Here is a 112933-nt window from a genome sequence, read left to right on the forward strand (position 1 = left end):
CACACCACAGGGGCGGCACGCCACGGCACTTCAACCAATAAATAATTGGTATCAACAAACTTGGCACACTATTGAGTTCTCAAACAACAGGAGCAAACGAATACTTCAGCAAAACAATTTCATTTTGGAATTCGCTTTGTTTTTTCTTCGTTGCGATGTTTCTACTTTATTTCATTCTTTTTCTTTCTGTCAAATCCGCGTTTCCGCTTCATTTACTTCAGAAAAAGCATGGTCCCAGCGAAAAACTGCAGCTGATTTGCCTGCGCACTGGACGCATGACTAACCGCTGCGTTTTATCGAAGGGATTTTGTCGCTGTCCGGTCGGCTGTTTCACAACCCGCGGCGGCGACTCAGAAAACATTACACGGCCCCGGCACCGCCCGCAAATCGTTGAAGCGTGATGCCCGCCACCGATGCGGAAGGGCCCGCCGTCGGCCTCCGAAACGGAGGAAAACAGCGGGCCCTTCGGTCAAGCCGTCGGTTGACGGCCAAGCGGCTTTCTCAGCCAGTCACTTCCACCATGGCAAGGGTGCGCTTGCCGCGGCGCATCAACAGGTACTTGCCGTGCAGCAACTGGTCTGCCCCGACGACGGTGTCCGGGTCGGTGATTTTCTGGTTGTTCACGTAGGCTCCGCCCTCCGCCACCGTCCGCCGTGCCGCCGAATTGCTGGCGGCCAGGCCGGACTGGACCAACAAGTCGATGATCCCGGTGGTCTCCGGTCCGGCAACTGCACTGGGCAGCTCAGCTGTAGCGGCAACCAGGGTGGACTCATCCAACTCGGCCAACTCTCCCTGCCCGAACAACGCCGAGGAAGCAGCGATCACCTTGTCGGTCGCATCGGTTCCGTGCACAATCGACGTCACCTCGTAGGCCAGCGTCCGCTGTGCTTCACGGGTGTGCGGCCGCTCGGCCACCGCTCGTTCGAGCTCTTCGATTTCCTCCCGCGAACGGAAGGTGAAGACCTTGAGCCGCTGCACCACGTCGGCGTCGGCCGTATTGAGCCAGAACTGGTACATGGCATAGGGGCTGCACATGTCCGCATCCAGCCAGATGGCGTTGCCCTCGCTCTTACCGAACTTGGTTCCGTCCGAGTTGGTGATCAAGGGCGTGCCGATCGCGTGGACAGCGCTGCCTTCCACCTTGCGGATGAGTTCGATGCCGCTGGTCAGGTTGCCCCACTGATCCGATCCGCCGGTCTGCAGGATGCAGCCGTACTGCCGGAACAGCTCCAGGTAGTCCATGCCCTGCAAGATCTGGTAGCTAAATTCCGCGTAGCTGATGCCCTCGTCGGAGTTCAGTCTGGAGGCGACGATGTCCTTCTTGACCATGGTGCCGACGCGGTAGTGCTTTCCGATCTCGCGCAGGAAATCGAGCACGCTCATCGGAGCAGTCCAGTCAAGGTTGTTGACCATTCGCGCGGCGTTATCACCGTCGAAGTCAAGGAAGCGCTGGACCTGGCCCTTCAGGCGGTCCACCCACTCGGCAACCGTTTCCTTGGTGTTCATGGTGCGCTCGGCGGTGGGCCTGGGATCGCCGACCAGTCCGGTGGAGCCGCCCACGAGTCCCAGCGGCTTGTGCCCGGCCAGTTGCAGCCGGCGCATGGTGAGCAGCTGGACCAGATTGCCCAGGTGCAGGCTGGGCGCCGTCGGGTCGAAGCCGCAGTAATACGTCACTGGGTCCCCCGCCAGCAGTTTCTCCAGTTCAGCCTCGTCGGTTGAAACGTGGACAAGACCGCGCCACTTCAGCTCCTGCCAGACGTTGGCGAAACCAGGGTCGTTGCTTTGCGAAGCGAGAAACGTATTATTCACGGATTCCAAAATATCAGCCTTCAATTCCCTCTGGGACGTCGCCCTCGGCCAACAGCCGCAGCCGCTGGGTCGGACGGGTCATGGCCACGTAGAGGTCGCCGACGCGGCCGCCGGTGCGGTGCAGTAGTTCACCGGGTTCGAGTACCACCACGGCGTCGAACTCCAGGCCCTTGGCCTCCTGCGGGCCCAGCACACTGATGTCCTGTTCCAGCCCGCCCGCGCCGCCGCCTACGCGGCGGCCGTAGACTGCGGCCAATGCGCTCCGGACCTCCTGCAGCTGACGATCGGCGGCGATGACCGCCAGCAGGCCGCCGTTGGCAGCATCGAGTTCCTCGGGCATGACCTCCAGCAAGTGTTCAACCATGCGGCCGGCCGGCACCCGGTCCACCACCGGCTGCCAGCGCCCGTCGCGCACGGCTTTCGGAGCCGACACCACCTGGCCGGCGGCGTTCGCCATCCGTACCGCCGCCTGGGCAATCTGCGATGGCGTGCGGTAGTTCACGGTCAGTTCTTCAAGCTGCCAGCGGCTGCCCGCAAACGGCTCGAGTGCCTGTTGCCAGGATTCTGCGCCGGCCGCCGAGCTGGTTTGCGCGATATCGCCGACCACGGTAAACGACTTGAGCGGGCAGCGGCGCATCAGCAGGCGCCACTGCATGGCTGACAGCTCCTGCGCCTCGTCGACCACGATGTGTCCGAAGGCCCACGTGCGGTCGCCGGCGGCTCGTTCAGCGGCGGTGAGACGGTTTTGCTGTGCTTGGTTGTACCCCGCCAGGTCCTCCGCGCTGACCAGCCCGTTGATCCCGATGTCACGCAGCGACTGGTCAACGTTGCGCAGCGACTGCTCGGCATTGGCGATGTCGCGGGCACGGTCTGCGTCCTGCTGGGCCTTGTCACGCCCGGACGAGGCATCCATCTCGCCGAGCAGCTCGGCGGCCTCGTCGAGCAGCGGCACATCGGATTCGGTCCACGGCGCATCCGGGGAGCGCAACAGCACGGCGCGTTCGGCATCGGTCAGTTCCGGGGTTGCAGCCTCGAGATGGGCCGGCTTGCTGAGCAATTCCCGGATCAGCTTTTCCGGCGTCAACGGCATCCACGCCAGATTCAGCGCCACCCGGACATCGCGCGACGTCCGGACGTCTTCGGCCAGATAGGCGCGGTCCGCATTGTTGCCCGGTCCCGAGGACTCTTCCAGGGCTTCGCGCAGCTGGTCGGTCAGCTCGCGCAGCAGGATCTTCACGAAGGTCACCCGGGCGGCGTTGTGAGGTTTGCCGGTGGCCCGCGCGCGGTCCCGCGCCCGCGCCACCTGGCGCGGGGTCAGGGTCAAGATGGTGCCCTCGACGTTGAGCTTGCGCGGCTCCGCCGGCAGCCTCTGCCGGTTGGCTACCGCGTTGGCCACGACGTCGGCCATGGACAAACGGCCCTTGATCTCGGCCGCGGCGGGGTCGGTTTCCGGCACGGCGCGGATTCCGGGCATCAGCCCACCGAGTGTTGACATGACTACGCCGGTTTCACCCAGCGAGGGCAGCACACGCTCGATGTACTTCATGAAGGAGTTCGACGGTCCCACTAGCAGCACGCCGGCGGACTTCAGCCGTTCGCGGTGGGAGTACAAAAGGTACGCCGCGCGGTGCAGGGCGACGGCGGTCTTGCCTGTTCCGGGGCCGCCCTGGACCACAAGGATCCCCGGCATCGGTGCCCGGATAATGCGGTCCTGTTCGGCCTGGATGGTTCCGACGATGTCGGACATGGCACCGGTGCGCTTGGAGTTGAGCGCGGCCAGCAAGGCACCTTCGCCCTGCAGCGCCGCACCTTCGGCGAGCATGGTCGAATCGAGCACGTCGTCTTCAATGCCCTTGACCTGGTGCCCTTGCAGGATCAGGTGCCGGCGCCGCCGCACGCCCAGCCGTTCGAAGGCAGTGGCCTGATAAAACGCTCCGGCTTCGGGCGCACGCCAGTCCACCATCAACTGCTGCAGGTCCTTGGTGCTGAGTCCGATACGTCCGATGTAGCGGCGGTCGCCGTCGTCCAGATCGAGGCGGCCGAACACCAAGCGGTCATCAACGGCGTTAAGCTGGGCCAGACGGTCCTCATACATGGTCGCGAACGCGTCGCGTTCGGAAATGTTCTGCATACTGCCCACTGCGCCGCTGCCGCGGACCCGGGCCAACTGCTCCTGTTTTTCGGCGCGCAGTTCTTCCAGCCGGCGGTACAGTCCGGCCACGTAGGTGCGCTCATGTTCAAGCTCGGCGTGGGCCGAAAGCGATTCTGGCATGTGTGTTATCCCTCCCCAAAAGGCAGACCGTCCATTCTACTACCGGGACGGTAGATTTTCCTGCGAGCAGAACGACGGCGGGCGGGCGCGCACCCTGTCCGTTCGCCGCCAGCGGAGTTAGTGGCTACTCGCGGACCAGCGAACGGATGCGGTGTCCCGCCAAGGCGGACCTGCCGCGCAGTGCCGAGAGCTCGAGGACCACGCCAAATCCGGCCACCTGGACTCCGGCCCGTTCAAACAGCCGGCAGGCGGCGCCGAGCGTGCCGCCGGTTGCGAGCACGTCGTCGAGGATCAGCACCCGCGAACCCGGCAACAGATCGTCCGCATGGATTTCCAGCGTGGCGGTGCCGTACTCCAGCGTGTAATCCTCGGAGATGGTTTTTCGGGGCAGTTTGCCCTTCTTCCGCACCGTGACGACGCCGGTGCCGGAGGCATAAGCGGCAGCGGCCGACAGCAGGAAGCCGCGGGCCTCCACACCGGCCACGGCGTCGAACTGGCCCTGGAACGGGTCGATCAAGGCATGCACCACTGCGTGCAGCGCTTCCCCGTCAGCGAATACAGGAGTCAGGTCCCGGAAGACGACGCCGGGCTGCGGATAATCCCGGACGGTCTCCGAAAGACGGTTGACCAAGGTTTCAACTGATTCGCGAGGGCGTTCATTCACCCGTCTACCCTACCCGCTGCCGGCACGGCGCCGCGGTTTCGCGGCCCGATACGGCGAGACGGTTGGGTCACCTTCCAGCCAAAAGCGCCACGGGTAAGCATCGGTGCCGCCCTCACCGCTGACGCCTACCCGCGGCCCGGTCCGCACGTGCTGATGCGATGCTTGGACCGCCGGTCGGGTCAGTGCCAAGCCGCCGGCCGCGACGGCGCGGCCATTGTCCGCCAACTCCAGCCCCAAGGCCACGGCCAGCCGGGCCGGCCCCCGCGCCAACTCGGCATCCCGCTTGGCCGAGGTCCGCCGGCTGCGGGCCAGATCCAGGCCTTCGGTGACTTCTCCGGCGCGGAGCAAGGCGGCGGTGGCCTGGCCTTCGTGGCCGCACACGATGTTCACGCAATGGTGCATCCCGTAGGTGAAGTAGACGTAGATATGCCCCGGCGGGCCGAACATCACCTTGTTCCGGTTGGTCAGGCCTCGGAAGGCATGCGAGCCCGGATCGTGCTCCCCCATGTAGGCCTCCACCTCGGTGAGACGCACCGCAACGGTCCCTTCCGCCGTCGTGTGCGCCAACCGGGCACCGAGCAGCCCCGGAGCCACCTCCACGGCGGGCCGGCCCAGCCAGCGCAGCAGAGCTGCATCCACTAGGCGGGTTGGAAGCGCTGGTAAAAGCGGGCCAAGGCTTCACGCCGGTGCGCCGAGTCATGTACCTGCCCACCGCCGAGCACCGTGGCCAGCGCGTCCAGCCGCATGTGCCAGCTGGCCATCAGGCTCCCCGCCGGGATTTCCCGGCCGAGGTTGTGGACCAAGGTCAGGCGGGTCCTGCCGTCCTCCGGTTCCAGCATCCAGTGCACGGTGCCGGTGCCTTCCGGGGCGGCCCAGGTGTAGTCAAGCCTGCTGCCCGCGAGCACATACTCGACGTCTCCGGTGACGTTCCGTCCCGGCAGATTGAATTCGACCGCGCCGCCGGCCTGCAGCTCCACCCGACCGGGTCCGAGCCACACCTTGAACAGGTCCGGCTCGGTCAAGGCCTCCCAGACCCGGTCCCGGCCGGCGTCGAGCAACCGTTCGAAGCGAAGGCACGTGTGGCCGGAATCGCTCTCCACCGTGCCCATCGAATGCGAGAGCTGGTACAGGCGCGAGTACGCCTCCCGCAGCGGGGTCCAACGGTCAATTTCCGTCTCCGGCCGGCGTCCGGCCGCGACCTCGGCCAGCGCGTCCAGGATGGTCTGCCAGCCGGCGCTGCCTTCGGTCAGGAATTCGGGCCCCTCGGCGCGCGACCGGAACTGCAGCAACGTTCCGCCGTCGCTTTCCAGCACCCGCCATTCAATCACCGACTCCTGGCCGAGCTCGTCCTCCCACGTGATCTGCAGGCTCAGCGGCGGGTTCAGCTGCAGCACCGTGCCGCTGGACATGCCACCGCCCAGAACCAGCTCGTAGGTGCGGCCCAGCTCCCAATCGGCGTCCAGCGTGCCGAGCCACTTGGCGACGTTCTCCTTCTCTGCCAGCAGGCTCCAGATGTAAGTGTGCGGGTAGTCGAGTTGGCGGTCGAAGGCCAAGACGTAATCCCCGTCCACACGCTCGATCCGGCCCTCCGGAACCAGTTTTTCCTCGTCCTGGCTCAGCGTCGACATGCTCGCTCCCTCGGCTCAGTAGCTATGCCCCAACGCTTCACAAACTACCGCAGAGACATTTGCTACCGGTCGGTAACTTATGTCGGCGTCGGTCCGCGAAGGCTAGCCGCGGTTCCCGCCGGCGTAGTCCCGCGCGCTGGCGAGGCCGGCCTGGAGCGCCTCGATCTGGGCTGCCACGGCGCTCGGTGCGGTGCCGCCCTGCGAACTGCGGCTGGCCAGCGAACCTTCCACGGTCAGCACCTCACGCACCCGCGGGCTCAGCTGCGGCGAAATGGCGGCGAACTCCTCGTCCGTCAGGTCCCAGAGTTCGACGCCGCGGCTCTCGGCCTGCTTGACCGCGGCACCGGAGAGCTCGTGGGCTTCGCGGAACGGTACGCCCTGCCGGACCAGCCATTCGGCAATGTCGGTGGCCAGCGCAAATCCCTGCGGGGCCAGCGCTTCCAGCCGCTCAGTGTTGAAGACCAGGGTCTCGATCATGCCGGCGACGGCGGGCAGCAGGAGTTCCAGGGTGTCTGCGGCGTCGAAGACAGGCTCCTTGTCTTCCTGCAGATCGCGATTGTAGGCCAGCGGCAGGCCCTTGAGCGTGGCCAGCAAACCGGTCAGGTCGCCGATCAGCCGGCCAGCTTTGCCGCGGGCCAGCTCCGCAACGTCCGGATTCTTCTTCTGCGGCATGATGGACGAGCCCGTGGAGTAGGCGTCGTCCAGAGTCACAAAGGAGAATTCCTTGGTGGCCCAGAGGATGACTTCCTCGGAGATGCGCGACAGGTCCACGCCGATCATCGCCGAGACCCAGCTGAATTCGGCGAAGACGTCGCGCGAGGCGGTTCCGTCGATCGAGTTCCAGGCGGCGGAGTCGAAGCCGAGGTCGGCGGCGACGGCGTTGGGGTCCAGTCCCAGCGAGGAACCGGCCAGGGCGCCGGAGCCGTACGGCGAGACCGCGGCCCGCTTGTCCCAGTCGGCCAGGCGCTGCACATCGCGCAGCAGCGCCCAGGCATGGGCCAGCAGATGGTGCGACAGCAGCACCGGCTGGGCGTGCTGCAGATGGGTGCGGCCGGGCATCGCAACGTCCGGGTGCCGGCGGGCCTGGGCGAGCAGCGCGTCGATGGTTGCCAGCACTCCGCTGGCAATGATCCGTGCGTGGTCGCGCAGGTACATCCGGCCCAGGGTGGCGATCTGGTCGTTGCGCGAACGCCCGGCGCGGAGCTTGCCGCCCAGCTGCGTACCAGCCCGTTCGATCAGCCCGCGCTCAAGCGAGCCGTGGACGTCTTCGTCCGACTCGGCGGCCGCGTAGGCACCCGCGCGAACATCGTCGTCGAGTTGGCCCAGGGCAGCAAGCATGCCCTCGAGTTCGGCGTCGTCCAGCAGCCCCGCCTTGTGCAGCACCTTGGCGTGCGCGCGCGAACCGGCGATGTCGTAGTGCGCCAGGCGCCAGTCGAAGTGCGTCGACTTGCTCAGCGCCGCCAGCGCGTCGGCCGGCCCGCCGGCGAAACGGCCACCCCAGAGGGCACCTTCGTTGGTGTGCCCGGCTGCGCCGGTGTTCGGATCCTGCGTCACGTTGTCTTCCCTTTCCGCCAGGTCGCCCTGGTGACGGTTCCGCGCGCTGCCGTGCCGGCCGGCGGAGATGGCTTGCCGCCGTGGCGGCGGCCGTTGCTTTGCGTTTAGGTTATTGCGTTCAGGCGTTGCGCGACGAGTCGTCGGCGAACTGCAGGAACCGTGCCGCGAGGGCGGCGCCGCCGGTCGGGTCCCGCGTCACCAGCAGGACCGTGTCGTCTCCCGCGATGGTGCCCAGGACCGACGGCATGACCGAATGGTCGATGGCCAGCGCCAGGAAGTTGGCCGCACCCGGCGGCGTGCGCAGCACCACCAGGTTGGCGGAGGCTTCGGCCGTCACCAGCAAATCCGCGCACAGCCGGGCCAGCCGGGCGTCCAGGATCTCCTGGGTGAGCCCGCTTTGCGGCGCACGTTCGCCGCCCTCGCTGGGCACCGCGTAGATCAGGCCGCCGTCCTGGCCGCGCACCCGCACCGCGCCCAGTTCCACCAAGTCGCGGGAGAGCGTGGCCTGGGTGACCTGCACGCCTTCGTCCGCCAGCCGGGCCGCCAGTTCGGCCTGCGAGCGCACCGATTCGCCGGTCAGGATCGCGGTGATCTTGGCCTGGCGGGCGGTCTTGGTGGCCGGCATCGTATTCATGGCCTGGTCCGCCTTCATACCCTGGCCAACGGTGCCAGCGACGACTTATCCATCAGCCATGCCATCAGCGCCTTCTGTGCGTGCAACCGGTTTTCCGCTTCGTCCCAGACCACCGACTGCGGGCCGTCGATTACTTCGGCAGAAATCTCGTAGCCGCGGTAGGCCGGCAGACAGTGCAGCACGACGGCATCTTCGGCGGCCAGATCCAGCGCGGCTTGATCCACCGCGTAGTCCTTGAACAGCTCCAGCCGCTGCGCCTTTTCGTCTTCCTGTCCCATCGAGACCCAGGTGTCGGTGGCGATCACGTCCGCCCCGGCCAGCGTCTGCGCCGGATCAGTGCTGACCAGGACGGATCCGCCGGTTTCGGCGGCCCTGGCCTCGGCTTCGGCCACCACGGACTCAGCCGGCAGGTAGCCTTCCGGTCCGCCGATCCGCACATGCATGCCGGCGGTGACACCGGCGAGCAGGTACGAGTTGGCCATGTTGTTGGCAGCATCGCCCAGGTAAGCCATGGTGAGCCCGGCCAGCTTGCCCTTGTGTTCTTGGACGGTCAGCAGGTCCGCCAGCAGCTGGCAGGGGTGGTAATCGTCGGACAGCGAGTTGATCACCGGCACCCGGGACAGGGCAGCCATCTCCTCCAGCCCGGAGTGGGCATAGGTCCGCCAGACCACCGTGGAGACCATCCGTTCCATCACCTTGATGGTGTCGGATACGGATTCCTTGTGTCCCAGCTGGGATTCGCCGGGATTGATGATCAGCGGGACACCGCCCAGATCCGAGATCCCGCTGGCGAAGGACACCCGGGTGCGCGTCGAGGTCTTGTCGAAAATCACGGCCACGGTCTTCCGTCCGGCCCCGTCGCCGGCGAACGGCTGATACCGGTACGGGAACTGCTTCATCTCCGCGGCCAACTGCAGTACTTCGGCCTGCTCGGCCGGGGTAAGGTCGGTGTCCTTGAGGAAGTGGCGGGTCATGAGGCGTCCTTGCTGGTGGCGGCGGCGCGGGCGGCCGCGGTGGTCAGGATGTCCGGCAGCGCGGCGGTGAATCGGGCGGCCTGCTGTGCGGTCAGGATCAGCGGCGGGGCCAGCCGCAGGGTGCGCGGAGAAGGGCTGTTGATGATGAAGCCGGCGTCCAGTGCTGCCTCCACCGCGGCGGCGGCAATGTCGGCGTCCAGGTCGAACCCGATCAGCAGGCCCTCGCCGCGGACCTCCACCACGTGGTCGACGCCGGCCAGCTGCTCGCGCATCTTGTCCCCGAGCTCCGAGACGTGGGCCAGCAGCCCGCGCGACTCGATGGCGTGCAGGGTAGCCAGCCCGGCCGCCGTGGCCACCGGGTTGCCGCCGAAGGTGGTGCCGTGCTGGCCAGCGGTCAAGAGGCTTGAAGTCTCCGCACCGAAGGTCAGCAGCGCACCGACCGGGAGTCCGCTGCCCAGGCCCTTGGCCAGTGTGATGGCGTCGGGAACGATCCGTTCGCCGCCGGCCACCTTGCCTTGGAACGCGAACCAGTTGCCGGTCCGGCCGACGCCGGACTGCACCTCGTCCAGAATCAGCAGCGCGCCGGCAGCCGTGGTGGCTTCCCGTGCGGCCTTCAGATAACCCTCCGGCAGCGACCGGACACCCACCTCGCCCTGGATCGGTTCGAGCACGACGGCGGCCACCGTCTCATCGACGGCGGCGCGCAGTGCGTCTTCATCACCGAAGGGTAGGTGGACCACACCGCCCGGCATCGGTTCGAAGGGTTCGCGGTAGGCCTGCTTGGCCGTCAGCGCCAAGGCACCCATGGTGCGGCCGTGGAAGGCACCCTCCAGTGCGATGATCTTGGTCCTCGTCGGGCTGGAGTTGCGCCGGGCCAGCTTGAACGCCGCTTCGTTGGCTTCGGTGCCGGAGTTGGCGAAGAACACCTTGGAGCCGGCCGGAGCGCCGGCCAGCTCCAACAGCCGTTCGGCCAGCGCGATCTGTGCCGGACTGGTGAAAAAGTTTGAGACATGGCCGAGGGTGGACAGCTGGTCGGCGACGATGCCGGTCAGGAATTCGTCGGCGTGGCCGAGCGCATTCACCGCGATGCCGCCGAGCAAGTCCAGGTATTCCTTGCCATCGGCGTCCCAGACGGTGCACCCTTTGCCTCGCACCAGCACGCGCTGCGGGGTCCCGAAGACACCCATCAGCGATTCGCGGTACTTCTCCAGCAACTGTTTGCCGTCCAGTCCGGCCAGGCCGGCCAAGTCGGCCGCCGTGGACACTGCGTGGGCCGTGTTCATGATTCGTCTCCGTCCGGAACAATCTGGGTGCCGATGCCGGCTGCGGTGAATATTTCCAGCAGGATGGAGTGCGGCATCCTGCCATCGACGACGGCGGCACGCTCCACTCCCCCGTCGACCGCCTTCAGGCAGGCCTCCATCTTGGGAATCATGCCGGATTGCAGCCCCGGCAGCAGTCCGCGCAGTTCCCCCGCCGTGAGCGACGATATCAACGAGGACTTGTCCGGCCAGTTCGCATACAGCCCCTCGACGTCGGTGAGGATGACCAGCCGCGAGGCGTGCAGGGCGTCAGCGACCGCAGCGGCCGCGGTATCCGCATTGACGTTGAGCACCTGGTTGGTGCCTTCGCCGTCGCCGCCGATTTCCGGTGCCACGGTGGAGATCACCGGGATCCGGCCGGCGTCGAGCAGATCCAGGATGGCCGACGGATTGACGCCGACCACTTCGCCGACCAGGCCCAGATCGACCTCCTCGCCGTCCACCACCGTGCCGGTGCGCACCGCTTGCAGCAGCCCGCCGTCCTCCCCGGAAAGTCCCACAGCGTACGGTCCGTGCGAATTGATCAGGCCCACCAGTTCCCGGCCCACTTGTCCGGTGAGCACCATCCGGACCACGTCCATGGCTTCGGGAGTGGTGACCCGCAGTCCGCCCTTGAACTCCGATTCGATGCCGAGCCGGGAGAGCATGGCGTTGATCTGCGGTCCGCCGCCGTGGACCACCACAGGCTTGATGCCCGCGTGGTGGAGGAACACGATGTCTTCGGCGAATGCCTGCCGCAGTTCGTCGTTGACCATGGCGTTGCCGCCGTATTTGATCACCATGGTGGTGCCGGCGAACCGTTGGATCCACGGCAGCGCCTCGATCAGCGTGGCGGCCTTGTCCTGGGCCATCAGCATTGTGTTCTTCATCGGTCCTCAGCTGGAGTAGGCGGAATTCTCATGCACGTACTCGTGCGTGAGGTCGTTGGTCCAGATGGTTGCGCTCTCGCCGCCGGCCTGCAGGTCGATCACCACGGTCACGTCGCGGCCGCTCAGGTCCACCAGGTCGCGGGACGCGCCCACACCCCCGTTGCGGCAAACCGGGACGCCGTTCATGCTGACGTTCAGCTGGTCCGGTTCGAAGACGGCGTCGGTGGTGCCCACCGCCGAGAGCACCCGGCCCCAGTTCGGGTCGTTGCCGAAAATGGCCGTCTTGAACAGGTTGGAGCGGGCCACCGCCCGGCTGACCGTTTCCGCGTCCCGCTCGGAGGCGGCGTTGATCGTGGTGACGGCGATGTCGTGGCTGGCGCCCTCGGCATCGGTGATCAACTGCCGGGCCAGGTCTGCACACACTCCGGTCAGGGCAGCGGTGAAGTCCTCGCTCCCGGGAACCACGCCGGAAGCGCCCGAAGACAGCAGCACCACGGTGTCATTCGTGGACATGCAGCCGTCCGAGTCGGTCCGGTCGAAGGTGACCCGGGTTGCCTCGCGCAGGGCCGCCTGCAGCGCCGCCGGTGCGAGCTCGGCGTCAGTGGTGATGACCACCAGCATGGTGGCCAGTCCCGGTGCCAGCATGCCGGCGCCCTTGGCCATGCCGCCGATGCTGTAGCCGTCGCCGGCGAACACCGCCTGCTTCGGCACGGTGTCGGTGGTCATGATCGCCCCGGCCGCGGCGGCTCCGCCGTCGTCGGACAAGGCAGCCGCCGCCGCTTCGACCCCGGGCAGCAGCTTCTCCATTGGCAGCTGCTCGCCGATCAGTCCGGTGGAGCACACCACCACATCGCCTGCGGAGATGCCGAGCAGGGCGGCGGTTTTCTCGGCGGTGGCGTGGGTGTTCTGGAAGCCCTCGGCGCCGGTGCAGGCGTTTGCACCGCCGGAATTGAGCACCACGGCGTCGGCCCGGCCATCGCTGATCGCTTGCCGCGACCAGTGCACCGGGGCGGCAGCCACCCGATTCGAGGTGAAGACGGCAGCCGCCGCCTGCTGCGGTCCGTCATTGACCACCAGGGCGACGTCGGGCTTGCCGGAGGCCTTCAGGCCGGCGGTGGCGGCGGCGGCGCGGAATCCTTTGGGTACGGTAACGCTCACGGTGCAATCCCCTGGAGGGTCAGGCCGGCGGTCTCCTCGAGACCAAGGGCAATGTTCATGGACTGGATGGCGCCGCCGGCTGTTCCCTTGGTGAGGTTGTCGATGGCGCAGGTGGCGACAACGCGGCCGGCGTGTTCGTCGAAGGCCAACTGCAGGACGGCGTGATTGCTGCCCTGCACGGACTTGGTGTGCGGCCACTGGCCCTCGGGCAGCAGGTGCACGAACGGTTCGTCGGCGTAGGCGGACTCCCAGGCGGCGCGCAGTTGTCCGATACCAGTGCCCGGCTTGACCCGTGCGGTGGCCGTAGTCAGGATGCCGCGGCTCATCGGCGCCAGCGTCGGGGTAAAGGAGATCGTGACCGATTCGCCGGCAGCTGCCGAGAGTCCCTGTTCGATTTCCGGGGTGTGCCGGTGGCCTCCGCCGACGCCGTAGGGGCTCATGCCGCCCATGACCTCCGAGCCAATCAGGTTCACCTTGGCGGCTTTGCCCGCACCTGATGTACCGGAGGCGGCAACGATCACCACGTCCTCGGGCTCCAGCAGCCCGGCGGCAAAGCCGGGTGTCAGTGCCAGCAGCGAACTGGTGGGATAGCAGCCAGGCACGGCGATCCGGCGGGCTCCCTGCAGCTTGTCCCGGTGGCCGGGAAGTTCCGGCAGGCCGTACGGCCAGCTGCCTGCATGGGCCGAGCCGTAGAACTTCTCCCAGGCCATCGGATCCACCAGCCGGTGGTCGGCGCCGGCGTCCACCACCAGCGTGTCCGCCGGCAGCGCGGCAGCAATCTCCGCGCTGGCACCGTGCGGGAGGGCCAGGAACACCACGTCGTGCCCGGCCAGGTTCTCCACGGTGGTGTCGACCAAGACCCTGTCCGCCAACGAATGCAGGTGCGGCTGCAGGCCGCCCAGCCGCGAGCCGGCATTGCTGTGCGCTGTGATCGCCCCGATCGAGACGTCGGGATGGCCGGCCAGCAGGCGGAGGACCTCGCCGCCTGCGTAACCGCTGGCACCAGACACTGCAACCTTAATAGTCATGACGACCAGCATACAGCAAAAGTATTCACAAGACAGGATAATTATGCATTGAAGGTCCAGGCAGCCGCCCACCGTCGCAGCTGGCGGAGGGTCGCGGGCAAGCGCCTACGATGTAATCAGAGCCGGCCGGTACGCGACCAGTCTAGCCGCCGGCAACGACTCCCCCCGAGTGTTAAGGAGACCCGAGATGGCCAAGGCAATCGTGGCTGCCGCTCCCGGCGGCCCGGAAGTACTGCAACTGCAGGACGTCGAGGTCCCGCAACCGGGCCCGGGCGAGCTGCTGGTGAAGGTGGCCGCAGCCGGCGTGAACTTCATTGACACCTACGAACGCAGCGGTGTCTACAACGTCGGCTTCCCCTACACTCCCGGCGCCGAGGCCGCGGGCACGGTGGAAGCCGTCGGCGATGGCGTCGAGGAGTTCGCGGCGGGAGACCGCGTGGCCTTCGCCGAGGGCTCGCGTACCTATGCCGAATACACCGTGGTGTCCGCCGAGGCCGCCCTTCCGGTGCCCGAGGGAGTGGACAACGACGTGGCTGCTGCGATCCCGCTCCAGGGCATGACCGCGCACTACCTCATAAACTCCAGCTTCAAGGTCCAGCCGGGCCAGACGGTACTCACCCACGCCGGCGCCGGCGGCGTGGGCCTGATCCTGACGCAGTTGCTCAAGGCCAGGGGTGCCCGGGTGATCACCACCGTATCCACCGACGAAAAGGAGGGGCTGGCCCGCAGCGCGGGCGCGGACGAAGTTCTGCGCTACGACGGATTCGAGCGCCAGGTGCGCGACCTGACCGGCGGCACCGGCGTGGACGTGGTCTATGACGGCGTCGGCAAGACCACCTTCGACGGCTCGCTGGCCAGCCTCCGCACCCGCGGCATGCTGGTGCTCTTCGGCGGCGCGTCCGGCCAGGTGCCGCCGTTCGATCTGCAGCGGCTCAACCAAGGCGGGTCGCTCTTCGTCACCCGCCCCAAACTGAAGGACCATCTGCTCTCCCCGCAGGAACGGCGCTGGCGCTCCAGCGAATTGTTCGACGCCGTAGTGTCCGGCCAGCTTAACCCCCGGGTGGGTCGGAAATACCCCTTGGCCGAGGCCGCGCAGGCGCACGAGGACTTGCAGGCCCGCCGCACCACCGGCAAGCTGCTGCTGGTGCCTTAAGGACGCGCGGTCCACCGCCGGCCCGCGTGCACCACGGGCGCGACGGGAGGCGGGCCGACGGTCCGCGATCTTGCCTTCGCCTGGCGATGGGCGACGAAACGTTCTTCGGGCTGCTGCGCCGCTGGTGCACCGCGAATGCGCACGGATCCGTGGACGCCACGGCGTTTCTCGCACTCGCCGATGCGGAATGGGGCACCGGCGGGCGGCCGGCTGAGCACTTGCTGGCGCCCTGGCTTTTCAGCCTTGGACTACCGCGATTTCCCGGTAGGTGATCTTCGGGTCGGCCGACCCGCCGACCGCCAGCGCTGCGGCGAGGCCAGGCGGCACGGCCGCGCCGGCCTCCGTCAAGGCCAGGTCCAGCAGTTGCAGGCCCGGACGGTCCCCTGCTTCGCCGGGCCAGCTGGACAGCCGAGGTTCACCGTCGGCGCCGGCGACGCCGATCGTGTCCGGCGACAGTCGCAGCCCGTGGCCGGTGGACTTCAGCACCGCCTCTTTCCTGGTCCAGAGCTGAGCCCTCAGCCGGCGCGGATCGACCGCCTGGTCCACCAGCGGCCGCTCGGAGGGGGTGAGCATGACGGCGTCAATATTGTCCTCCGGCCGGAAAGCGTCATCACCTGCGTCCTCGATGTCGACCCCGAGCAGCACGGGACGGAAAGACAGCGCGGCCAGCAGCCACCGCCCGGACCGTGCGTAGCTCAGGCGGGCGGCCGCCGGAGCACCGTCCAGCAGCAGCTGCGGCTGGCCATGCCGGCCATCATTGCCGCGCTGGCAGTTGCGGCAGTCAAACGAGAGCCGCATCCGGTCGGCGTCCACGTTCAGTTCCTGCGCCGCCAGCAGACGGACGGCTTCACGTGTGCGTGTGCGGATGCTGGGTCGCCGGTCCGGCTCGCTGTCAGCCGCGAACCCGTCCTGCAGCTGCACCAACTGCAGTATCACCTGGGCCTTCATGCGTTACTTTTCCCTTTCCCCCACGACGGCGGGGCCCACCTGGGTCGGTGGGCCCCGCCGTCGTTATTCACTTCAGTAGCCGGTTAGCGCTGGACGGCGCCGCAGCGGGCCGCGGCCAGCTCCACGGCTTGTGCCCGTGCCGCTGATGCCTCGTCGGCGGTCAGCGTGCGGTCGTCCGCGCGGAACCGCAGCCCGAAGGCCAGCGATTTCTTGCCGGGTTCGATTCCGGTGCCGGAATACACGTCGAACAGGGCGATGTCCTCCAGCAGTTCACCGGCGCCTTCACGCAGCGCCTCGCGGACCGCTTCGGCCGGAACTGAAGAGTCCACCACCAGGGCCACGTCCTGGGTGGAGAGCGGGAAGGTGGACAGCGGCTTGGCCACGATCACATCCGCGGCGGCCTCGAAGAGAGCCTCGCCGTTCAGTTCCATGGCGGCGGTACGTGCCGGCAGGTCCAGGTCCGCCAGCAGCTTCGGATGCAGCTCGCCGGCGTAGCCCACCACCTCGCCGGTGCGCAAGGTGAGCTGTGCGGTGCGGCCGGGGTGGAAGGCCTGGTGCCCGCCCTGGGCGACCACGAGGTCGACGCCGAGGATGTCGCCGACGGTCAGCGCGGCATCCACCGCGTCGGACCATTCCCAGGCACGCGGGGTGAACCCGGCGCCGGGGGCGGCCTCGTGTCCGGTCAAGACGGCGCCCACGTGCCACGGCTGCTCCGGGATGCCGGCCAACAGCTCCTCCAGCACCTCCTCGGACGGCTTGACGCCCAGCGGCGGCAGCACGGGTGACCCAACCTTCTCGCCGGGCAGGAACACCAGGCCGCCTTCGAACAGCGCCAGATCGCGGAAGCCACGGGAGTGGTTGCGGCGGGCAGTCTCCAGCAGGCCGGGAAGCAGGCTGGTGCGCAGATAGCCGAATTCGGCCGAGATCGGGTTCGCCAGCTTCACCGCGGCCACCTCGGAGCCGGTCCGGGGTGCGCCGAAGGTTGTGTTCTGCTCCGTGGAGACGAACGGGTAGTTGAGCACCTCGGTCAGGCCCGCGTCGGCCAGCGACTGCAGCACGCGGCGGCGCTGCTGCTGGCCCCGGGTGAGGCCGCGGCCCGGCGGTGCCACCGGAAGGGTGGCCGGAATCCGGTCGTAGCCCACCAGCCGGGCGATCTCCTCGACCAGGTCTTCCTTGATCGCCAGGTCTGGACGCCAGCTCGGCGCGGTGACGCGCAGTCCGCCGTCGTACTGTTCGATCGAGGCACCGATCCCGGTCAGGGCCGTTTCGATCTGCTCGGCGCTGTAGTCGAAGCCGATCAGGCGGGAGGCGAATCCGTCCGGCAGCTCGATCACCATCGGTGCGGGGCGCGTTCCGGCGTCCGTTGCCGTGGTGTCGGCGGTGCCGCCGGCGAGTTCCACCAGCAGGTCCACGGCACGCTGCGCCGCCTCATCCGCCACTTCCCAGTCCACGCCGCGCTCGTTGCGCTTGGAGGCCTCCGACGGCAGCTTGTGCCGGCGCCGGGTGCGGCCCATGGAGACGTCGTCGAAGTGGGCGGACTCGATGAGCACGTTGGTGGTGCCGTCCCCGACTTCGGTTTCCGCGCCGCCCATCACGCCGGCCAGCCCGATGGCGCCGCGGTCGTCGGTGATCAGCAGGTCCTCGGTGGAGAGCTTGCGCTCCTTGCCGTCCAGCGTCACCAGGGTCTCCGCCGGGTTGGCCCGGCGGACCACGATGGGACCCTGCAGCTTGTCCACGTCGTAGAAGTGCAGCGGCTGTCCCAGTTCCAGCATGACGTAGTTGGAGATGTCCACCACCAGCGAGATGGAGCGCATGCCCGCCAGGCGAAGCCGCGAGGCCATCCACTGCGGGGTGGGGCGCGAGGCGTCGACGCCGCGGACTGCGCGGGCCACGAACCGGTCGCAGCCGGGCTTGCCGTACACCGGGGCCTGGTCTTCGAGCCGGACGGGGTAGCCCTCGCCGCTCGCTTCGGCAACCTCGACCTGCGCGGCCGGATCGGTGAAGGAGGTTCCGGTGGCGAGCGCGTATTCGCGGGCCACGCCCCGGATGGAGAAGCAATATCCGCGGTCAGGCGTCACGTTGATCTCGGCAGCCTCGTCGGTCAGGCCGAGCAGTTCCATCGCGTCGGTGCCAATTTCCGGGTCGAGGCCCAGCCGGGAGAGCACAATGATGCCGTCGTGGTCGTCGCCGATGCCGAGTTCGCGGGCGGAGGCGATCATGCCGGCGGAGGTGTGGCCGTAGGTCTTGCGCGGGGTGATCCGGAAGTCTCCGGGCAGGACGGCGCCGGGCAGCGTCACCACTACCTTGTCACCGGCCTCGAAGTTGTGGGCACCGCAGACAATGCCCTGCACGCCGGACGGGTCGATCCCGTCGCCGGTGAGCTGCTGCTCGGCGCCCTCCGGCACCACGCGGACGTGGCACCAGTTGATGGTCTTGCCGTTGGTCTGCGGTTCCTTAACCGCATCCAGGACCTGTCCCACCACGATCGGCCCGGAGACCGAGTCGGACGGACGGTGGACATCTTCTTCTTCGAGGCCAACCGTAACGAGGTCGGCCATGACGTCCTCGGCGGTTGCGTCAACGGGAACCTGCGCGTACTCGCGCAGCCAGGAAAGGGGAATACGCATTCTTCTAGATCTCCATCCCGAAGTGCTGGCTGAAGCGGACGTCGCCTTCGATCATGTCGTGCATGTCCGGGACGTCGTTGCGGAACATGAGGGTGCGTTCAATGCCCATGCCGAAGGCGAAGCCGGAGTAGACCTCCGGATCGATGCCGGCCGCGCGCAGCACGTTCGGGTTGACCATGCCGCAGCCGCCCCACTCGATCCAACGCGGGCCGCCCTTGGCACCCGGGTGCCAGATGTCCATCTCGGCGGAGGGCTCGGTGAACGGGAAGTACGCCGGACGCAGCCGGATTTTCGCCTCGGCACCGAACATCTGCCGGGAGAAGTGCTCCAGAGTGCCGCGCAGGTCGGCCATGGTCAGGCCCTTGTCCACGGCCAAGCCCTCGAACTGGTGGAACACCGGTGTGTGGGTGGCGTCCAGCTCGTCGGTGCGGAAGGTCCGGCCAGGGCAGAGCACGTACACGGGCAGGTCCCGTTCCAGCATGGAACGGACCTGCACCGGAGAAGTGTGGGTGCGCAGCACCAGGTGTGCTTCCGGCGGCTCCACAAAGAACGTGTCCTGCATCTCGCGCGCCGGGTGGTCCGGCTTGAAGTTCAGGGCGTCGAAGTTGAACCACTCGGATTCAACTTCCGGGCCTTCGGCGATCTCCCAGCCCATGCCCACAAAGATGTCGCTGACCCGCTCCTGCAGCGTGGAGAGCGGATGCCGGGCACCGGCACGACGGCGGCGCGGAGCCGCAGTGACATCCACGGCTTCCTCGACCAGGATCTGCGCTTCGCGCTCGGCTTCCAGCTCTGCGGTGCGGGCAGCCAGCGCCTGGTTGATGCGTCCGCGGGCCGGGCCAATGATCTTGCCGGCGGCCGCTTTGTCTTCTTTGGCCAGCTTGCCGATTTCTCGGTTGGCAAGGCTCAGCGGAGACTTCTCGCCGACGTGGGCGAGACGGGCCGTCTTGAGTTCGTCCAGGTCTGAGGCGGCCTTAAAAGCCATCATCGCCTGCTCGACGGCGGCGGCGACTGCCGCTTCATCGAGCGGGCTCGGCACGAGCTGCTCCTGGGCTGGGGGTGTCACGTCAGACATGTGCTGTTGGGACCTCGGAATAGGTTAAAGGGTTTCCGCCCGCGCACGGGCAACCACACCAGTCTAGTTCACCGGCGGGCACCGGCCCGAAACGCCTACGATGGGTGCATGACGCCGTTGGAGAAGCTGCGTGCCGGCTGGAACCTGCTCAACGGGTCCACGCTGGCCGGACTGGGCCTGGCCGCGGCGGCGCGCTGCAGCCTGGCCCGCGGCCCGAAGGGCCTGATCCTGGCCCACGGTTACCGGCCCCGGCTGCCCAAGGCCTCCGCTTTCACGGTGGGCAATGTGGTGCTCCTCCGCCGGGCTGCCGCAGGCTTGGCCGACAGCCCGCTGCTCTTGGCCCATGAGTCACGCCACAGCACGCAATACGCGCTCTGCCTCGGCCTGCCGTTCCTGCCGCTCTACGCCTGTGCCGCACTGTGGTCTTTGTGGCGGACCGGCGATCCGGCGTCGCGGAACTTGTTCGAACGGCACGCGGGCCTGCGCGCCGGCGGCTACACCGAACGGACGGTCCGGCGGGGGCCGGGCCGACGCCGCGATCCGGCCGCTCCGGTGGTGTGACCCCCGGCCCACGCGGTCCCCGGGTCCTCCGGCCGACTAGTCCCCCGATGCACCATGTACCGGCGCACCATGTACCGGCCCGCGGCGCGACGCCATCACCAACCGCCGCGCGTCGGGGTATGTCCCTGACGGGCGCCGTCGGGCATTGCCATTTCGGCCCGCAGTCCGAGGAGCCGGATCGGGCGGCCCGTTTCGATAGCACCTGCCAGCTCCAAGACCCGCGTGAGGATGTCGTCCCGGTCGAAAGTCTCGGGAACCTTCTTCGCGTGGGTCTTGGTGATGAACGGCGCATACCGAACCTTGAGGGTCAGCCCAACCACGGGCCGCCCTTCGGCCACAACATCTTCAAGCACTCGCGCCGTCAGCTCCCTCACTGCGTCGTCCACCTCGGCAGGCTCGGTCAGGTCGCGCTGGAAGGTGGTCTCCCGGCTATGCCCGCGGGCAATCCACGGGGTGTCATCCACAATGCTGGCGCCGTCTCCCCGCCCGAGCTCCGCATACCAGGGACCCATCCTCGGGCCGAACTCCGGAACCAGGTCTTGTGGGTCGCTCGCGGCGAGGTCGGCGACGGTATTGATGCCGAGCTTGGCCAGCCGTCCGGACACTTTGGTGCCGACGCCCCAGAGGTCCTTGGTTGGCCGGCTGCCCATGACGTCGAGCCAGTTCCCGGCGGTGAGACGGAAGACTCCGGCGGGCTTTCCGAAACCGGTAGCGACCTTGGCCCGAACCAAGGTGTCGCCGATGCCGACGCTGCAATGCAGCCGGGTTCGTTCCAAAACAGCGGCCTGCACCTGCCGGGCGTACGCTTCCGGATTGTCCGTCTCGGTGCCCATAAAGGCTTCATCCCAACCCAGCACCTGCACGGTGGCGCCGGGCTGCGCGCGCAAGGTAGCCATCACCGTTTCTGACGCCGCGAGGTAGGCCTCGTGATCGACGGGCAGGATCACCGCCTCCGGCACTTTCCGGGCAGCAATGCGCAGAGGCATTCCGGAACCCACACCAAACGCCCTGGCCTCGTAGGATGCGGTCGACACGACGGCTCGTTCTGTGGGGTCGCCCCGACCGCCGACGATGATCGGCTTGCCCTTAAGCTCCGGCCGCCGAAGCACCTCCACGGCCGCGATGAACTGGTCGAGATCGACGTGCAGCACCCACCGGATTCCGCTCACGTCATCAGTCTGCACTAAACATCCCCGTGCGGGCATCGGTTCTCCGCCCGGCTTGTCCATCTCCGCGCGGGATCGACTTCCCCACCCCCGCTCCAGCGCTGCGCAACCATTAGAAGATGTGTTCTAATGAATGCATGCGCTGGGATGGACAGTTAGTTACCGCCGAGTCACCGGCTGCGTTGCCGGGGCTGGCCAAACTGAGCAACCTGGTGCGCAGTGTGCAGACGCCGGAGTTCGCGGGAATCACCTTTCACGAGGTGCTGGCGAAGTCCGCGCTTAGCCGGGTTCCCAGCCAGTCTGCCATGCCCTTCGCGTGGACCATCAACCCGTACCGGGGCTGCTCGCATGCCTGCGCCTATTGCTTCGCGCGCAACACCCACAGCTATCTTGGCCTTGATACAGGGTTGGACTTTGACAGCCAACTGGTGGTGAAGATCAACGCCGGCGAGGTGCTGCGCCGGGAACTGGCCAAGCCGTCATGGAAGCACGAACACGTGGCCATGGGTACCAACACGGATCCGTATCAGCGGGCAGAAGGCCGGTACAAGCTGATGCCGGAGATCATCAAGGCACTGGCCGAGTCCGGCACGCCGTTTTCGATCCTGACCAAGGGGACCTTGCTGGCCCGCGACCTGCCCCTGTTGCATGAGGCGGCCAAAGACGTCGACGTCGGCATGGGGATTTCGCTGGCCATGACGGACGCCGGATTGGCGCACCGGGTGGAGCCGGGAACACCGACGCCGCGGGCGCGGCTGGACCTGATCGCCAAGCTCAGTGACGCCGGCCTGCCGTGTTCGGTGATGGCGATGCCGATCCTGCCCTGGCTGACGGATTCCGAAGAGGCGCTCGACGATCTGTGTGCCTCGGTGGCCGCCGCCGGTGCCACCAGCATGACTGCGGGCGCGCTGCATCTTCGCCCCGGTGCGCGGGAATGGTACATGCAGTGGCTGGCCAGGGAGTATCCGCAACTGGTTGGCAGCTACCGCCGCCTCTACGACGGCGGAACCTATGCCTCCAAGGATTACCGGCGCTGGCTGGCCGCCCGGGTGGGCGCTGCCAAGCGGCGGCACGGTTTGCAGAGTGGAGCCCGGCTGCGCGACGTCACCACACCGCAGACTGACGCTTCTGCTAGCCGGCCGAACCGAGGACCGAACGCGCCCGCAGAACCTGATGTTGGGCAGGCGACGTTGTTCTAACCGTTGTTCCAGCCATGGGGCACCGGGTCCGGGCCGTGTGGCGGGCGGGGACTTTGTCAGGCCGGGCGGCCAACCGACTTGGCTGTCTTGAGGACAGCAGCGACGATCGGAAAATCGGCCGGAATCCAAGGCAATGATGTGGCCTCGTGCTCGTCCAGCCTGATCCAGCGCAGCTCGTCGTGGTCTTCAAGCGGCTGCGGCCGCCCGTCGGTAATGTACGCACACCAGACCCGCATGGCCGCCGTTTCGTTCAGCGGCCAGCCCTGCTCGTGCGGACCGACCACCTCCGCGCCAAGTTCTATCTCCACCCCGAGCTCCTCACGGATTTCGCGCCGGAGGGCGTCCTCGCAGCTCTCCCCCGGCTCGACCTTGCCGCCGGGGAACTCCCACAGGCCGGCCAGCGCCTCCGGCGCCGTGCGCCGGGCGGCCAGGAATCCGACGGGTGCTGCGCGGTGATCGAGGATCGCTGCGCCGACAATTTGTTTCAGGCTGATGTGCACGCCGACCAGTCTACGGTCCGGTTGGTCACTGCCCGCGCCCGGCGGTGGCTGTGCTACGGCCCACATTTTGGGCCCAGCCGGAATTGGACAGAGCGCTGATGTGTTTGCCGTACAGTAACTGCCGGCGCCTCGGCGGACATCGGCATCCCGCCGCTTCCGCCGCAACGGCGCAATCCTTCCCCTTCCCGTGCACCCGATGCAGCTCAAACGAAAGCCGACAGATGAATTCAGCCGCCCTGGCAGCCCCACGGACGCAGACCGACAACCGCCGGACGGTCTGGGCCATCGTTGCGCTGGCTATGGGCGGGTTCGCCATCGGCACCACCGAATTTGCCATCATGGGCCTGCTTCAGAACGTGGCCCAGGGCCTCAACATCAGCATCCCGGAGAGCGGGCATCTGATCTCCGCCTACGCCTTGGGCGTGGTGGTCGGGGCGCCACTGTTGGCAGGCCTCGGAGCCCGACTGCCGCACAAGCATCTGGTGCTGGGGCTGATGGTCCTGTTCACGCTGGGTAACCTCTCATCCGTCCTCGCACCTGACTACGCCACCATGCTGGTCACGCGGTTTATCTCCGGCCTGCCGCACGGCGCCTACTTCGGCGTGGCCGCGGTCCTTGCGGCCTCGCTGGTATCTCCGGGCCGACGTGCCCGGGCGGTTGCGATGGTGATGCTGGGCCTGTCAGTGGCCAACGTCGTCGGCGTGCCGTTGGTGACCTGGCTGGGTCAGCAGTACGGCTGGCGGCTGATGTTCGTGGCCGTGGGCATCGTCGGGGTGGTGACGGTGTTGATGATCCAACGCCTGGTCCCCTTCAGCCCCGCGCATGAAGAGGCCGGCATCCGCCGCGAACTCCGCGCGTTGAAACGCATCCATGTGTGGCTGGCGCTGTTGATCGGCGTGGTCGGCTTCGGCGGGTTCTTCGCCGTCTACTCCTACATCAGTCCCACCATGACGGAAGTCACCGGCCTGGCCCCGGCCGCGTTGCCGCTGATCGTCGGCCTCTATGGCTTGGGAATGGTCGTCGGCACGTTTATCGGCGGCCGGTTGGCTGATCGGTCCGTGATGGGCACCATCTACCAGGTCATGACGGCCATCGTCGTCGTGCTGGTGCTCTTCTGGGCAGCGTCCTCCATTGCGCTGCTCGCGGTTCCGCTGGTCTTCCTGCTGGGCGTGGCGGGATCCAGCTTGATTCCGGCGCTGCAGACCCGGCTGATGGACGCGTCGCCCGACGCGCAGACTCTGGCTGCCTCGTTGAACCATTCGGCGCTGAACCTGGCCAACGCGCTGGGCGCCTTCCTGGGCGGACTGGTGATCTCCTGGGGCTGGGGCTTCGCGGCCCCGGCCCTGGTCGGCGCCGGGCTGGCGGCCTTGGGCCTGGCCATCGCCGCAGTCAGCGGAGCGATCGAGAAGCGGCACAGCGTCACCCGCTGAGTAGGGCCCCGGCCGGTCTGGCGCCCTACTCCTCGGCCACCCGCCGAATCAGGACTCGCGTGCCGCGGGACGCACTGACTCCGACCGGTAGATATCCGGTTCCAGATAGATCATGGTGGCGATCGGCACCGCTTCACGGATGCGGCTTTCTGCTGCATCGATCAATCTGGCGATCTCTTGCCCTGAATCACTGCGCCCGACGCTGATCTTGGCCGCCACGAGGAGTTCCTCGGGCCCCAGATGCATGGTCTTGAGGTGAATGACCTGGGTGACGTCGTCGGCGCCGATGGCTTCTTCGATGAGCCGGATGTGCTGGCGCGTGGCGGACTCGCCGAGCAGCAGGGACTTGGTTTCTATGGCGAGCACGGCGGCGATCGCCACCAGCAGCAAACCGATCATGGCCGTGCCGGCTGCGTCCCACAGGCCGTTGCCGGTCAGCAGGGTCAGACCGACGCCGAACAAGGCGAACACCAGCCCCAGGAGGGCACCAAAGTCTTCCAGCAGGATCACCGGCAGTTCCGGCGACTTCGACCGGCGGATGAAATCGACCCAGCCGGTGCCGCCCCGTTCGGGATTGGACTCCCTGATAGCGGTGCGCAGCGAGAAGGATTCGGCGATGATCGCACCGACCAGTACCGCCAGCGGGACCCACCACCAGAAGCCTTCGATGGGATGCGGATCCTGCCACTTATGGTAGGCCTCGTACAGCGCGAATAATCCGCCGACGCTGAACAGCACGATCGACACGATGAACGCGTAGATGTAACGGTCCCTGCCGTATCCGAACGGGTGGCTGTGGCTGGCCTGACGTGCGGCTTGTTTTCCGCCAACCAACAGCAGGACCTGGTTGCCGGAGTCGGCCACCGAGTGGATGGCCTCGGCCAGCATGGACGACGATAGGGTCAGGAAATACGCGATGAACTTCAGCGCGGCGATGGTCAGATTGGCGCCCAGGGCCGCCACGATCGCCTTGGTTCCCCCGCTTGCTGCCATCCTTTACCTCCCGGGCCGCGCCGGTCATTGTCCGGTCACCGCGGTTCTTACGGTACCGCCCGCCCGGATGGTTTGGGAGTGGCTAAACCGGCTGGGTGCCCCGTCGCTGCGATCTTGCCGAGGCATACAGGCAGACCGTGGCCGCGGTGCCTACGTTGAGGCTTTCGGCCTGGCCGTAGACCGGCACCGCCACCCGGTGGTCCGCCGCAGCGAGCTCCTCCGCTGACAGCCCCTGGGCTTCGTTGCCGAAGAGCCAGGCAGTTGGCGACGCCAGATCCGGAAGGCGAGCAGCGCCGTCGTCCGCCACTGCGGTCGCCTCCCCCAAACGGGACAGCGCGCTGCGGTCCTGCAAGTGGTCCAGGTCGATGGTTCCGTACCCGTCGGCCGCGAGCATGCTCAGGCCGGCCGCTCGCAGGGCGGCGGCCAACTCGTCGAAATCGTGTCCAGTCACCACTGGCAGGTGGAAGAGCGATCCGGCCGTGGAGCGCACCGCCTTGGGGTTGTAGATGTCCACGCTGGAGCTGGTCAGCACGACGGCGTCGGCGCCGGCAGAGTCGGCGGCCCGCAGGATGGTACCGGCGTTGCCGGGATCCTGCACCCGGACCATGATGGCCAGCAGCAGCGGTTTGGCCTGCAGCACCTCATTCAGCGGCCGGTCCAGGTAATGACAGACTGCCACGATGCCCTGCGGGTTGACGGTGTCGGCCATGGCCGCGAGGACTGCATCGGTGGCCAGCCGCAGTGGCACGCCGTCGGCCAGATCCAGCAGTTCGGGCAACCGGTCCAGGCAGGCTTCGGTAGCGAAGACCTCGACCACGATCCCGTCGCCGCCGGAGGCGATGTTCGCGCGGTGGGCGGACAACGCCTCGCGGACCGACTGGGGGCCTTCGGCGAGGAACTGCCGGCGTTTTAAACGCACCGAGCGCCCGGCAAGCTTGGCCACATCCTTGACCCGATCGGCTCGGGGGTTGGACATGATCGTAGCTTGCGGGCGCCCGGTAATGCTCATACAGCGACTATAACGTCGCCGTATGGCGGTTTATGCATCCGGTGCTTACTCGGCAACCTTCTGGCGGGCTTCGCCGCCGGCGGGCTCGAAACCGGCAGCCTTGGCGGCCTCGACGGACTCGAACCAGTACACCGGAGTGGTGTTCTCGTACCAGGTGGAACCCGGAACGTGGTACTTCTTGGACTGGTTGCCCTTGATGCTGTAGCCGGCGGGGGCGTCCTCGCCGTCAACAGCCTTGACGGCACCGGCAACTTCGCCGGCTTCAGCGGCCTTGGCGGCCGGAGCAGCCTTGGCAGCCGGAGCGGCCTTCGCCTTGGCGGCCGGCTTCGCAGCGGCGGCCGGGCGCTCGGCGGGAGCGGAAGTGTCGGCAGGCAAGGCGTCCTTGGCAACCTTCACCAGTGCCGCGAAGGCGTTGGCGTCGGAGACGGCCAGCTCGGCCAGCATGCGGCGGTCGACCTGCACCTCGGCGGCCTTCAGGCCCTGGATGAGGCGGTTGTAGGTCAGGCCGTTGGCGCGGGAGGCAGCGTTGATGCGCTGGATCCACAGGCGGCGGAAGTCGCCCTTACGCTTGCGGCGGTCGCCGTAGCTGTACACGAACGAGTGCAGCAGCTGTTCCTTGGCCTTGCGGTACAGACGGGACCGCTGTCCGCGGTATCCGGCAGCCCGGTCCAGGATAACCCGGCGCTTCTTGTGGGCGTTGACCGCCCGCTTCACACGTGCCACGTGCGTACTCCTTTTGATGATTGGTGCCCGGTGGTTCGACCGCAACGATCAGCGGTCGGGGCAAAACTTGCTGGGATGGCCCCGAGGCTGACGCCGCGCGGACCGGAGGGAGAAAGTTAGATGCCGAGCATCTTCTTGATGTTGCGCACGTCTGCCGGAGCAACGATCTTGTCACCTGCGAGGCGGCGGGTCAGCGTGGAAGGCTTGTGCTCCAGGTAGTGGCGACGGTTGGCCTGCTGGCGCTTGAGCTTGCCGCTGCCGGTGAGCTTGAAGCGCTTCTTGGCGCCGCTGTGGGTCTTCTGCTTCGGCATGGCTGCCGTTCTCCTTACGTCTTCCTCAGGTCGTTGCGGACCTTCGGCTCGTGCGGTGCCACTATGGGCACCGGCGGTTTACTTGTCTACCGGCACCGGACACACGGGTGTGCCCGGCAAGATGCCGGATGCTCTCTGGACGGTCTTAGCTCTTGGAGCCGGACCGGCCAGCAGGTTTGGGTGCTGCGGGCCGCGCCGCCGGCTTGGGCCGGGCTGCGGGCTTGGGTGCCGCGGGCTTGGCCTCCGCAGGGGCTGCAGGCTTGGCCGGAGCGGCCGGCTTGGCCTCCGCTGCAGGCTTCGCCGGAACGGCGGGCTTGGTCTCGGCAGCAGGCTTTGCCTTCGGTGCGGCCGCCGGCTTGGTCTCGGCAGCAGGCTCCGCCTTCGGTGCAGCCGCGGGCTCCGCCTCGGGCTGTTCCTCCGTCTTGGCCTCTGCTTCAACCACGGCGGGCTTCTCAACCTCGGCGGGCGCTTCGGGCTCTGCATCTGCCGGTGCGGCCTGCTCGGCGGGTGCCTCGACGGTTTCCTCCGACTGGCTTGCCAGGGCGGCAAAGCCTTCCGGAAGCAGGTCGCCCAGGCTCTGGGTCATCGGCGCCTGATCGTCACTGGTGTCCACCCGCTGCTTGCCGGCCTCGTTGGCCGCCTTGGCATCTGCCTTCTGCGCGGCCCGCCGGGCCTCAGCCTTGGCTTCGGCCTTGTTCTTGGTCGGGCCGATCACCATGACCATGTTGCGGCCGTCAATCCGCGGAGTCGATTCGATCACGCCGACCTCTGCGACGTCCTCGGCAAACTTCTGCAGCAGGCGAATGCCCATTTCCGGACGCTGCTGTTCGCGGCCGCGGAACTGGATCATGGCCTTGACCTTGTCGCCGGCCCCGAGGAACCGCAACGCGTGACCGCGTTTGGTCTCGTAGTCGTGCTTGTCGATCTTCAGCCGGAACCGGATTTCCTTGAGCACAGTGTTCGTCTGGTTCTTGCGCGCCTCGCGTGCCTTGACCGCAGCCTCATACTTGTACTTGCCAAAATCCATCAACTTGCACACCGGAGGCTTTGCCTGCGGCGCAACCTCAACCAGGTCAAGATCCGATTCCGTGGCCAGGCGCAGGGCATCCTCAATACGGACGATCCCGACCTGTTCACCGTTCGGTCCGACTAAACGCACCTCGGGAACGCGGATACGATCATTGATTCTTGGCTCGCTAATGGGTGGCTCCTGTCACTGATATTCGTCTGCCGCCGGCAATGAAAGAAGGCCTCCCATTGCAAGCGCAATCGAAGGCCTCGAAGTGGCGGCAGGCGGAACCGAGAAGTCCCGGACTGGGCGTGGGCAATGTCGTTCAACGCTGCCGGCCGCAGCCTGCCGACCGTAACCCGGCAGCTCTGGCTAGCCATACCGACGGGTGGGAGAGGTCTCCGCTTGCTGATCGGACCCTTTTCCCCACGTGCTTTCAGGCACATAAGTAACCGGATCCAATTGGTCTGTGAAAAGCTTACCAGTATGAGCAGCTCAGATAACAATCCGCAGACCGACGACCATCGCCACAGCTTCGCGCCGGACGCCGGTTCTGCCTCCACCCAGGAACAGGAAGTCCTGGGCCAGATGCGCGATATCGCCGAAGTACCCGCCGTCGAAGTCATCACCACCGCGGCAGTCCACCTGATGAGTGCCGCCGCCGTAAAGTGCGGCCTAGCCGCCGGCGACGATGCGGAAGAGCTCAAAGACCTGGATGAAGCCCGCAAGCTGATCACCGCGCTGGCCGGCTTCGTGACCGCTGCTGCGCCGGAAATCGGCAGCCAGCACGCTGGCCCGTTACGCGATGGCCTCCGCTCCCTGCAGCTCGCCTTCCGCGAGGCCTCTGTCATCCAGGATGAGCCGGGCAAGGGCCCGGGCGAGAAGTTCACCGGCCCGGTCAACTAGCCAGGCAAAAGCTCCAGAACTGACCAGAACGACGCCGGTGCCCCGCACCGGCGTCGTTCTTGTCTGTAGTGCCTTTGTTGCGGGTGGAGCCGCACGATGCTCAGCGGATGAACTTCAACTCCAGCGAATCCACCCGCTCTGCAAATTCCTGCCGCGCCTGTAGCCGCCCTTGAATCCGTCCCGCCATGGCGGCCAACTCCTGGCGGCCCAGGCCGTCACGCACCTGCAGCACCAAGCGAAGCTCCGGACCGTGGCCACCGCCTGCCACCACCGAGCCATCGGCCGTCCGCACCGCGATGCCGGCACCGGGCTCGACCGAAGCAGCCGTGACCGCTTCTTCGGCGTCGGTCGCTTCGGCCACCCAGTCCAGCATCGCCGGATCGCGGTAGGAGGGCACCCATTCGTGCTGCTTGGCCAACGCCCACACGGCCGGGCGCCGGACCACGAAGGTCAGCGCGGCGCCCGGATCCATGACCATCAATTCTGCGTCTTCGGACACTGCCGCCAACGCCGCCCGCGGAGCATAGACGGCAACTGGCCTGGCTTCGGGATGCCAGGCTTCGAGAGCGGCGGCATTGCTGAACGCGGGCAACGCACGGCGCCCGTCCGGGGCTTGCAGGGTCACCAAGGCCATGTCGGCCTGTTTATCCGCTGTCAGGCCGCCGCTGCCCTCCGCCTCTTCTCCGAGCGTGGCCACAATGGGGACGAAAACGCGGGCGTTGGCCAGGGCGGCCACCACTTCCGCTTCTCCGCCGGTGCCGGCGGCCAGCCATTGGAGCGCCGCTTCATAGGCCGGGTCGGTGCTGCCGTCGTCGTGATCGAACTGGTGCAGCGGATTTCCTTCGCCGCTCAGGTCCCGTCCGGCCCAGCTTTGGCCCGCCGAATCCCCCGCACCGCCCGCGCCCGCGAGTGCCGCGGCGATGTGGGCTGGCAGCTCCTTCTTAGCCACGCTGTTACCTCAGCGCCGTCCGGCGACGTCGAGGGCTTCGGGCAGGGTGAACTTGCCCGCGTAGAGGGCCTTGCCGACAATGGCTCCTTCGACTCCGGTCGGAACCAGTTCACGCAGGGCCCGCAGGTCATCCAGGCTGGAAATACCGCCGGAGGCCACCACCGGCTTGTCGGTCCGCTCGCACATCTGCCGCAGCAGGTCGAGGTTCGGTCCGCGCAGTGTTCCGTCTTTGGTCACGTCGGTCACCACGTACCGGGCACAACCGGCATCTTCGAGCCGCGACAGGACGTCCCAGATGTCGCCGCCTTCCTTCGTCCAGCCGCGGGCCGCAAGCGTGGTGCCGCGGACATCAAGACCGACGGCGATGGCGTCGCCGTGCCGTTCAATGGCCCGCGCGGTCCACTCCGGGTTTTCCAGAGCGGCGGTGCCCAGGTTGACGCGGGCGGCACCAAACTCCAGGGCCCGTTCCAAAGACTCATCATCGCGGATGCCGCCGGAGAGCTCCACCTTGATCTTCAGCTCGTCCGCGACCCGGCGCAGCACCTCTGTGTTGTTGCCTCGACCGAAAGCCGCGTCGAGATCCACGAGGTGCACCCACTCGGCCCCGTCGTTCTGCCACGCCATGGCGGCTTCCAGCGGGTCGCCGTAGCCGGTCTCGCTGCCGGCTTCACCCTGAACCAGCCGGACTGCCTGGCCATCTGCTACGTCGACTGCGGGCAGGAGTTCGAGGATGGGCGTTTGGTTCGTCATAGTGATTCCGCTTTCTGCGCCGTCAGCTGCGCGGGCTGTGGGTGGTTACTCGGTCGGACCGAGGGTGAGCAGGTAGGCCGCCAGCAGGGCCAATCCGGCCAAAATCCAGAAGAGGATGGAAGCCCACTTGGGCAGCCGCTGTTGCCGGAACGAGATGGCACCGCCGGCCAGGAGCCCGGCCAGGGCCATGAGGAGAAGGCTGCCCACGGCTATCGCAGCGTCTTCAGCCAGTTGCGGAGCAACTCCGCGCCGGCGTCGCCGGACTTCTCCGGATGGAATTGCGTTGCACTCAGCGGACCGTTTTCAACGGCGGCGATGAACGGGGCCCCATGCGTGGACCAGGTCACCCGGGGCGGCGCCATCGCCGGCTGGGTGACATCAAAGTTCCAGTGCTGCACACCGTAGGAGTGCACAAAGTAGAACCGCTCGTCTTCGATGCCGGCGAACAACCGGCTGCCCTCCGCCACGTCAACGGTGTTCCACCCCATGTGCGGCACCACCTCGGCTGGCAGCGCTTCCACGACCCCGGGCCATTCCCCGATCCCCTGGGTGCGGACGCCGTGTTCTACTCCCTCTTCGAACATGACCTGGAGGCCCACACAAATGCCCAGCACCGGCCGGCCGCCGGCCACCCGGCGTCCGATCCAGCGAAGGGCATCAACAGACTTCAGTCCTTCCATGACCGTGGCGAAGGCTCCGACGCCGGGGACCAACAGCCCGTCGGCGTTGAGCACGTCCTCGGAAGCATGGCTGAGCGTGACGTCGGCACCGACGTGTTCCAGCGCCCGGACCGCCGAGCGCACATTCCCGGATCCGTAGTCCAGTACGGTGACCTTGGGTCCAGCCGTCACAGGGCACCCTTCGTTGAGGGGATGCCCTCGACCCGGGGATCGGACTCGACCGCGGCGCGCAGCGCCCGGGCGAACGCCTTGAACTGGGCCTCGACGATGTGGTGCGGGTCGCGGCCGCCCAGTACGCGCATGTGCAGGCAGATCTGGGCGTGCAGCGTGATGGCTTCGAAAACGTGGCGCGTCAGCGACCCGGTGAAGTGCCCGCCGATCAGGTGGTATTCCTGGCCGGCCGGTTCTCCTGAGTGCACCAGATAGGGACGGCCGGAGACGTCGACGACGGCGTGGGCCAGCGCCTCATCCAGCGGCACCGTTGCCTCGCCGAACCTGCGGATCCCGGCCTTGTTACCCAGGGCCTGCTTCAAGCACTCGCCGATCGTGATGGCGACATCTTCCACCGTGTGGTGGGCGTCAATATGTGTGTCGCCGGTGGCCTTCACGGTCAGATCGACCAGCGAGTGCTTCGACAGTGCGGTGAGCATGTGGTCGTAGAACGGCACGGTGGTGCTGATCTCGGATCGGCCGGTGCCGTCGAGATCCAGTTCAACCAGCACGGACGACTCGCTGGTGATGCGTTCGAGGCGTGCGGTACGTCCGGTGGTGGTATCCACGGTCATGGGGGTCCTTTGACGAAAATGGTTGACCGGCCAGGCCGGTGCGCTCTTACTACAGTTTAGGAGACTCGGCTCGACATCAGGGCCTTGATGCCTTCGAGGAAGGCTGTGGTCTCGGCCTCAGTGCCCGCCGTCACCCGCAGGTGTCCGGGAATCCCGACGTCGCGGATCAGCACGCCGGCTTCCAGAAGCCCCTGCCACACCGCGTGCGGGTCGTCCAGGCCGCCGAAGAACACGAAGTTGGAGTCCGACGGTGCCGGCTTCAAACCGAGTTCGGTCAGTCCGTCGACAATGCGGTCCCGTTGGGTCTTGATGTCCTCAACATTGGCGAGCAGCGCGTCCGCATTTTCCAGTGCGGCCAGCGCCGTCGCCTGGGTGATCGCGGACAGGTGGTAGGGCAGGCGGACCAAGCGCAGGGCGTCGGCAACCTGCGGCGCGGCGGCAAGGTACCCCACTCGGGCACCGGCAAGGGCGAAAGCCTTGCTCATGGTGCGGGAGACGATCAACCGCTCCCGGCCGGGCAGCAGCGTCAGCGCGCTCGGCGTGCCGGCGTGGGCGAATTCGGCGTAGGCCTCATCCACGATCACTATGGCGTTGGATGCCTCTCCCGCTTCGTAGGCGGCCTCGACGACGTCAAGGCCCAGCGCGGTGCCCGTCGGGTTGTTCGGGGAACACAGGACGACGACGTTGGCTGCGGATTCTGCGACGGCAGCGGCAACCGCTTCCGCGGAGATCGCAAAGTCCGCTCCGCGCGGCACCGCAACATACTCGGTGTCCGTCCCGCTGGCCAGCAGCGGGTACATGGAATACGTGGGCGGGAAGCTCAACAAGGTCCGGCCCGGCCCGCCGAAGGCCTGAAGGATTTGCTGCAGCACTTCATTCGAACCGTTGGCCGCCCAGATGTTCTCTGCCGTGAGGCCGTGTCCCAGATAGAGGGACAGCGCCGTCCGAAGCTCGGTAAACTCGCGGTCCGGATACCTGTTCAAACCGGCCGCTGCGGCGCTGACGGCCGAGACGATGGCTTGATGCACCGTCTCCGGCAAGCCGTGGGTGTTTTCGTTGACATTCAGCAGGATGGGCACGTCCAATTGGGGGGCACCATATGGCTCCAGGCCCCGGAGATTACCCCGCAACGGCAGACGGTTCAGGCGTTCTAACTGCTCACTCACCGATCCAGCTTAAGCTTCGGCCCGCCCGGGGCAGGAATCGGGCGGGCCGAAGCGGCTCATATTACGGTTGCCTCAATGCGCTGACGGCACCAGCAACTGCTGGCCGGAATGGACGATGTCCCCGTCCAGGCCGTTCAATTGCGCGATCTCGAAGATGACATCATGCGGGTTGCGGTCGGGGGCGGACAGCACCGCCACATCCCAGAGCGTCTGGCCGCTGCCGACAGTGACGGTAACGGCCGGCCCCGGCCCCAACCCTCCGGCAGCGGCCATTGCCGGTGCGGTGAAGAAGCCGACCAGGGTGAGCGCGACGGCCGCGGCAAGCATGAGCGGCAGGCCAATCAGCAGCAAACGGCCCCGGCGGGTAAGCCGGAGGGGGGCGTTGGCGCGGAAGTCTGCGGACTGCGGTGCGAGCTGGGCGGACATGGTGCCACCTTTCCGATTTCGATCTATTTCGACTGGTTTCGATCATCGAACCACCGCATTCGAACGCATCTTCGAATGCGTCTTCTACAGTTTTAGCACTGGTGATCGACTATTGTCGAGACTCAGTCGAACAAATGTTTGAAATTCCTCACCGCCTCGCCTAGCGTTGATGGCATGAGCGGCTGTGAATTGCAGTGCATCAGCCGCCACTGACAAAACAGTCGAGACAGCAATCCGAGTGCCGGTTCCGCATCAGCCAGACCCGGCACCTGGACCATCATGGGAAGACCGGGGCCGGATATGTCCGAAGAGACCACCACCACTGCCGGAGCGCGGCGACGAGGCCGCCCTGTCAAGGTCGGACGCAGCCTGACGCCGCGGCAAAAGAAGATCCTGGAAACCATCCAGCGCTCCGTTATTGCCCACGGGTACCCGCCGTCGATGCGCGAGATCGGCGACCTCGTCGGCTTGGCAAGCCTGTCCAGCGTCACCCATCAACTGGCCCAACTGGAGAAGATGGGCTACATCCGGCGGGACCCGAAGCGTCCCCGGGCCATGGAGATCCTCACTCCGCTGACGCTTGAACAGGGCGGCGTGGAAATCGTGGGCGTGGACGAGCCGCAGCAGCTGCGCAGCTCCAGTGGCGTCGCGGTGGCCGAACTCACCACGTCATCCGATACGGCCATGGTGCCGCTGGTGGGACGGATCGCCGCCGGCGGACCGATCCTGGCAGACCAGGCGGTCGAGGACGTCATGCCGCTGCCCCGGCAGCTGGTGGGGCACGGCGAGTTGTTCATGCTGAAGGTTTCCGGCGATTCGATGATCGATGCTGCCATTTGCGATGGCGACTGGGTGGTGGTTCGGCAGCAGCACACCGCAGAGAACGGCGACATTGTTGCGGCGCTGCTCGACGAAGAGGCAACGGTAAAAACCTTCCGGCAGCGAGACGGGCACACCTGGTTGCTGCCGCAGAACACGCGCTATGAACCGATTCTGGGCGACCACGCAACCATCATGGGCAAGGTTGTCTCCGTGATGCGGGCGCTCTGACTGCTCCGCCACCGCTCCTTCAGCCGATGCAGCCTGCCCATTCGGCGGCGGACCCGGATGGTTCTGGCGGCCGCCGGTTCAGGCGGCGGCGGCCGCCAGCCGCTCCAGGACCTGGCGGGCGATGGCGCCATCCTTCGTGCTCCAAAACGGCGGCAGGGCACTGCGGAGGAAATTTCCGTAGCGGGCGGTGGCCAGACGGGAATCCAACACGGCCACAACCCCCTTGTCATTGGATGCGCGAATCAAGCGGCCAGCGCCCTGGGCCAGCCGCACTGCTGCGTGGGTGGCCGAGACCGTCATGAAACCATTGCCGCCGGCCTGAGCTACCGACCGGGTCCGGGCAGTGGTCAGCGGGTCGTCCGGCCGCGGGAACGGAATTCGGTCGATGACCACCAACCGGCATGCCTCGCCCGGAACATCGACTCCCTGCCACAGAGTCATCGTGCCGAACAGGCAGGTGTCCGGTTCATCGGCGAATTGGCGGACCAGCGCCCCCATTGATGATTCGCCCTGGCACAGGATGGTCAGTTCGGTGCGCTGACGCATTTCGGCGGCAGCTTCTTCTGCCGCGCGACGCGAGGAGAACAATCCGAGGGCCCCGCCGCGTGAGGCGCGCAGCAGCTCCTCGAGTTCGTCGAGCTGCTCGCTGCTGGTGCCACGGCCCGGCTTGGGCAGATGCGATGCCACATACAGCACACCCTGGCGGGGGTAATCGAAGGGACTGCCCACGTCGGCGCTTGAGTACGCTGGGGCACCGGCCCCCAACAATCCGAGCGAACCGGCAACGGCGTCGAAGGTGCCCCCCACCGACAGCGTGGCGGAGGTCAGCACCACCGTATGTTCGTCGAAGAGCCCTTCACGCAGCCTGGAGGCAACAGACAACGGGGCGACGTTGAGCGTAGCCGGCTGGTCGTCGTTGGCGATATAGTCGCCGGTCTCGCCGAAGGTGCTGGGACGGGTCGCCCAAATGACCTCGCGGGAATCTGCCGCCGAAAGCAGCCGTTCGGCCATCTCCAGCACCGAGGAAAGACGGGATCGGGCCATCTGCCTCCCGCCGTCTGCCGCCGCGGACCCCTCGGGCTTGGAATCGGATAGCGCTGCGCGGGCCGCCTCCCGCAGCTGCGCGAGGACCAACTCCTGCTCCTCGCGCAGGCCGGAGGCCAACAATCCGCTCGGCAACGGCTCCAGTACGTCCTCCAGGGCGCCGGCAGCCGAGTTCAGCGGCTCCACGCTGATCCCGGTGTGCTTGCGCGCGGTCGAAGCCGCAGTGCGGACCATGGCAGCCGACAGCTGCCCCGCCACGGCGCTGGTGACGCGGTCCTGCAATTCGTGGGCTTCGTCAATCACCACCACGTCGTAGTCCGGAAGCACGGCCACGCCCTCAAAGGCGTTGATGGCGAGCATGGCGTGGTTGGTGATCACGATGTCCGCCTCGGCAGCATGTCCGCGCGCCAGTTCGCTGAAGCACTCGGCGGCGAGGGGACATTTTTGCGCGCCGAGGCATTCCATCGATCCCACGGAGACCTGTCGCCACGCGCGATCGCTGACCCCGGGCACCAGTTCATCGCGATCGCCGGTCTCGGTCTCCTGCGCCCATTCGCGCAGCCGCACGACCTCCTTGCCCAATGCACCCGCGGCCCCGCTGGACGCCCCTCCGCCGGCGGGAGCCGGATGCGGGACGGCGTCCTCGCCGAGGCTGAACAGCGCAGCAGGCGCGTCTTCGTCCGGAAAGCCGCCTGCCAGCTTATGCAGGCAGACGTAGTTGTTCCGCCCCTTGAGCAGCGCCACGTCCAACGGCCGGGGAAGCTCATCGGCGACGGCTTCCATCAGCCGCGGCAGGTCCCTTTTGACGATCTGCGACTGCAGGGCCAGCGTCGCGGTGGAGACGATGGCGGGCTTCTCACCCTCCAAGGCCTGCACCATGAGCGGGATCAGATACGCCAACGACTTGCCCGTGCCGGTGCCCGCCTGCACCAGCAGGTGCTGCCGGCGGTCGAAGGCCTCGGCTACTTTGGCAGCCATCTCGTGCTGGCCGGCGCGGTGTTGGCCGCCCATGCCCTGGACCGCGACATCGAGCAGCCGCAACGCCTCGCCGGCCGGTACCCGGGTTTCAGTCATGTCGAAGGAATCGTTCCAGCTCCGCTGCCAAGCCCTCGCGAACCAGGACATCGAGCCGCGTGCCGTCTTCCCCGTGCTCCATGGCGAGGATCTCCGCATCCTCGCTGTGCAAACGGCTGATGACTTCGCCGCGGTCGTAGGGCACCAACAGCCGCAGCTTCACGCTCGGACGCGGGATGGTTTCGCTGATCAGTCGCAGCAGCGCGTCCATGCCCTGGCCGGTGCGTGCCGAGACCACTACGTGGTTCGGTTCGCGCTGCCGCAGCCGTTCGACCACGAAGGGATCGGCGGCATCTGCCTTGTTCAACACCACGATTTCAGGAATGTGCCGGGCATCCACCTCGGTGAGCACTTCACGCACCGCGGCGATCTGGCCCTCCGGGTCGGGGTGCGAGACGTCCACCACGTGCAGGATCACATCGGCGTCGGCAACTTCCTCCAACGTGGAGCGGAAGGCTTCCACCAGTTGCGTTGGCAGCGAGCGGACGAAACCGACGGTGTCGGCGAGCGTGTAGCCGATGCCGTCGGGTGTTTCCGCGCGGCGCACGGTGGGGTCCAAGGTGGCAAAAAGCGCATTCTCGACCAGAACGCCTGCATCGGTCAGGCGGTTGAGCAGCGACGATTTCCCGGCGTTGGTGTAACCGGCGATGGCCACCGAGGGCACGGCATTGCGGCGGCGGTTGGCACGCTTGGTGTCCCGTGCCGGCTTCATGGCTGCGATTTCGCGGCGCAGCTTCGCCATCCGGGTCCGGATACGGCGGCGGTCCAGTTCGATCTTCGTCTCACCTGGTCCGCGCGAACCGATGCCGCCGCCGGCGGCTCCGACGCGCCCGCCGGCCTGACGGGACATCGACTCGCCCCAGCCACGCAGGCGCGGCAGCAGGTACTCCAGCTGGGCCAACTCGACCTGGGCCTTGCCCTCGCGGCTCTTCGCGTGCTGCGCGAAGATGTCCAGGATCAGCGCCGTGCGGTCAATGACTTTGACCTTCACGATGTCTTCCAGTCCGCGGCGCTGCGAGGGCGAGAGTTCGCCGTCGACAATGACCGTGTCAGCGCCGGTGGACATCACGATGTCCCGCAGTTCCTGGGCCTTTCCGGACCCGAGGAAGGTGCCCGGGTCCGGCTTCATCCGGCGCTGCACGATGCCGTCCAGCACCTCGGAGCCGGCGGTCTCCGCCAACGCCGCCAGTTCCCGCAGGGAATTGTCTGCGTCGTCGGCCGTGCCTTCGGTCCACAGACCGGCCAGCACCACGCGCTCCAGGCGTAGTTGCCGGTACTCGACCTCGGTGACGTCCTCCAGTTCGGTGGAGAGACCCGCTACGCGGCGGAGGGCACGGCGTTCGGCCAAGTCCTGCTGGTCACCGTCGAATTCGGAATGCTCGGAGTCAAGTTTGGACAGAGCCTGCGCTCGGCCGCCGACTCCCGGCTTGCTTCCTGCCGCAGTGTCGCGGGCCAGGATACGGTCAATGACTGCCTGGATCTCATCCGGCGTCATTTCCGGTTCCGGCGACGGCTGGGGGCTGTTGGTGGTCATGCTCTCCTTCGAAATGTCCGTGGTCTTATCGTAGTCCTCCGGGGTGCGTCCAGCGGAGCCCGAAGATGCGGTTTGTGGATGATCGGCCAAAAGTCCTCCTGGCATGGGCCCCGTCGGTGCGGGGCGGGAAATGCGTGGCAGCTGGCGCCTTCTGGTGCGGCCGGCATAACCGGCGCCGGGGAACTGAAACAACCGAACGGGCGGCTGCGGCGGTGGAGCGCTCCTGAGTTTCGAGGAACGGTGATTGCCCGGCGGCCGGGGAGAATGAATTCTCGACCAACGGCACGCGCTGTGCCGCATGGAACGGGACAGCATGGTGGCGGCGCAATCATTACTTCTTCATGCGGTCAACGCTATCAGAGCCGACGCAGCTTAGGCGCGCCTTGATACCGATTCCGCTGAACGCGCACTAATCTGGCCGATTATGGGAACAGAGCACTACTTCAGCCCGCAACCAGGCAAACCCGAGGTTCGCCGCACCCTGGAGGTCGAACTGGACGGCCGCCCACGGCAGTTGCAGACGGCCGGCGGCATCTTCAGTCCGGACGGCGTCGACAAGGGCACAGCGGTGCTACTGGCCGAGGTTCCTCCGCCGGCGCCGGCAGGCAACCTGCTGGACATCGGCTGCGGGTGGGGTCCGATCGCCCTGACCATGGGCTTGAAATCCCCGGGGGCCACGGTGTGGGCCGTCGACGTCAACGAGCGCAGCATCGCCTTGACCAACGACAACGCCGCGTCGTTGGGCCTGGACAATGTCCGTGCCTGCCTACCGGAAGACGTCGACCCGTCGCTGCGGTTCGAAACCATCTGGTCCAACCCGCCGATCCGAATCGGCAAGAGTGAACTCCACGAACTGCTGTTGCTGTGGCTGCCCAGGCTCGCGCCCGGCGGCTCCGCCTGGCTGGTGGTCCAGAAGAACCTGGGCTCGGACTCGCTGCAGCGCTGGCTTTCCGGCGAACTGCCGCCGGACTACTCCATCAGCCGTGAGAGCACGGCCAAGGCTTTCCGCGTGCTTTGCGTCCGGCGCGCCGGCTGAACCGCTTCCCTCAGGCCACGGTTCCGCGGGACACCAACACGGCGGGTCCGCTGAGCTCCACATGTTCGCGCCCGTCCGGCGCCGGGAGAAACCGCACGCGGACGGTTCCACCTGGGACTCCGACCTGCCAGTCGTCGGGAGCACCGTTCCCGGCCCAGTAGCGGATGGCAGCGGCGGCGGCGCAGGCACCGGTCCCGCAGGACTGGGTCTCCCCCACCCCGCGCTCGTGCACGCGCATGCTGATATGCCCTGCTCCGTCGGCGACGAGGGGTTCGGCCGGTACCACAAATTCCACGTTGGTTCCGTTTGCGGGTACGGGATCCACCGCGGGTGCCGCAAACAATTCGGTGGCGGCCAGTTCTTCAAGTCCGGCGAGGGCGACGACGGTATGCGGGTTGCCCATGCTCACGGACAGCGCCGGCCGCGGCACCTCCAGGCCGCCGGCGCTGACGGTGGAGTCCATGGCCCGGGCCGCAGCCTCGGCGGGGAAGATGAATTCCCATGGCCCCATGTCCACGGCGTAGCCGTTGGCGGACCGGCGGATGATCTTGATCCCCGCCCTCGTCCCTATCGTCAAAGACTCCCCGGCATCCAGCCCGACCAGTCCCTCGGCCAGCAGAAAGTGCACGAAGACGCGGACGCCGTTGCCGCAAATCTCGGATACCGAGCCATCGGCATTGCGGTAGTCCATGAACCACTCGGCCTCCGGCGCTGCTGCCAGCAGCTCACGGCCCTCGGGCAGGTGCTCCGAACGGATGGCACGGATCAGCCCATCGGCGCCGATGCCCAGGTGGCGGTGGCACAGCGCGGCGACGGCTTGGGGTTCGATGTCCTTGAGTCCGTCCGGATCGGCAATCAGCACGAAGTCGTTGCCGGTTCCGTGCCCTTTGGCGTAGGACAGCCCGGACAGGGCTGACAAATGGTCAGGAAGGGGGGTGTTCACGCTTCAAGCTTAGCGAGGTGGCCGGCGGCCTTGTCCGCCAGCAGCGGATCCTGCCAGTCGAGCCAGTGGATCCGTGGATCAGCCCGGAACCAGGTCAGCTGGCGCCGCGCGAATTTGCGGGTGGCGGCGACGGTGTCCTCGACGGCGGCGTCCTGGCTCCATTCGCCGTCGAGCACCCTCAGGAACTGGGCGTACCCGAGCGCGCGCGAGGCGGTCCGCCCCTGGCGCAGGCCCCTCCGGTCCAGCGCGGCGACTTCGTCCAGCAAGCCGCGCTCCACCATTGCCTGAACGCGACCGGCCAGCCGGTGCTTGAGCTGTTCGCGGTCCGTCTGGAGGCCGATCTGCACGGTGCGGCGGACGTAGTGCCGCTCCGGCATGTAGGAGCTGAAGGGGCGCCCGGTCAGCTGCCACACTTCCAGCGCGCGGACGATGCGGCGGGCATCGGCTAGCCGGCCGGCGGAGGCCGGATCGACGTCCCGGAGCCGTTCCTGCATGGCTTGCAGGCCTTGGCTGGCCAGCTCTTCCTCGAGGGCGCGGCGCAGGGCCGGATCGGTGCCAGGAAACTCGATCGCGTCGAGGGCCGCCCGGACGTACAGTCCGGACCCGCCGGCAAGGATGGCCCGGCGGCCCCGGCTGTGGATGGCGTCGATCGCGTCGCGGGCCTGCCGCTGGTACGCCGAGACGCTCGCTTCGTCCGTGATGTCGAGGATGTCCAGCAGGTGGTGGGGCACCCCCTGCCGTTCGGCCACCGTCATCTTGGCCGTGCCGATGTCCATTCCTCGGTAGAACTGCATGGAGTCGGCATTGATCACTTCTCCGTCCAGCCGTTGCGCCAGCTCGACGGCGAGATCCGACTTACCCGATCCGGTGGGGCCGACGACGGCGATGACCGCCGGGCTGTCCTGCTGGCTCAGTGGGTCGGCCGGCATCGGGCTCAGGCCGGCCGGACCGGCAGCGCGGGCATGCCCAGCGAGACCTGGGCCGGTTTGCTGCCCGCAGCCGCGGGTACCCCGCAAGAGTCTGCCTGGGAGCGGTCCCATGCGTCCCCGGCGCGCGAGCGGCGCAGTTGGTAGTCCGATGCGGAAGCCGGATCCGCGATCAGGTGGAAGGCTGCGGCTTCGGTGATCGTCACCGTCACCAAGTCGCCCGGGCGCGGCGCGGGCGCGCCGTCGGGGACGGAGAAATGCACCAGCCGCTGGTCCCTGGCCCGGCCGGAGAGCCGATGGGTCTCCCCCGCCTTGCGTCCCTGCTGCGCGGTCACCATGACCTCGACCCGGCTGCCCAGCTGTTTGGCATTTTCTTCCGCGGCAATCCGGTCCTGCAAGGCAATGAGGCGCTCGTAGCGTTCCTGCACAACGGACTTGGGCAGCTGGTCCGGCAGCTCCGCGGCCGGGGTCCCGGGCCGCTTGGAGTACTGGAAGGTGAATGCGCTGGCGAAGCGGGCCTGTTCCACCACCGCCAGGGTTGCCTGGAAATCTTCCTCGGTCTCGCCCGGAAACCCGACGATGATGTCCGTGGAGATGGCCGCATGGGGAATCCGCTCCCGGACCTTGTCCAGGATGCCCAGGAACTTCTTGGACCGGTAGGACCTGCGCATATCTTTGAGGACCTTGTCCGAGCCGGATTGCAGCGGCATGTGCAGCTGCGGCATGGCATTGGGGGTTTCGGCCATGGCGTCAATGACGTCGTCGGTGAAGGCAGCCGGGTGCGGACTGGTAAACCGCACCCGTTCCAGGCCCTCGATGCTGCCGCAGGCGCGCAGCAGCTTGGCGAAGGCCCCGCGGTCACCGAACTCCACACCGTAGGAGTTCACGTTCTGGCCCAGCAGCGTGACTTCGATGGCGCCGTCGTCGACCAGTGCTTGGACCTCCGCCAGAATCTCGCCCGGCCGGCGGTCGCGTTCCTTGCCGCGCAGCGACGGGACGATGCAGAACGTGCAGGTGTTGTTGCAGCCCACGGAAATGGAGACCCAGCCGGAGTACACCGCATCGCGCTTGGTGGGCAGCGTGGAGGGGAACACGTCGAGCGATTCCAGGATTTCCAGCTGCGCTTCGTTGTTATGCCGCGCACGCTCCAGCAACGCCGGAAGCGAACCCACGTTGTGGGTGCCGAACACCACGTCCACCCACGGCGCCTTCTTGAGGATCGTCTCGCGGTCCTTCTGTGCCAGGCAGCCGCCGACGGCGATCTGCATCCCGGGATGGCGTTCCTTGACCGGGGCCAGTTGGCCCAGGTTGCCGTACAACTTGTTGTCGGCGTTCTCCCGTACCGCACACGTATTGAAGACCACGACGTCGGCTTGGCCGGCTTGGGCTTCGACCATTCCGGCGGCTTCGAGGAGCCCGGCCAGCCGCTCGGAATCATGCACGTTCATCTGGCAGCCGAAGGTGCGCACCTGATAGGTGCGGGCTTCCGGCTGCTTCTCGATGGTGGGGGCGGGGACAGTCAAACTCACCTTACAAGGGTACGGCCTGCGGCCGGACGAGCCACAATCTGCAGCCGGTCAGGGATTAGTACCAGTTGTTGGCCAAATGGAAGTCCAGGGCGGAGCACGGGGAGCCGTAGCGGTCCTCAATGTAGCCCAGCCCCCAATCGACCTGAGTCTGGACGTTGGTCTGCCAGTCGGCGCCGGCGGCGGCCATCTTGTTACCGGGCAGGGCCTGCGGTATGCCATAGGCGCCGCTGGATGGGTTGGTGGCGCCGATGTTCCATTCCGATTCCTTGTGCCACAGCGTTTCCAGGCAGCCCAATTCGCCAGCGCCCCAGCCAAAGGATGCCAGCGACCCTTCGGCGTAGGCCTTGGCAGCGGCCGGATCGTTCCGCGACGCCTGGGCCTTGGCAGCAGCTTTCTCCTTGGCAGCCTTTGCCTGGGCAGCTTCCTGGGCGGCAGCACGCTTCTTTGCCGCCTCGGCAGCGGCACGTTTTTCCGCCGCCTTCCGATCGGCGGCTTCCTTCGCTGCAGCCTTTGCGGCAGCTGCCTTCTTCTCTGCTGCCGCTTGGCGCGCCTGATCCGCCTGCGCGGCCTTCTTCTCGGCTGCGGCATGGTCGGAGGCCTCAGCGTCCTGCGCCTCGAGGGCGTCGGCGGCCACCGGATTTGGCTCCTCGGCGGGCTCTGCCAATCCCACCAGCTCCATGACGGGTGCTGTGATCGATCCCACAGCCTCGGAGGCGCTGTGCCCCTGCCGGACGGCGCTGGCGGCCCCGGTTGCGCCGACTGCGGCAACGGAGCAAAGTGTCAGGCCTGCGGCGATCCTGAGGCGGCGCTGCCTGCGGCTGCGCCTGCGTTGCTGGGTTTTCTGACGACGTTCATTCTGCGATGCACTCACAGTCGCACTACGGTAACGACCGAATCTGGGAAAAGTCTCAAAACGATAACAGTGCCGAAGGGGACCCGGCGCTCCGGGCGAGGCTAGGCCGAGTCAGAATTCCGGGTTGCCGGCGGCGCCGAGTTCCTCATCCGCCACCCGGTAGGCCAGCGAGGCAGAATAGCCCTTACGGGCCAGCATGGAGACCAGCCGGCGCAGATGCTTGTCCCTTTCTGACCGGTCCTGCAGTTGCCAGTCGGGGCGTATCTTGCGGCGCACCAGGCAGCGGGCGGCTTCAAGCTCGTCGTCCGCCGTAAGCTGGTCCAGCGCTGGCTCGGCAACTTCACCGGAGATCCCTTTGTCGGCGAGCTCCCGCTGGAGTGCGGACCGCGCCAGCGACCGCGACTGGGACCGGCTGCGCACCCACATCCTGGCGAACTCGGCGTCGTCAATGAGGTTAACCTCCTCGAACCGCTCGAGTACTGCCTCCGCGACGTCGCCCGGGACGCCGCGCTCAGCCAGCTTCGCGGCCAGCTGGGCGCGGCTCTTCGGGGACTGCGTCAGTGCGCGCAGGACAATGGAGCGCGCAACGCCGTAGGGATCAGCATCCGGTGCCAGGTCCGCCGGGCTGCCCGGCGTCGGGCCGGCGCCCTGTCCGTGCCTGAACGCCATTTAGAATCCGTCGACGGCCTTGAGCTTCGGCTCGCCCTCTTCTCCGCTGTCCGGGACTGCATCGATGCCGAGCTTCTGCCGGATCTTGCGTTCGAGCTCATCGGCCAGATCAGGATTGTCGATGAGGAACTTGCGGGCATTTTCCTTGCCTTGGCCGAGCTGGTCTCCGTCATAGGTAAACCAGGCACCCGACTTCTTGACAAGCGAATGCTCCACGCCCATGTCGATCAGGCCGCCCTCGCGGGAGATGCCGTGGCCGTAGAGGATGTCGAATTCTGCCTGCTTGAACGGCGGTGCCATCTTGTTCTTGACGATCTTGGCGCGCGTCCGGTTGCCCACCGGATTGGCTCCGTCTTTCAAGGTTTCGATGCGGCGCACGTCGATGCGCACCGAGGCGTAGAACTTCAGCGCCTTGCCGCCGGTGGTGGTCTCCGGGCTGCCGAAGAACACGCCGATCTTTTCGCGCAGCTGGTTGATGAAAATGGCGGTGGTCTTCGACTGGTTGAGCCGCCCGGTGATCTTTCGCAGGGCCTGGCTCATCAGACGGGCCTGGAGACCAACATGGCTGTCGCCCATTTCGCCTTCGATTTCCGCGCGCGGCACCAGGGCGGCGACGGAGTCGATCACGATGATGTCGAGAGAGCCGGAGCCGATCAACATGTCCATGATTTCCAGTGCCTGTTCGCCGGTATCCGGCTGCGACACCAGCAGGGCGTCGGTGTCCACGCCAAGCTTCTTGGCATATTCCGGGTCCAGTGCGTGCTCGGCGTCGATAAAGGCAGCGATTCCGCCGTTGCGCTGGGCGCTGGCGACAGCGTGAAGCGCCACCGTGGTCTTACCCGAAGATTCCGGACCGTAAATCTCGACCACACGGCCCCGCGGCAGGCCGCCAATGCCCAATGCGGCGTCCAAGGCGATCGAACTGGTGGAGATCGTTTCGATGGGGGCACGGGTGTCGTCGCCAAGACGCATCACCGAGCCCTTGCCGAACTGCTTGTCGATCTGCGCCAGCGCAGCTTCCAGTGCCTTCTCGCGGTCAGCTGGTGCGGCCATTGTTCACCTCAGTCTCTTGCGGCCCTCGGGCCTTGTCTGTCTTGACTCTTCCGACCGTAGCGTCCGGCTCGGACAAAATCGGGATCGGCAGCGGAGCGTGTGGATAATCCGGCCTCTCGGCGGTCTGTGTAGAAGCTTAGCGGTATCCGAACACACTTTCGAACATATCGGGGTTTTTCTGCCGGGCGTGTCCGCTCAGCCTCGCGGCTCGCGGTCCTTGCCCCAGCGCCGCTCCTGCGGAACGTCTTGAACATCGCAGACGGCGAGCCATACCGATTTCGGCGGAATTCCTGCAGCCAACGCTTCGGCGGCGGTCCGGCCGCCGAGCTGTCCCAGCACCAAATCTGCGGCGAGGACATGCGAATAGGCAGAACCGAATTCATCGTCCATCAATCGCCAGAAGTCACTGATTCGCACGCGTACATCTTCTCACGTGTCCGGCTGATGCGCCGGGACGGCATCGAGATTCCTTCGACCTGCAATCGGCCTGCGACGCGTCCGCGCGGGATCTCTGCGCCGACGCCGGCGCTTATTAGAATAAGGCCATGACAGACCATGCCACAGGCAGCGAAGATGCACGGTTCGATACGGCCATCGAAGCACTTGAACGGCAGTTGAGCTTGCTCTGGCGCCGGGCCAGGGCGAACTCCCACCGGGTGGCGCGAACCGTGCACCCGGACATGGAACCGGCGGCCTACGGACTTCTGCTGATCCTCCAGCGGGAGCATTCGTTGCGGCTCACGGAACTGGCTGCGGCAATCGGAGTCGGCAAGCCGTCTGTCAGTCGCCAAATTGCCATGCTCGAGCAATTGGGTTTGGTGGGCAAGCAGGCGGATCCATTGGACGGGCGGGCCCAGTCGATCACCCTGACTCCCGCTGGGTTGGAGAAACTGGCCGAGGCGCAGGCCGCCCGCAAGGTCGCCTTTCACGAGCGCCTTGGCGACTGGTCCGTCGAAGACCTGTCCACGCTGGGACAGTTGCTGGACCGGCTGAATGCCTCCTATGCCAACGAGCCGCCGGTCCACTAGCGGACAGCGGGCCGGCCGGGAACCGCAGGCACAAAGAAACGGGCCGATTCCGCCGCTGTGGGCGGAACCGGCCCGTTAAGGGTCTTTGATCAGTACCGGGCGGAAGCCAAACCGCGGAGTTCTTCGGGCAGCTCGTCCGGAATGTCGCCGACAAACTCACGCGAGAGTTCCTGCGGGACGGTGTCGGGAATGACCACACCCTCGGCCTCTGCGACCCGGTCGCTCACTTCCCGCAGCATGTGCGACAGGGGAACGTCCAAGGCCGAGCAAATCGAGGACAACAGTTCAGACGATGCTTCCTTCTGGCCGCGCTCGACTTCGCTCAGGTAGCCAAGGGAAACGCGGGCGCTGTGCGACACTTCGCGCAGGGTTCGTCCCTGCCGCTGCCGGACATCACGGAGGACATCGCCAATTTCGTGTCGCAACACTACCATTTTGCGCTCCTTCTGCTCCCTGCGGGGTTCTTCGGCCAATCCCACATCACGCCAACGGACAACACCGTTTACGGACACGGGCTGCTTTACCATCTGTATCGCCTTGCTCCCTCTTAAGCTGGGCGGCTTCTGCCGCTGTTTTCAAGCCTAGGCCAACAACCTAACATCTGCTGACACCCTTGATAACTACTGAATGAATATTTTTGTTCCCCGGACTTAAATCTACGATCCGGACAAAACCGCCGCCTCATCGCCGACCGCCCGGCCCAGTTCCATGATGGCGGCTTCGCAGGCCTGCCGCCGAATACTGGCCCGGTCGCCGTTGAAGTGGTACTCGCTGGCCCACGTTCCGCGCGGGGCGGCGATGCCGATCCACACGGTCCCCACGTCCCGGCCGCCGTGCGGTTCCGGTCCGGCGACCCCGGTGGTGGACACCGCGATGTCCGCCTGCAGGACGCGCCTGGCACCCTCGGCCATCTGGCAGGCCACGGCTTCGGTGACCGCCCCCTCGCGCGCCAACAGATCAGGGTCGACGCCGAGCACGGCAGCCTTGACCTGGCTCTGGTAGGACACGACGCCGCCTTGAAGCGTGCCGGATGCCCCTGGCACCGTGGCCAGTTCGGCCGCCACCATACCGGCAGTCAACGATTCGGCCGTGGCCACCGTCAGTTTCCCGGCGATGGCTGCTGCCACGACGGCCGCGGCCTGTGCGGTGTTCATCGCTGGCCCTCGGTCCCCGCGAGCGAAGCGCGGCGCAATTTCACAGCCTTCACGACGTAGTCGACGCCGGTCACCACGGTGACGATCACGGCCAGCATCATGACGGCGAAGGCCACCCACACCGCCCAGTCTCCCAGCCAGGACTCGAGCGGCAGCAGGTAGAGGAAGATGGCCAGTGTCTGGAGGACGGTCTTCAGCTTGCCGCCGCGCGAGGCCGGCATGACCCCGTAGCGAATCACCACGAATCGCAGCAAGGTGATGCCCAGTTCCCGGACCAGGATGATGATGGTGATCCACCACGGCAGGTCGCCCAATACCGAGAGCAAGATCAAGGCCGAGCCGATCAGGAGCTTGTCTGCAATCGGATCGGCGATCTTGCCGAAGTTGGTGATCAGCCCCCGGCTGCGGGCCAGATCACCGTCGAGCTTGTCCGTGTAGATCGCGACGGCGAACACCAACACCGCCAGCCAACGGTACACTCCCCCTTCGCCGCCGTCAGCCAGCAGGAACCAGATGAAAAACGGAACCAGCAGGATCCGCACCGTCGTGAGGACGTTGGCGATGTTGAGCAGGGGCACGGGCCGGGACACTGAATCAGTCACGCGTTCAAGGCTACCCGTAGCGGGTCTCCACGCGGGCCTGACGGCCCTTGGTCGACCACCGGAGGGCGGACGTCACCTCACGGGCCTGACGGCCCTTGGCCGACCACCGGAGGGCGGACGTCACCTCCCGGTCAGGTTCCAGGCGTCCTCGGATCCCGCATCGTCCTCGTCGCCGTCGTAGTAGTCCACCGCCTGCGGCCGGGAATCGAGGTCCTCCGCGACCAAATCGCGCGGGCCCTCGAAGCCATGGTTGGCATTGGCATTGTCCGCCAATGCCTCGGTCAGCGGGTCGGCGCTCCCTGGCTCGCCGGGGCTTGCGGCGGCCGGCTCGTCGCCCCGGATGGCGGCCAGCGTCGCCGCGAGGTCATCCGGCTTGACCAGCACGTCGCGGGCCTTGGAACCCTCGGACGGACCAACCACTCCCCTGGATTCGAGCAGGTCCATCAGGCGGCCGGCCTTGGCGAAGCCGACGCGCAGCTTCCGCTGGAGCATCGAGGTCGAGCCGAACTGGGTGGTGACCACCAGTTCGGTCGCCTGCAGCAGCACGTCCAGATCGTCGCCGATGTCGTCGTCGATCTGCTTCTTCGGCGCCTCCACGGCGACGTCGTCGCGGTAGACCGCCTGCAGTTGCCCCTTGACGTGTTCAACGACCTTGTGGATTTCCGATTCGGAGACCCAGGCGCCCTGCACACGCATAGGCTTGCTGGCACCCATCGGCAGGAACAAGGCGTCACCCTGGCCAATCAGCTTTTCCGCGCCAGGCTGGTCCAGCACCACGCGGGAATCGGTCACCGACGAGGTAGCGAACGCCATCCGTGACGGGACGTTGGCCTTGATCAGGCCGGTCACCACATCCACCGAGGGCCGCTGGGTGGCCAGCACCAAGTGGATGCCGGCGGCACGGGCCAACTGGGTGATGCGGACAATCGAGTCTTCGACGTCCCGCGGTGCCACCATCATCAGGTCCGCGAGCTCGTCCACGATCACCAGCAGGTACGGGTACGGCTTGACCACTCGTTTGGAGCCGGCGGGCGGGACCACCTTGCCGTTGCGCACGGCCTTGTTGAAATCGTCGATGTGTTTGAAGCCGAAGTTGGCCAGGTCGTCGTAGCGGGTGTCCATCTCGCGGACCACCCACTGCAGCGCTTCCGCGGCCTTCTTTGGATTGGTGATGATCGGTGTGATCAGGTGCGGCACGCCCTCGTAGGCGGTCAGCTCCACCCGCTTGGGGTCCACCATGACCATCCGCACCTCGTCCGGCGTCGACCGCATCAGGATGGAGGTGATCATTGAGTTCACGAACGAGGACTTGCCCGCACCGGTGGCACCGGCGACGAGCAGGTGCGGCATCTTGGCCAGGTTGGCCAGCACGAAGCCGCCCTCCACATCCTTGCCCACGCCCATGACCATGGGGTGTTCGGTCTTGCGGGCGTTGTTCGAGCGCAGCACGTCGCCCAGGGACACCGTCTCGCGGTCCGTGTTGGGGATCTCGATGCCGATGGCGGACTTGCCCGGGATCGGAGAGAGGATGCGGACGTCGGAGCTGGCCACGGCGTAGGAAATGTTCTTGGACAGCGCCGTGACGCGCTCCACCTTGGTGCCCGGCGACAGCTCGATTTCGTAGCGCGTCACTGTCGGCCCGCGGGAGAAGCCGGTGACCTTCGCATCGACCTTGAACTGGTCCAATGTCTCGGTCAGGGCATTGACGACGGCGTCGTTCGCCTCCGAGCGCTCCTTCGACGGCGGTCCGGGAGGCAGGAAATCGGACGGCGGCAGCGTGTAGGCGACGTCACCGGCCAACTGCAGCTGCTCGGTGCGCTGCGGGATCGGAGTGGTCGGCGGCTGCGGCTGCACCGGATTGGACGGCACGGTGGGCGCTGCGGTTGCCGGCGGGGCCGCGGGCAGCACCGGCAGCGCTTCGGTGGCCCCTTCGGGGACCAGGCCTTGGTCGCGCTTGATCTTTTCGACGGCCAGTTCCGCCTGCGTGGGCCGGCGCACTCCCGGCGGCACGGCCGGAGCCGTTTCCTCCGGTGCGGGTAGCTCTTCGGGCTCTTTATCCTCGATGACGGCGGTTTCGAATGCCTCGTCGAAGTAGAACCCTTCCTCGTCGGCGGCCTCTTCGGCCTTGCGCTTGCCGAAAAGTTTGCGCCGCGGTTTCCGTTCCTTGGCCGGAGCCTGGTCGGCGTAGAGATAGCTCTGGTCATGCTCGTCGCCCGGCTGGTACTGCGCCGCCTGGGCGGACGGGTCCTGGCCCATCAGCCGCTCGTAGAGCATCCGCAGTCGCAGGGGAATGTGGCGGAACGGCGTGGCGGTGATGATCAGGATGCTGGTGAAGGCCAGCAGCCCGTAGATGGCCACCGGCAGCCACAGGCTGACGGCCGCCAGCGGGGCCGCGAGCAGGAAGCCTGCCATCCCACCGGCTGCCCACAACGCATCGAAGCCGTCCGCCAAGGCCGGCTGGCCGCCGATCACATGCGCGAGCCCGGAGCCCGAGGCGAGGAAAAGGATCAGGCCAATGGAGATGCGGCTGTTGGCCGGCGAGTCTTCCGGGTGGCGCATCAACCGCACCGCCATGATCAGCAGCAGCACCGGCAGCACCAGTGCCATCCAGCCGAAGGTTCCGCCGGCCACGGCGTGCACCACGTCCCCGAACCAGCCCTCCAGGGCCCACCACTCCACGGTGGCGACGCAGGCGGCCAAGAGCAGCAGGAAGAAACCGGTGCCGTCGCGGCGCAGTTCGTGGTCGGGCCGCACATCGGGACCCAGCTTCCGGACGCCCGCGGCCACCGGACGGGCCAAGCTCATCCACAGCCCGTGGATCATCCGCGGCAGCAGCGGCAGCTGCTCCTCCGGGGGCTGCACTTCGAGCACCTTGGTCTTGCTGGAACGCCCCGATGAGGAGCGCGCAGTAGTGCCTGTACCCTTACCGCGCGACTGCTGGGTGCCTTTTCGGGCAGGGGAAGTACGAGTCGCCATAGTCGCAAGGTTACCGGCTGAACCCGCTCATCCGCGGGATTTGGCCCGCACGGATCGGCTGCGCCGGACCGGGCTCAAGCCTCCAGGACCACCGGGACGATCATCGGCCGGCGGCGGTGCCGCTTGTTCACCCAGGTGCCGATCACCCGACGGACCACCTGCTGCAGCTGGTACGTGGTGTGGTCCGTGTTGTTGACCACTGCCTCTTCCAGCGCGCTGATGATTTTTGGTTTGATGTCGTCGAAGACCGAATCGTCCTCGGCGAACCCGCGGGCATGGATTTCCGGTCCGGAGACAATCTGGCCGGTGCTGCGGTTGACCACCGTGATCACGGAGATGAACCCCTCCTCGCCCAGGATCCGGCGGTCCTTGAGGTCCGCGTCGGTGATCTCGCCAATGCTCGATCCGTCCACGTACACGTATCCGCATTCGATCTGGCCGACAATCCGGGCGATGCCGTCCTTCAGGTCGATGACCGATCCGTCATCCGCCAGCAACACGTTTTCCGCCGGCACACCGGTTTGTTCGGCCAGCCGCCCGTTGGCAATCAGGTGCCGGGTCTCGCCGTGCACCGGCAGGGCGTTCTTGGGCCGCAGGATGTTGTAGCAGTACAAAAGTTCGCCGGCAGCAGCGTGTCCGGACACGTGGACCTTGGCGTTGCCCTTGTGGATGACTTCCGCGCCGAGCTTCAACAGGCCGTTGATGACCCGGAAGACGGCATTCTCGTTGCCCGGAATCAGCGAGGACGCCAGGATCACCGTGTCCCCCTTGCCCACTTGGATGCGGTGGTCCCCGTTGGCCATCCGGGACAGGGCGGCCATGGGTTCACCTTGCGACCCGGTGGACATCAGCACGATCCGGTCGTCCGGGAAGTCCTCCACGTTCTTCAGGTCCACCAAGATGCCCTCGGGGACATTCAGGAAGCCCAGTTTGGCGGCGATGTTCATGTTCCGCACCATGGACCGGCCCACGAAGGCCACGTGCCTACCGTGGGCGGCAGCGGCGTCGAGCACCTGCTGGACGCGGTGTATGTGGGAGGAGAACGAGGCGACGATGATGCGTTTCTGCACTTGGCCGAAGAGACGCTCCAGCACCGGGCCGATTTCCTTCTCCGCGGTGGTGAAGCCGGGGATGTCGGCGTTGGTGGAGTCGGCCATGAACAGGTCCACGCCCTCCTCGCCGAGGCGGGCGAAGGCGCGCAGGTCGGTGATTCGACCGTCCAGGGGCAGCTGGTCCATCTTGAAGTCGCCGGTGTGCAGCACCGTGCCGGCTGTGGTCCGGAGGAAGACAGCGAGTGCGTCCGGGATCGAGTGGTTGACCGCGACGAATTCACATTCGAAGGGCCCGAACTGCTCGATTTGGCCTTCGGCAACGGTGAGGGTGTAGGGCGTGATCCGGTGTTCGGCCAGCTTGGCCTCGACCAGAGCCAGGGTCAGCTGGGAGCCGATCAACGGAATGTCCTGCCGCATCCGCAACAGGTAAGGGACGGCACCGATGTGGTCCTCGTGCCCGTGGGTGAGGACCACGCCGACGATGTCGTCGAGCCGGTCCTCGATGTAGGAGAAGTCCGGCAGGATCAAGTCCACCCCGGGCTGGTGCTCCTCCGGGAACAGCACGCCGCAGTCGACCACCAGCAGTTTCGAGCCGATCTCGAAGACCGCCATGTTGCGGCCGATTTCCCCGAGGCCGCCTAGCGGAACAATCCGGAGCGTGCCCGGTTCGAGGCTGGGCGGGGTGCGGAGTTGGGTCAGCGTGGACTGGCTCATCGGGCGTTCAGGGCCTCCAGGGTCCAGCCGGCCTCGGCCAGGTCCGCGCGGATGGGCGCGAGCTCGGCCTCCGACGGTTCCACCAGCGGCAGCCGGACCACGGAGTTGGGCAGGACGCCCTGCCACTTCAGGACCTGCTTGGCGGCGACTGCGCCCTGCACGTGGGTCATCACGGCGCGGATGACCGGGTCCAGTTCGAAGTGGAGCCTGCGCGCGGTGGCGAAATCCCCCGCCAGCGCGGCATCGACCAGTTCGCGGAACTGCCGGGTGGCCACGTGGGCGGTCACGCTCACCACGCCGACGGCGCCGGCCGCCATCAGCGGCAGGGTCAGTCCGTCGTCGCCGGAGTACACGTCCAAATCCGTGTTGGCCAGCACGCGGGTGGTCTCGCCGTAGTCCGCTTTGGCGTCCTTGAGCGCCACGATGAGCGGGTGCTCTGCCAGCCGGATCAGGGTGTCAGTCGCGATCGAGATGCCGGCGCGGCCGGGGATGTCATAGACCATGACCGGCAGGCCGATGGCAGAGGCGATGGTTTCGATATGGGCCTGGACGCCTGCCTGGCTCGGCTTGTTGTAATACGGGGCGGTGATGAGCAGCCCGTCCACTCCGACGGCGGCGGCACGCCGGGACAGGTTGATGGAGTGGCGCGTGTCGTTGGTGGTCGACCCGGCGATGACCTTGGCGCGGCCACCGACCGCCTCGACGACCGTGCGGAACATCGCTTCGTTCTCGTCATCGGTCAGCGTTGATGTTTCGCCGGTGGTTCCGGTGACGACGAGACCGTCGCAGCCGTCCTGGACCAGCTTGTCCGCCAATTCGGCGGTCTTGAGGTAGTCCACCTCGCCCTCGTCGGTGAAGGGGGTGACCATTGCGGTGACCAGGGTGCCGAAGGGATACTCACGAACGTCAGACTCAGCCATAGGGAAAACGTTACCGTGTCCGGAGGCGGTATCAGGCAATGGTGTAGAAGGGGCGACACAGAGTTCTCCGTCACGTGCGGTGGCGGCGGAGGCCGGCCGTGCCCCGGGTAACGCGGCTGCCTCAGCGGTTTGAGTGGACCCGCTCCAGGAAACCTGTCAATAGGGCGGTCACGTCTTCCTGGGCGGACAGGCAGCTGGCGTGGTCCAAACCGGGCAGTTCGGCAAAGTGTCCGTCCGGCAGCAGAGCGGCCGCCTGGCGCGATTCCTCCGCCCGCGGATGGTCCTTGCTGCCGGCGATCAGCAGGACCGGCAACTGGATCTGCTGGACCACGCGCGGATCGAGCCCCGGCAATTCTTCGCCGGCGCGGAAGTAGGCTGCCAGCGCCGCCGGGTCGTTCGCCAGGAAGGCCTGCCGGGTGGCCGGGTCCACTGACCCGGTGCGGCGATCGTTCCAACGGCTGATGAATTCCTCCATGCCGCCCGTCTCAAGCGCGTCCAGGTAGTCGGGGAAGAAGAGTTTGCCGACCTGGCCGGCCATGCTCCGGTGGGTCCCGCCGAGCATGGTGAGCGAACGCAGGCGATGCTGCCGGGAGGCGGCCATCGCCAGACCGACCCGTGCTCCAAAGGAGTAGCCGAAGTAATGCACGCTCTGCAGCCCGCAGGCGTCCAGCACCGCTTCGACGTCGCCCATGAAGTGCTCCATGGTGTAGGCGTCATCGTTGTGCGGTTTGTCACTGCGGCCGTGTCCGCGCATGTCCAGCGTGACCACCCGGTAGTGCGGCTTGAGGGCGCGTTGGTAGCCCAGCCCCCGCCAGGCAGCCTTGGACAGCGCTGTGCCGTGGACCATCAGCAGCGGTTCGCCGGTGCCGGTGTCCTCGAAGGCCAGCCGCACGCCGTCGTGCTCATTGACAGCGAATCCCATCATGGCCGCTCCCCGGGCGCCGGAGCGCAGTGTGCAAAGGTGTCCATTCCCTCACCGTAGCGCGTGCCGACCGCTGATCTTTCCCACCGGTCCCCCGGCCGGCTGTGAGAATATCTGTGCATGCCCTCTGCTCCCACCGGCCGCCGGATTGCCGGAATCGACGCCGCCCGCGGCATCGCCCTGCTGGGCATGATGGCTACCCACATCTTTGCGCCGTGGACTGCCGGGACGGATCCGGAGCCGAATTTCGTTGGACTGGTGTTGTCCGGCCGGTCCTCGGCGCTGTTCGCGGTCCTGGCCGGGGTGGGCCTGGCACTGCTGACCGGAGGCAGCCGCGGCCACCAGGGCGGCAGCCTGGCGGCGGACCGTGGCGGCATCGCCGTGCGGGCCCTGCTGATCGCGACCGTCGGTATGATGCTGGGCACGCTGGAAGTGAACGTTGCGGTGATCCTGGTCAACTATGCCGTGCTGTTCCTGTGTGCGCTGCCGTTCCTCCAGCTGCGCCGCCGGGTGCTGGTGCTCTGGGCCGCCGGGTGGATCGTCCTCTCCCCGGTGCTGGCGCACCTGCTGCGCCCCCTGGCGGAGGCTGCCGTGGACCCGGCCGAGCTGGGCCACAACCCCATGATCTACGACCTGCTGACGCCCGCCACGCTGCTCAGCGACCTGTTCCTGACCGGCTATTACCCCGTGGTGCAGTGGCTTGGCTACCTGCTGGCCGGGTTGCTGATCGGCCGGCTGGAACTGCAGCGAACCGGCGTGCAGCTGGGACTGCTGGCCGTGGGCACCGTGCTGGCGGTGGCGGCCAAAGGCGGCTCCTGGCTGGTGATGGATCGGCTGGGCGGTTATGCCGAAGTGGCAGCCACCGAGTCGGCACAACGGGCAGACTTCGACCTGGTGTACCAGGTGAACATGAGCTGGATCGAGCAGCAAGGTTCGTGGTGGTGGCTGGGCGGCTCGTCGCCGCACTCCGGAACGAGCTTCGATCTGCTGCACACGGTGGGCACCTCGGCCGTGGTGCTGGCGGTCTGCCTGTTGCTGACCTCGCGGCTGCCGTGGCTGCTGTTGCCGCTCTCCGGCGCCGGCGCCATGACCCTGACGCTCTACTCCGCCCATGTCTGGGTCCTCAGCGTGCTACCCCCGAACGCCCCGGACCTGCCGGCGTACCTGTGGCAGGCGGTGGCAGCGATGGGCATCGGGGTTCTCTTCCACGCCCTGGGCTGGCGCGGACCATTCGAGCTGGTGGCCTCCACCGCGTCCCGGCTCACCCGCGATGCGCTCCGGCCGACCGGCAGCCGGTCCCGCTGAGCATTCCGCTCAGGAGCGGCTGAGCCCGATCGCGTGGCGCATCGACTCTCGGGCGCGCTTGCGGTCGCCGGCCGCGTCGTAGGCGCAGGAGAGCCGGAACCAGCTGCGCCAGTCCTCCGGCGCCGCCTCGGCCTCGGCCTTGTATTTGAGGAACTCCTGGTCCGCTGCTTCCCGGACAATCCGCCCGCCGGGCGTGCGCGGCAGATTGTCCACCGGCAGGCCACCTTCGGCTTCCAGGGTCCGGGCCAGCTTGGACATCCGCGAGCCGAACAGCAGTTCCCTGCTCAGCGCCCAGGCGCCGATGACGGGCAGGATCACCAGGGCCACGCCCAGTCCTTTGGCCACGAGGTCCGGTTCGCTGAGCATCAGCCAAGCCCGCTGCAGGGTGGCGATCAGGTAGCCCGCCAGCAGGACGATGATCACGCCGACCCAAATTTTTGCTCCGTGCCGGGTGTACCAGCCGACGCCGCTGCCGCCGTCCGGCACGCCGGCGGTGTCTTCAGTGTTGCTCATGAAAGTTCCAGGTACCCGTCCAGTCCGTAGGTTAGTCCGGGCCGCCCTGTGACGGTCCGGACGCCCAGCAAGACGCCGGGCATGAAAGAGGCGCGGTCGAACGAATCGTGTCGGATGGTGAGCTGTTCGCCCGGCCCGCCCAGCAGCACCTCCTGGTGCGCCACCAGGCCGCGCAGCCGCACGCTGTGCACGCGCACGCCGTCCACATCCGCGCCGCGGGCACCGTCCAGCGCCTTGGTGGTGGCGTCCGGGCCGGCGGGAACATCGGCCGCGTCGCGGGCCGCGGCCACTAGTTGTGCGGTGCGGATGGCGGTGCCGGAGGGTGCATCCACCTTGTCCGGGTGGTGCAGTTCGATGATTTCCACCGATTCGAAGTACTTGGCCGCCGTGGCGGCGAACGAGGATGCCAGCACCGAACCGAGCGCGAAGTTGGGCGCGATCAGTACGCCGGTCCCGGCGTGCTGTTCCAGCAGCTGCGCCAGCGAGGCGCGCTTGGCTTCGTCCCAGCCGGTGGTGCCGACCACTGCGTGCATGCCGTGTTCGACGGCGAACCGGACGTTGGCCTCGGTGTTCTCCGGCGTGGTCAGGTCCACCACCACCTGGGCTCCGGCGGCGACCAGTTCTTCGAGGGAGTCGCCGCGCTTCAGCGCGGCCACCAGTTCCAGGTCAGGGGCGGACTCGATGGCCGTGACGGCCTCGCTCCCCATCCGTCCGCCGGCGCCCAGCACGGCCACCGCAAGTTGCTCAGTCATGCCCTCCAGCGTATCGCTACTGGCCGATGCCGACCCATTCGGTACTGCCGTCGGCGAAGTGCTGTTCCTTCCACACCGGCACTTCTTCCTTGATCCGGTCTACCAGCTCCGAGCAGGCGGCAAAGGCGGCGGCGCGGTGTGCCGACGCGACGGCCGCCACCAGTGCGGGGTCGCCGATTGCCAGCGGGCCGGTGCGGTGCGCCACCCAGATCCGGATGCCCTCGTGCTCCGCGGCGATCCGGCCGGCGACCTCCGCGATCACACGTTGAGCGCTGGGGTGGGCGGAGTAGGACAGCGCAGCCACGGCCTGACCGCCGTCGTGGTTGCGCACCACGCCGCTGAAGCTGACCACGGCACCGCATTCGGCCGAATCCACCGCGGCCGTCGCCTCGGCGACATCGATCGCCTCACCGGTCACCGCCGCATACAACACCGTGCTGGTCATGGTTGTCCTTCCGTCCGCCGCGTGCTTCCAGTATCCCCCGGCCCTGTGTGGCCGGCGTCGGTGTTCCCCTCCAGCTGGGCGCAGATGTGGCCGATCAGCGGATCCAGGGCGTCCAGGCCGTCTCGCACTCCTCCGGGCGAGCCGGGCAGATTGACCACAAAGGTGGACCCGGCAGTGCCGGCCACCCCCCTACTCAGCGCCGCCAGCGGCGTCTTGGTGCGCCCATAGGCGCGGATGGCTTCCATCACGCCCGGCAGTTCGCGTTCCAGCACGACGGCGGTGATCTCCGGGGTGCGGTCGTCGGCAGCCAGACCGGTTCCTCCGCTGGTGACGATGACGCGGGGCGCGGCGGCCAGCATCTTTTGCAGCGCGCGGCGGACGGGCTCGCCGTCGGCCACGATCTGCGGCACGCCGGCGGCCAGGCCGTGGCCGGCCAGCCATTCGGAAATCAACGGCGCGCATTCGTCCTCGTAGGCTCCGGCCGCGGCGCGGGTGGAGGCGACGATGATGCCGGCGGTGCGGGCGCTCACAGCGCCCAGTCCCCGCTCTTGCCTCCGGATTTGGCCAGCACCTTGATGTCCGAGATCACCGCGTGCTTATCCACCGCCTTGACCATGTCGTACAGGCTGAGCGCCGCCACCGAGGCGGCCGTCAGCGCCTCCATTTCCACGCCGGTGACGGATCGGGTTTTGACCGTCGCTTCAATCCGCACGGAGTCCTCCGCCGGGAAGAAGTCCACGGTGACCTTGCTGATCGGCAGCGGGTGGCACAACGGGATCAGCTGCGGTGTCTGCTTGGCCGCCATGATGCCGGCCACCCGGCTGACCGCCAGTGCATCGCCCTTCGGCAGCGACCCGGCGGCCAGCAGTTCCACCACGTCGGAGCGGGTGGAGAGCACGGCCTGCGCGGTGGCCTGCCGGGTGGTTTCGTCCTTGCCGCTGACATCGACCATGTGGGCCGTGCCGTCCTCGCGGACATGGGTCAGTCGTTCTGCTTCGCTCATAGCAGCCATATTTCCACGTCCTGGCCCGCTTCTGCGTGCTCGACCCCCGCGGGCAGGTGGACCAGCGCGTTGGATTGCGCCATCGCGTGCACCAGATGGGACTCGGCTCCGCCCACCAGCCGCACCCGGCCGCCGTCGTATTGGCCGCGCCGCACCTGATGCTTGGCCGCGGGCGAGTCGGCGGCTTCGGCCAGCGGGGCCCGCAGCACCGTGCGCGGCGCCGGCGTGCCCAGCACGCTGGTCAGCGCCGGCCGCAGGAACATCTCGAAGGAGACCAGGCAGCTGACCGGATTGCCGGGGAAGCCCAGGAACACTGCTCCGCCGATCCGGCCGGCTCCCTGCGGTCCGCCCGGTTGCATCGCCACCGGGGCAAAAGCCACGCCCTCGGGTTCGAGCGCCAGCCGGACCACTTCGAAGGCGCCCTTGGAGATGCCGCCTGAGGTCAGTACCAAATCTGCCCGCTGGCGGCGCAGCTCGGCATCAAGCAGGCGTCGGAACTCCGGCGCCGCATCGGCCAGGATCCGGCTCTCCACCACCTCGCAGCCGGCTTCCCGGAGCGAGGCCGCCAGCATGGTGTTGTTGGCGTCGTAAATCTGTCCGGCGCCCAACCGTCCGCCGGTGGCCACCACCTCGTCACCGGTGCTCAGCAGCAGCACCCGCAGCCGCGGCCGCACCTCGGCCGTGGCCAGGCCCAAAGCCGCTAGGAGTCCCAGCTGCGGCGCCTTCAGCACCGTTCCGGCGGTCAGCGCGAGGCTGCCGGCGGCAATGTCGCTGCCGACGGCGCGGATGAACCGCCCGGCCGGCGATTCCGGGAGCCTGACCGTGTGCCCGTCCCGTTCGGTCAGGAACGTGTCCGGCACCGCTTCCTCGATCGGGACCACGGCGTCGGCTCCCTCGGGCAGCATGGCTCCGGTCATGATCGGCGCGGCCGAACCCGGCGGCAGCGCCGGCGCGGCGTAGCCGGCGGGAATCGTCGCCGCCACGGCGAGGTCCGCCCCACCGGAAGTCTCCGCGCTGCGGACCGCGTAGCCGTCCATCTGCGAGTTCGCGAACGGCGGCAGGCTCATCGGCGCCGCGACGTCGGCGGCCAGGGTGCGCCCGTAGGCCGCTTCCAGCGCCACGGACTCGTGGCCGGCGAGGCTGGCCTGTGCCGCGTACCGGATCAGTTCCTCAACGGCGGCGCGGTGCTCGGCAACGCTCTTGGCCACGGGCCCTCCTTGTCGCGCAGATCAGGCGGGCCCGTGGTCATGGTGCCGCCCGGTCCGGCCTGCCGCAGGTGCAGGTTCTGCTGCCATCCTAGGCGACGGGCCGGGCGGCCGGGCGGGACTGCTCCCGTCGGCTTCACCGGGGATAGATCGATACCTCGGCAGCCTTGACCACAAAGTGCACGCGGTCCCCCGGCACCAGCGACAGATCGGACACCGCCGCCGGCGTTACCTCGGCTGCGAGCCAACCGGCCCGGACCGTGACCAGGCCGCCGTGCGGCACGAGTTCGGTCACGGTGGCGGCCATCGCGTTGCGGGGGCTGCCCGCCGGTAGATCCGTGAACAGCGCCACGGAGGCGGGGCGGAACGCGGCGGCGGCCAGGTCGCCGGGACGCAGTCCGGGCTCGGCTTCGCCGCTCCAGTGCACCCCGTCGGCGTCCGTCAACCCGGTGTTGGTGGCGGTCCCGGTGACCAGGTTGAGCCCCGTCATTCCGGCGGCGAAGGAGCTGCGCGGCCGGGCAAACACTTCGCGTACCGGTCCCTGCTCGACGATCCGGCCGCCGTCCATCACCACCACGCGGTCGGCCAGCAGCAGGGCGTCCAGCGGCTCATGGGTGACGATCACGGCCTTGCGCCCTTGCAACACCCTGCGCAGCAGCCGGCGCAATGCCGGCGCCGCGGTGATATCCAGCGCGGACATCGGCTCATCCAACAGCAGCAGCGCAGGTTCTGCGGCCAGGGCCCGGGCCACTGCCACGCGCTGCCCCTGGCCGCCGGAGAGCTCAGCCGGGCGGCGGCCCGCCAGCTCGGTGGCGTCGAGTTCGGCCAGCCAATGGCGGGCGGTCTGATCGGCCGCGGCACGGGATGCGCCCCGGCTGCGCGGGCCATAGGCAACATTGGCCTTGACGCTCAGATGCGGAAACAGCAGCGGCTCCTGCGCCAGCAGACCGACGCCGCGCGCGTGCGCGGGCACCCAGCGGTCGGCCTGCGGTTGCCCGGCGCTGAAGAGCACGTTGCCGTCCAGTTGCGCCCGGCCAAGGTCTGGGCGCAACAGGCCGGAGATCAGGCCGAGCAGCGTCGATTTGCCGGCACCGTTCGGGCCGAGCACGGCCACCGTTTCCCCGTCGGCAACGCTGAAGTCCGCCTCAAAGCCGCGGGACGGAAGCCGCGCGGTCAGTTCCAGGCTCACCGGACCCCCACAGCCGGCGCCCAACCGGACCTGCGGTGCACCAGCGTGACCACCACGACGGCGACCACCACCAGCACCAGCGACAGCGCCACGGCGGCATCGGCATCGGTTTCGCGCTGCAGGTAGATCTCCAGCGGCAGCGTGCGGGTGACGCCCTGCAGGCTGCCGGCGAACGTCAGGGTGGCACCAAATTCGCCGAGGCACCGGGCGAAGGACAAGACCGCCCCGGAGAGCAGGCCTGGCAGCACCAGCGGCAGCGTGACGGTCCGCAGGACGCGGGACGGCCGCGCGCCCAGCGTCGCCGCGGCGGCTTCATACCGGGTTCCCGCGGTGCGCAGCGCGCCCTCGAGGCTCAGCACCAGGAACGGCAGCGCCACGAACGTTTGCGCCAGCACCACGGCGGTGGTGGAAAAGGCAATCTCGAGTCCGAACACCTCAAACGTACTGCCCAGCAGCCCGCGCCGCCCGAAGGTGTACAGCAGGGCCAGTCCGCCGACCACCGGCGGCAGGACCAACGGCAACAGCACCAGCGATCGGAGCACCTGCTGGCCCGGAAAGCGGCTGCGGGCCAGCACCAGCGCCATCGGGACACCCAGCACAATGCACAACGCCGTGCTGGCGGTGGCCGTCCGCAGGCTCAGGCCGAGCGCGGCCAGCGACGCCTCGGAGGTGACCAACTGGGGAAACTCCTGCCAATTCACGCGGGAGGCCATCCCGGCCAGCGGCAGCAGGACGAAGATGGCGCCTGCTGCAGCCAGCGGATAGATCCAAAACGGCACCGGCGCGCGCACCGCTGTCGCCGTGTCCGGCACCGTGGTCACCGGTTTCCGCACCGCCGTCGTTGTATCCATGGTCATTGCCTAGTCCTTTGCTGATCCGCCGTGGTTCCCGGCTCCGGCGTCAAGCCTTCGTTTGGGGCGCGGCGTTTTTCGCGTGAGTGGTCACGGCGTTCCGAAGCCGTAGTCGGCCAGCGCCTGCCGCCCGTCCGGTCCGGTCACGAGCGCCACGAAATCCTCGGCGGCGTCCGGATTGGTGCTCTCCGCCAGCCGCGCAATCGGGTAGTCATTGACGGCGGCACCGGCTTCGGCGAAGTCGATGCCCTCGACCTCGCCCTGAGCGTTCTTCACATCGGTCACGTAGACCAGGCCTGCGTCGGCTTCGCCCGACACCACCTTGCCCAGCACATCGGTGACGGATGATTCCTCGCTCACCGCGGGGATCTCGATGCCGGCTTCCCGGGACACCTTTTGCGTGGCCGCGCCGCACGGCACCTGCGGGGCGCAGATCACGGTCTTGATCTGCTGGTCTGCCAGGTCGGCCAGCGATGTGATCCCGTGTGGATTCCCGTCCGGCACAACGATCTGCAGCACATTAGTGGCGAACGTGACCGGCTCTCCGGCCGCCATGCCGGGCGCCGTGACCTTGTCCATGTTTTCCGGGTTGGCCGAGGCGAACACGTCTGCCGGGGCTCCGGAGAGAATCTGGGCGGCCAGATCGGAGGAGCCGGCGAAGTTCAGCCGGATGGCCACCTCCGGGTGCTCGTGCTCGAACTCGGCGGCCAGATCCGTCAGCACACCGCTGAGCGAGGCAGCAGCGAAGACATTCAGCTCACCGGAGCGCGCTGATCCCGTTGCGGGTGCCTCCCGCGGCCCCTGCTCCGCCGCCGAGCAGGCCGTGGAGGCCAGCAGGGCCGCACCCAGCAACGCGGCCAACAGGCGGCGTCGCGCAGTCCGCTTCACTGCGCTGTTCCGGGGTGCAGCGTGACCCATGTCAGTCCTTCGCCAGCGGCGTCTCGACCGTCACCATCGTGGCCTTCACGACGGCCACGGCAACGGAACCGGGCTCGATGCCCAGCTCGCGGACGGCCTCGGCACTCATGAGGGAGACCACCCGGTGCGGGCCGCACTGCATCTCCACCTGCGCCATGACCGTGTCCTGCAGGACCTCCGTCACGATGCCCACGAAACGGTTGCGGGCCGAACTGCCGATTCCGGTGGGGTCCTGCGGCAGGGCCGATTGCTCCCGGGCCAGGGCGGCCAACTGCGCGCCGTCCACCGTTGCCCGGCCGGAGGCGTCCTTGTGCTTGGTCAAGGTGCCGGCGTCGAGCCAGCGCCGGACCGTATCGTCGCTGACGCCCATGAAACGCGCGGCGTCAGCGATGCGTATTTGCGTCATAAAGGCGAGTCTAGTTCCTCAAATGCGGACGGCGGTTGGTTGCCGAACCGCAAGCCTTCCCGACAGGCGGACGGGCCCTGCAGCCACGGGCTTCCTCGCGTACCCTCGTGGTATGAGCGTTGACTTGGGCATGCCGCAGGTTCCCGGCACCGCCGCGGCTGCGGCACCGGCACGTCCCGCGGACGCGGGCCCGTCACTGGTGGACCGTTTCGACCGGGTGGCCACTGACCTGCGGATCTCGCTGACTGACAAGTGCAACCTCCGCTGCACCTATTGCATGCCGGCCGAAGGCCTCGACTGGCTGTCCAAGGACCAGGTCCTCCGCGACGAGGAAGTGGTCCGGCTGGTGCGGATCGCCGTCGAGCGACTGGGCGTGCGCGAGCTGCGCCTGACCGGCGGCGAACCGCTGGTCCGCGCCGGGCTGGTGGATATCGTCGCCGCGATCAGGAGAAACCACCCGGATCTGCCGGTATCGCTGACGACCAATGCCCTGGGGCTGGAGAAGAAAGCCGCCGCGCTGAAGGCGGCCGGCCTGACCCGGATCAATGTTTCGCTGGACTCGCTGCACCCGGAGACGTTCGCCCAACTGACCCGGCGCCCTTTCCTGGACCGGGTGCTCGCCGGAATCGAGGCAGCGGACGCCGCCGGCTTGGGACTGGTGAAGATCAACGCGGTACTGATGCGGGGCATCAACGATGCCGAGGCTCCCGCACTGCTGGACTGGGCGGTGGAGCGCGGCTACGAGCTGCGGTTCATCGAGCAGATGCCGCTTGACGCCGACCACGGCTGGACCCGGCAGAACATGCTGGCGGCGGCCGAGATCCGGGCCCTGCTGGAACCGGATTTCCTGCTCTCGCCGGATCCGCGCGAACGCGACGGGGCACCGGCCCAGCGGTGGGAAGTACGACGGCGGCGCTTCCCCGACGTCGTCGCCGGCACCGTGGGGATCATTGCCTCGGTGACGGAGCCGTTCTGCGCCGATTGCCGGCGCACCAGGGTCACCGCCGAGGGCAAGGTGCGTTCCTGCCTGTTCTCGCACGAGGAAACGGACCTGCTGGCCCTGCTGCGCAGCGATGCGGGCGACGAGGCCGTGGCGGAACACTGGCGGGGCGCAATGTGGGCCAAACCTCGGGCCCACGGTATGGACCATGCGGGTCTGGGCGGCGCGGACTACGTCCAGCCGGACCGGACCATGAGTGCGATAGGCGGCTAAATGATCATCCGGTATTTCGGCGCGGCCCAGGCCGCGGCGGGCATCGAAGAGGAAACCCTGGAGCTGCCCGACGGCACCACCCTCGACGCGCTGCTGCGCGAGGTTGTGGCACGCCACGCTCCGGTGGAGAGCCGGGACCGGGTGCCGGCGGCCATCGGCTCCGGAGCCGGAGCCGGAGCCGGAGGGGCTGGCCGAGGTGCGGCGCCCACGGCGTCGTCGGTTGCGCCTGGCCGGTCGTCGGCCCCGTCGATGGAGTCCGTGATCGCCCGCAGCAGCTTCCTGCGCAACGAAGTGGCCTGCAAGGACCGGCAGGCGCCGCTGAAGGCAACGGACCTGATCGACATTTTGCCGCCATTTGCCGGCGGCTAGCGGGCAGCGACACGGACCGCGCCGCCCCGCCTATTTGCCGAAGTCTGCCGCAGAGTCGAACGGCCCGACGACGGTGACGACGCGGGGTGCCGCTGCCAATTCGGCGGCGAGCTCCCGGACCTGGTCAACCGTGACCGCCTTGATCCGCGCGAGCGACTCGTCGATATCCAGGAACTCCCCGGACACCAGCTCGGCGCGGCCCAGCCGGGACATCCTGGAGCCGCTGTCTTCCAGCGCCATCACAATGCCTCCGGACAGCTGTCCGACGGCGCGGCGCAGCTCGTCCGCGGTAATGCCGTCTGCCGCAAGCCGGTCCAGTTCGGCACCGAGCAGATCGATGACCTGGCCGGTCTTGGCCGGTGAACACCCGGCATACATCCCGAAGTAGCCGGCGTCGGCGTACGCGCCGGAGAAGGAATAGGTGGCGTAGGCCAGCCCGCGCTTCTCCCGGATCTCCTGGAACAACCGGGAGGACATGCCGCCGCCCAGCACCGCGTTCAACACGCTCATGACGAAGCGGCGTTCATCGGTGGCGTTGATGGATGGGCAGCCCATCACGATGTTCGCCTGTTCCACCGGACGGCGGTGCACAGAGGTGCCGGCGACCGGGGCCACCGCCGCGGCGGCCGTCTGACGGCGAGGCACCGGCACTGCGCCGGCCTCAAGATGCCAGCCGGCAGATTCCAACGCGGCGAGCACCAGGGTGCATACCGTGTCGTGGTCCAGGCCGCCGGCGGCGGTCACCACCAGCTCGTCGGGCCGGTAGTAGCGCTGGTAATGGGACCAGACCGAGTCGCGGGCCACGGCCTTGATCGCCTCGGGCGTGCCGCCGATAGGCCGGCCCAGCGGATGCCCGCCGAGCACTGCCTCAACGAATTTTTCGTGGCATACATCCGCGGGATCGTCATTGTCCATGGCGATCTCTTCGAGGATGACTCCGCGTTCCTGCTCGAGTTCCTGCGGGTCCAGGACCGCCGACGTGATCATGTCGGCGATGACGTCAATGGCCATCGGCAGGTCGGAATCGAGGACCCGGGCGTAATAGCAGGTACTTTCCTTGGCCGTGGCCGCATTCGATTCGCCGCCGACTTCGTCGAAGGCGGAAGCGATGTCCAGTGCGGTGCGGCGTTGGGTGCCCTTGAAGAGCAGGTGCTCCAGAAAGTGGGTCGAGCCGTGTTGGCCCGCGGCTTCATCCCGCGAGCCAACACCAACCCAGAAGCCAATCGTCGCCGACCGCTGGCCGGGCATGGCTTCGGTCAGGACCCGCACTCCCCCGGGCAGCACCGAGCGGCGCACAATGGCACCGCCCGGTTCGCCGTGGATCAGCGTGGGGTCCGACCCGCCGAGCTCGGTGGCATCGGCATGCTGCATGCTGCCGACCAGCGGCAGGGCGACGACGGTCATCTTTACTCGGCCGAGGCCTCTTCGGCTACAGCTTCTTCAGCGGCAGCCTCGTCAGCGACCACCGGAGCCAGCGACAGCTTGCCCCGGTCGTCGATCTTGGTGATCTCGACCTGGACCTTCTGGCCCACCGACACCACGTCGTCGACGTTGTCCACACGCTTGCCACCGGCCAGCTTGCGCAGCTCGGAGATGTGCAGCAGCCCGTCCTTGCCCGGGGTCAGCGACACGAAGGCACCGAAGGTGGTGGTCTTCACGACCGTGCCCAGGTACCGCTCGCCCACCTCGGGGATCTGCGGGTTGGCAATCGCGTTCACTGCCGCGCGGGCTGCTTCGGCCGCCGTACCGTCGGTGGCGCCGATCAGCACCGTGCCGTCATCTTCGATGGAGATGTCCGCGCCGGTGTCCTCCTGAATCTGGTTGATCATCTTGCCCTTGGGGCCGATGACCTCGCCGATCTTGTCAACCGGAATCTTGACCGAGATGATCCGCGGGGCGAATTCGCTCATTTCGTCCGGCTGGTCGATCGCGGCGTTGATCACGCCGAGGATGTGCAGCCGGGCCTCGCGGGCCTGCTTCAGCGCGGCGGCCAGCACCGAGGCCGGGATTCCGTCGAGCTTGGTGTCCAGCTGGATGGCAGTGACGAACTCCGAGGTACCTGCGACCTTGAAGTCCATGTCGCCGAACGCATCTTCGGCGCCCAGGATGTCAGTCAGCGCGGCGTAGCGGGTCTCGCCGTCCACCTGGTCGGAGACCAGGCCCATGGCGATGCCGGCCACCGGAGCCTTCAGCGGCACACCGGCGTTGAGCATGGACAGCGTGGAGGCGCAGACCGAGCCCATCGAGGTGGAGCCGTTGGAGCTGAGGGCTTCCGAGACCTGGCGGATGGCGTACGGGAACTCTTCACGCGACGGCAGCACCGGCACGAGTGCCCGCTCGGCCAGCGCGCCGTGGCCGATTTCGCGGCGCTTGGGCGAGCCCACCCGGCCGGTCTCACCGGTCGAGTACGGCGGGAAGTTGTAGTTGTGCATGTAGCGCTTGCGGGTAACCGGCGAGAGCGAATCGATCTGCTGTTCCATCTTCAGCATGTTCAGCGTGGTGACGCCCAGGATCTGGGTTTCGCCGCGCTCGAAGATGGCCGAACCGTGGACGCGGGGCAGGACTTCCACTTCAGCGGTGAGCTTGCGGATATCGCTGAGGCCGCGGCCGTCGATGCGGACCTGGTCCGTCAGGATGCGCTGGCGCACTACCTTCTTGGTTACCGAGTTGAAGGCTGCGGAGATTTCCTTCTCCCGGCCGGCGAACTCGGCGGTTTCGGTGCCGGCGAGCTGGGCCACAACCTCGGCCTTGAAGGCGTCGGCGGCGTCGTTGCGCTCCTGCTTGTCGGCGATCGAGAAGATCTCGGTCAGCTTGGCAGCGGCGGCGGACTCGACGGCGGCGAAGGCGTCGTCCTCGTAGTCCCGGAAGATCGGGAACTCGACGGTGGGCTTGGCGGCCCGTGCGGCCAGGTCAGCCTGTGCGTCGCAGAGCGCGCGGATGAACGGCTTGGCCGCTTCCAGGCCCTCGGCCACAACCTCTTCGGTGGGGGCGGTGGCGCCCTCTTCCTTGATCAGGTTCCAGGCGTTGTCGGTTGCCTCGGCCTCGACCATCATGATCGCGACGTCGTCACCGGCAATGCGGCCGGCCACCACCATGCTGAACACGGCGCGTTCCAGCTCGGAGTGCTTCGGGAAGGCTACCCACTGGCCGTCCACCAGTGCCACGCGGACACCGCCGATCGGACCGGAGAAAGGCAGGCCGGAGAGCTGGGTGGACATGGACGAGGCGTTGATTGCCACCACGTCGTAGAGCACGTCCGGGTTGATCGCCAGCACGGTGACCACGATCTGGACCTCGTTGCGCAGCCCCTTGACGAAGGCCGGACGCAGCGGACGGTCCATCAGGCGGCAGGCCAGGATAGCTTCCGTGGACGGACGGCCTTCGCGGCGGAAGAACGAGCCCGGGATGCGGCCGGCGGCGTACATGCGCTCTTCCACATCGACGGTCAGCGGGAAGAAGTCGAAGCCTTCGCGCGGGGACTTGCCCGCCGTCGTGGCTGAGAGCAGGGCGGTGTCTTCGTCGATGTAGACCATCGCCGAGCCGGCTGCCTGCTGGGCAACGCGGCCGGTTTCGAACCGGATCACGCGCTGGCCGAAGCGGCCGTTATCAATGACCGCTTCTGAGAACTGAATTTCGGGACCCTCCAAGAGAGTCACCTCCGTTTCTTCGAGTGTGCGGAGGCTGCCGGTATCTGCCCAGAGAAGCAGGCCGCTTCTCGGCCAGCCTGCCTGTACGCCACCCGGTCTTCGATCGAGACCTACGGGCCGTCCAAAGGGGCGTCCCGGAAGCCACTACCGAGGACCGCGAATGCCGCGATACCGGAAGTCTCCAGTTGATGTAGTTATCGCCCGGCGGTTTCCCGCCGGCCGTCTCCTGCCGCGCCCGAAAGGGCGAGGTAGGAAAAAGGCGGCTCTTCTGTTCCCTGTTTCGATGAACGGAAGAGCCGCCTCCTTCGCCGACTAGCGGCGCAGGCCGAGGCGCTCGATGAGCGTACGGTAGCGCGTGATGTCGGTTTCACGCAGGTAGGTGAGCATACGACGGCGCCGGCCGACCAGGGCCATCAGGCCGCGGCGGGTGTGGTGGTCGTGCTTGTGCATCTTCAGGTGTTCGGTCAGGTCGGAGATGCGACGGGACAGAACAGCAATCTGTACCTCGGGGGAACCCGTGTCGCCCTCGTGCGTGGCGTATTCCTTGATGATTTCCTGCTTGAGCGCGGCGTCTAATGCCACAATAACTCCTAGAAGTTGTGCCGTGAGGCCCGAGTCAGCGCTTCGCTGCCGGGGGCTCCGTACTGTCAGCCGGCAGCCAAAGACTGCCGGAAGCCGAGCACAGAGGGATACAGCCGCCACGGACCGCAGCCGAATCCACCGGCAAGTTTACCTGTTGCGGACTCAGTCTGTCGAAAGCAGGCTGCGGGTGCGTGCCACATCGTCGTGCATTTGGGCGATCAACGCCTCGGGGCCGGTGTAGGCCACCATGCCGCGCAGCCGCTGCACGAACTCGACCACTACCTGCTGGCCGTAGAGATCGAAGTCATCGGTGCTCTCCTGCGGCCGGTCGATGACGTGCGCCTCGACCCGGCGGCTGGCCCCTTCGAAGGTGGGGTTTGAGCCCACCGAGATGGCGGCGGGCCATCTGGTACCGCGCTGGTCCACCAGCCAGCCGGCGTACACGCCGTCGGCCGGGATCAGTCCGGATGAATGCTTGGACAGGTTAGCGGTGGGAAAGCCGAGTTCGCGGCCGCGGGCGTCGCCGTGCACCACTTCGCCGCGCATCCGGTGGGTCCGCCCGAGCACTTCGGCCGCCATGGCCACGTCACCGGCCGCCAGCGCCTCGCGCACCCAGGACGAGGAGCAGCGCCGGCTGCCGTCGGCGCCGCCGTCTGCATCGGCTTCGGCTTCGTATTCGTCGACGACCTCGACGGCGAAGCCGAACTGGCGCCCGAGTTCCTGCATGGTGGTCACATCGCCCGCGTTGTTCTTGCCGAAGCGGGTGTCGTGTCCGATCACGACGGCCGTTGCGCCAAGGGTCTCCACGAAGACGTTGCGGACGAACTGCTCGGGTGTTTCGCCAGCCAGCTCCAGCGTGTAGGTCATCATCAGGAGCCCATCCAGTCCGCTGGCCGCCAGGGCCTCAACCCTGTCTTCCAGGCCCATGATCAGCTGCGGGGCTGCGTCCGGCCGGTGCACTTGGGAGGGATGTGGATCGAAGGAAATGGCCACGGCCTGCGCCTCGCGGGCGGCAGCCGTCTCGACCAGGCGGCGCAGCACCTGCTGGTGGCCGCGGTGCACGCCGTCGAAGTTGCCCAGCGTCACCACTGATGGACCAAAGCCACGGGGTACGTCGGCCAGGTCTTTCCAGTAGTGCACAGTGAACTCCTCGTTGATTGGGCCTTGAGCGGTTGCGGCCCCGCGCCGGGCCCCTTCCATTATGGACGATCTTCCGACGGCTTCTGCCCGGCGGCCGGCCGGTGCCGCCAGAGCCACCAGAGGCCGACCACCGGAAGCACCAGCGGAACGTAACCGTAGCCTTGGCCGAAGCCGGACCACACAGTGTCCTGCGGAAGCAGTTCCGGGTCCAGCAGGCTGAGGAGTCCAATGGCGACGACGCCGAGGAGTTCGATGCCCACGGCGGCCACGGACAGCCAGTAGGAGCGGATTCCGGACTTGGCCAGCGTAATAGTGGCCAGGATGTAGACGACGGCGGCGAAGGCGGACAGCATGTAGGCCACCGGCGCTTCGTTGAACTTGGTGGCGATCTGGTAGCCAGCCCGTGCGGTGGCGGAAAGGGCGAAGACGCCGTAGACCGCCACGAGCAGGCGGCCGAAACCGGTGGCCCGGCGGGCTACCTCGTGCGTGTCCTGGGCCCGCTGGGCTGGCTGTTGTTCCCGGCCGGTTTTCATGCGGCGATTGCTCCGTCCCAAATCTGTTCCATTCTTACCAGCATCACGAAGACGGTCACGGCGGCGGCGCCCAGTACCAGGTTGCTCCACCGGCTGCGGTCGGTGATTGACCACCAGAAGGCCGCCACCGGCACCAGCAGCGCGGTGATCAGATAGCCCCAGAACTCCCAGGTCTCCCCGGCAACGGCTTCTCCGGACACCTGCCGGACGATGCCGGCTACGGCGTAGACCAGCAGAAACAGCTCCACGGCGGCCAGCGAGAGAATCGTAATGTCATTCGGCCCGTGTTTCAGGATGGCCGCGACCACGCAAATGATCGCAGCAAGCAGCGTGATCACCGCGCCCGCGATGAAGAATCCGTCGACGATCATTTGTCTGCCGCCTCGTTTCCCGGTGCGAACACCAGCAGCGGCTTGGCCTGCGAATCGGTGTCTTCCAGCAGTGCCACCAGTGACCCGTCCGGGGCGAACGCCGCGGTGGCACCCGCTTCTCCCCCAGCCGGAATCCGCCGGCCGTGGGAGACATCGTCGGCTTCCGCGGCACTGAGTTCCCGGGCGGGGAACAACACTCTGGCGGCCTCATCCAGAGCCGTCAGCTGCAGGTTTTCGGCCAGTTGTTCCAGCGTAGCCGCGTCTTCGATCCGGAACGGCCCCACCCGGGTCCGGCGCAGCGCGGTCAAGTGCCCGCCCACACCCAGCCCCTGCCCCAGATCGCGGGCCAAGGCGCGGATGTAAGTCCCGGACGAACATTCAACGGTCACGTCCACGTCCTGCACCTTGCCGCCGCGCTCCCGTCGGATGCCGTGGACCTCAAATCGGTGGATGGTGACCGGCCGGGCGGGCAACGACACCTCCTGGCCGGACCGGACGCGCGCATAGGACCGCTGGCCGTTGACCTTGATGGCCGAGACGCTGCTCGGCACCTGCTGGATGTCGCCGGTCAGCGCGGCAACGCCTTCGCGTATTTGTTGTTCCGTGACGGCCGCGGCGATGGTTTCCGCCGTGACATCGCCCTCGGCGTCGTCAGTCACCGTCGACTGGCCCAGGCGGATGGTCGCGTCGTAGGTCTTAGTGGCACCGACAATGTAGGTCAGCAGCCGGGTTGCCTTGTTGACCCCTATCACCAGGACGCCGGTGGCCATCGGGTCCAGGGTGCCGGCGTGGCCGACTTTTCGGGTTCCGGCCAGCCTGCGCATGCGGCCAACCACATCGTGGCTGGTCCACCCCTGCGGCTTGTCAACAAGTATCAGTCCGGAGCGGAGCAGGCCAGAAGTCACGCCTTTCAGTATATGGCGTCCCGGGTGCGGGTCCGTTCCCCGGCTTAAAGCATGCATCGTTGACAGCCCCTGCGGGCACTACTAGCTTGAGCTCACTGCGTGCCGCACTCGGCCTGAGGGGAACGTCAGCAGGGGGAATGTCAACGGGCTGGGCACAGTCGCCTTTTCGGCATCACTTGCGCTTACCTCCAGTCATTCCATCGATCTGCGAGACCATTTGAGGTGCTTCGCGGCTTCTTTCAGGAGCTCATCCGTGAAAAGACACAAACTCTATCTTGCCCTGCCCTTGGTGCTTGGCTTATCGCTCGGCGCCGGCTTGGCACCGGCATCATCCGCCGACCGAAACAGTACTAAGCCGCCGGTGACCAGCACGTTTGCCGACGGCCTGCTTTCCCCGCTGAGCATTGCCGCCGGGCGGCAGGGGCTCTTCGTCACCCAGAATTTCGCCGGGCTGTTGAACAAGGTTCGGTCCCAAGGCGATCCCAAGATGTTGTACAGTTCCGGCGGCCCGGAAGTGGGGGCCGTCTCCCTGTATAAGGACACCGCCTACTTTTCCGAAGGCACCGGCGCCGGCGGGATGGACGGGCTGCCGAACGTGCAGTGGATCAAGTCGCTGGACAACCACCGCGAGGCCACGCCGAGGAAGATCGCGGATGTGGCCGTCTATGAGGCCAAGCGGAATCCGGACGGCCGGGTCACCTACGGTTTCCGCGACGTGCGGGACCAACAGTGTCTGGACCGGGTTCCCGCTGGGATCCCGGCCAAGTACAAGGGGCAGGTGGACTCCCATGCCTACGCAACCGCCGCCGATAAGCGCAGCGTCTACGTGGCCGACGCCGGCGCCAACGCGATCCTGAAGGTGGACAAGCGCAGCAAGCGGGTCAGCACCGTGGCGGTGCTGCCGGCGGCCTCCTTCCGGGTCACCGCCGTGCTGGCCGCGGGCATGGGCCTGCCGGACTGCGTGGTGGGCGAGAGGTATTACCTGGAGCCGGTGCCCACCGATGTGGAGTTCGGCAAGCACGGCTGGTTGTATGTCACCTCGTTGCCGGGCGGCCCGGAAGACGGCAGCCTCGGTGCGCTGGGCCGGGTCTTCAAGGTTCATTCGGGGACCGGCAAGGTCGTGCAATTGGCCAGCGGCTTCTCCGGCGCCACGAACCTGGCCGTCAGTTCACGCGGTGACATCTATGTGGCCGAGATGTTCGGCAACAAGATCTCCGTGGTGAAGAAGGGGTATCACAAGGCGCGGACGTTCCTTGAGACCACCACCCCCGGTGCGCTGGAGATTCATGACAACCGGCTCTACGCCACGACGCATGCGTTGCCGGACTTCAGCGGGCAGACCCCGCCCTCCGGCAAGCTGATCAAGATCAGGCTGCGCTGACGCCAGGGGAAATCGGTAGATCAAACAACGGTGGGCCACCCGCGCAGGGCAGGTGGCCCACCGTCGTCGTGCAGTGGATGGTTACTCCGGACGCGGCCCGCTGCCGGATTCGTCGTCGTCCTCGTCACCGGGCTTGCGGTACGGGTCTTCACCGCCGGCGAAGGCGGCTCCTTCGGCCATCGCAGCGACCTCGGCATCCTTCGCCTTCGCGGTCCGCAGCAGCTCCTCCAGATGGCTGGCGTTCACCGGGATTTCGTCCGGGACGAATTCCAGGGTGGGTGTCAGCCGGGCGGTGATGTTCCGGCCCACTTCCGCCCGCAGGACGCCCTTGGCGGATTCAAGCGCCTTGCGGGTGCCGTCCTGCTCTTCGTCCGTGCCGAAGACCGTGTAGTAGACGGTGGCATGCTGCAGGTCGTTGGTCACCCGGGCGTCGGTGATGGTCACAAACCCGAGTCGTGGATCCTTGACCCGGCGCTCGAGCGCCTGAGCCACTACTACCTTGATCCGGTCGGCCATTTTGGCTGCGCGTGCTGGGTCTGCCATGACCCCTCCTCAATTCTCGTGATGATGGCGGCACAACGGGCGCCCGGCGGCGATGCCACCAGACGCCCGCTGCAAGCCGGCTGCTAGACGCGCGGCTTTTCGCGCATTTCGAAGGTCTCGATGATGTCGCCTTCCTTGAGGTCGTTGAACGACCCAAGTCCGATACCACATTCGAATCCTTCGCGGACCTCAGTCGCGTCGTCCTTGAACCGCTTGAGCGAGTCGACGGTGAGGTTGTCACCGATGACCTTGCCGTCGCGGGTGACCCGTGCCTTGGAGTTACGGCGGATCGTGCCCGAGCGGACGATGGAGCCGGCGATGTTTCCGAACTTGGAGGAACGGAAGATCTCGCGGATCTCGGCGGTGCCGAGCTGTGCCTCTTCGTACTCCGGCTTGAGCATGCCCTTGAGCGCCAGCTCAATGTCATCGATGGCCGCGTAGATGACCGAGTAGAAGCGCATGTCCACGCCTTCGCGCTCGGCCAGTTCCGCCACCCGCTCGGCAGGCTTGACGTTGAAGCCGATGATGATGGCGTTGTCCACCGTGGCCAGGTTGACGTCGTTCTGAGTGATCGCGCCGACGCCGCGGTGGATAACCCGCAGCTGGACATCCTCGCCCACATCGATCTTGAGCAGCGAGTCTTCCAGTGCCTCCACGGCACCGGACACGTCGCCCTTGAGGATGAGGTTGAGGGTATCGACCTTGCCCTCCGCCACAGCCTTGTCGAAGTCTTCCAGGCTGATGCGCTTGCGGCGCTTGGCCAGCGCGGCGTTGCGGTCCGCGGCTTCACGCTTCTCGGCAATCTGGCGGGCGGTGCGCTCGTCGTCGGTCACCAAGAAGGTGTCGCCGGCACGGGGCACCGTGGACAGGCCCAGTACCTGGACCGGACGCGACGGCTCGGCCTCGGTGACCGATGCGCCGTCCTCGTCGAACATGGCGCGCACACGGCCATGGGCGCTGCCGGCGACGATCGCGTCGCCCACCTGCAGCGTGCCGGACTGGACCAGCACGGTTGCCACCGCGCCGCGGCCCTTGTCCAGGTTCGCTTCGATCGCGATACCGCGGGCGTCCTTGTTCGGGTTGGCCCGCAGGTCCAGAGCGGCATCCGCGGTCAGCAGCACGGCCGAGAGCAGGTCGTCGATGTGCAGGCTCTCGCGGGCCGACACGTCAACGAACATGGTGTCGCCACCGTATTCCTCCGGAACCAAGCCGTACTCGGTCAGCTGGCCACGGATCTTCTCCGGGTTGGCGCCGTCCTTGTCGATCTTGTTCACCGCGACGACGATCGGCACGCCGGCCGCCTGCGCGTGGTTCAGGGCTTCAACGGTCTGCGGCATGACGCCGTCGTCCGCTGCCACCACCAGGATGGCGATGTCGGTGACCTTCGCGCCGCGGGCACGCATGGCGGTGAACGCCTCGTGGCCCGGGGTGTCGATGAAGGTGATCTTGCGATCACGGTCGTCGTGCTGGAAGTCGATCTGGTAGGCACCGATGTGCTGGGTGATGCCGCCGTGCTCGCCTTCACCCACCTGGGTGTTGCGGATGGCGTCCAGCAGGCGGGTCTTACCGTGGTCGACGTGGCCCATGACCGTAACAACGGCCGGGCGCTTCTCCAGGTCGTCTTCACCCTCGGCCTCAAGCTCTGCGTCAAGGTCGATGTCGAACGAGTCAAGCAGCTCGCGCTCCTCGTCCTCCGGGGAGACAACCTGGATCTTGTAGCCCAGTTCGACGCCCAGCAGTTCGAAGGTGTCTTCGTCCAGGGACTGCGTGGCCGTGGCCATTTCGCCCAGGTGGAACAGCACGGTGACCAGCGCTGCCGGGTTCGCCTCGATCTTGTCGGCGAAATCGGTGATGGAGGAGCCGCGGCGCAACCGGACAACGGTGTTGCCGTCGCCGCGGGGTACCGAGACACCGCCCAGCGACGGTGCGCTCATCTGCTCCAGTTCCTGGCGCTTGGCGCGCTTCGACTTGCGCTGCTTGCCTCGCCCGGCGCCTCCCTTGCCGAAGGCACCCTGGGTACCGCCGCGACCGCGGCCTCCCTTGCCGAAGCCGCCGCCGGCCGGCGCTCCACCGGCACCGGGACGGCCCGGGGCCCCACCGGCACCCGGACGGCCGGGAGCACCACCGCGGCCGGCCGGGGCCGGGCGCTCGGTGCGGTTAGGCATCATGCCGGGAGTCGGACGGGCACCACCGGGTCCACCACCGGGACGCGGAGCACCCGGACGGGGTGCACCCGGACGCGGTGCGCCCGGACGAGGTGCGGCACCGCCGGGACGGGGTGCAGCCGGACGCGGACCGCCTTGGCCGGCAGCAGGACGCGGCCCACCCGGACGCGGCATGCCCTGCGAGGTTGCAAACGGGTTGTTGCCCGGGCGCGGTGCGCGCTCGGCATCGCGGTCGCCGCCACGGCCGCCGCGGGGCATGCCCTGCGACGTGGCAAACGGGTTGTTGCCCGGACGCGGACCGCCTGGGCGCGGGGCACCGGGACGGGCAGGTGCGGGGCCGCCGGGACGCGGAGCCGCAGACGCGGGCTTGGCTGCCGGAGCTTCGGCGGGCGCCGAAGCTTCAGCCGCTGCGGGAGCAGGAGCTGCCGGTGCCGGCTTGGCTGCTTCAGCTGCCGGAGCCGGGGCGGGTGCCGCCGGAGCCGACGCCGCAGGAGCAGCCGGAGTCGGCGCTGCCGCCGGGGCTTCCGGTGCTGCCTTCGCAGCCGGCTTAGCGCCGGGCTTGGGTGCTGCCTTGGGGGCGGCTGCCGGCTCGCTCTTCGGAGCGGCAGCGGGGAAGGCGTCGCGAAGCTTCTTCACGACGGGTGCCTCAATGGTGGATGAGGCGGAACGGACGAATTCGCCCAGTTCCTGCAGTTTGGATACTGCGTCTTTCGAGGTAATACCGAGCTCTTTTGCCAGCTCGTGTACGCGGACCTTGGCCACATTTCTCCTGTCTCGGTCCGCACGAGGCAGGGCTGCCGGGCACGAACCGTCTAATTCTTGCTGCGGCTTTCAGCAGAATCGGCTGAAATACCGCGGGCGGAGCACAATGAAGTACTCATCACTTGGCACTCATCGGGTTTCCATCAGTTTTCTGACCCGCTTTCAGGTTGGACGGTTGGGGTGACGAGGGCCGGCCGTGGTGGCGGCCTCGTCGTGAGCACGGAGCTGATCTACAACGGCACTGCTGTCGACATTGGCCCGGAAGGCCCTGCCGAAGGCACGCCGCTTGACTGCCAGCTCCACACATTCCGGTTCGCGGTGCATCCAGGCACCGCGTCCGGGCCTGCGGCGGACAGGATCGAGGACAACGGTGGCAACGCCACCGATTTCCTCGACTGCCAACCGCAACAGAACGGCCTGGTCTTCCCGGCGCCGGCAGCCTATGCAGGTCCGCTTCGGCGGCGCGGCGGCCTCGTGGGCACGCGCCTGCATGGGTTTATGACTGTCGGGAAACCCGGCCATGGATATTCTACCGCTTCCAGTGCCCGGCCAACGAACCGGGCGTGTTTCAGGCGCGTGGCCTGGTTTGTCTTGGCCTCTACCGCCGCTGTTCAGCGGTGGCAGCGTCCGACACGATGTCGATCCGCCAGCCAGTCAGTTTAGCGGCAAGCCGGGCGTTCTGCCCTTCCTTGCCGATCGCCAGCGAGAGCTGGTAATCCGGCACCACTACGCGGGCCGATCGGCTCTCGGCATCCGTGATGGTCACGGAGCTGACACGCGACGGCGACAGCGCGCTGGCGATGAACGTCGCGGGATCCTCGCTGAAGTCGACAATGTCGATTTTTTCGTCGTGCAGCTCGGTCATCACGGCGCGCACGCGGGAACCCATTTCGCCGATGCAGGCACCCTTGGCATTCAGCCCGGGCACATTGGCCTTGACGGCGATCTTGGTCCGGTGTCCGGCCTCGCGGGCGAGAGCAACGATCTCCACGCTCTTGTCAGCGATCTCGGGAACTTCAAGTTCGAAGAGCTTGCGCACCAACCCGGGGTGCGAGCGGGAGAGCGTGATCGACGGGCCCTTCATGCCGCGGTGCACATCCACCACGTAGGCCCGCAGCCGGGTGCCGTGCAGGTAGCTCTCCCCCGGCACCTGCTCGGGCGGCGGCAGCAATGCTTCCACTGTGCCCAGATCCACCTGGACCATATGCGGGTTGTGGCCCTGCTGGATCAAACCGGAGACCAGCTCGCCCTCCTTGCCGCGGAAAACGCCCAGCACGTTGTCGTCCTCGGCGTCGCGCAGGCGCTGCAGGATGATCTGGCGCGCTGTGCTCGCGGCGATCCGGCCGAACCCGCTGGGCGTGTCGTCGAACTCGCCGACCACGGTGCCGTCGTCGTCCACCTCTGCCGCCCAAATGGTGACGTGCCCGCTCTTCCGGTCCAGCTCGGCTCGGGCCCGCTCGATCGAGCCCGGGGACTTGTGGTACGCCACCAGCAGTGCCTGTTCGATCGTGGGGATCAGCAGGTCCAGCGGAATTTCGCGTTCGCGCTCAAGCAGCCGCAGGGCGCTCATATCGATATCCATCTCAGGCCTCCTCCTCGTTCGCCGGCTCGCCGTTGGCCTCGGCCGCCACTTCTTCGTCCAACCGTGCAAACTCCACTTCCACCTTGCCGGAGCGGATGTTCGCAAACTCCACCTGGACCGGTTCGCCGGGGCGGGGCTTCATGCCCTTTTTCGGCGCTTCTTCCGGCCGCAGGGTCACACCGTCGCCGCCAACCTCCAGCAGGCGGCCCGTCAGGTCGTCACCGGACACCAGCTTGACCTTGACCAGCCGGCCCACGTTACGGCGCCAATGGCGTGGCTGGGTCAGCGGCCGGCTGAGGCCCGGCGATGAGACCTCCAGGCTGTAGGGCCGGCCGTCATCCTGCGGGTCCTCGTCCAGGGTCTTGGAGAGAGTCTGCGAAACTTCCGCGATAGCGTCCAGCCCGACGCCGCCGGTCTGATCCTCAGGCAGGTCAACGATGACGTGAATGGTCCGGAGAGCTCCGGCAACCCGGATCTCCACGTCCTCGAGGAACAATCCGTGGGATGCCACGGCCTGTTCCAGCAGCTCTTTCAGGCGTGCGGCCTCTGCGAACGTGTCGGCACCGGATTTCCCTCCGGTAGTGGGCACGCCGCCGTGATTGCGCCGCTGGGCCATGCTGTCTCCCTGTTCTGGTGAGTCTGACTTCTAGACTAGCGACTTTACCGCGACTGGTGCCCTCCCATGCACCAGCGGCCGCCCCCGGCCGTGCAGCGGACACCAAACCCGTGACATCATCGTCAGTTGTGGGATCTACTTCAAGGCGCCGGGACGGCGGAGCAACCACGCCATCCCGGGGATGGTGGCGGGTGCCGCTGCTGGTGCTCACCGCGGCGATCGTGCTCAGCACCGGCACCGTGGTGGCGAGCATCACCGCTTCCACGCCGCCGCCGAGCACCACGGAGCAGGCGCGCTTGGACGCGCTGGCCGGACTTGAGGGCCTGGCGGCCGCCTTTGCGGAGCACGACGGCGACGACTCCCCCACCGCTGCCCTGCTCCAGAGCCAAGCCGACCTGCTGACGCTGACCACGTCCTGGCCCTCGGGTTCCCCGGCAGCCGGGGGCGTCGGGGATCCTACTGCCGCAGCCGCAGACTCCGGCGCACCGTCGGCGACGCAGCAGCCCGGAGCCGAAGACTTGGCCGAACTGGCCGGGGGTCTGCTGGCCGACGCCCGGGAGGCAGATCCTGGACTCGCCCGGCTGCTCGCGTCGATCGGTTCCGCCCTCTACGCCCAGGCGCAGACGATGCCCGGCGGAACCGACGTGGCCCAACCGTGGGAGGATCCGGAAATACCGCTGGAGCCGGCCGGTTGTCCCGCGGCGGCCCCGGAAGATGACGCTAGCGGGAAGGAAACGCGATGGCCTCCGCCGACGTCGGCGGAGGCCATCGCCGCCGTCGTACTCAGCCAGGAACGCCTGGTCTACGCCTACGAAACGGCGTTGCCCCGCCTCGACGGAGCGGAGCGTACGGCTGCCGCCGCCCGGCTGGCGGCCCATACCGGGTCGGCGGAACACTGGCGATCGCTGGCGGCGGCGGAGTGCCTTGACCTGCCGTTGCCCGAACCGGTCTACGCCCTGGGCAGCGAGTTCGCCAGCGACCCGCTTCCGGCACTTCGAGATGCGGAGGACGCCGCCCTCGCCCCACTGGCCGATCTGGTCTCGCTCAGCGACGGGGCGGTCCGGGAACACGCGGTCGCCGGACTCGCCGAGGCCACCACGGACCTGGCGGAATCAACCGGCGAGGTGCCGCCGGCTCCGGGCTTGGACGACGAGTTGCTGGCTGCCCCTTCCGCCGCCCCGTGAACGCCGACGTGGAATTACCCCCTGGACTGCGCCGCAGCGCGGCTGGTTCCGCCGCTGGCCGGGCGTGGCTGCGGGGTTTCAACGACCTCCATGCCGGGGCCATGCTGGACTGGAACCTGCGGGCGGCGCCCGGCGGCCCGTGGTTCGGCCAGACTGCGGCGGTCTTTCCCGTGCTGGCGCCCGATGGTTCTTCCGCTGTCCTGAAGCTGACTTTTCCGCATCCAGAGGCCGACGGCGAAGCCCGGGCACTCAGGCTCTGGGACGGCCGCGGGGCGGTCCGGCTGCTGGCCGAACGCGGCGCCTTCGTGCTGTTGTTGGAACGACTCGATGCCGGCCGACCGCTCTCCACCATCGCGCTGGACGACACCTCCGGCATCTGGGGCGGACTGGTCCGTCAGCTGCAGTTGCCTCCAGCGACCAGCCCGGCAGGCGGTTTCGAGATGGTGTCGGCCCTGGCGGAAGAATGGACGGACACGCTCCCGGCCCGCTGGCTGGAGCTGGGCAAGCCGTTCCCGACCTGGCTGATGGAGTGTGCCCTGCAAGTTTGCCAAATCCGTGGCAGCGTTGGCCGGCGCGAGGACCGCGATGTGCTCCTGCACAGCGACCTGCATTATGGGAACATCCTGGCCCGCCTCGACTCCCCGGCAGGTTTTGCCGCCATTGATCCCAAGCCACTGATCGGCGAACCCGAGTTCGCCGTCGCGCCGATGCTCTGGAACCGGATCGCCGATTTACCGGCAGTCGACGCCGGACGCCATCTTCGACGCCGGTGCGTGGAGCTGGCTGAGGCGGCCGGACTGGAACCGGACACCGCCCGCGAATGGGCCGTGGCGCGCGAAGTGGATAATGCCCTGGACTACCTGCAGCAGGGTGCGACCGGTGACGCCGTGCGGTCACTCTGGGTCGCCTCCACGCTGGCCGGCAGCACCTTACCGGATCTTCCGGCCGCGCACGCCTTGCCGGCACCGGCCTGAGCCGGCCGCCGCCGCTTACCGGCCGAGCACGTTCTCCTGCAGCACGTCGTAGCCAAGCTTGAGGATCAATGCGGCGACGACGAACAAGAAGACCACCCGGATGAACTTGCTGCCCTGGGTGACGGCCATCCGGGCGCCAACATAGCCGCCGGCCATGTTGACCAAGCCCAGCACCAGTCCGAGTCCCCACAGCAGTGCGCCGCTGGGCAGGAAAAACGCCAGGGCGCCGAGGTTGGTCGCCATGTTGACGATCTTGGCCTTGGCGCTGGAGGCCAGGAAGTTGTAGCCGAGCACCGCCACCATCGCGATGATCAGGAAGGAGCCGGTGCCGGGCCCGATCAGTCCGTCGTAGAACCCGATGACCAGGCCGATTCCCGCGGCAGCACCCAGGTGCCGGACGCCCTTGTACCGCAGCTGCGTCAAGGTCCCGGCCGTCGGTCGCAGCGCAGTGAAGACTGCCACCGCAATCAGCGCCAGCACGATGATCGGCTTGAAGACCTCGGCCGGTAGGACGGTGGCCACGATGGCGCCGCCGAAACTGCCCACCAGCGCTACGCCGGCCATCGGAAGGGCGGTTTTCAGGTCGGGATGCGCCCTGCGGTAATAAGTCACCGCGCTGGTGGTGGTGCCGAAGATGGACCCCATTTTGTTGGTGGCCAGCGCCTGGACGGGGCTGATTCCGGGGACCAGCAGCAGGACCGGCAGCTGGATCAGGCCGCCGCCTCCCACCACGGCGTCCACCCAGCCCGCAGCAAAGCCACCCACCACCACGAGGGCGAGGGTGGCCAGCTGCAGTTCTTCGAGTCCGGAAGTCACTTCCCGGCGAGGGCGGCCAAATGAGTTGCCGCCATGCCCACCGGAACGTTTTCGGCCTGGCCGGTGGCCCGGTCCTTCACTTCGACGACGCCGTCGGCCAGGCCCCGGCCGACCACCACGATGGTGGGCACTCCGATCAGTTCGGCGTCGGAGAACTTCACGCCCGGGGACACCTTGGGCCGGTCGTCGTAGATGACCTCGACGCCGGCGTCCGAGAGCTCTTCGGCCAGTTTGTTGGCTGCCTCGAAGATGTCCTCGCCCTTACCGGTGGCCACGATATGCACATGCGCCGGGGCCACGTTGCGGGGCCAGACCAGGCCCTTGTCGTCGTGGTTAGCCTCGGCCAGGGCCGCCACTGCGCGGGTGACACCGACGCCGTAGGAACCCATCGTGACCGTGGCCAGCTTGCCGTTGCGATCCAGCACCTGCAGCCCCAGCGCCTCGGCGTACTTGCGGCCGAGCTGGAAGATGTGGCCCATTTCGATACCGCGCGCCGCCTCCAGCGGACCGGAACCGTCCGGGGCCGGATCTCCTTCACGCACCTCGACGGACTCGATGATGCCGTCCCAGCCGAAGTCGCGGCCGGCGACCAGCCCGAACACGTGCTTGCCGTCTTCATTCGCGCCGGTGATCCAGCGTGACCCCGAGACCACCCGGGGATCCACCAGGTACAGCAGCCCGGTGACGGACTCGGTTCCCAGCACCGCAGCGTCCAGGCTGTTGCCCGGACCGATGTAGCCCTTGACCAAGCCGGGGTGCTGCTTCAGATCGTCCTCAGAGGCAGGCTCGACCTCGACTTCGCCGCCCATCGGCAGGAAGGCGCCGATGTTCGCCTCGACGCGCTTGAGATCGACGGCGCGGTCGCCGGGAACTCCGATGACCACGATGGTCCGCTCGCCGGTGGGCAGTTTGACCGCAAGTACCACGTTTTTCAACGTGTCCGCGGCAGTCCAGTCCCCCTCCGCGCGCGGAGCCAGCTGGTTGGCCGAAGCCACCAGTGTCTCGATGGTCGGCGTTTCCGGAGTGTCCATGACCTCGGCGGCCGGCGCGTCGGCGTAATCGATCGGCTCCGGCGCCACGGTGGCGACGGCCTCCACGTTCGCTGCATAGCCGCCCGGGGAACGGACGAAGGTGTCCTCGCCCACCACGGTGGGATGCAGGAACTCCTCGCTCTTTGACCCTCCCATGGCGCCTGACGTGGCCTTGACGGTCACGACTTCCAGGCCCAGCCGGTCAAAGATCCTCAGGTAGGCGCGGCGGTGCGCGTCGTAGCTGATGTCCAGGCCCTCGTCGTCGATATCGAACGAATAGGAGTCCTTCATGATGAACTCGCGGCCGCGCAGCAGGCCGGCGCGCGGGCGGGCCTCGTCGCGGTACTTGTTCTGGATTTGGTACAGGGTGACGGGCAGGTCCTTGTACGAGGAGTACAAGTCCTTGACCAACAAGGTGAACATTTCCTCGTGCGTGGGGGCCAGCAGGTAGTCGGCGCCCTTGCGGTCCTGCAGGCGGAACAGTCCCTCACCGTATTCGGTCCAGCGGTTGGTTGCTTCGTACGGTTCGCGCGGCAGCAGCGCCGGGAAGTGCACCTCCTGGGCGCCGATGGCGTTCATTTCCTCGCGGACGACCGCCTCCACCTTGGCCAGCACCTTCAGTCCCAGCGGCAGCCAGGAGTAGATGCCGGGGGCAGCACGGCGGATGTAACCGGCGCGCACCAGCAGCTTGTGGCTGGCCACCTCGGCGTCGACCGGGTCATCGCGCAGGGTGCGCAGGAACAAGCTGGACAGGCGAAGAACCACTGCAAGAATCCGTTTCTCAAGGCTTGGGCCAGCACCGGCCCGCGAAAACAACTGCCTTCTAATCTATCGGTTCCGCGCGCGTGCTTGCGACAGCCGGCGGCGGCACAGCGTCTTCAGGCGGCCTCTTGACCCGGTAGGTCGGCAGGAACGGGCCTAGAACAACACGGTGGCGAACGTGCCGACCTGCCGGAATCCGACCGATGCGTAGGCGGCCACCGCGCGGTGGTTGTAGTCGTTGACGTACAGGCTGGCGACCGGGGCGTATTTCCGCGACAGTTCGACGACGGCGGCCATGCATCCGGCGGCCAGGCCCTGGCCGCGGTAGGCCGGGTTCACCCACACACCTTGAATCTGCACGGCGTCGGCGCTGACGTTGCCGAGCTCCGCTTTGAAGACCACCTGCCCGTGGCCGTCCCGCCGGATGAGCGAGTGGCCCTTCCGGATCAGCGTGGCCACGCGCTGCCGGTAATGCTGGCCGCCGCCGGTCAGCGGCGAGTATCCGACTTCTTCCTCGAACATCGCCACGCAGGCGGGCACCAGCACGTCAAAATCGTCTTCGGTGGAATACCGCACGTCCGGGTCGGCGGCCACGGCCGGAGTGCCCCGCAGCTCCAGCAGCGGTTGGTTGGGCCGCACGTCGAAGGCCCGCGGATGCGCGTGCCGAAACGACGACCAGATGCCCAGCACGCCTTCCGCCGGGCCGAAAATCGAGGACATACGGCGGTTGCCGGCTGCCAGATGGGCGCCCAGCCGCGCGCCTTGTTCGGCGTCCAGCCCGACCGGTACCGCGTTGACCCCGGCCCAGCAGGCTCCAGTGAGGGCACCGCCGTCGTACATCCCCAAAATCTGGGCGCCGGACGGGGTAGGGCCGGCGGTTCCGGCGGACTCCAGGTGGGCAGCCAGAAAGACGTTGGCTACCGGGTCAGCGCGCACCAGCCCCCAGAGCAGCTCGGTGTCCGCATGTTGCAGCGGCCGGATTCCGGCATACGGATCTGCGGGCACGGCATCCGCCGCACCCGCTGCCTCTCGGCTAGCTGACGTTAACCACGGGGCTACCCTTGACAGCATTTTCGCCATCGGAGTCACCCATCTCCTCGGCAATCCTCATTGCTTCTTCAATGAGGGTCTCAACAATTTGGTCTTCCGGAACAGTCTTGATGACCTGGCCCTTCACAAAGATCTGGCCCTTGCCGTTGCCGGAAGCTACGCCCAGATCCGCTTCGCGGGCCTCGCCCGGTCCGTTGACCACACAGCCCATCACGGCAACCCGCAGCGGCACTTCCATGCCCTCGAGGCCGGCAGTGACTTCGTCGGCCAGCTTGTACACGTCCACCTGGGCGCGGCCGCAGGACGGGCAGGACACAATTTCGAGTTTGCGCTCGCGCAGGTTCAGCGACTGCAGGATCTGCAGGCCCACCTTGATCTCCTCGACCGGCGGGGCGGACAGCGACACGCGGATGGTGTCGCCGATGCCCTGCGAGAGCAGCGCGCCGAAGGCGGTGGCGGACTTGATGGTTCCCTGGAACGCAGGGCCGGCCTCGGTGACGCCCAGGTGCAGCGGCCAGTCGCCGCGTTCGGCCAACAGTTCGTAGGCGCGGACCATGACCACTGGGTCGTTGTGCTTGACCGAGATCTTGAAATCGTGGAAATCGTGTTCCTCGAACAGCGAGGCTTCCCAGACCGCGGATTCCACCAGGGCCTCCGGGGTGGCCTTGCCGTACTTTTCCATCAGCCGCGGATCGAGTGAGCCGGCGTTGACGCCAATCCGGATCGAGGTGCCGGCGGCCTTGGCGGCGGCGGCGATTTCCTTAACCTGGTCATCGAACTTGCGGATGTTGCCCGGGTTCACCCGGACCGCCGCGCACCCGGCGTCAATGGCTGCGAACACGTACTTGGGCTGGAAGTGGATGTCCGCGATCACCGGTATCTGGGACTTCTTCGCGATGATCGGCAGCGCTTCGGCGTCATCGGCGCTGGGGCACGCCACCCGGACAATGTCGCAGCCCGACGCCGTCAGTTCGGCGATCTGCTGCAGGGTGGCATTGATGTCAGTGGTCGGCGTGGTGGTCATCGACTGCACGCTGATCGGCGATTCCGAGCCGACCCCGACAGAACCGACCTTGATCTGCCGAGTTTTCCGGCGGGGCGCCAGGACAGGCGGTGGTGAAGTTGGCATTCCAAGATTGACCGAGGTCAAGACGTCCTCCATGTGCCGGTCGGCAGTTGCTGAACAGATTTCATTATCCCCCTCCCGGCACGGCCATGGCACATGCAGCGGGAGTGGTGTGGATTATGCGTAGTCGGCGAATGCGCCGGTGACGGGCGCCCATTCGGTGGTTTTCAGTCCGGAGACAAGGTTGTTGAGGTTGAACGGGTCCTGCTTCAGTTCATCCAGCAGGCTGTTTTCGTTCTCGGCGGTGAAGATCAGCAGCGCGCCGGTGCCGTCGGAATAGGGCCCCGAGGCCAGCAGGCGGCCCTGCTCCACGAAGCTTCCCAGCCAGGCGCGGTGCGCCGGACGGTGTTCGTCCCGGCCGGCCTCCGAATCGGGGGCATACACGTATTCAACGGCAAAAACACTCATGGCCCTCACCTTACCCGGCGCCGGATGGCGGACGTTACTGGTAGGAAACAAACCAGGGCGCCGGCTCCACCTCGGTGTAGGTGCGCTCGGGGCTGAACGTCGGTGTGTCCTCGTCGTAAAAGTTCTTCCAGCCCATCCGGATATTCTTCGGCAGGTCTTCGCGGAGTGCCCGCCAGGTTTCCATCTTCTGCCCGGGGTTGCCGTGGCCGTCGGCGTGCAGCACCATGGCCAGTTCCGGGTGTCCGGTCTCCAGCTTGTGCCGGTCCGAGATCATCCGGTACTGGAACTGGTGCAGGATCAGCACCTTCTGCGGCAGCGAGTTTTTCCGGGTCAAATTGGCCAACCAGTCGCTGACCTTGTTGATCTCGGCGGCGCTGACCGAGCCGATCTGCTCCATGTGCCGCTCCCCCTTGCCCAGCCGCCATTCCGGATCCAGCGCCAGTCCCACATGCGGTTCTTTCAGCAGGTCTGCATACAACTTGGCCTGGGCCAGGAAGTCTGACCGTCCGGGCTGCAGGTCCAGCACCACGTACACCCCTGCCTTGCCGGCGGCATCGACCCAGGGGCGAAGCTCGTCCACGTCCGTCTCCGCCGAATAGTCGCCGTCCTTGCCGGCCGAGGAAGAGGCGATCGTCGCGATGATCTCGAACGCCGGAACCACCGGCTCTTTGCTGTGCGGCTGGTAGCGCTTGGCCAGTTTTTTGGCGCGCCGGACGGAGTCCTTGATGCCCTGTTCGCCGAGGGCGCCGAGCGCGGGTCCCGCGGGATGCCCGTACAGCGCCACCATCCGCCGCGAGGGGAAGGCCAGCTGGCCCCCGCCGGGCAGTTCCGGGATCTCAAGCGCCGCCCGTACCCGGCTGCCAAACGTGCCATTGCTGCCGAACGCTTTGCCGATGCCGAGCACCCGGCGCTCCGGCTCGCCGCGGAGGAAATCGATGGTCGCGCTGCTCTGCCGCGGATCCGCCTTCGGGTCCTCGAAGATCCGCGCCCCGGCCGCCTCTGCCACCGCCAGCGTTGCGGGATAGTCCTGCTCGCCGTCCTGGTCGATCAAGACCGAGGCGTCCGCGGGCTCCGCGGCGCCGTCGGGCAGATCAAGTTCTCCGTTCGGCGGCAGGACCTCAACGCCCGGCAGCAGCGCGGCCCACTCCGAGATGCCGCCGTCCGAACCGGTACCGGACGCGGCGGTTGCGCCAGCGGCGGAGTCGGCGGCAGAAGCGCCGGAGGAGGCGGAGGCTGAGGAATCATCGTCCGGCGCGCCGCTGGGGCTGGCGGCCGGCTCCGCCGGCGGTTGCCCGAAAACCTTGACCTGTTGCACGCCGAGCCGCGCCAGCTCACTTTCCAGGCCGTCACCGGCCAGCAGCAAGGGCACGCCCAGCGGCACCGACTCCGCTTCTGCTGCCGCCAGTGCCTTGGCATCGTCCGCCACGGCCACGAACGCCACCGGGCTGGAAGCGAACAACGCTTGGCTGGCGGCCAATGAGGCTTCCGCATCGGAGCCGGCGATGACCTGTGGGTCGGCTGCTCCGTTGTTCAGCTGTATGCGGCCCGGGGAATCAGCGCTCGACGCGGCCGGCGAACCGGTGCCCTGTGCCTCGCCCGGTACGGTGCAGCCGGCCAAGGCCAGGGCCGCTGCCAGCGCTCCGGCGACGCCGGTTACGGCCCATCTTCGGCCGCGCGGCTTGGCCGGCCGGATGGCGGCCCGGAGGCCAGGTTCGGTACGGACTGTCCGCGGTGCTGCGCTCACGGCGTGTGGCTCCCTTCGCCGGTTCGGGCCAGTCTAACCACGGCCGGGCGGCCACCCCAGTCCCATGACGGCGTGCCACGCGGCGGGCGACGCAATCGCCGTCGTCGTTCGGAAAAGCAGCATCCGGCAGCAGCGTCCGGCGCGGCCTCATCCGGCGCGGCAGCGTCCGGCAGCCCAGCATTCAGCGGGCCGCGTTCACCCCACCGGCTGCCGTGCGATCGTCAACCGAAAATGTTGACCGGTTTGACGATGTCCGCGTAGATGAGCAGCGCACCCATGCCCATCAGCACCACCGCCACCACGTAGGTCAGCGGCAGCAGCTTGGCAATGTCCACCGGTCCCGGATCCGGGCGGCGGAACAGTTTGGCCACGCCGCGGCGCACCGCTTCCCACAGCGCGCCGGCCACGTGCCCGCCATCCAGCGGCAGCAGCGGGATCAGGTTGAACACGAACAGGGCCAGGTTGACCGAGCCGACCAGTCCAATCAGGGTGGCGGCCCGCGCCTCGAAGGGGATTTCCTCCATCGAGCTGATCTCGCCGGCAATCCTGCCCACGCCCACCACGCTCATCGGCCCATTCGGGTCGCGCGGAGAATCGCTGAAGGCGGCTTCGGCCACGTCGGCGAGCCGCTGCGGGAGATGCAGCACAACGCCGGTGATCGCCTGCAGGTTCTCCCTCACTGCCGGGAGTACCTCGGTGGCCGGCCGCGGCACCAAGGCCGTGGCGGCGCCCATGCCGACGAAGCCGGCCTGTTCCGTCATCGGCTCGCCCCGGGCGTCCAGCACCGGCTGTCCGGCCTCGTCATACACCGGCCGCTCGGTGAGGATCGGGGTGATGTTCGTCCTGATTTCCTTGCCGTCGCGCAGCAGCGTGATCGGCGTCTTCTCCCCCGCGGCCTCCCGGATCCAGGCGGTCAGCTCGGACCAGTCGGTGACCGGTTTCCCGTCAAAAGAGGTGACGGTATCGCCGGGCCGGATGCCGGCCGCGGTGGCCGGGGCTTCCGGGTCGCTGGGCAGGCAGTCGGTCTGCCCGGTCTCGGCGGCCTGCGCAGCCGGGACCACGCACTTGTTGACCTGGGAAATGGTGGTGGTGGCCTGCGCGGTGCCGAAGCCCACCAACACAATGCCGATCAGCACCGTGCCGATGATCAGATTGACGAACGGACCGCCCAACATGATGATGACGCGTTTATGGACCGGCAGCTTGTAGAACATCCGGGTCTCGTCGCCCGGCTGCAGCCGCTCCGCTTCCGCCTGCCGGGCGTCGTTGGCCAGTTGCTGGAACATCCCGGTGCTGGACCGCCTGACGCCGTCGCCGTCGTGGCCGTCCTTGGCCGGCGGGTACATGCCGATCATCGAGACGTAGCCGCCCAGCGGGACGGCCTTGACGCCGTACTCGGTCTCGCCCCGCCGTCGGGAAAAAAGGGTTTTGCCGAAGCCCACCATGTATTGGGTCACCCGCACCTTGAACAGCTTGGCGGGCAGCAGGTGGCCCACCTCGTGCAGGGCGATGGATACGGCAATGCCGACGGCCACGAAGAGCACGCCGAGAAGGAAAAGCAGAATGGTCACAACTTAGCCAAACGTTCGTGGGCCCGCGAGCGTGCCCAATCTTCTGCGGCCAGTACCGTGGCCACGGTCGGTTCGCCGGACGGCGCATGCTCTTCCACCACGGCCGCAACCGTCTGCACGATCTGGTCGAAGCGGATCCGGCCCTCGTGGAAGGCATCCACGGCCTCTTCATTGGCGGCGTTGTAGACGGCCATGAAGGTGCCGCCGCCGGCAGCCGCCTGCTTGGCCAGCCGCACGGCCCCGAACACTTCTTCGTCCAGCGGTTCGAAGGTCCAGCTGGTGGCCCGGCTCCAGTCGCAGGGCTGCGCCGCTCCCGGCACCCGCTCCGGCCAGCCCATGCCGAGCGCAATCGGCAGCCTCATGTCCGGCGGCGAGGCCTGTGCAATGGTGGATCCGTCGGTGAACTGCACCATCGAATGCACAACCGACTGCGGGTGCACCACCACGTCAATCCGGTCCAGCGGGACGTCGAAGAGCAGGTGCGCCTCGATGACCTCCAGCGCCTTGTTGACCATGGTCGCCGAGTTGGTGGTGACCATCCGGCCCATGTCCCAGGTGGGATGGGCCAGCGCCTGCGCCGGGGTGACGCCGCGCAGTTGCTCCTTGCTGAAGCCGCGGAACGGGCCGCCGGAAGCGGTCACGATCAGCCGGTCCACCTCCCCGGCTGTGCCCGAGCGCAGCGCCTGGGCCAGCGCCGAATGCTCCGAATCCACCGGCACAATCTGCCCCGGCCGGGCGGCCTCCTTGACCAGCTGGCCGCCCGCAATCAGCGACTCCTTGTTCGCCAGGGCCAGCACGTGCCCGGCTCCGAGCGCCGCCAGCGTCGGCGCCAGGCCAATAGACCCGGTAATGCCATTAAGCACGACGTCGGCGTCCGGCCAGGCGGCGATCCTCGCCGCGGCGTCGGGGCCGGCAAAGAGCTCCGGCGAGTAACCGGATACTCCGGCGTCCGCCGCTGCCGTCTTGATGGCCGTCGCCAAGTCATCCACTGTGCCGGCGGCGGTGCCGACGGCCTGCGCCCGGGTGTGGACTGCCTGCCGGGCGGCTAGTTCCAGGTTTCCGCCGGCGGCGAGCGCCGTGACCTCGAAGCGTTCCGGAGCGGCGTCCACCACGTCGATGCCCTGCGTACCGATCGACCCGGTGGAGCCCAGCAGCACCACCCTGCGTGGGGCGGATTGCGGGGCGGCCTGGGGCGGATCGCGAAACTCCATGCGGTCAATTATCCAGCACCCGCGGCGGCTTCGAGCGAGCTCGTCCAGTGGCGCCCCTGGCGCGGGTTGCTCGAGCGCTTGCGGACTGCCAGGTCACGCCGCCGCTGCGAGACCGGCGCTAGCGCTGAAATCATCCCTTGGCGTCGAGATCTCCGGGCACAGCAGGTGCTCTCGAAGCCATCCCCTGTGCCCGTGGCCAGATGACCCTCCGTAGCGGGTCATCTCGACGCGAACTCCTGACCCCAGGGACGCTTCCAGCCCCATCCGGAGCCCGGGACAGTAGAAAACCGCCGGGGCAGGGTTGGTGGACCCTGCCCCGGCGGCGAATGGTGCTGAGGTGAAACCGGTAGCCGTCAACGCCTGCAGCGCCGACTCAAGTTCGGTGCGCCGTCGCGCGGGCGCCACCGGGCACGCGGTGCGCCAGCGTCAGGGCTGGCCGGCCCGCCAACCCGACGTCAGGGCTGCCGGACAGCCAGCACGTTGCACGGGGCGGAGAGCAGGATCGTCTGCGCGGTCGAACCGAGCAGCAGCTTTCCCACCGGCGTGCGGTTGCGCACCCCGATGACGATCAGCTCAGCATCGGACTCCTCGGCGGCGTCCAGCACTTCCTCGGCGGGCAGCCCGTCCGAGATTCCGTGCCGGATGCTGAAGCCGACTCCTGCCCCACCCAACACGGCTTCCAAGCGGGCAACGTCGGCGGCGTCTGCGTAGCCGGGATCCACCAAACGGTCTGCCCGCGTGGCGTTAACCACCAGCAGCTTGGCTGCCCGTCGTCCGGCCTCGTCGATGGCTGCCGCCAGGGCCGCGTCGCCGAGGGCGTTGGGGACATACCCCACCACGATCGTGCTCATGCGCTGACCTCCTTGTCCCGCGGGCTCTCGTCGTCGAGCGCTGCCGATTCCATCACACGTTGGCGCTTCTTCATCCAGAAGGACAGCACGAAGATGACCACCAAAGAGATGTAGATTCCGGCCGCGATCGGCGTGGATATCAAGGCCAGCGGATCGCCCTGCGAAATGGCCAGCGAACGCCGCAGTTGGCTCTCGAAGATCGGCCCGAGGATCATGCCCACCACCAGCGGGGCGATCGGATAGCCGTAGCGGCGCATGAAGAAGCCCAGCACGCCGATGACCAGCAGCACGAACACATCCACCGGCGTGAAGTTCACCGAGAACGCGCCCAAGGCGGCGAAGACCAGGATGCCGGCGTAGAGGTACGGCCGCGGGATCTGCAGGATCTTCACCCACATGCCCACCAGCGGCAGGTTCAGCACCAGCAGCATCAGGTTGCCCACGTACAGGCTGGCAATCAGCGCCCAGACCAGGGCGCCTTCCACCTCGAACAGCAGCGGACCGGGCTGGATGTTGTAGCGCTGGAACGCCACCAGCATCATCGCCGCCGTGGCGGTCGTCGGAATGCCCAGCGTCAGCAGTGGCACCAGCACACCGGCAGCGGCCGCGTTGTTGGCCGATTCCGGCCCGGCCACGCCTTCGATCGCGCCGCGGCCGAACTGCTTCTTGCGTGTGCCCTTGGCCAGTTTCTTCTCCGCCGCGTAGGACAGGAAGGTGGCAACGTCGGCGCCTCCGGCCGGCATGGTACCGATCGGGAAGCCGATGAAGGTCCCGCGCAGCCAAGGCTTCCAGGACCGCTTCCAGTCCTCCTTCTTCATCCACGAGGTCCAGCCGCCGGTCACCGGGATCACCTTGACCGGCCCGTGCCGCAGCCGCGAGGCCACATACAGCGCCTCACCCAGGGCGAAGAGCCCGACGGCGACCAGCACCACGTCGACGCCGTCCGCCAGGAACGGGCTGCCGAACGTGTAGCGCTGCTGCCCGGTCATCAGGTCCACGCCCATGAACGCCAGGAACAGCCCCAGGCCCAGCGACGCGAGACCGCGCAGCACCGAGGCGCCCAGCAGCGCACCCACGGTCAGGAACGCCACCACCATCAGGGCCACATACTCCACCGGACCGATCTGCACGGCGAACGCTGCCACATAGGGTGCCACAAAACTCAGCAGCACGGTGGCCACGGTTCCGGCGATGAAGGAACCGATCGCCGCCGTCGCCAGCGCCGCGGCGCCCCGGCCGGCTTTCGCCATCCGGTTGCCCTCCAGTGCGGTGACAATGGAGGCGGATTCGCCCGGCGTATTGAGCAGGATCGAGGTGGTCGACCCGCCGTACATGCCCCCGTAGTAGATGCCCGCGAAGACGATGATTGCCGCCGTCGGCTCCAGGCTGTACGTGATCGGCATCAGCAGGGCAACGGTCATGGCCGGGCCGATGCCGGGCAGCACGCCCACTGCCGTGCCGACCAGCACCCCGCCCAAGGCGTAGAGCAGGTAGATCGGCTGCATCGCCACGGAGAAGCCCTCGAGGAGGGCGTAGAAGTTATCCATTCAGGAACGGCACCCCTTCGAGCACACCGGCCGGCAGCGAGACGCCGAGCAGCCCGCCGAAGGCGAACTGCAGCACCAGCGCCATGACAACGCCCACCACGGCGGCCCGCCACAACGGCTTGGCCCCCAGAGCCCACGCGGCGCCGAAGAACAACACCGCCGCGGCAACCGGCCAGCCCAGCGGAATGATCAGGAAAATATGGACGACGACGGTGCCCGCCATCTTCGCGACGGTCAGCCAGTCGGTCCGGACGTCTGGGTCAATGTCTTCGCCCTCATCGGCCTCGCCGGTCTTGCCGCGCAGCAACTGCACGATCAACCCGGCGCCGACGATCACCAGCAGGCCGGAGACGAGGTAGGGAAGCGCCCGCGGGCCGATGTCGCTCGCCGAGTCGGGCGTCTGGATCCCGGCGCCGGCAACGAAGCCGACGATCCCAATGCTCAGGATCACCGCCGCGAAGATGATTTCTCCGAGCGGCTTGACCGGGGCGGCATCGCTGCCGCCCCGGACCGCTCCAGTAGTGGAAGGAGCCATGGTTACTTCAGCAGACCGATATCCGTCAGCGTTGCGGTGACCGTCTCGATGTCCTCGGTCAGGAAGCTGTTGAACTCCTCGCCGGCCAGGAAGGCGTCCGCCCAGTTGTTCGTGGTCAGGGTCTTCTGCCAGGCGTCGGTGCCGTGCAGCTCGGTGACCAGCGCTGTGAGCTTTTCCGCCTGCGCATCGTCGATGGATCCCGGAGCCACGACGCCGCGCCAGTTGGTCAGCACCAGATCCACGCCCTGCTCCTTCAACGGCTTGACCTCGGGCAGCTGCGGGGCGGCTTCCGGACCGGAGACGGCCAGGGCACGCAGCTTGCCGGCCTTGACCTGCTCGGCGTACTCGCCCACACCGGAAATGCCGGCGGAGACCTTGTTGCCCAGCAGCGCTGCCAGGGATTCGCCGCCGCCGGAGTACGGGATGTAGTTCAGGCTGTCGGCACCAACGCCGGCTTCCTTGAGCATCATGCCGGCCAGGATGTGGTCGGCGCCGCCGGCGGAGCCGCCGGTGATGGAAACGCCCTTGCCCTTGGCCTTGACGTCGGCGATCAGGTCATCGATGGTCTGGTAGGGCGAATCGGCCGGCACCACGACGACGAGCGGCTCTTCGGTGAGCCGGGCGATCGGTGTGGTGTCTTCGATCCGGTTGGCGGACTTGTTGGTCTCCACGGCGCCCACCATCACGTACCCCATCACCATCAGGGTGTTCGGGTCCTGTTCCGTGGCCAGTTTGGCCAGGCCATTGGTGCCGCCGGCCCCGCCGATGTTGACCACCGAGGCGCTGGAAACCAGGTCGTTCTCCTGCAGGTCCTTCTGCATGGAACGGCCGGTCTGGTCCCAGCCGCCGCCCGGATCCGCCGGGACAATGATGTTGAGCTTGTCGATGCCGGCTTCTTCGGAGCCGTTGCCGGAGCCGCTGGAGCCGGTGGAGCCGCAGGCTGCCAGCATCAGGGCGGATGCTGCCGCGGCGGCCACCAGGGCCGAACGGCGTCTCATCGTACGGTCGAGCTTCATGTAGGTTCTTCCTCCTCCAACCAGCGTGATGGGCATCACCACGCCGTCGCCCCAGCGTAGGGAGCGGCCCGGTCCGGCGGAAGAATGCGGTCATTGTGGCCGTATTGGTCATTGTGGTCATCGGCGCACGCACCTGTGGCGCAGCTAACAGCATGCGAAGATGGCGGGGTGTTCCGATCCCTGTCCCTGCGCTCCCAACTGTTCGTGCTGCAGCTGTTCATCCTGCTCGTCGTCGTGCTGGTGGCGGGTTCGGTCGCCATCTCCATGCAGGAACAACAGATCCGCGATGCCTACGAAGGGCGCATGGTCGGCGTGGCCCGCTCGGTGGCGCAATTGCCCTCCATCGTGGAGGCCTTCGACGACGCCAACCCCAGCCAGACCATCCAGCCGATCGCCGAGCTGATCGCCCAATCCACCGGGGTGACGTATGTGGTGGTCACCGACCACCGCGGCATCCGCTACTCGCATCCGAACCACGCGCTGATCGGACAGATGGTTTCCACCGATCCATCCATCCCGCTGTCCGGCGAGACGTTCATTGGCAGGCAGACCGGCACGCTGGGCGAATCGTGGCGGGTGAAGGTACCGATCTATGACCGGTCGGGTGCCACAGTGATCGGCACGGCCTCGGTGGGCACGTTGGAGTCCACGCTGCGCAAAGACCTGAACGACGACCTGCCGGTCCTGCTGGCGTGGCTCATCGCGGCCGCGCTGGTCGGCTCGGCCGGCGCCATCTACATCTCGCGCCTGGTCTGGCGGCGGATCTACCAGCTGGAGCCGGAAGAGATCGCCGCGCTGCTCGAAACCCGCGACGCCATGCTGCACGGCATCGGCGAAGGCGTGGTGGCCGTCGACGACCGCGGGCGCATCGCACTGCTCAACGACGAGGCGAAACGCCTGCTGGATGTCTCCGACACCGCGCTGGGCCGCCCGGCCACCACGATCCTGGAACCGGGGCTGGCGGCGATGCTGGCCGCCAACGGCGGGGCCGACGAAACGGTGCTCGCCGGCGAACGCGTGCTGCTGGCCCGGGCCAACGCTGCCACGGTGGACTCGCGCCGGGTGGGCAGCGTGATCATCCTGCGCGACCGCACCGAACTGCACCAGCTGCTGCAGGATCTTGACGGCGCGCGGGACGTGACCCAGGCGCTGCGCGCGCAGGCGCACGAATTCTCCAACAAGATGCACGTGATCTCCGGCCTGCTGGAACTGGGCCGCACGCAGCAGGCAGTGGATTTCATCTCCCGTTCCGGACACGGCGGTTCGGTGGTGGCCGGCGAACTGGCTCCGGGGATCACCGACCCGGATGCCGCCAGCCTGCTGATGGCCAAGACAACCATTTGCGACGAAAAAGGCATCCAGCTGCTCATTGATCCGGCCTCCGAGCTGGCGCCGGACGGCACCACGGATCCGGTCACGGTACTGGGCAACCTGGTGGACAACGCCATGGAGGCCGTGGGGCCGCAGGGCACCATCACCGTGTCCATCGCGGAGGGCGCCGACGGTTGCACCATCACGGTCGCCGACGACGGTCCCGGCATCCCGCCGGAGGAGCGCGGGCGGATCTTCCAACCGGGCGTCTCGAGCAAGGAAGCTGCGCTGCCGGGCAGCCGCGGATTCGGCCTCGCGCTGGTCAGCCGGGTGGCTGCCCGGCGCGGCGGCACGGCCCGGGTTGCGCCGTCAGCCTCCGGCGGCGCCGAGTTCACGGTAAGCTTCTCGCCGACCCCGTCCAAGGCCAGCCAGCAAGGAATCCCGGTCCCATGAGCCAGATCCGCACCGTCGTCGTCGACGATGACAAGGAAGTCGCCGGCGTGCACACCGGCTTCCTACTGGCCCACGGCGCCTTCGACGCGGTGGGCACCGCCTACACCGGGACCGACGGGCTGGCCATGATTGCGGACCTTCGCCCCGAGCTGGTGCTGCTCGACATTCATTTGCCGGACCTGAGCGGCATCGAGGTCCTGCGGGCAGTCCGGAACCTGCCGGGCGAACCGGTCGACGTCATTGCGATCACCGCCGCACGGGAACTGGACACGGTGCGGGCGGCCATGGCGGGCGGAGTGCTCCACTATCTGGTCAAGCCGTTCACGGCCCGGGTGTTGATGGACCGGCTGGACGCCTATGTGGAGCACCGGCGGCACATCAGCAGCAGCGGCCAGGCGGTCATGCTGGACCAGGACGGCATCGACCGGCTGCTGGCGCCCGCCGGGGCCCCGCTGGCCACCATCCCGGCTTCCCGGGTGTCCGTCGCGCTGCCCAAGGGCCTGTCCCTGCCCACCTTGGAGGCCGTCATCGCCGACCTGAACGCCACTGGCGCCGCGTCGTCGGCCTCCGAAGTCGCCGGACGGCTGGGGCTGGCACGCGTGAGCGCGCGGCGCTATCTGGAGTACCTGGTGTCGCGCGGCCAGGCCCGGATCACGCCGCGGTACGGCGCGGCCGGCCGGCCGGAGAAGTTCTACCTGCTGACCGGCGGCTAAGAACTCATCTGCCTGGCCCGCCGCAGGGTCAGCTCCGCGTGCTTGAGCAACGGTCCGTCGATCATCTTGCCGCGGAACCGGAAGGCCCCCGGCTCGTTGGCGGCGGCCGCTAGCAGTGCGGCCGCATAGTCAGCCTCCGCCTGGCCTGGACGGTAGGCACCCCTGACGACGTCGGCCTGGCTCGGGTGGATGATGGCCTTGGCCGCAAAGCCCGACGCGGCCGCATCCTCCGCTTCCGCCGCCAGTCCGTCCAGGTCCGGTATGTCGATGTAGACCGAGTCGATCGCCGCCTTGCGGCGGGCGCCCGCGGCCAGGAGCACCTGCGAGCGCGCCTGCCGGGCGACGTCCCGGTAGGTCCCGGACGCAAGCCGGCTGGAGCTGCCGCCCAGCGAGGCGACCAGGTCTTCGGCCCCCCACATCAGCGCCGTGACATTCGGGCAGCCGGCCAGCTCAGCGGCCTGCAGCACGCCAAGGGCCGTCTCGCAAAGCGCCACCACCGAATACTCCCCCAGCGCCCGCACCGCCGACGCGTCCTCCGCCTTGGCCAGCATGATGGTCCGGTAGCCGGACCGTGCGACGGCCGCCAGGTCCAGGGCGTGGTCCGGGGTGCCGACTGAGTTTATCCGGACCATGGTCCGGGCCGGATCCAGCGGGTGGCCGAGGATGGCTTCCCGGGCCGCGGCACGATCCGCCGGCGCCACCGCGTCCTCCAAGTCAAGGATCACCGCGTCGGCACGCTCGGCGGCCTTTCCGTAGCGGTCCGGCCGGTCTGCCGGACAGAACAGGATGGCCGGTCCCATGTCGAAGTCGGTCACCGGTGCCCGCCTTCGGGCCGGCCGTCCCACAACTCGGCGTCGCTGGTTTCCGAGCCCGCTATGGCGGCGGCGTGGCCGTCCTCCGTCCACATCAGGCAGCTGCGGGTCACGGTGGCCACCACATCACCGTGCTGGTTCCGTCCGGTGTGGTGCATGGTGACCACGCCGGTCCCGGGCCGGGACCTGGAGAGCCGCTTGTCGGTGACCACCGTCTCGGTATACAGCGTGTCCCCGTGGTAGAGCGGGTGCGGGAAGGTCACGTCCGTGAGGCCCAGCTGCGCCACGATGGTGGACTGGGTCAGCTGGCCGACCGACTGCCCCACCACCGTCGCGAGGGTGAACATGGAGTTCATCAGCCGCTGCCCGAACGGCTGTTCGGCCGCCCACGCCGCGTCCAGATGCAGGGCCTGGTTGTTCATGGTGGCGGTGGTGAAGAGCACGTTGTCCGCCTCCGTGACGGTCCGGCCCGGGCGGTGGGCGTAGATGACGTCGGCCTCGATCTCCTCAAAGTACAGCCCGCGCTGGATGATCACCTTCTGGGCACCGGCGGCCTCGGAGGGGGTAGCCGCGGCCCCGGCGTCGGTGTTCACCGGGCACCCGCCTGGAGCTGATCGATCCGGAGTTCGGCGCCGGTGGCGGCGACCACGTCCTGGACATCCACGCCCGGGGCCGTCTCGCGGAGCACCAGGCCCTGCTCGGTGACGTCGATGACGGCAAGATCGGTGATGATCTTGTCCACGCAGGCCCTGCCGGTGAGCGGCAACGTGCATTCGGTGAGGATCTTGGGGTTCCCGCTCTTATCCAGGTGCTCCATCATGACGATCAGCTGCTTGGCACCGAAGACCAAGTCCATGGCCCCGCCCATTCCCTTGACCATCTTGCCCGGGATCATCCAGTTGGCCAGATCCCCGTTCTGCGCCACCTGCATGGCACCGAGCACGGCCACATCCACGTGCCCGCCGCGGACCATGCCAAAGGATGCGGCCGAGTCGAAGATGGCCGCCCCGCGGTTGAGCGTGACGGTTTCCTTGCCCGCATTGATCAGGTCGGGATCGAGCTTGTCTTCGGTCGGATAGGGTCCGACGCCCAGGATGCCGTTTTCCGAATGCAGGATGACTTCCACCCCGTCGGGAATGTAGTTCGGGATCAGTGTGGGCATCCCGATGCCGAGGTTGACGTACTGCCCGTTCTCCAACTCCTGGGCCACACGGGCGGCCAGCTCGTTGCGCGTTAGTGCCATGGCGTGCTCCTTCTACTTTCCGGTTGAGCCGGTGCCCCGGCCGGCCAGCTGCACCGTGCGTTTTTCGATCCGTTTCTCCACGTCCGGCGCCAGCACCACGCGCTGGACGAAGATGCCGGGTGTGTGGATCTGCTGGGGGTCCAGTTCGCCCGGTTCCACCAGTTCCTCCACCTCGGCGATGGTGATCTTGCCAGCCATCGCGCAGAGCGGGTTGAAGTTCATCGCCGTGACGTGGAAGACCAGGTTGCCCAGCCGGTCGCCCTTGGCCGCGTGCACCAGCCCGAAATCCGGCCGCAGCGATTCCTCCAGCACGTAGTCGGCACCGCCGAAGCTGCGCACTTCCTTCGGTTCCGAGGCCATGGCCACCGACCCATCGGCGTTGTACTTGCGCGGCAGGCCGCCCTCGCTGATCTGCGTGCCGACGCCGGCCGCGGTGTAGAAGGCGGGGATGCCGGCACCGCCAGCCCGCAGCTTCTCCGCCAGCGTGCCCTGCGGAGTCAGCTCCACTTCCAGCTCGCCGGCCAGGAACTGCCGGGCGAATTCCTTGTTTTCGCCCACATAGGAGCTGATGGTGCGCCGGATCCGGCCGTCCGCCAGCAGCACGCCGAGGCCCCAGTCGTCCACGCCGCAGTTGTTGCTGATGGTCTCCAGGTCAGTGGTGCCCGCGTCGTGCAGCGCCTGGATGAGCGCCACTGGAATGCCGCACAGGCCGAAGCCGCCCACGGCCAGCGAGGCGCCGTCGGGGATGTCCGCCACCGCCTCCGCGGCGGTTGCTACTACCTTGTTGATCACTGAGTCCTCCTCGGTCTGGTGCGCAAACGGCCCCGGATCTCCACGCGGGCCTGGCGGCCCTTGGTCGATCACCGGGGGTGGGTGGCGGCCCTTGGTCGATCACCGGGGGTGGGTGGCGGCCCTTGGTCGATCACCGGGGGTGGGTGGCGGCCCTTGGTCGATCACCGGGGGTCGGTTACAGGCCCAGCTCGCGGGCAATCAGCATGAGCTGCACTTCGGTGGTCCCTTCCCCGACCTCCAGGATCTTCGAATCGCGGTAGTGGCGCGCCACCCGGAACTCGTTGATAAAGCCGAAGCCGCCGAAAATCTGGGTGGCATCGCGGGCGTTGTCCATGGCGGCCTCGCCTGCCACCATCTTGGCAATCGCGGACTGCGTTTTGAAGTGCTTGCCGGCCAACATCCGGGCGGCCGCATCGTAGTAGGCCAGCCGGGCGGTGTGCGCTCGGGCCTGCATCCGGGCGATCTTGAACTGGATGGCCTGGAAGGCGCCGATGTTGGTGCCGAAGGCCTGGCGCTCCTTGGCGTAGCGCACCGCCTCATCCACGCAGCCCTGCGCCGCCCCGGTGGCGAGCGCCGCGATCGCGATCCGGCCCTCGTCGAGGATCTGCAGGAAGTTGGCATAGCCGCGGCCGCGCGCTCCCAGCAGGTTCTCTTCCGGGACGCGGACGTTGTCCAGCGTGAGCGGGTGCGTGTCGGAGGCGTTCCAGCCCACCTTGTTGTAGGCCTTCTCGGCGGTGAAACCGGGGGTGTCGGTGGGAACCAGGATGGTGGAGATTTCCTTCTTGACCGAGCCGTCTGCTCGCTCGGAGGTGCCCGTGACGGCGGTGACGGTGACCAGCTTGGAGATCTCGGTACCGGAGTTGGTGATGAACTCCTTGTGCCCGTTGACCACCCAGTGCCCGTCGGCCAGCTCGGCCCGCGTCTTCGTGCCGCCGGCGTCCGAGCCTGCCTCGGGTTCGGTCAGCCCGAAGCCGGCGAGCGCCTCGCCGCTGGCCAGCATCGGCAGCCACTGCTGTTTCTGTTCCTCGGTGCCGAAGCGGTAGATCGGCATCGCGCCGAGCGAGACCCCTGCCTCCAGCGTGATCGCCACCGACTGGTCCACCGCACCAAGTTGTTCCAGCGCCAGGGCGAGCGCGAAGTAGTCGCCGCCCATTCCGCCGTACTCCTCCGGGAACGGGAGCCCAAACAGGCCCATCTCGCCCATCTGTTCCACCACCTTGTACGGGAAGCTGTGCTCCTCGTCGTGCTTGGCGGAGACCGGGGCCACCACCTCGCGGGCAAAGTCGCGGACCGTCTCCACCAGGTCCTGATGGTCCTCGCTCAGGGAAAAGTCAGGCATGGTCATGCCCCTTTCTGTTCGTGTCCGGGGCAGGATCTGCTGCCCGTACGACGGCGACAATCTGGTCGGCCTTGACCAGATCGCCGGGTTTAAGGTTGATGCTGACTTCGCCGGCCATCCCGGCGCACAGCTGGTGCTCCATCTTCATCGCTTCCACCGTGAGCAGCGGCTGGCCGGCCGAGACCTGCTCGCCGTTGGCCACCGCCACGGAGGTCACCGTTCCCGGCATCGGCGAGCGCACTTCGGGCGAAACCTGCCCCTCGGCCTGCTGGATCCCGGCCAACGCATCCGCGAGCCGGCTCTCCCTGCTGCGGACCGCCAGCCGGGCCGACCAGCCTGCATCGCCCAGCCAGATGGTGCCGTCCTCGCCGAAGGCGCGACGCAGCGGCCGGCGGACCCCGTCCACTTCCACGGCCCGCCCGTCGCGGTCCGGCACGACGGCGTAGCTGCCGCCGCCTGTGCTGACAACGGCACCGCCGGGCGGGCCCGCTGCCGCATCCCCTGCCCAGGCCACGGACACCTCGCGGTGCTCGCCGCCGCCCAGATCGAAGCTGACGGTGCGCGGGCGCGGTCCGCTCAACCGCCAGCCCTCACTCCGCCAGGCGGACCCTGCCCGTCCGGCTGCCCCGGTTTGGCTCCGCATCTCCCGTTCCCGGAGCAACCAGTCCACGGCGGCCACGGCCAGTTCCGCGTCGTCGGGGCGCCGGAACTGCTGGTGCACGATCTTCCGGTCGATCAGCGTGGTGTCCAGCCGCCCGGCGTGCACATCGTCGTCGGCCAGCAGGCTGCGAAGATGCTCAATGTTTGTGTGGATACCCAGCACGCTGGTCTCGGCCAGCGCCCCGTCCAGCCGCGCGAGGGCCTGCTGCCGGTCCACGCCCCACGCGATCACCTTGGACAGCAGCGGGTCGTAGTCGGAGGGGATGGCCAGGCCGGGCAGCAGCGAACTGTCCACCCGGATGCCCTCGCCGGATGCTTCGGCCAGTTCCAGCACCGTACCGGCCGACGGCAGGAACTGCTGGGCGGGGTCTTCCGCATACACGCGGGCTTCCACCGCGTGTCCGGTGAGCACGACGTCGGACTGCGCCATCGGGAGCGCCTCGCCGGCCGCAATCCGCACCTGCCATTCGACCAGGTCCAGCCCGGTCACCAACTCGGTGACCGGATGTTCCACCTGCAGCCGGGTGTTCATCTCCATGAAAAAGAACTCGTCGGGGGTGTCATCGGAGACCAGGAATTCCACGGTCCCGGCCCCGGTGTAGTCCACCGAACGGGCGGCCTCGCAGGCCGCCTCGCCGATCCTGGCGCGGGTGGCTTCGTCCAACAACGACGACGGCGCCTCCTCGATGACTTTCTGGTGCCGGCGCTGCAACGAACACTCGCGCTCGCCCAGGTGGATGGCATTGCCGAACCGGTCACAGAGCACCTGCACTTCGATGTGCCGGGGCCGGGCGATCAGCCGCTCCAGGAACAACGTGTCGTCGCCGAAGGCGGAGGCGGCCACGCGCCGGGCGGCGGCGAGCGCAGCGGACAGCTCCTCGGGCCGCTGCACGGCCACCATCCCCTTGCCGCCGCCGCCGGCCGACGGCTTGATCAGCAGCGGGTAACCGACCTTCTCCGCGGCCAGGACCAGGCGCTCGTCGTCGAGTCCGGGTTCGTCGATCCCGGGGACCACCGGAACCCCGTGCGAGGCCACATGGTTCTTGGAGCGGATCTTGTCCCCCATGATCCCGATGGCGCCCACATTGGGCCCGATGAAGACTATGCCCGCCGCCTCCAGAGCCTGGGCAAAGTTCACATTCTCGCTGAGGAAGCCATAGCCGGGGTGGACCGCCTCGGCACCGGTGGCCTTGCACGCTTCGATCACTGCGTCGATGCGCAGATAACTCTCCGTAGCGGGCGCCGGCCCGATCCGCACCGCGACGTCGGCCTCGCGCATGTGGCGGGCACCGGCGTCGGCGTCTGAATAGACGGCGGCGGAGCGGATGCCCATGCCGCGCAGCGTACGGATGACTCGGCAGGCAATTTCGCCGCGGTTGGCAACCAGGACGGTCTCGAACACTTCTCTCACATCCTGAACAGGCCGAAAGCGGATTCCGGCAGCGGGCTGTTGGCGCAGACATCGAGGGCCAGGCCGAGCACCGTGCGGGTCTGCACCGGATCGATGATGCCGTCGTCCCAGAGCCGGGCGGTGGAATAGTACGGGTTCCCCTGGGCCTCGTACTGTTCCCGGATGGGGGTCTTGAATTCTTCCTCCGCCTCGGCGCTCCATTGCTCGCCGCGGGCTTCCAGTTGGTCGCGCTTGACGGTGGCCAGGACCGAGGACGCCTGGTTGCCGCCCATCACCGAGATCCGCGCGGCCGGCCACATCCAGAGGAATCGCGGCGAGTAGGCGCGTCCGCACATGGAGTAGTTGCCGGCGCCGAACGAGCCGCCGATCACCACGGTCAGCTTCGGCACGCGCGCCGTGGCGACGGCGGTGACCATTTTGGCGCCGTGCTTGGCGATGCCGCCTGCCTCGTAGTCGCGGCCCACCATGAAGCCGGAGAGGTTCTGCAGGAAGACCAGCGGGATGCCGCGCTGGTCGCACAGTTCAATGAAATGTGCGCCCTTGAGCGCGGATTCGGAAAAGAGCACGCCGTTGTTCGCCACGATCCCCACCTGGTGCCCGTGCAGCCGGGCGAAGCCGGTGACCAGGGTGCTGCCGTACTCGCGCTTGAACTCATGGAAGCGGCTGCCGTCCACTAGCCGGGCGATCACTTCCCGGACGTCGTAGCTGGCATTGACGTCCACCGGCACGGCGCCGTAGATCTCCTGCGCGTCGGCTGCCGGCGCTTCGACCGGCGCCGTCTCCCACGCCGGCGCGGTGCACGGGAGGGTGGAGACAATGTCGCGCACGATCTCCAACGCATGCAGGTCGTTCTCCGCCAGATGGTCCGTCACGCCGGAGGTCCGGGCATGCAGGTCGCCGCCGCCTAGCTCCTCGGCGGTGACCACCTCGCCGATCGCCGCCTTCACCAGCGGCGGACCGCCCAGGAAGATGGTTCCCTGATTGCGGACAATCACTGTCTCATCGCTCATCGCCGGGACATACGCGCCGCCGGCGGTGCAGGAACCCAGCACCGCGGCAATCTGCGGGATCTTGGCCGCCGACATCCGCGCCTGGTTGTAGAAGATCCGGCCGAAGTGCTCGCGGTCCGGGAAGACGTCGTCCTGCTTGGGCAGGAAGGCGCCGCCGGAGTCCACCAGATAGATGCAGGGCAGGTTGTTCTCCAGCGCCACTTCCTGGGCGCGCAGATGTTTCTTGACGGTCAGGGGGTAGTACGTGCCGCCCTTGACGGTCGCGTCATTGCAGACCACCAGCACGTGGCGGCCGTGGACCAGGCCGATGCCGGCAATCATGCCGGCGCCGGGCGAATCGCCGTCGTACATCCCTTCCGCCGCGAGCGGGGCGATCTCCAGGAACGGGCTGCCGTCATCCAGCAGGGCGTCCACCCGCTCCCTCGGCAACAGCTTGCCGCGGCCAAGGTGGCGGGCGCGCGCACTCTCCGGCCCGCCTTGCGCCGCCGAGGCCAAGCGGTCGTGCAGTTCGGCCGCGAGCTTGCGCTGCGCAACATCGTTGGTCCGGAAGCTTTCACTGGTAGTGTCCACCCGGGAAGCCAGTGTCTCCATCGACACCTTCCTGGCCGAAGCCGTTGCGCATCCCGCAGCCCGCCGCTGATAGCAGCAGAAACAACTGGCCTGCAAGACGCATTTTGGTTAGTCTGTACTAACTGAAATCAGGCTAGTAGCCGCCCACTGTCTTGTCCAGCACTCACCCAGCATTTGTCCGAGGGAGCCGATCCATGCCGAGCGCACCGCATGCCGACGCCGAGATTCGGCAGACCGGGCGCAGCCGGGCCAAGGCCACCCGCCGGGCCGCGCTGCTGGATGCTGCCGCCCGCCTTTTCGCCGAGCGCGGCTTCAACGGCGTCTCGATCGAGGACTTGGGCTCGGCGGTAGGCGTCAGCGGCCCTGCGGTGTACCGGCACTTCAACAGCAAGCATGCCGTCCTGGCCGCCCTGCTCACGGGCGTCAGCCAGGACCTGCTGGACGGCGGCCAGGAAGTAGCGGCCAGCCGGGACAACGCCGAGGAAGCACTCCGCGGGTTGGTCGCCTTCCATGTGGACTTCGCCTTGAAAAATCCGGACGTGATCCGCGTCCATGACCGGGACCTGGACAGCCTACCCGCCGACGATTCCGCGATCGTCCGGACGCTGCAGCGCACCTACGTGGAAGTGTGGGTTTCCGTGCTGGCGCGACTGCTGCCCGAGGCCGACGCGGCGCAGCTGCGGGTGCGCGCGCACGCCGCTTTCGGACTGATCAACTCCACCCCGCATTCGACCCACCGGAGCCGGCCGCTGCGGGAAGCCTGGCGCCGCAATCTACTGGAACAAATGGCATGGGCGGCGTTGAAAGCCGAGTAGGGTGTATCAGATACCAACTAGCCGAAAGGTCTACTGTGATTGAGCTTCGTCCTGTAGAACCTGCCGACCTCGACGAGTTTTTCGAGTACCAGCAGGATCCCGACGCCAACCATATGGCCGCATTCGCCGCCAAGAATCCCTCCGACCGCGGCGTCTTCAACCTGCACTGGCAAAGCCTGCTCGATGACAAGACCATCACCGTTCGCACCGTCACCGTCGACGGCGAAGTGGTGGGAAGCGTGCTGGCCTATCCGAACGAGGGCTACCCGGAACTCAGCTACTGGACGGCCAAGTCGCAGTGGGGCAAGGGCGTCACCACCGCCGCCGTCGAGGCGTTCCTGAAGGAATTCACCGCCCGCCCGATCCGCGCACGGGTGGTCAAGGACAACCTGGGTTCGGTCAAGGTCCTGCACAAGCTGGGCTTCCGGACCGTTGGCGAGGCCCAGGGCTTCGCCAACGCCCGCGGCGCCGTGGTCACCGAGGAGATCCTCGAACTGGCCTGAGACCGGCTTCCGCCAGTTGTCCGAGAGCCCGTGCAGCGTTCTGCTGCACGGGCTCTCGGCTGCAGCAATCAGGTTCCACCGCCGATGTCGCTCTGAAGCTCCCGGACGGAGAGCCGGTGGGTAGCCGTCCGGAAATCAGTCACTACACCGTGTTCTGGATCGAACATTGCCTCCGCCGAAAAGTTCTCGTCCTCGAGATACACCATCGACAGGCGGATGCCGTTCTGCGTGCGTTCCGCCCCGGTGATTCGCTGGTCGTCCTGGTGACCGCCCCAGATCCGCATGGTGAGCGGATAGAAGAGCCGGACTTCATCCGGAAGCCAGTCCGGTCGTTCGTGTCCGATCATCTCGACAATGCCTCCGGCCCGGGTCACGAGGCCCGCTATGGGATCAAAGGCGATGCTGCCGTCGTCGTCTTCCACTCTCCAGCGGCCAGCACCATCACTGATTCTGACCTTCACGCTGTCACTGATGCCTTTGTGGTCCGTCCTGTCCACTACCGCTGACAGGGGTCCGCGCAGGGTGGCATCTCTTACCGCGGCCAGAAACTCAAGCAACGCCACGAAGTCCCCGTGACCGCCCATATCCACCTGACTTCCTTGAGGCTGGCTTTCCTTGGCACTGGCTTTCATCGGCGGGTGCGGCAGTAATGGGCAGGAAACTTGGCCCTACACCATGGTCAGCGCCATACCGGGGTCGTGCAAGATGGTGCCGACGTCGGCCAGGAAGCGCCCGGCCTGCGCCCCGTCCACTACCCGGTGGTCGAAGGACAGGCTCAGCGTCACCACCTCGCACAGCGCCACCTCGCCGCGATACTCCCACGGTTGCCGGCGCACTGCACCGACGGCCAGGATGGCTGATTCCCCCGGGTTGAGAATGGGGGTGCCCGCATCGATGCCAAAGACGCCGATGTTGGTAATCGAGATGGTCCCGCCGCGCAGGTCGGACGGGGCGGTCTTCCCGGCCCGGGCGGTTTCGGCCAGCTCCCCCAGGGCCTCGGCCAGCCGGCGCAGATCCAGCCGGTGCGCGCCCTTGATGTTCGGCACCGTCAGCCCGCGCGGGGTGGCCGCCGCAATACCCAGGTTCACGTAGTTCTGCTGCACGATCTCGCCGGCCGCCTCGTCCCAGCGGGCATTCAGTTCCGGATGGCGCCCCAGCGCCAGGCACACCGCCTTGGCCGCGATGGTCAGCGGTGTGAGTTTGAGCCCGGCGAACGCCTTGTTCTCTTTCAACCGCTGGATCAGTTCCATGCTGGCCGTGGCATCGACGGTCAGGAACGACGACGCATGGGGTGCGGTAAACGCGCTGGCCACCATGGCCGCGGCCGTCAGTTTCCGCACTCCCTTGATGGGGATGCGTGTCTCCGCCTCGGCCGCTCCGGCCAACCAGCCGCCTGCTCCAGTGGCCGGCACCTCCGCCGGGGCAGCCGCACCGACGTCGTGGAAACTCTGCACATCCGCGCGGGTAATCAGCCCCCGGTCCCCCGTTCCAGTGACCTGCGCCAGGTCGACGCCGAGATCCTTGGCCAGCTTCCGCACCGGCGGGGTGGAGCGGGGCCGCTCCGCAGCGAGTTCGGCGCCCCATTGCTCCGTAGCCGGGGCAGCCGCCCCGCGCTCCGTACCCGGGTCAGCCGGCGCCACGTGGGGCATGTTCCGGGTTTGGCCGGACGCTGAAGCCCCCGCATTTCCGCTATGGTCCGCGGCGTCGACACCCCGCGGCACGGCCTCGACGCCGGCCATTGGCACCGATGCGGCGCCGGCTACCGCAACCGTCCGGCGAGGCCGCCGTGCCGGACGGCCGTTCCTCTCGGCGGCAGCGCCGTAGCCCACCAGGTTCGGCTGGCGCTGCGACGAAGGCTCCCCCGGCGCCTTCCCGGCGTCGTCCTGTCCTGGCTCATCCACCTCGATGGAAACGATGGGTTCCCCGACGCTGACCGTGGTACCGGGACCTTCGTGCAGCGTGCGGACCACGCCGGTGAACGGTGAGGGCAGCTCCACCACGGCCTTGGCCGTTTCGACCTCGCCCAGGATCTGGTTCAGCTGCACCGCATCGCCTTCGGCCACATGCCAGCTGACAATCTCCGACTCGGTGAGCCCTTCGCCCAGATCCGGCAGTTTGAATACCTTGATCCCCACGGGTTCAGTCCTCCAGTCCGGTCAGCGAGTTGGGCCGGCCGAGCACCCGGTCCACCCCGTCAAGGATGCGGTCCAGGTCCGGCAGATGGTGCCGCTCCATCTTGGCCGGCGGATAGGGAATATCCATCCCGGTGATCCGCACAGGGGCGTGTTCCAGGTAGTAGAAGCAGCGTTCGGTCAGGCTGGCCGCGAGCTCCGCGCCGAGCCCGCCGGTCTGTGCCGCCTCGTGCGTCACTACCAGCCGGCCCGTTTTGCGCACGGACGCCTCCACCGTGGGAAAGTCCAGCGGCGACAGCGAGCGCAGGTCGATGACTTCCACCGATATGCCGTCGTCCGCGGCCGCCTGTGCCGCCTCGCGGGCAGTCTGGACCAGCGCGCCATAGGTCACCAACGTCACGTCGGTTCCGGACACTTCCACCCGTGCGCTGTCCAGCGGCAGCGCGTCCTCCAGCGGAATCTCCTCCACCTCGCCCTTGGTGTGGTACCGCCGCTTCGGCTCGAAGTAGAGCACCGGATCGTCGCTGGCAATGGCCTGCTGGATCATGGTGCAGGCGTCCTGCGGATTCGACACCGCGATCACGCGCAGTCCGGAGGTGTGGGTGAAATATGCTTCCGGCGATTCGGAGTGGTGCTCGGCCGCTCCGATCCCTCCGCCGAACGGCACCCGGATGGTCAGCGGCATCTTGACCCGGCCGCGGGTGCGGTAGTGCAGTTTGGCCACCTGGCTGACAATCTGGTCGAACGCCGGGTAGATGAAGCCGTCGAACTGGATCTCGCAGACCGGCCGGTAACCGCGGTAGGCCATTCCGACGGCGGTGCCCAGGATCGCCGATTCGGCCAGCGGAGCATCGATCACCCGGTGCGCCCCGAAGTCCTTCTGCAGCTCGTCGGTGATCCGGAAGACGCCACCCAGGGCACCAATATCCTCGCCGATGATCACCACCTTCGGGTCGTTCTCCATGGCCTTGCGCAGGCCGGTGTTGATGGCCCGCCCGAACGTCATGATGGTCATCGCTGGCCCCCTTCAGCAGCTTCAAACGAATCAAGGTAGCGCTCGTAGTGCCGGCGCTGGCGTGCCAGCACCGGGTGCGGCCCCGCATAGACGTTCTCGAACAATTCAAGGTCGGCAGGTTCGGCCATGTTGATGCAACCGGCCCGCATCTCGGCGGCGGCTTGGTCCGCGGCCTGCTGGACCCGTTGGCGCAGCCCGTCGTCGAGCAGCCCTTCGGCGCTCAGCAGGGCTGCCAGCCGGTCGATCGGATCGCGGCGTTTCCAGTCCTCGAGCTCGTTGGCGTCGCGGTAGCGGGTGGGGTCGTCAGCCGTCGTATGCGGTCCCATCCGGTAGGTGACAGCCTCGATGAAGGACGGACCGCCGCCGACGCGTGCGTGGTCGAGCGCCTTGCGGGTCACGGCCAGGCAGGCCAGCACGTCATTGCCGTCCACCCGGTAGCTGGGAATGCCGAATCCCGGGGCACGGTCGGAGAGTTTGCCCTGGGCCTGCAGGCCTACCGGCTCGGAGATCGCCCACTGGTTGTTCTGGCAGAAGAAGAGGACCGGGGCCTGGAAGCTCGCGGCGAAGACCATGGCCTCGTTGACGTCGCCCTGGCTGGTGGCGCCGTCGCCGAAGTACGCCACGGCCACCGCGTCGTCGCCATCGAATTTGGCTGCCATGGCATAGCCGGTGGCGTGGAGCGTCTGCGCGCCGATGATCACCTGCGGGGTGGCCATGTTGATCTCGTATGGATCCCAGCCGGAAGGCCTGTTGCCGCGCCACACCCGGATCATGTCCGTCAGGTCCACACCGCGGCAGTAAGCAACGCCGTTCTCGCGGTAACTGGAGAAGACGAAGTCGTCCTTGCGCAGGGCTCGGCCGGAACCGATCTGGGCCGCTTCCTGTCCCAGCAGCGGCGGCCACAGGGCCAGCTCTCCCTGACGTTGCAGGGCGGTGGCTTCCTGGTCCAGCCGGCGGACCACCACCATGTCCTGGTAGAGGCCGGCGAGCCGGTCGCCGTCGATATCCTCCAGCCAGGGGTCGAACTCCTCGCTGGCTGTCCGCGTTCCGTCCGGAGCGAGCAGTTGGATATAGCTTTCATCATTGACCGGACCGGCCGGGTCCGTGCCTGGTAAGGACACTTGCGACACTCCCTTTGCGTCTTCAGGGCCGGGATAATCTTGTGGATCCCCGGCACCGGACAGCCCCGCCGGCACCTTTGCCGGCAGATGATTGTGACACTACTCACGTCCCGCAAGTAGCGCAATGATCAGCGACAGGATTGAGCATTGTGCCCTATCCGGCCCGGGATGGGCGTGCTAGCCTGCGCATTATGCGGAATCTTGACGGCACCGATCTGCGGCTGCTCGGAGCACTGGCGCAGGATCCCCGCCGGACCGTCGTGGCCCTGGCACAGAAGCTCGGCCTCTCCCGCAACACGGTGCAGGCACGCATGTCCCGGCTGGAGCAGGAGCAGGTGTTCCTTTCCTTCGAGCGTCGGATCGACCCTGCCGCGCTGGGCTATCCGCTGGCTGCCTTCATCCACATCCACGTGCACCAGCCGAAGCTGCAGCAGATCACCGACGAACTGGCCCGCATTCCGGAAGTGCTGGAAGCCTTCGGCGTCACCGGGCAGGCGGACATCCTAGCCCGGGTGGTCTCGGAGGGCGCGGAAGACCTGTTCCGGATCAACGGCACCATCCTGGCCATCGACGGCGTGGAGCGGACCGACACGTCGCTGGCCATGCACGAACTGATCCCGTTCCGGATCGAGCCGCTGCTGGCCCGCGGAGTCCGCACCGGCGGCTAGCCCAGGCGCAGCTGGATGTAAGCTCGGTCCATCGAGCAAGTCCTGTTCCGCCGGCCCGCGTCGTTCACGTCCGCCGCACCCGCCGGCGGCCGACCAGAAGGGACGGCGTCCATGCGCATTGGAGTGCCACGCGAGGTCAAGAACAACGAATTCCGGGTGGCCATCACGCCGCCCGGGGTCAACGAGCTCAGCACCGCCGGCCACCAAGTATTGGTGGAGGCCGGGGCGGGCCGGGGCTCCTCGATATCCGACGAGGACTATGCCTCGGCCGGCGCCAGCATCATCGAGTCGGCCGACGCCGTCTGGGAGGAGGCGGAGCTGGTTCTGAAGGTGAAAGAACCGGTGGCGGAGGAATACCACCGGCTCCGCAGCGACCTGACGCTCTTCACCTATCTGCATCTTGCTGCCGACCCCGCGCTCACCGAAGAGCTGTGCTCCCGCGGCACTACCGCGATAGCTTATGAAACCGTCCAGCTGCCCGACCGATCGCTGCCGCTGCTGGCCCCGATGTCCGAAGTCGCCGGCCGCCTCGCCGCCCAGGTGGGTGCGTACTCGCTGATGCAGCCACTGGGCGGCCGCGGCGTGCTGATGGGCGGCGTCCCCGGCACCCAACATGCCGACGTCGTGGTGATCGGCGCCGGCGTGGCGGGAGCCAATGCGGTGTCCATGGCTGTGGGCATGCGCGCCAACGTCACTGTCTTGGACACCAACGTCCGCCGGCTGCAGCAGCTCGACGACCAGTACCAGGGCCGGGTGGTGACGCTGGCCAGCAACGCCTTGGAGCTG

Annotated in this window: 111 protein-coding genes (1 of these 111 cut by a window edge); 21 read left to right on the forward strand and 90 right to left on the reverse strand. The window is 67.4% G+C overall.

All coding sequences use genetic code 11. The annotated features are described in order from the left end of the window. Window positions 1–283: hypothetical protein (locus ACWF5H_RS14925; RefSeq protein ID WP_452037790.1), on the forward strand; the 283-nt coding region annotated here is incomplete at its 5' end. Between the two features lie 218 nt (window positions 284–501). Here ACWF5H_RS14925 and tyrS read toward each other — a convergent pair. From tyrS to argC, 12 genes are all read right to left on the reverse strand, one after another. After that, on the reverse strand, window positions 502–1818 hold the full coding sequence (tyrS, locus tag ACWF5H_RS14930; RefSeq protein WP_452037792.1) for a tyrosine--tRNA ligase: 1317 nt from the start codon (window positions 1816–1818) through the stop codon (window positions 502–504). 4 nt (window positions 1819–1822) lie between these two features. After that, on the reverse strand, window positions 1823–4081 hold the full coding sequence (locus ACWF5H_RS14935; protein ID WP_452037793.1) for a HelD family protein: 2259 nt from the start codon (window positions 4079–4081) through the stop codon (window positions 1823–1825). A 124-nt stretch (window positions 4082–4205) separates the two neighbouring features. After that, a complete protein-coding gene (locus ACWF5H_RS14940; protein ID WP_127511673.1) occupies window positions 4206–4745 on the reverse strand; it encodes an adenine phosphoribosyltransferase in 540 nt (179 codons plus the stop codon). A gap of 9 nt (window positions 4746–4754) precedes the next feature. Beyond that, window positions 4755–5384, reverse strand: coding sequence for a DNA-3-methyladenine glycosylase (locus tag ACWF5H_RS14945; protein WP_364652125.1), 630 nt, complete (start codon window positions 5382–5384; stop codon window positions 4755–4757). Next, window positions 5384–6373, reverse strand: a complete 990-nt coding sequence (locus ACWF5H_RS14950; protein ID WP_452037796.1) for an SRPBCC domain-containing protein — start codon at window positions 6371–6373, stop codon at window positions 5384–5386. The genes ACWF5H_RS14945 and ACWF5H_RS14950 overlap by 1 nt, the downstream gene beginning before the upstream one ends. A gap of 102 nt (window positions 6374–6475) precedes the next feature. Then, entirely contained in the window at window positions 6476–7927 is a 1452-nt protein-coding gene (gene argH / locus ACWF5H_RS14955) for an argininosuccinate lyase (protein WP_452037797.1), read from the reverse strand. Between the two features lie 118 nt (window positions 7928–8045). After that, entirely contained in the window at window positions 8046–8561 is a 516-nt protein-coding gene (locus ACWF5H_RS14960; protein WP_364652181.1) for an arginine repressor, read from the reverse strand. Between the two features lie 14 nt (window positions 8562–8575). Then, window positions 8576–9535, reverse strand: coding sequence for an ornithine carbamoyltransferase (argF, locus tag ACWF5H_RS14965; protein WP_452037798.1), 960 nt, complete (start codon window positions 9533–9535; stop codon window positions 8576–8578). After that, on the reverse strand, window positions 9532–10818 hold the full coding sequence (locus ACWF5H_RS14970) for an acetylornithine transaminase (RefSeq protein WP_452037799.1): 1287 nt from the start codon (window positions 10816–10818) through the stop codon (window positions 9532–9534). Before ACWF5H_RS14970 ends, argF begins: the two co-directional genes overlap by 4 nt. Next, complete coding sequence (argB, locus tag ACWF5H_RS14975; RefSeq protein WP_364652130.1) at window positions 10815–11726, reverse strand: acetylglutamate kinase; 912 nt, start codon at window positions 11724–11726, stop codon at window positions 10815–10817. Before argB ends, ACWF5H_RS14970 begins: the two co-directional genes overlap by 4 nt. A gap of 6 nt (window positions 11727–11732) precedes the next feature. After that, window positions 11733–12884 (reverse strand): bifunctional glutamate N-acetyltransferase/amino-acid acetyltransferase ArgJ, encoded by a 1152-nt coding sequence (gene argJ, locus ACWF5H_RS14980; protein ID WP_364652131.1) that lies wholly within the window; start codon window positions 12882–12884, stop codon window positions 11733–11735. Beyond that, entirely contained in the window at window positions 12881–13912 is a 1032-nt protein-coding gene (gene argC, locus ACWF5H_RS14985) for an N-acetyl-gamma-glutamyl-phosphate reductase (RefSeq protein WP_452037800.1), read from the reverse strand. The genes argJ and argC overlap by 4 nt, the downstream gene beginning before the upstream one ends. A 187-nt stretch (window positions 13913–14099) precedes the next feature. Here argC and ACWF5H_RS14990 point away from each other — a divergent pair, with 187 nt between their 5' ends. Next, window positions 14100–15065 (forward strand): quinone oxidoreductase family protein, encoded by a 966-nt coding sequence (locus tag ACWF5H_RS14990; protein WP_452037802.1) that lies wholly within the window; start codon window positions 14100–14102, stop codon window positions 15063–15065. Between the two features lie 237 nt (window positions 15066–15302). Here ACWF5H_RS14990 and ACWF5H_RS14995 read toward each other — a convergent pair whose 3' ends face one another. The 3 genes from ACWF5H_RS14995 to pheS all read right to left on the reverse strand — a co-directional run bounded on the left by ACWF5H_RS14995 (window position 15303) and on the right by pheS (window position 19715). After that, window positions 15303–16013: a 4'-phosphopantetheinyl transferase family protein gene (locus tag ACWF5H_RS14995; RefSeq protein WP_452037804.1), complete on the reverse strand. Its 711-nt coding sequence runs from the start codon at window positions 16011–16013 to the stop codon at window positions 15303–15305. A gap of 83 nt (window positions 16014–16096) precedes the next feature. After that, on the reverse strand, window positions 16097–18640 hold the full coding sequence (gene pheT / locus ACWF5H_RS15000; RefSeq protein ID WP_452037806.1) for a phenylalanine--tRNA ligase subunit beta: 2544 nt from the start codon (window positions 18638–18640) through the stop codon (window positions 16097–16099). Between the two features lie 4 nt (window positions 18641–18644). Next, window positions 18645–19715 (reverse strand): phenylalanine--tRNA ligase subunit alpha, encoded by a 1071-nt coding sequence (gene pheS / locus ACWF5H_RS15005; protein ID WP_127511685.1) that lies wholly within the window; start codon window positions 19713–19715, stop codon window positions 18645–18647. 108 nt (window positions 19716–19823) lie between these two features. On the opposite strand from pheS, the gene ACWF5H_RS15010 reads away from it, so the two are divergent. Further along, the gene (locus ACWF5H_RS15010) at window positions 19824–20276 is read left to right on the forward strand and encodes a hypothetical protein (RefSeq protein WP_452037807.1); all 453 of its coding nucleotides are present in this window, start codon (window positions 19824–19826) and stop codon (window positions 20274–20276) included. 95 nt (window positions 20277–20371) lie between these two features. On the opposite strand, the gene ACWF5H_RS15015 is transcribed toward ACWF5H_RS15010, so the two are convergent. Further along, entirely contained in the window at window positions 20372–21481 is a 1110-nt protein-coding gene (locus ACWF5H_RS15015) for a DNA polymerase IV (protein WP_452037808.1), read from the reverse strand. Window positions 21482–21579: 98 nt separating this feature from the next. Between ACWF5H_RS15015 and ACWF5H_RS15020 the strand changes: the two genes are divergently transcribed. Further along, window positions 21580–22641 (forward strand): Rv2578c family radical SAM protein, encoded by a 1062-nt coding sequence (locus ACWF5H_RS15020; protein WP_452037809.1) that lies wholly within the window; start codon window positions 21580–21582, stop codon window positions 22639–22641. A gap of 56 nt (window positions 22642–22697) precedes the next feature. Here ACWF5H_RS15020 and ACWF5H_RS15025 read toward each other — a convergent pair whose 3' ends face one another. After that, complete coding sequence (locus ACWF5H_RS15025) at window positions 22698–23141, reverse strand: (deoxy)nucleoside triphosphate pyrophosphohydrolase (protein ID WP_452037810.1); 444 nt, start codon at window positions 23139–23141, stop codon at window positions 22698–22700. A gap of 221 nt (window positions 23142–23362) precedes the next feature. Between ACWF5H_RS15025 and ACWF5H_RS15030 the strand changes: the two genes are divergently transcribed. Next, complete coding sequence (locus ACWF5H_RS15030) at window positions 23363–24571, forward strand: MFS transporter (RefSeq protein ID WP_452037811.1); 1209 nt, start codon at window positions 23363–23365, stop codon at window positions 24569–24571. A gap of 48 nt (window positions 24572–24619) precedes the next feature. Here the strand turns inward: ACWF5H_RS15030 and ACWF5H_RS15035 are convergent, their stop codons facing one another. The 5 genes from ACWF5H_RS15035 to infC all read right to left on the reverse strand — a co-directional run bounded on the left by ACWF5H_RS15035 (window position 24620) and on the right by infC (window position 28766). Next, a complete protein-coding gene (locus ACWF5H_RS15035) occupies window positions 24620–25564 on the reverse strand; it encodes a cation diffusion facilitator family transporter (RefSeq protein ID WP_452037812.1) in 945 nt (314 codons plus the stop codon). A gap of 82 nt (window positions 25565–25646) precedes the next feature. Further along, window positions 25647–26573, reverse strand: a complete 927-nt coding sequence (locus tag ACWF5H_RS15040) for a TrmH family RNA methyltransferase (protein ID WP_452037813.1) — start codon at window positions 26571–26573, stop codon at window positions 25647–25649. A 45-nt stretch (window positions 26574–26618) separates the two neighbouring features. Then, window positions 26619–27296, reverse strand: coding sequence for a 50S ribosomal protein L20, sunset domain variant (gene rplT / locus ACWF5H_RS15045; RefSeq protein ID WP_364652143.1), 678 nt, complete (start codon window positions 27294–27296; stop codon window positions 26619–26621). 116 nt (window positions 27297–27412) lie between these two features. Beyond that, window positions 27413–27607, reverse strand: a complete 195-nt coding sequence (rpmI, locus tag ACWF5H_RS15050) for a 50S ribosomal protein L35 (protein WP_127511693.1) — start codon at window positions 27605–27607, stop codon at window positions 27413–27415. Between the two features lie 145 nt (window positions 27608–27752). Continuing rightward, a complete protein-coding gene (gene infC / locus ACWF5H_RS15055; protein WP_452037815.1) occupies window positions 27753–28766 on the reverse strand; it encodes a translation initiation factor IF-3 in 1014 nt (337 codons plus the stop codon). 336 nt (window positions 28767–29102) lie between these two features. Here infC and ACWF5H_RS15060 point away from each other — a divergent pair, with 336 nt between their 5' ends. After that, window positions 29103–29522, forward strand: a complete 420-nt coding sequence (locus ACWF5H_RS15060) for a DUF1844 domain-containing protein (protein WP_452037816.1) — start codon at window positions 29103–29105, stop codon at window positions 29520–29522. Between the two features lie 100 nt (window positions 29523–29622). Here the strand turns inward: ACWF5H_RS15060 and ACWF5H_RS15065 are convergent, their stop codons facing one another. The 7 genes from ACWF5H_RS15065 to ACWF5H_RS15095 form a co-directional block, all read right to left on the reverse strand. Next, window positions 29623–30471, reverse strand: a complete 849-nt coding sequence (locus ACWF5H_RS15065; RefSeq protein WP_452037817.1) for an SseB family protein — start codon at window positions 30469–30471, stop codon at window positions 29623–29625. Window positions 30472–30480: 9 nt separating this feature from the next. Beyond that, window positions 30481–31221, reverse strand: a complete 741-nt coding sequence (priA, locus tag ACWF5H_RS15070; protein ID WP_452037818.1) for a bifunctional 1-(5-phosphoribosyl)-5-((5-phosphoribosylamino)methylideneamino)imidazole-4-carboxamide isomerase/phosphoribosylanthranilate isomerase PriA — start codon at window positions 31219–31221, stop codon at window positions 30481–30483. A gap of 45 nt (window positions 31222–31266) precedes the next feature. After that, entirely contained in the window at window positions 31267–31428 is a 162-nt protein-coding gene (locus ACWF5H_RS15075) for a hypothetical protein (RefSeq protein ID WP_452037819.1), read from the reverse strand. A gap of 2 nt (window positions 31429–31430) precedes the next feature. Further along, window positions 31431–32072, reverse strand: coding sequence for an imidazole glycerol phosphate synthase subunit HisH (gene hisH / locus ACWF5H_RS15080; RefSeq protein WP_452037820.1), 642 nt, complete (start codon window positions 32070–32072; stop codon window positions 31431–31433). Beyond that, a complete protein-coding gene (hisB, locus tag ACWF5H_RS15085; RefSeq protein ID WP_127511699.1) occupies window positions 32069–32686 on the reverse strand; it encodes an imidazoleglycerol-phosphate dehydratase HisB in 618 nt (205 codons plus the stop codon). The genes hisH and hisB overlap by 4 nt, the downstream gene beginning before the upstream one ends. A gap of 56 nt (window positions 32687–32742) precedes the next feature. Then, window positions 32743–33852 (reverse strand): histidinol-phosphate transaminase, encoded by a 1110-nt coding sequence (locus ACWF5H_RS15090; RefSeq protein ID WP_452037821.1) that lies wholly within the window; start codon window positions 33850–33852, stop codon window positions 32743–32745. 72 nt (window positions 33853–33924) lie between these two features. Beyond that, window positions 33925–34278: a LysM peptidoglycan-binding domain-containing protein gene (locus ACWF5H_RS15095; RefSeq protein ID WP_364652149.1), complete on the reverse strand. Its 354-nt coding sequence runs from the start codon at window positions 34276–34278 to the stop codon at window positions 33925–33927. Between the two features lie 300 nt (window positions 34279–34578). Between ACWF5H_RS15095 and lexA the strand changes: the two genes are divergently transcribed. Beyond that, on the forward strand, window positions 34579–35328 hold the full coding sequence (lexA, locus tag ACWF5H_RS15100; RefSeq protein WP_452037824.1) for a transcriptional repressor LexA: 750 nt from the start codon (window positions 34579–34581) through the stop codon (window positions 35326–35328). Between the two features lie 78 nt (window positions 35329–35406). On the opposite strand, the gene ACWF5H_RS15105 is transcribed toward lexA, so the two are convergent. Together ACWF5H_RS15105 and hflX are read right to left on the reverse strand one after the other, a co-directional pair. Beyond that, a complete protein-coding gene (locus ACWF5H_RS15105) occupies window positions 35407–37446 on the reverse strand; it encodes an ATP-dependent DNA helicase (RefSeq protein WP_452037825.1) in 2040 nt (679 codons plus the stop codon). After that, window positions 37439–38980 (reverse strand): GTPase HflX, encoded by a 1542-nt coding sequence (gene hflX / locus ACWF5H_RS15110; RefSeq protein ID WP_452037827.1) that lies wholly within the window; start codon window positions 38978–38980, stop codon window positions 37439–37441. The genes ACWF5H_RS15105 and hflX overlap by 8 nt, the downstream gene beginning before the upstream one ends. Window positions 38981–39404: 424 nt before the next feature. On the opposite strand from hflX, the gene ACWF5H_RS15115 reads away from it, so the two are divergent. After that, the gene (locus ACWF5H_RS15115) at window positions 39405–40016 is read left to right on the forward strand and encodes a class I SAM-dependent methyltransferase (RefSeq protein WP_364652153.1); all 612 of its coding nucleotides are present in this window, start codon (window positions 39405–39407) and stop codon (window positions 40014–40016) included. Window positions 40017–40026: 10 nt separating this feature from the next. Here the strand turns inward: ACWF5H_RS15115 and dapF are convergent, their stop codons facing one another. From dapF to ACWF5H_RS15150, 7 genes are all read right to left on the reverse strand, one after another. Further along, entirely contained in the window at window positions 40027–40959 is a 933-nt protein-coding gene (gene dapF, locus ACWF5H_RS15120; RefSeq protein ID WP_452037828.1) for a diaminopimelate epimerase, read from the reverse strand. Next, window positions 40956–41888 (reverse strand): tRNA (adenosine(37)-N6)-dimethylallyltransferase MiaA, encoded by a 933-nt coding sequence (gene miaA / locus ACWF5H_RS15125; protein WP_452037830.1) that lies wholly within the window; start codon window positions 41886–41888, stop codon window positions 40956–40958. The genes dapF and miaA overlap by 4 nt, the downstream gene beginning before the upstream one ends. 5 nt (window positions 41889–41893) lie before the next feature. Further along, entirely contained in the window at window positions 41894–43414 is a 1521-nt protein-coding gene (miaB, locus tag ACWF5H_RS15130; protein WP_452037832.1) for a tRNA (N6-isopentenyl adenosine(37)-C2)-methylthiotransferase MiaB, read from the reverse strand. Window positions 43415–43469: 55 nt separating this feature from the next. Further along, complete coding sequence (locus tag ACWF5H_RS15135) at window positions 43470–44093, reverse strand: aggregation-promoting factor C-terminal-like domain-containing protein (protein WP_452037834.1); 624 nt, start codon at window positions 44091–44093, stop codon at window positions 43470–43472. 285 nt (window positions 44094–44378) lie between these two features. Then, window positions 44379–44936 (reverse strand): regulatory protein RecX, encoded by a 558-nt coding sequence (locus ACWF5H_RS15140; RefSeq protein WP_452037836.1) that lies wholly within the window; start codon window positions 44934–44936, stop codon window positions 44379–44381. Continuing rightward, window positions 44937–45989: a recombinase RecA gene (gene recA / locus ACWF5H_RS15145; protein WP_364652159.1), complete on the reverse strand. Its 1053-nt coding sequence runs from the start codon at window positions 45987–45989 to the stop codon at window positions 44937–44939. It lies immediately after the preceding gene. A gap of 195 nt (window positions 45990–46184) precedes the next feature. Then, window positions 46185–46406, reverse strand: a complete 222-nt coding sequence (locus ACWF5H_RS15150) for a DUF3046 domain-containing protein (RefSeq protein ID WP_452037838.1) — start codon at window positions 46404–46406, stop codon at window positions 46185–46187. A 128-nt stretch (window positions 46407–46534) separates the two neighbouring features. Between ACWF5H_RS15150 and ACWF5H_RS15155 the strand changes: the two genes are divergently transcribed. Continuing rightward, window positions 46535–47017: a MarR family winged helix-turn-helix transcriptional regulator gene (locus ACWF5H_RS15155; RefSeq protein WP_364652161.1), complete on the forward strand. Its 483-nt coding sequence runs from the start codon at window positions 46535–46537 to the stop codon at window positions 47015–47017. Between the two features lie 89 nt (window positions 47018–47106). On the opposite strand, the gene ACWF5H_RS15160 is transcribed toward ACWF5H_RS15155, so the two are convergent. The 7 genes from ACWF5H_RS15160 to ACWF5H_RS15190 form a co-directional block, all read right to left on the reverse strand. Beyond that, complete coding sequence (locus ACWF5H_RS15160) at window positions 47107–47544, reverse strand: helix-turn-helix domain-containing protein (RefSeq protein ID WP_127511713.1); 438 nt, start codon at window positions 47542–47544, stop codon at window positions 47107–47109. A 129-nt stretch (window positions 47545–47673) separates the two neighbouring features. Further along, entirely contained in the window at window positions 47674–48171 is a 498-nt protein-coding gene (locus tag ACWF5H_RS15165; RefSeq protein WP_452037840.1) for a CinA family protein, read from the reverse strand. Continuing rightward, window positions 48168–48773, reverse strand: a complete 606-nt coding sequence (gene pgsA / locus ACWF5H_RS15170; protein ID WP_452037842.1) for a CDP-diacylglycerol--glycerol-3-phosphate 3-phosphatidyltransferase — start codon at window positions 48771–48773, stop codon at window positions 48168–48170. The genes ACWF5H_RS15165 and pgsA overlap by 4 nt, the downstream gene beginning before the upstream one ends. A 120-nt stretch (window positions 48774–48893) precedes the next feature. Beyond that, window positions 48894–51749, reverse strand: a complete 2856-nt coding sequence (locus ACWF5H_RS15175) for a DNA translocase FtsK (RefSeq protein WP_452037844.1) — start codon at window positions 51747–51749, stop codon at window positions 48894–48896. A 74-nt stretch (window positions 51750–51823) separates the two neighbouring features. Next, on the reverse strand, window positions 51824–53515 hold the full coding sequence (locus ACWF5H_RS15180; protein WP_452037845.1) for a ribonuclease J: 1692 nt from the start codon (window positions 53513–53515) through the stop codon (window positions 51824–51826). Beyond that, window positions 53512–54435: a 4-hydroxy-tetrahydrodipicolinate synthase gene (dapA, locus tag ACWF5H_RS15185; protein WP_364652166.1), complete on the reverse strand. Its 924-nt coding sequence runs from the start codon at window positions 54433–54435 to the stop codon at window positions 53512–53514. Before dapA ends, ACWF5H_RS15180 begins: the two co-directional genes overlap by 4 nt. A gap of 121 nt (window positions 54436–54556) precedes the next feature. Next, window positions 54557–55360 carry an alpha/beta fold hydrolase gene (locus ACWF5H_RS15190; protein ID WP_452037847.1) on the reverse strand — a complete coding sequence of 268 codons (804 nt, stop codon included), beginning with the start codon at window positions 55358–55360 and terminating at the stop codon, window positions 54557–54559. A gap of 117 nt (window positions 55361–55477) precedes the next feature. On the opposite strand from ACWF5H_RS15190, the gene ACWF5H_RS15195 reads away from it, so the two are divergent. Then, on the forward strand, window positions 55478–56662 hold the full coding sequence (locus ACWF5H_RS15195; protein ID WP_452037849.1) for a heparan-alpha-glucosaminide N-acetyltransferase domain-containing protein: 1185 nt from the start codon (window positions 55478–55480) through the stop codon (window positions 56660–56662). A 9-nt stretch (window positions 56663–56671) separates the two neighbouring features. Here ACWF5H_RS15195 and ACWF5H_RS15200 read toward each other — a convergent pair whose 3' ends face one another. The 10 genes from ACWF5H_RS15200 to ACWF5H_RS15245 form a co-directional block, all read right to left on the reverse strand. Next, a complete protein-coding gene (locus tag ACWF5H_RS15200; RefSeq protein WP_452037851.1) occupies window positions 56672–57175 on the reverse strand; it encodes a tetratricopeptide repeat protein in 504 nt (167 codons plus the stop codon). Next, entirely contained in the window at window positions 57172–57927 is a 756-nt protein-coding gene (gene dapB, locus ACWF5H_RS15205; protein WP_452037853.1) for a 4-hydroxy-tetrahydrodipicolinate reductase, read from the reverse strand. The genes ACWF5H_RS15200 and dapB overlap by 4 nt, the downstream gene beginning before the upstream one ends. A gap of 16 nt (window positions 57928–57943) precedes the next feature. Further along, on the reverse strand, window positions 57944–58372 hold the full coding sequence (locus tag ACWF5H_RS15210; protein WP_452037855.1) for a molybdenum cofactor biosynthesis protein MoaE: 429 nt from the start codon (window positions 58370–58372) through the stop codon (window positions 57944–57946). Then, window positions 58369–58902, reverse strand: coding sequence for a MogA/MoaB family molybdenum cofactor biosynthesis protein (locus tag ACWF5H_RS15215; RefSeq protein ID WP_452037856.1), 534 nt, complete (start codon window positions 58900–58902; stop codon window positions 58369–58371). Before ACWF5H_RS15215 ends, ACWF5H_RS15210 begins: the two co-directional genes overlap by 4 nt. Next, the gene (moaC, locus tag ACWF5H_RS15220; RefSeq protein WP_452037857.1) at window positions 58899–59375 is read right to left on the reverse strand and encodes a cyclic pyranopterin monophosphate synthase MoaC; all 477 of its coding nucleotides are present in this window, start codon (window positions 59373–59375) and stop codon (window positions 58899–58901) included. Before moaC ends, ACWF5H_RS15215 begins: the two co-directional genes overlap by 4 nt. Then, window positions 59372–60583, reverse strand: a complete 1212-nt coding sequence (locus ACWF5H_RS15225) for a molybdopterin molybdotransferase MoeA (protein WP_452037858.1) — start codon at window positions 60581–60583, stop codon at window positions 59372–59374. The genes moaC and ACWF5H_RS15225 overlap by 4 nt, the downstream gene beginning before the upstream one ends. 133 nt (window positions 60584–60716) lie before the next feature. Continuing rightward, window positions 60717–61769, reverse strand: coding sequence for a sulfate/molybdate ABC transporter ATP-binding protein (locus ACWF5H_RS15230; RefSeq protein WP_452037859.1), 1053 nt, complete (start codon window positions 61767–61769; stop codon window positions 60717–60719). Further along, the gene (locus ACWF5H_RS15235) at window positions 61766–62626 is read right to left on the reverse strand and encodes an ABC transporter permease (protein ID WP_452037861.1); all 861 of its coding nucleotides are present in this window, start codon (window positions 62624–62626) and stop codon (window positions 61766–61768) included. The genes ACWF5H_RS15230 and ACWF5H_RS15235 overlap by 4 nt, the downstream gene beginning before the upstream one ends. An 84-nt stretch (window positions 62627–62710) precedes the next feature. Next, entirely contained in the window at window positions 62711–63538 is an 828-nt protein-coding gene (gene modA / locus ACWF5H_RS15240; RefSeq protein WP_452037862.1) for a molybdate ABC transporter substrate-binding protein, read from the reverse strand. Between the two features lies 1 nt (window position 63539). Continuing rightward, window positions 63540–63944, reverse strand: a complete 405-nt coding sequence (locus ACWF5H_RS15245; protein WP_241913168.1) for a TOBE domain-containing protein — start codon at window positions 63942–63944, stop codon at window positions 63540–63542. Window positions 63945–64056: 112 nt separating this feature from the next. On the opposite strand from ACWF5H_RS15245, the gene moaA reads away from it, so the two are divergent. Further along, window positions 64057–65157 (forward strand): GTP 3',8-cyclase MoaA, encoded by a 1101-nt coding sequence (gene moaA, locus ACWF5H_RS15250; RefSeq protein ID WP_452037865.1) that lies wholly within the window; start codon window positions 64057–64059, stop codon window positions 65155–65157. After that, window positions 65158–65526, forward strand: coding sequence for a MoaD/ThiS family protein (locus ACWF5H_RS15255; protein ID WP_452037866.1), 369 nt, complete (start codon window positions 65158–65160; stop codon window positions 65524–65526). It abuts the gene before it with no gap. Window positions 65527–65556: 30 nt separating this feature from the next. Here the strand turns inward: ACWF5H_RS15255 and ACWF5H_RS15260 are convergent, their stop codons facing one another. From ACWF5H_RS15260 to truB, 7 genes are all read right to left on the reverse strand, one after another. Beyond that, on the reverse strand, window positions 65557–66930 hold the full coding sequence (locus ACWF5H_RS15260; RefSeq protein WP_452037868.1) for a M16 family metallopeptidase: 1374 nt from the start codon (window positions 66928–66930) through the stop codon (window positions 65557–65559). Window positions 66931–66932: 2 nt separating this feature from the next. Further along, window positions 66933–69173 carry a polyribonucleotide nucleotidyltransferase gene (locus tag ACWF5H_RS15265; protein ID WP_127512116.1) on the reverse strand — a complete coding sequence of 747 codons (2241 nt, stop codon included), beginning with the start codon at window positions 69171–69173 and terminating at the stop codon, window positions 66933–66935. Between the two features lie 312 nt (window positions 69174–69485). Next, on the reverse strand, window positions 69486–69755 hold the full coding sequence (gene rpsO, locus ACWF5H_RS15270) for a 30S ribosomal protein S15 (RefSeq protein WP_127511731.1): 270 nt from the start codon (window positions 69753–69755) through the stop codon (window positions 69486–69488). A 162-nt stretch (window positions 69756–69917) separates the two neighbouring features. Then, window positions 69918–70955 carry a bifunctional riboflavin kinase/FAD synthetase gene (locus tag ACWF5H_RS15275; protein ID WP_452037870.1) on the reverse strand — a complete coding sequence of 346 codons (1038 nt, stop codon included), beginning with the start codon at window positions 70953–70955 and terminating at the stop codon, window positions 69918–69920. Then, a complete protein-coding gene (locus tag ACWF5H_RS15280; RefSeq protein WP_452037872.1) occupies window positions 70955–71428 on the reverse strand; it encodes a hypothetical protein in 474 nt (157 codons plus the stop codon). The genes ACWF5H_RS15275 and ACWF5H_RS15280 overlap by 1 nt, the downstream gene beginning before the upstream one ends. Beyond that, window positions 71425–71799 carry a hypothetical protein gene (locus ACWF5H_RS15285; protein WP_452037874.1) on the reverse strand — a complete coding sequence of 125 codons (375 nt, stop codon included), beginning with the start codon at window positions 71797–71799 and terminating at the stop codon, window positions 71425–71427. Before ACWF5H_RS15285 ends, ACWF5H_RS15280 begins: the two co-directional genes overlap by 4 nt. Then, window positions 71796–72704: a tRNA pseudouridine(55) synthase TruB gene (gene truB, locus ACWF5H_RS15290; protein WP_452037876.1), complete on the reverse strand. Its 909-nt coding sequence runs from the start codon at window positions 72702–72704 to the stop codon at window positions 71796–71798. Before truB ends, ACWF5H_RS15285 begins: the two co-directional genes overlap by 4 nt. Window positions 72705–72957: 253 nt before the next feature. Here truB and ACWF5H_RS15295 point away from each other — a divergent pair, with 253 nt between their 5' ends. Continuing rightward, window positions 72958–74085: a ScyD/ScyE family protein gene (locus tag ACWF5H_RS15295; RefSeq protein ID WP_452037877.1), complete on the forward strand. Its 1128-nt coding sequence runs from the start codon at window positions 72958–72960 to the stop codon at window positions 74083–74085. A gap of 81 nt (window positions 74086–74166) precedes the next feature. Here ACWF5H_RS15295 and rbfA read toward each other — a convergent pair whose 3' ends face one another. The 5 genes from rbfA to rimP form a co-directional block, all read right to left on the reverse strand. Then, entirely contained in the window at window positions 74167–74628 is a 462-nt protein-coding gene (gene rbfA / locus ACWF5H_RS15300; RefSeq protein WP_452037879.1) for a 30S ribosome-binding factor RbfA, read from the reverse strand. An 83-nt stretch (window positions 74629–74711) separates the two neighbouring features. Further along, on the reverse strand, window positions 74712–77555 hold the full coding sequence (gene infB, locus ACWF5H_RS15305) for a translation initiation factor IF-2 (RefSeq protein ID WP_364652366.1): 2844 nt from the start codon (window positions 77553–77555) through the stop codon (window positions 74712–74714). 162 nt (window positions 77556–77717) lie between these two features. Continuing rightward, window positions 77718–78077, reverse strand: coding sequence for a YlxR family protein (locus ACWF5H_RS15310; RefSeq protein ID WP_452037881.1), 360 nt, complete (start codon window positions 78075–78077; stop codon window positions 77718–77720). 76 nt (window positions 78078–78153) lie between these two features. Further along, on the reverse strand, window positions 78154–79137 hold the full coding sequence (nusA, locus tag ACWF5H_RS15315; protein ID WP_364652368.1) for a transcription termination factor NusA: 984 nt from the start codon (window positions 79135–79137) through the stop codon (window positions 78154–78156). A gap of 1 nt (window position 79138) precedes the next feature. After that, window positions 79139–79753, reverse strand: coding sequence for a ribosome maturation factor RimP (rimP, locus tag ACWF5H_RS15320; protein WP_452037883.1), 615 nt, complete (start codon window positions 79751–79753; stop codon window positions 79139–79141). A gap of 191 nt (window positions 79754–79944) precedes the next feature. On the opposite strand from rimP, the gene ACWF5H_RS15325 reads away from it, so the two are divergent. Beyond that, window positions 79945–80937: a DUF4439 domain-containing protein gene (locus ACWF5H_RS15325; protein WP_452037884.1), complete on the forward strand. Its 993-nt coding sequence runs from the start codon at window positions 79945–79947 to the stop codon at window positions 80935–80937. An 8-nt stretch (window positions 80938–80945) separates the two neighbouring features. After that, complete coding sequence (locus tag ACWF5H_RS15330) at window positions 80946–81911, forward strand: aminoglycoside phosphotransferase family protein (RefSeq protein WP_452037886.1); 966 nt, start codon at window positions 80946–80948, stop codon at window positions 81909–81911. A 15-nt stretch (window positions 81912–81926) separates the two neighbouring features. Here the strand turns inward: ACWF5H_RS15330 and ACWF5H_RS15335 are convergent, their stop codons facing one another. The 12 genes from ACWF5H_RS15335 to ACWF5H_RS15390 form a co-directional block, all read right to left on the reverse strand. Then, window positions 81927–82727 carry a sulfite exporter TauE/SafE family protein gene (locus tag ACWF5H_RS15335; RefSeq protein WP_241913181.1) on the reverse strand — a complete coding sequence of 267 codons (801 nt, stop codon included), beginning with the start codon at window positions 82725–82727 and terminating at the stop codon, window positions 81927–81929. Then, the gene (locus tag ACWF5H_RS15340; RefSeq protein WP_452037888.1) at window positions 82724–84523 is read right to left on the reverse strand and encodes a proline--tRNA ligase; all 1800 of its coding nucleotides are present in this window, start codon (window positions 84521–84523) and stop codon (window positions 82724–82726) included. The genes ACWF5H_RS15335 and ACWF5H_RS15340 overlap by 4 nt, the downstream gene beginning before the upstream one ends. Before the next feature lie 153 nt (window positions 84524–84676). Beyond that, window positions 84677–85525, reverse strand: a complete 849-nt coding sequence (locus tag ACWF5H_RS15345; RefSeq protein WP_452037890.1) for a GNAT family N-acetyltransferase — start codon at window positions 85523–85525, stop codon at window positions 84677–84679. A 28-nt stretch (window positions 85526–85553) separates the two neighbouring features. Further along, window positions 85554–86720 (reverse strand): flavodoxin-dependent (E)-4-hydroxy-3-methylbut-2-enyl-diphosphate synthase, encoded by a 1167-nt coding sequence (gene ispG / locus ACWF5H_RS15350; protein WP_452037892.1) that lies wholly within the window; start codon window positions 86718–86720, stop codon window positions 85554–85556. Window positions 86721–86813: 93 nt separating this feature from the next. Continuing rightward, window positions 86814–87104, reverse strand: coding sequence for a YciI family protein (locus tag ACWF5H_RS15355; RefSeq protein WP_452037894.1), 291 nt, complete (start codon window positions 87102–87104; stop codon window positions 86814–86816). A 34-nt stretch (window positions 87105–87138) separates the two neighbouring features. After that, window positions 87139–88848, reverse strand: a complete 1710-nt coding sequence (locus tag ACWF5H_RS15360; RefSeq protein WP_452037895.1) for a hypothetical protein — start codon at window positions 88846–88848, stop codon at window positions 87139–87141. Window positions 88849–89069: 221 nt separating this feature from the next. Then, window positions 89070–90419, reverse strand: coding sequence for a M50 family metallopeptidase (locus ACWF5H_RS15365; RefSeq protein ID WP_452037897.1), 1350 nt, complete (start codon window positions 90417–90419; stop codon window positions 89070–89072). Beyond that, window positions 90416–91630: a 1-deoxy-D-xylulose-5-phosphate reductoisomerase gene (gene dxr, locus ACWF5H_RS15370; protein WP_452037899.1), complete on the reverse strand. Its 1215-nt coding sequence runs from the start codon at window positions 91628–91630 to the stop codon at window positions 90416–90418. Before dxr ends, ACWF5H_RS15365 begins: the two co-directional genes overlap by 4 nt. A 455-nt stretch (window positions 91631–92085) precedes the next feature. Further along, complete coding sequence (locus tag ACWF5H_RS15375; protein WP_364652299.1) at window positions 92086–92481, reverse strand: universal stress protein; 396 nt, start codon at window positions 92479–92481, stop codon at window positions 92086–92088. Beyond that, complete coding sequence (locus tag ACWF5H_RS15380) at window positions 92478–94028, reverse strand: tripartite tricarboxylate transporter permease (protein WP_452037901.1); 1551 nt, start codon at window positions 94026–94028, stop codon at window positions 92478–92480. The genes ACWF5H_RS15375 and ACWF5H_RS15380 overlap by 4 nt, the downstream gene beginning before the upstream one ends. Further along, window positions 94021–94563 (reverse strand): tripartite tricarboxylate transporter TctB family protein, encoded by a 543-nt coding sequence (locus ACWF5H_RS15385; protein ID WP_364652301.1) that lies wholly within the window; start codon window positions 94561–94563, stop codon window positions 94021–94023. Before ACWF5H_RS15385 ends, ACWF5H_RS15380 begins: the two co-directional genes overlap by 8 nt. Before the next feature lie 2 nt (window positions 94564–94565). Continuing rightward, on the reverse strand, window positions 94566–95579 hold the full coding sequence (locus tag ACWF5H_RS15390) for a Bug family tripartite tricarboxylate transporter substrate binding protein (RefSeq protein ID WP_364652302.1): 1014 nt from the start codon (window positions 95577–95579) through the stop codon (window positions 94566–94568). Window positions 95580–95747: 168 nt separating this feature from the next. On the opposite strand from ACWF5H_RS15390, the gene ACWF5H_RS15395 reads away from it, so the two are divergent. Beyond that, window positions 95748–97343 (forward strand): ATP-binding protein, encoded by a 1596-nt coding sequence (locus ACWF5H_RS15395; RefSeq protein WP_452037902.1) that lies wholly within the window; start codon window positions 95748–95750, stop codon window positions 97341–97343. After that, the gene (locus ACWF5H_RS15400) at window positions 97340–98056 is read left to right on the forward strand and encodes a response regulator (protein ID WP_452037903.1); all 717 of its coding nucleotides are present in this window, start codon (window positions 97340–97342) and stop codon (window positions 98054–98056) included. Before ACWF5H_RS15395 ends, ACWF5H_RS15400 begins: the two co-directional genes overlap by 4 nt. On the opposite strand, the gene ACWF5H_RS15405 is transcribed toward ACWF5H_RS15400, so the two are convergent. The 7 genes from ACWF5H_RS15405 to ACWF5H_RS15435 form a co-directional block, all read right to left on the reverse strand. Then, window positions 98053–98871 (reverse strand): HpcH/HpaI aldolase/citrate lyase family protein, encoded by an 819-nt coding sequence (locus tag ACWF5H_RS15405; protein WP_452037905.1) that lies wholly within the window; start codon window positions 98869–98871, stop codon window positions 98053–98055. The two genes, ACWF5H_RS15400 and ACWF5H_RS15405, sit on opposite strands and share 4 nt — an antisense overlap. After that, window positions 98868–99461, reverse strand: coding sequence for a MaoC family dehydratase (locus tag ACWF5H_RS15410; protein ID WP_452037907.1), 594 nt, complete (start codon window positions 99459–99461; stop codon window positions 98868–98870). Before ACWF5H_RS15410 ends, ACWF5H_RS15405 begins: the two co-directional genes overlap by 4 nt. Beyond that, window positions 99458–100111: a CoA transferase subunit B gene (locus tag ACWF5H_RS15415; protein WP_364652307.1), complete on the reverse strand. Its 654-nt coding sequence runs from the start codon at window positions 100109–100111 to the stop codon at window positions 99458–99460. The genes ACWF5H_RS15410 and ACWF5H_RS15415 overlap by 4 nt, the downstream gene beginning before the upstream one ends. Before the next feature lie 12 nt (window positions 100112–100123). Next, window positions 100124–100903: a CoA transferase subunit A gene (locus tag ACWF5H_RS15420; protein ID WP_452037909.1), complete on the reverse strand. Its 780-nt coding sequence runs from the start codon at window positions 100901–100903 to the stop codon at window positions 100124–100126. Window positions 100904–101078: 175 nt separating this feature from the next. Beyond that, on the reverse strand, window positions 101079–102242 hold the full coding sequence (locus ACWF5H_RS15425) for an acyl-CoA dehydrogenase family protein (RefSeq protein WP_452037911.1): 1164 nt from the start codon (window positions 102240–102242) through the stop codon (window positions 101079–101081). After that, window positions 102235–104313 carry an ATP-binding protein gene (locus ACWF5H_RS15430; protein WP_452037913.1) on the reverse strand — a complete coding sequence of 693 codons (2079 nt, stop codon included), beginning with the start codon at window positions 104311–104313 and terminating at the stop codon, window positions 102235–102237. The genes ACWF5H_RS15425 and ACWF5H_RS15430 overlap by 8 nt, the downstream gene beginning before the upstream one ends. Next, window positions 104310–105914: a carboxyl transferase domain-containing protein gene (locus ACWF5H_RS15435; RefSeq protein ID WP_452037915.1), complete on the reverse strand. Its 1605-nt coding sequence runs from the start codon at window positions 105912–105914 to the stop codon at window positions 104310–104312. The genes ACWF5H_RS15430 and ACWF5H_RS15435 overlap by 4 nt, the downstream gene beginning before the upstream one ends. A 173-nt stretch (window positions 105915–106087) precedes the next feature. On the opposite strand from ACWF5H_RS15435, the gene ACWF5H_RS15440 reads away from it, so the two are divergent. Together ACWF5H_RS15440 and ACWF5H_RS15445 are read left to right on the forward strand one after the other, a co-directional pair. Further along, entirely contained in the window at window positions 106088–106708 is a 621-nt protein-coding gene (locus ACWF5H_RS15440) for an SACE_7040 family transcriptional regulator (RefSeq protein ID WP_452037917.1), read from the forward strand. A 35-nt stretch (window positions 106709–106743) separates the two neighbouring features. Beyond that, the gene (locus ACWF5H_RS15445) at window positions 106744–107211 is read left to right on the forward strand and encodes a GNAT family N-acetyltransferase (RefSeq protein ID WP_364652312.1); all 468 of its coding nucleotides are present in this window, start codon (window positions 106744–106746) and stop codon (window positions 107209–107211) included. A gap of 68 nt (window positions 107212–107279) precedes the next feature. Here the strand turns inward: ACWF5H_RS15445 and ACWF5H_RS15450 are convergent, their stop codons facing one another. From ACWF5H_RS15450 to pdhA, 4 genes are read right to left on the reverse strand one after another with little or no spacing between them, the layout of a single operon-like run. After that, a complete protein-coding gene (locus ACWF5H_RS15450; protein WP_452037919.1) occupies window positions 107280–107843 on the reverse strand; it encodes a hypothetical protein in 564 nt (187 codons plus the stop codon). Window positions 107844–107879: 36 nt separating this feature from the next. Then, on the reverse strand, window positions 107880–109346 hold the full coding sequence (locus tag ACWF5H_RS15455; protein WP_452037921.1) for a 2-oxo acid dehydrogenase subunit E2: 1467 nt from the start codon (window positions 109344–109346) through the stop codon (window positions 107880–107882). Window positions 109347–109350: 4 nt separating this feature from the next. After that, on the reverse strand, window positions 109351–110358 hold the full coding sequence (locus ACWF5H_RS15460; RefSeq protein ID WP_364652314.1) for an alpha-ketoacid dehydrogenase subunit beta: 1008 nt from the start codon (window positions 110356–110358) through the stop codon (window positions 109351–109353). Further along, window positions 110355–111488, reverse strand: a complete 1134-nt coding sequence (pdhA, locus tag ACWF5H_RS15465; protein WP_452037923.1) for a pyruvate dehydrogenase (acetyl-transferring) E1 component subunit alpha — start codon at window positions 111486–111488, stop codon at window positions 110355–110357. The genes ACWF5H_RS15460 and pdhA overlap by 4 nt, the downstream gene beginning before the upstream one ends. A 182-nt stretch (window positions 111489–111670) precedes the next feature. On the opposite strand from pdhA, the gene ACWF5H_RS15470 reads away from it, so the two are divergent. Further along, window positions 111671–112147 carry an Lrp/AsnC family transcriptional regulator gene (locus ACWF5H_RS15470; RefSeq protein ID WP_452037925.1) on the forward strand — a complete coding sequence of 159 codons (477 nt, stop codon included), beginning with the start codon at window positions 111671–111673 and terminating at the stop codon, window positions 112145–112147. 111 nt (window positions 112148–112258) lie between these two features. Further along, window positions 112259–112933, forward strand: partial view of an alanine dehydrogenase gene (gene ald, locus ACWF5H_RS15475; protein ID WP_452037927.1) — the 5' portion only. 411 nt of this gene lie beyond the right edge of the window; 675 of the gene's 1086 nt are visible here — the first part of the coding sequence; the start codon lies at window positions 112259–112261; the stop codon falls past the right edge of the window.

The sequence above is a fragment of the Arthrobacter sp. NPDC055138 genome (genome assembly GCF_053607305.1).

Bases quoted from the DNA above. Each gene is read 5' to 3' on its own strand.
- priA (WP_452037818.1), bottom strand. From the start codon at position 31,221: ATGACGAACCAAACGCCCATCCTCGAACTCCTGCCCGCAGTCGACGTA.
- ACWF5H_RS15235 (WP_452037861.1), bottom strand. From the start codon at position 62,626: ATGACCATGGATACAACGACGGCGGTGCGGAAACCGGTGACCACGGTG.
- ACWF5H_RS15180 (WP_452037845.1), bottom strand. From the start codon at position 53,515: ATGAGCCAGTCCACGCTGACCCAACTCCGCACCCCGCCCAGCCTCGAA.
- ACWF5H_RS15195 (WP_452037849.1), top strand. From the start codon at position 55,478: ATGCCCTCTGCTCCCACCGGCCGCCGGATTGCCGGAATCGACGCCGCC.
- ACWF5H_RS15060 (WP_452037816.1), top strand. From the start codon at position 29,103: ATGAGCAGCTCAGATAACAATCCGCAGACCGACGACCATCGCCACAGC.
- moaA (WP_452037865.1), top strand. From the start codon at position 64,057: ATGAGCGTTGACTTGGGCATGCCGCAGGTTCCCGGCACCGCCGCGGCT.
- pheT (WP_452037806.1), bottom strand. From the start codon at position 18,640: ATGCGTATTCCCCTTTCCTGGCTGCGCGAGTACGCGCAGGTTCCCGTT.
- ACWF5H_RS15275 (WP_452037870.1), bottom strand. From the start codon at position 70,955: ATGGAAGGGGCCCGGCGCGGGGCCGCAACCGCTCAAGGCCCAATCAAC.
- ACWF5H_RS14990 (WP_452037802.1), top strand. From the start codon at position 14,100: ATGGCCAAGGCAATCGTGGCTGCCGCTCCCGGCGGCCCGGAAGTACTG.
- nusA (WP_364652368.1), bottom strand. From the start codon at position 79,137: ATGGATATCGATATGAGCGCCCTGCGGCTGCTTGAGCGCGAACGCGAA.
- rimP (WP_452037883.1), bottom strand. From the start codon at position 79,753: ATGGCCCAGCGGCGCAATCACGGCGGCGTGCCCACTACCGGAGGGAAA.
- ACWF5H_RS15460 (WP_364652314.1), bottom strand. From the start codon at position 110,358: ATGACCATCATGACGTTCGGGCGGGCCATCAACACCGGCCTGCGCAAG.
- argB (WP_364652130.1), bottom strand. From the start codon at position 11,726: ATGAAGAACACAATGCTGATGGCCCAGGACAAGGCCGCCACGCTGATC.
- ACWF5H_RS15210 (WP_452037855.1), bottom strand. From the start codon at position 58,372: ATGACCAGCACGGTGTTGTATGCGGCGGTGACCGGTGAGGCGATCGAT.
- ACWF5H_RS15280 (WP_452037872.1), bottom strand. From the start codon at position 71,428: ATGAAAACCGGCCGGGAACAACAGCCAGCCCAGCGGGCCCAGGACACG.
- ACWF5H_RS15200 (WP_452037851.1), bottom strand. From the start codon at position 57,175: ATGAGCAACACTGAAGACACCGCCGGCGTGCCGGACGGCGGCAGCGGC.
- ACWF5H_RS14995 (WP_452037804.1), bottom strand. From the start codon at position 16,013: ATGAAGGCCCAGGTGATACTGCAGTTGGTGCAGCTGCAGGACGGGTTC.
- ACWF5H_RS14960 (WP_364652181.1), bottom strand. From the start codon at position 8,561: ATGAATACGATGCCGGCCACCAAGACCGCCCGCCAGGCCAAGATCACC.
- ACWF5H_RS15385 (WP_364652301.1), bottom strand. From the start codon at position 94,563: ATGGCTCCTTCCACTACTGGAGCGGTCCGGGGCGGCAGCGATGCCGCC.
- ACWF5H_RS15255 (WP_452037866.1), top strand. From the start codon at position 65,158: ATGATCATCCGGTATTTCGGCGCGGCCCAGGCCGCGGCGGGCATCGAA.
- ACWF5H_RS15035 (WP_452037812.1), bottom strand. From the start codon at position 25,564: ATGGCAGCAAGCGGGGGAACCAAGGCGATCGTGGCGGCCCTGGGCGCC.
- dapA (WP_364652166.1), bottom strand. From the start codon at position 54,435: ATGGCTGAGTCTGACGTTCGTGAGTATCCCTTCGGCACCCTGGTCACC.
- ACWF5H_RS15375 (WP_364652299.1), bottom strand. From the start codon at position 92,481: ATGAGCACGATCGTGGTGGGGTATGTCCCCAACGCCCTCGGCGACGCG.
- hisB (WP_127511699.1), bottom strand. From the start codon at position 32,686: ATGACCGTGGATACCACCACCGGACGTACCGCACGCCTCGAACGCATC.
- ACWF5H_RS15190 (WP_452037847.1), bottom strand. From the start codon at position 55,360: ATGATGGGATTCGCTGTCAATGAGCACGACGGCGTGCGGCTGGCCTTC.
- argF (WP_452037798.1), bottom strand. From the start codon at position 9,535: ATGACCCGCCACTTCCTCAAGGACACCGACCTTACCCCGGCCGAGCAG.
- hflX (WP_452037827.1), bottom strand. From the start codon at position 38,980: ATGACCACCAACAGCCCCCAGCCGTCGCCGGAACCGGAAATGACGCCG.
- ACWF5H_RS15030 (WP_452037811.1), top strand. From the start codon at position 23,363: ATGAATTCAGCCGCCCTGGCAGCCCCACGGACGCAGACCGACAACCGC.
- ACWF5H_RS15400 (WP_452037903.1), top strand. From the start codon at position 97,340: ATGAGCCAGATCCGCACCGTCGTCGTCGACGATGACAAGGAAGTCGCC.
- ACWF5H_RS15040 (WP_452037813.1), bottom strand. From the start codon at position 26,573: ATGAGCATTACCGGGCGCCCGCAAGCTACGATCATGTCCAACCCCCGA.
- ACWF5H_RS15440 (WP_452037917.1), top strand. From the start codon at position 106,088: ATGCCGAGCGCACCGCATGCCGACGCCGAGATTCGGCAGACCGGGCGC.
- ACWF5H_RS15020 (WP_452037809.1), top strand. From the start codon at position 21,580: ATGCGCTGGGATGGACAGTTAGTTACCGCCGAGTCACCGGCTGCGTTG.
- recA (WP_364652159.1), bottom strand. From the start codon at position 45,989: ATGGCCGCACCAGCTGACCGCGAGAAGGCACTGGAAGCTGCGCTGGCG.
- ACWF5H_RS14950 (WP_452037796.1), bottom strand. From the start codon at position 6,373: ATGTCGACGCTGAGCCAGGACGAGGAAAAACTGGTTCCGGAGGGCCGG.
- ACWF5H_RS15310 (WP_452037881.1), bottom strand. From the start codon at position 78,077: ATGGCCGGGTTTCCCGACAGTCATAAACCCATGCAGGCGCGTGCCCAC.
- ACWF5H_RS15175 (WP_452037844.1), bottom strand. From the start codon at position 51,749: ATGGCGACTCGTACTTCCCCTGCCCGAAAAGGCACCCAGCAGTCGCGC.
- ACWF5H_RS14970 (WP_452037799.1), bottom strand. From the start codon at position 10,818: ATGAACACGGCCCACGCAGTGTCCACGGCGGCCGACTTGGCCGGCCTG.
- ACWF5H_RS15380 (WP_452037901.1), bottom strand. From the start codon at position 94,028: ATGGATAACTTCTACGCCCTCCTCGAGGGCTTCTCCGTGGCGATGCAG.
- ACWF5H_RS15015 (WP_452037808.1), bottom strand. From the start codon at position 21,481: ATGCCCGCACGGGGATGTTTAGTGCAGACTGATGACGTGAGCGGAATC.
- ACWF5H_RS15010 (WP_452037807.1), top strand. From the start codon at position 19,824: ATGACGCCGTTGGAGAAGCTGCGTGCCGGCTGGAACCTGCTCAACGGG.
- ACWF5H_RS15450 (WP_452037919.1), bottom strand. From the start codon at position 107,843: ATGAAAGCCAGTGCCAAGGAAAGCCAGCCTCAAGGAAGTCAGGTGGAT.
- ACWF5H_RS15355 (WP_452037894.1), bottom strand. From the start codon at position 87,104: ATGAGTGTTTTTGCCGTTGAATACGTGTATGCCCCCGATTCGGAGGCC.
- ACWF5H_RS15095 (WP_364652149.1), bottom strand. From the start codon at position 34,278: ATGTCCGCCCAGCTCGCACCGCAGTCCGCAGACTTCCGCGCCAACGCC.
- ACWF5H_RS15390 (WP_364652302.1), bottom strand. From the start codon at position 95,579: ATGAAGCTCGACCGTACGATGAGACGCCGTTCGGCCCTGGTGGCCGCC.
- ACWF5H_RS15115 (WP_364652153.1), top strand. From the start codon at position 39,405: ATGGGAACAGAGCACTACTTCAGCCCGCAACCAGGCAAACCCGAGGTT.
- ACWF5H_RS15165 (WP_452037840.1), bottom strand. From the start codon at position 48,171: ATGAACACCGCACAGGCCGCGGCCGTCGTGGCAGCAGCCATCGCCGGG.
- rbfA (WP_452037879.1), bottom strand. From the start codon at position 74,628: ATGGCAGACCCAGCACGCGCAGCCAAAATGGCCGACCGGATCAAGGTA.
- moaC (WP_452037857.1), bottom strand. From the start codon at position 59,375: ATGAGCGAAGCAGAACGACTGACCCATGTCCGCGAGGACGGCACGGCC.
- ACWF5H_RS15105 (WP_452037825.1), bottom strand. From the start codon at position 37,446: ATGACTGAAACCCGGGTACCGGCCGGCGAGGCGTTGCGGCTGCTCGAT.
- ACWF5H_RS14935 (WP_452037793.1), bottom strand. From the start codon at position 4,081: ATGCCAGAATCGCTTTCGGCCCACGCCGAGCTTGAACATGAGCGCACC.
- ACWF5H_RS15155 (WP_364652161.1), top strand. From the start codon at position 46,535: ATGACAGACCATGCCACAGGCAGCGAAGATGCACGGTTCGATACGGCC.
- lexA (WP_452037824.1), top strand. From the start codon at position 34,579: ATGTCCGAAGAGACCACCACCACTGCCGGAGCGCGGCGACGAGGCCGC.
- ACWF5H_RS15435 (WP_452037915.1), bottom strand. From the start codon at position 105,914: ATGGAGACACTGGCTTCCCGGGTGGACACTACCAGTGAAAGCTTCCGG.
- ACWF5H_RS15425 (WP_452037911.1), bottom strand. From the start codon at position 102,242: ATGCCTGACTTTTCCCTGAGCGAGGACCATCAGGACCTGGTGGAGACG.
- rpmI (WP_127511693.1), bottom strand. From the start codon at position 27,607: ATGCCGAAGCAGAAGACCCACAGCGGCGCCAAGAAGCGCTTCAAGCTC.
- ACWF5H_RS15470 (WP_452037925.1), top strand. From the start codon at position 111,671: ATGCGGAATCTTGACGGCACCGATCTGCGGCTGCTCGGAGCACTGGCG.
- ACWF5H_RS15160 (WP_127511713.1), bottom strand. From the start codon at position 47,544: ATGGTAAAGCAGCCCGTGTCCGTAAACGGTGTTGTCCGTTGGCGTGAT.
- argC (WP_452037800.1), bottom strand. From the start codon at position 13,912: ATGACTATTAAGGTTGCAGTGTCTGGTGCCAGCGGTTACGCAGGCGGC.
- pheS (WP_127511685.1), bottom strand. From the start codon at position 19,715: ATGTCTGACGTGACACCCCCAGCCCAGGAGCAGCTCGTGCCGAGCCCG.
- ACWF5H_RS15415 (WP_364652307.1), bottom strand. From the start codon at position 100,111: ATGGCACTAACGCGCAACGAGCTGGCCGCCCGTGTGGCCCAGGAGTTG.
- ACWF5H_RS15135 (WP_452037834.1), bottom strand. From the start codon at position 44,093: ATGGAGCTGGTGGGATTGGCAGAGCCCGCCGAGGAGCCAAATCCGGTG.
- ACWF5H_RS15260 (WP_452037868.1), bottom strand. From the start codon at position 66,930: ATGACCGTCGTCGCCCTGCCGCTGGTCGGCAGCATGCAGCATGCCGAT.
- miaA (WP_452037830.1), bottom strand. From the start codon at position 41,888: ATGCCGGCCGACCCACTGAGCCAGCAGGACAGCCCGGCGGTCATCGCC.
- dapB (WP_452037853.1), bottom strand. From the start codon at position 57,927: ATGACTGAGCAACTTGCGGTGGCCGTGCTGGGCGCCGGCGGACGGATG.
- dxr (WP_452037899.1), bottom strand. From the start codon at position 91,630: ATGGAGTTTCGCGATCCGCCCCAGGCCGCCCCGCAATCCGCCCCACGC.
- ACWF5H_RS15140 (WP_452037836.1), bottom strand. From the start codon at position 44,936: ATGGCGTTCAGGCACGGACAGGGCGCCGGCCCGACGCCGGGCAGCCCG.
- ACWF5H_RS15285 (WP_452037874.1), bottom strand. From the start codon at position 71,799: ATGATCGTCGACGGATTCTTCATCGCGGGCGCGGTGATCACGCTGCTT.
- modA (WP_452037862.1), bottom strand. From the start codon at position 63,538: ATGGGTCACGCTGCACCCCGGAACAGCGCAGTGAAGCGGACTGCGCGA.
- ACWF5H_RS15245 (WP_241913168.1), bottom strand. From the start codon at position 63,944: ATGACGCAAATACGCATCGCTGACGCCGCGCGTTTCATGGGCGTCAGC.